The 115,343-nt window shown below is 43.9% G+C and carries 104 protein-coding genes (2 of these 104 running past the window's edge); 45 read left to right on the top strand and 59 right to left on the bottom strand.

What is annotated here, in order from left to right; all coding sequences use genetic code 11:
* A protein-coding gene (locus BLW16_RS05550) for a serine hydrolase domain-containing protein (RefSeq protein WP_090555567.1) crosses the window boundary here: on the bottom strand, positions 1-617 show its 5' portion. Its footprint begins 595 nt before the window's first position; 617 of the gene's 1,212 nt are visible here — the first part of the coding sequence; its start codon is at positions 615-617; its stop codon lies off the left edge, out of view.
* Positions 618-756: 139 nt separating this feature from the next.
* Between BLW16_RS05550 and fumC the strand changes: the two genes are divergently transcribed.
* Genes fumC through BLW16_RS05525 form a run of 5 tightly spaced genes read left to right on the top strand, consistent with a single transcriptional unit; the run spans position 757 to position 4,418 of the window.
* Positions 757-2,154, top strand: coding sequence for a class II fumarate hydratase (gene fumC, locus BLW16_RS05545; RefSeq protein WP_090555566.1), 1,398 nt, complete (start codon positions 757-759; stop codon positions 2,152-2,154).
* Between the two features lie 37 nt (positions 2,155-2,191).
* Complete coding sequence (locus tag BLW16_RS05540; protein WP_245735132.1) at positions 2,192-2,653, top strand: fumarate hydratase; 462 nt, start codon at positions 2,192-2,194, stop codon at positions 2,651-2,653.
* 9 nt (positions 2,654-2,662) lie between these two features.
* A complete protein-coding gene (locus BLW16_RS05535) occupies positions 2,663-3,463 on the top strand; it encodes a S1/P1 nuclease (protein ID WP_090555565.1) in 801 nt (266 codons plus the stop codon).
* Between the two features lies 1 nt (position 3,464).
* A complete protein-coding gene (locus BLW16_RS05530; RefSeq protein ID WP_090555564.1) occupies positions 3,465-3,911 on the top strand; it encodes a low molecular weight protein-tyrosine-phosphatase in 447 nt (148 codons plus the stop codon).
* A 51-nt stretch (positions 3,912-3,962) separates the two neighbouring features.
* On the top strand, positions 3,963-4,418 hold the full coding sequence (locus tag BLW16_RS05525; RefSeq protein ID WP_090555563.1) for a PA2169 family four-helix-bundle protein: 456 nt from the start codon (positions 3,963-3,965) through the stop codon (positions 4,416-4,418).
* Positions 4,419-4,476: 58 nt separating this feature from the next.
* Here BLW16_RS05525 and cphA read toward each other — a convergent pair whose 3' ends face one another.
* Together cphA and BLW16_RS05515 are read right to left on the bottom strand one after the other, a co-directional pair.
* Positions 4,477-7,104, bottom strand: a complete 2,628-nt coding sequence (cphA, locus tag BLW16_RS05520) for a cyanophycin synthetase (protein ID WP_090555562.1) — start codon at positions 7,102-7,104, stop codon at positions 4,477-4,479.
* 18 nt (positions 7,105-7,122) lie between these two features.
* Entirely contained in the window at positions 7,123-7,305 is a 183-nt protein-coding gene (locus BLW16_RS05515; RefSeq protein WP_090555561.1) for a hypothetical protein, read from the bottom strand.
* A 377-nt stretch (positions 7,306-7,682) separates the two neighbouring features.
* On the opposite strand from BLW16_RS05515, the gene BLW16_RS05510 reads away from it, so the two are divergent.
* From BLW16_RS05510 to BLW16_RS05495, 4 genes are all read left to right on the top strand, one after another.
* Complete coding sequence (locus BLW16_RS05510) at positions 7,683-8,558, top strand: cyanophycinase (RefSeq protein ID WP_090555560.1); 876 nt, start codon at positions 7,683-7,685, stop codon at positions 8,556-8,558.
* A gap of 5 nt (positions 8,559-8,563) precedes the next feature.
* Positions 8,564-9,406: an isoaspartyl peptidase/L-asparaginase gene (locus BLW16_RS05505; RefSeq protein WP_090555559.1), complete on the top strand. Its 843-nt coding sequence runs from the start codon at positions 8,564-8,566 to the stop codon at positions 9,404-9,406.
* Between the two features lie 39 nt (positions 9,407-9,445).
* Positions 9,446-10,123, top strand: a complete 678-nt coding sequence (locus tag BLW16_RS05500) for a hypothetical protein (protein ID WP_090555558.1) — start codon at positions 9,446-9,448, stop codon at positions 10,121-10,123.
* A gap of 194 nt (positions 10,124-10,317) precedes the next feature.
* Positions 10,318-12,471: a carboxy terminal-processing peptidase gene (locus tag BLW16_RS05495; RefSeq protein WP_090555557.1), complete on the top strand. Its 2,154-nt coding sequence runs from the start codon at positions 10,318-10,320 to the stop codon at positions 12,469-12,471.
* A gap of 142 nt (positions 12,472-12,613) precedes the next feature.
* Here the strand turns inward: BLW16_RS05495 and BLW16_RS05490 are convergent, their stop codons facing one another.
* Positions 12,614-13,540, bottom strand: a complete 927-nt coding sequence (locus tag BLW16_RS05490; RefSeq protein ID WP_090555556.1) for an SPFH domain-containing protein — start codon at positions 13,538-13,540, stop codon at positions 12,614-12,616.
* 121 nt (positions 13,541-13,661) lie between these two features.
* Between BLW16_RS05490 and BLW16_RS05485 the strand changes: the two genes are divergently transcribed.
* Complete coding sequence (locus BLW16_RS05485; protein ID WP_090555555.1) at positions 13,662-13,847, top strand: hypothetical protein; 186 nt, start codon at positions 13,662-13,664, stop codon at positions 13,845-13,847.
* Here the strand turns inward: BLW16_RS05485 and BLW16_RS05480 are convergent.
* Positions 13,844-14,974 (bottom strand): CapA family protein, encoded by a 1,131-nt coding sequence (locus tag BLW16_RS05480; RefSeq protein WP_245735131.1) that lies wholly within the window; start codon positions 14,972-14,974, stop codon positions 13,844-13,846. The genes BLW16_RS05485 and BLW16_RS05480 overlap by 4 nt on opposite strands.
* 80 nt (positions 14,975-15,054) lie before the next feature.
* Positions 15,055-15,606, bottom strand: a complete 552-nt coding sequence (locus BLW16_RS05475; RefSeq protein ID WP_090555554.1) for a C40 family peptidase — start codon at positions 15,604-15,606, stop codon at positions 15,055-15,057.
* Between the two features lie 234 nt (positions 15,607-15,840).
* Between BLW16_RS05475 and pdhA the strand changes: the two genes are divergently transcribed.
* The 3 genes from pdhA to hisS all read left to right on the top strand — a co-directional run bounded on the left by pdhA (position 15,841) and on the right by hisS (position 19,987).
* Positions 15,841-16,836 carry a pyruvate dehydrogenase (acetyl-transferring) E1 component subunit alpha gene (gene pdhA, locus BLW16_RS05470; protein ID WP_090555553.1) on the top strand — a complete coding sequence of 332 codons (996 nt, stop codon included), beginning with the start codon at positions 15,841-15,843 and terminating at the stop codon, positions 16,834-16,836.
* A gap of 29 nt (positions 16,837-16,865) precedes the next feature.
* Positions 16,866-18,524, top strand: a complete 1,659-nt coding sequence (locus tag BLW16_RS05465) for a pyruvate dehydrogenase complex dihydrolipoamide acetyltransferase (RefSeq protein WP_090555552.1) — start codon at positions 16,866-16,868, stop codon at positions 18,522-18,524.
* A gap of 71 nt (positions 18,525-18,595) precedes the next feature.
* Complete coding sequence (hisS, locus tag BLW16_RS05460) at positions 18,596-19,987, top strand: histidine--tRNA ligase (protein ID WP_090555677.1); 1,392 nt, start codon at positions 18,596-18,598, stop codon at positions 19,985-19,987.
* A 19-nt stretch (positions 19,988-20,006) separates the two neighbouring features.
* Here hisS and BLW16_RS05455 read toward each other — a convergent pair whose 3' ends face one another.
* Positions 20,007-20,774 (bottom strand): dienelactone hydrolase family protein, encoded by a 768-nt coding sequence (locus BLW16_RS05455; protein WP_090555676.1) that lies wholly within the window; start codon positions 20,772-20,774, stop codon positions 20,007-20,009.
* Between the two features lie 166 nt (positions 20,775-20,940).
* Between BLW16_RS05455 and ku the strand changes: the two genes are divergently transcribed.
* Positions 20,941-21,711: a non-homologous end joining protein Ku gene (gene ku, locus BLW16_RS05450; protein ID WP_090555551.1), complete on the top strand. Its 771-nt coding sequence runs from the start codon at positions 20,941-20,943 to the stop codon at positions 21,709-21,711.
* Here ku and BLW16_RS05445 read toward each other — a convergent pair.
* From BLW16_RS05445 to BLW16_RS05430, 4 genes are all read right to left on the bottom strand, one after another.
* Positions 21,708-22,100 carry a response regulator transcription factor gene (locus BLW16_RS05445; RefSeq protein WP_090555550.1) on the bottom strand — a complete coding sequence of 131 codons (393 nt, stop codon included), beginning with the start codon at positions 22,098-22,100 and terminating at the stop codon, positions 21,708-21,710. The genes ku and BLW16_RS05445 overlap by 4 nt on opposite strands.
* Positions 22,101-22,329: 229 nt before the next feature.
* Entirely contained in the window at positions 22,330-23,775 is a 1,446-nt protein-coding gene (locus BLW16_RS05440; RefSeq protein ID WP_090555549.1) for an SDR family oxidoreductase, read from the bottom strand.
* On the bottom strand, positions 23,772-25,073 hold the full coding sequence (locus BLW16_RS05435; protein WP_090555548.1) for an ABC1 kinase family protein: 1,302 nt from the start codon (positions 25,071-25,073) through the stop codon (positions 23,772-23,774). Before BLW16_RS05435 ends, BLW16_RS05440 begins: the two co-directional genes overlap by 4 nt.
* A 6-nt stretch (positions 25,074-25,079) precedes the next feature.
* Positions 25,080-25,733 (bottom strand): TetR family transcriptional regulator C-terminal domain-containing protein, encoded by a 654-nt coding sequence (locus BLW16_RS05430; protein ID WP_090555547.1) that lies wholly within the window; start codon positions 25,731-25,733, stop codon positions 25,080-25,082.
* 157 nt (positions 25,734-25,890) lie between these two features.
* Between BLW16_RS05430 and BLW16_RS22940 the strand changes: the two genes are divergently transcribed.
* The 3 genes from BLW16_RS22940 to BLW16_RS05415 all read left to right on the top strand — a co-directional run bounded on the left by BLW16_RS22940 (position 25,891) and on the right by BLW16_RS05415 (position 29,903).
* On the top strand, positions 25,891-26,229 hold the full coding sequence (locus tag BLW16_RS22940; RefSeq protein ID WP_139298260.1) for a hypothetical protein: 339 nt from the start codon (positions 25,891-25,893) through the stop codon (positions 26,227-26,229).
* Between the two features lie 193 nt (positions 26,230-26,422).
* A complete protein-coding gene (locus tag BLW16_RS05420) occupies positions 26,423-28,744 on the top strand; it encodes a TonB-dependent receptor (RefSeq protein ID WP_090555675.1) in 2,322 nt (773 codons plus the stop codon).
* A 169-nt stretch (positions 28,745-28,913) separates the two neighbouring features.
* Positions 28,914-29,903, top strand: a complete 990-nt coding sequence (locus tag BLW16_RS05415) for an alpha/beta fold hydrolase (RefSeq protein ID WP_090555545.1) — start codon at positions 28,914-28,916, stop codon at positions 29,901-29,903.
* On the opposite strand, the gene BLW16_RS05410 is transcribed toward BLW16_RS05415, so the two are convergent.
* Both BLW16_RS05410 and BLW16_RS05405 read right to left on the bottom strand, forming a co-directional pair.
* Positions 29,886-30,686, bottom strand: coding sequence for a M90 family metallopeptidase (locus tag BLW16_RS05410; RefSeq protein WP_090555544.1), 801 nt, complete (start codon positions 30,684-30,686; stop codon positions 29,886-29,888). The genes BLW16_RS05415 and BLW16_RS05410 overlap by 18 nt on opposite strands.
* A gap of 2 nt (positions 30,687-30,688) precedes the next feature.
* Positions 30,689-31,702, bottom strand: a complete 1,014-nt coding sequence (locus BLW16_RS05405; RefSeq protein WP_090555543.1) for a Gfo/Idh/MocA family oxidoreductase — start codon at positions 31,700-31,702, stop codon at positions 30,689-30,691.
* A 95-nt stretch (positions 31,703-31,797) separates the two neighbouring features.
* Between BLW16_RS05405 and BLW16_RS05400 the strand changes: the two genes are divergently transcribed.
* Positions 31,798-32,142, top strand: a complete 345-nt coding sequence (locus tag BLW16_RS05400) for a hypothetical protein (protein WP_090555542.1) — start codon at positions 31,798-31,800, stop codon at positions 32,140-32,142.
* 77 nt (positions 32,143-32,219) lie between these two features.
* On the opposite strand, the gene BLW16_RS05395 is transcribed toward BLW16_RS05400, so the two are convergent.
* From BLW16_RS05395 to BLW16_RS05370, 6 genes are all read right to left on the bottom strand, one after another.
* Positions 32,220-32,900, bottom strand: a complete 681-nt coding sequence (locus BLW16_RS05395; RefSeq protein ID WP_090555541.1) for a YiaD family glycine zipper/OmpA-like lipoprotein — start codon at positions 32,898-32,900, stop codon at positions 32,220-32,222.
* A 184-nt stretch (positions 32,901-33,084) separates the two neighbouring features.
* Complete coding sequence (locus BLW16_RS05390) at positions 33,085-33,780, bottom strand: ABC transporter ATP-binding protein (protein WP_090555540.1); 696 nt, start codon at positions 33,778-33,780, stop codon at positions 33,085-33,087.
* Complete coding sequence (locus tag BLW16_RS05385; RefSeq protein ID WP_090555539.1) at positions 33,777-35,252, bottom strand: DUF5687 family protein; 1,476 nt, start codon at positions 35,250-35,252, stop codon at positions 33,777-33,779. Before BLW16_RS05385 ends, BLW16_RS05390 begins: the two co-directional genes overlap by 4 nt.
* 2 nt (positions 35,253-35,254) lie before the next feature.
* On the bottom strand, positions 35,255-36,535 hold the full coding sequence (locus BLW16_RS05380; RefSeq protein WP_090555538.1) for a replication-associated recombination protein A: 1,281 nt from the start codon (positions 36,533-36,535) through the stop codon (positions 35,255-35,257).
* 51 nt (positions 36,536-36,586) lie between these two features.
* Positions 36,587-37,837 (bottom strand): DEAD/DEAH box helicase, encoded by a 1,251-nt coding sequence (locus BLW16_RS05375; RefSeq protein ID WP_175470482.1) that lies wholly within the window; start codon positions 37,835-37,837, stop codon positions 36,587-36,589.
* Between the two features lie 102 nt (positions 37,838-37,939).
* Complete coding sequence (locus BLW16_RS05370) at positions 37,940-38,728, bottom strand: DUF4197 domain-containing protein (RefSeq protein ID WP_090555537.1); 789 nt, start codon at positions 38,726-38,728, stop codon at positions 37,940-37,942.
* Positions 38,729-38,853: 125 nt separating this feature from the next.
* On the opposite strand from BLW16_RS05370, the gene BLW16_RS05365 reads away from it, so the two are divergent.
* The gene (locus tag BLW16_RS05365) at positions 38,854-39,432 is read left to right on the top strand and encodes an RNA polymerase sigma factor (protein ID WP_090555536.1); all 579 of its coding nucleotides are present in this window, start codon (positions 38,854-38,856) and stop codon (positions 39,430-39,432) included.
* Positions 39,425-40,306, top strand: a complete 882-nt coding sequence (locus BLW16_RS05360; RefSeq protein WP_090555535.1) for an energy transducer TonB — start codon at positions 39,425-39,427, stop codon at positions 40,304-40,306. The genes BLW16_RS05365 and BLW16_RS05360 overlap by 8 nt, the downstream gene beginning before the upstream one ends.
* A gap of 297 nt (positions 40,307-40,603) precedes the next feature.
* Here the strand turns inward: BLW16_RS05360 and BLW16_RS05355 are convergent, their stop codons facing one another.
* The 7 genes from BLW16_RS05355 to BLW16_RS05325 all read right to left on the bottom strand — a co-directional run bounded on the left by BLW16_RS05355 (position 40,604) and on the right by BLW16_RS05325 (position 46,557).
* A complete protein-coding gene (locus BLW16_RS05355) occupies positions 40,604-41,620 on the bottom strand; it encodes an inorganic phosphate transporter (protein ID WP_090555534.1) in 1,017 nt (338 codons plus the stop codon).
* An 11-nt stretch (positions 41,621-41,631) separates the two neighbouring features.
* The gene (locus BLW16_RS05350) at positions 41,632-42,273 is read right to left on the bottom strand and encodes a DUF47 domain-containing protein (RefSeq protein ID WP_090555533.1); all 642 of its coding nucleotides are present in this window, start codon (positions 42,271-42,273) and stop codon (positions 41,632-41,634) included.
* An 87-nt stretch (positions 42,274-42,360) separates the two neighbouring features.
* On the bottom strand, positions 42,361-43,386 hold the full coding sequence (locus tag BLW16_RS05345) for a sensor histidine kinase (RefSeq protein WP_090555532.1): 1,026 nt from the start codon (positions 43,384-43,386) through the stop codon (positions 42,361-42,363).
* 102 nt (positions 43,387-43,488) lie between these two features.
* Positions 43,489-44,253 (bottom strand): TIGR03915 family putative DNA repair protein, encoded by a 765-nt coding sequence (locus BLW16_RS05340; RefSeq protein WP_090555531.1) that lies wholly within the window; start codon positions 44,251-44,253, stop codon positions 43,489-43,491.
* A 1-nt stretch (position 44,254) separates the two neighbouring features.
* Entirely contained in the window at positions 44,255-45,511 is a 1,257-nt protein-coding gene (locus tag BLW16_RS05335; protein WP_090555530.1) for a putative DNA modification/repair radical SAM protein, read from the bottom strand.
* 90 nt (positions 45,512-45,601) lie between these two features.
* The gene (locus BLW16_RS05330) at positions 45,602-46,258 is read right to left on the bottom strand and encodes an HD domain-containing protein (protein WP_394332004.1); all 657 of its coding nucleotides are present in this window, start codon (positions 46,256-46,258) and stop codon (positions 45,602-45,604) included.
* Positions 46,259-46,272: 14 nt separating this feature from the next.
* Complete coding sequence (locus tag BLW16_RS05325; RefSeq protein ID WP_090555529.1) at positions 46,273-46,557, bottom strand: helix-turn-helix domain-containing protein; 285 nt, start codon at positions 46,555-46,557, stop codon at positions 46,273-46,275.
* Positions 46,558-46,884: 327 nt separating this feature from the next.
* Here BLW16_RS05325 and BLW16_RS05320 point away from each other — a divergent pair, with 327 nt between their 5' ends.
* From BLW16_RS05320 to BLW16_RS05305, 4 genes are all read left to right on the top strand, one after another.
* A complete protein-coding gene (locus BLW16_RS05320) occupies positions 46,885-47,124 on the top strand; it encodes a hypothetical protein (RefSeq protein WP_090555528.1) in 240 nt (79 codons plus the stop codon).
* Positions 47,125-47,243: 119 nt separating this feature from the next.
* The gene (locus BLW16_RS05315; protein ID WP_090555527.1) at positions 47,244-48,434 is read left to right on the top strand and encodes an HlyD family secretion protein; all 1,191 of its coding nucleotides are present in this window, start codon (positions 47,244-47,246) and stop codon (positions 48,432-48,434) included.
* A gap of 4 nt (positions 48,435-48,438) precedes the next feature.
* Entirely contained in the window at positions 48,439-50,652 is a 2,214-nt protein-coding gene (locus BLW16_RS05310) for a peptidase domain-containing ABC transporter (RefSeq protein WP_090555526.1), read from the top strand.
* 247 nt (positions 50,653-50,899) lie between these two features.
* The gene (locus BLW16_RS05305; protein ID WP_090555525.1) at positions 50,900-51,604 is read left to right on the top strand and encodes an Abi family protein; all 705 of its coding nucleotides are present in this window, start codon (positions 50,900-50,902) and stop codon (positions 51,602-51,604) included.
* A 49-nt stretch (positions 51,605-51,653) separates the two neighbouring features.
* Here the strand turns inward: BLW16_RS05305 and BLW16_RS05300 are convergent, their stop codons facing one another.
* Positions 51,654-52,859 carry a THUMP domain-containing class I SAM-dependent RNA methyltransferase gene (locus tag BLW16_RS05300; RefSeq protein ID WP_090555524.1) on the bottom strand — a complete coding sequence of 402 codons (1,206 nt, stop codon included), beginning with the start codon at positions 52,857-52,859 and terminating at the stop codon, positions 51,654-51,656.
* Positions 52,860-52,930: 71 nt separating this feature from the next.
* On the opposite strand from BLW16_RS05300, the gene BLW16_RS05295 reads away from it, so the two are divergent.
* The 4 genes from BLW16_RS05295 (at position 52,931) to BLW16_RS23160 (ending at position 55,910) form a co-directional block, all read left to right on the top strand.
* The gene (locus tag BLW16_RS05295; RefSeq protein ID WP_090555523.1) at positions 52,931-53,305 is read left to right on the top strand and encodes a DUF3127 domain-containing protein; all 375 of its coding nucleotides are present in this window, start codon (positions 52,931-52,933) and stop codon (positions 53,303-53,305) included.
* A 774-nt stretch (positions 53,306-54,079) separates the two neighbouring features.
* Positions 54,080-54,469, top strand: coding sequence for a hypothetical protein (locus tag BLW16_RS05290; protein ID WP_090555522.1), 390 nt, complete (start codon positions 54,080-54,082; stop codon positions 54,467-54,469).
* A gap of 29 nt (positions 54,470-54,498) precedes the next feature.
* A complete protein-coding gene (locus BLW16_RS05285; protein ID WP_090555521.1) occupies positions 54,499-54,729 on the top strand; it encodes a SymE family type I addiction module toxin in 231 nt (76 codons plus the stop codon).
* Positions 54,730-55,769: 1,040 nt separating this feature from the next.
* A complete protein-coding gene (locus tag BLW16_RS23160) occupies positions 55,770-55,910 on the top strand; it encodes a hypothetical protein (protein WP_175470481.1) in 141 nt (46 codons plus the stop codon).
* A 64-nt stretch (positions 55,911-55,974) separates the two neighbouring features.
* Here the strand turns inward: BLW16_RS23160 and BLW16_RS05270 are convergent, their stop codons facing one another.
* The 5 genes from BLW16_RS05270 to BLW16_RS05250 form a co-directional block, all read right to left on the bottom strand.
* Positions 55,975-56,871 (bottom strand): DUF2797 domain-containing protein, encoded by an 897-nt coding sequence (locus BLW16_RS05270; RefSeq protein WP_090555518.1) that lies wholly within the window; start codon positions 56,869-56,871, stop codon positions 55,975-55,977.
* A gap of 2 nt (positions 56,872-56,873) precedes the next feature.
* Complete coding sequence (locus BLW16_RS05265) at positions 56,874-57,137, bottom strand: hypothetical protein (RefSeq protein ID WP_090555517.1); 264 nt, start codon at positions 57,135-57,137, stop codon at positions 56,874-56,876.
* 4 nt (positions 57,138-57,141) lie between these two features.
* Positions 57,142-57,588, bottom strand: a complete 447-nt coding sequence (locus BLW16_RS05260) for a hypothetical protein (protein ID WP_139298259.1) — start codon at positions 57,586-57,588, stop codon at positions 57,142-57,144.
* 28 nt (positions 57,589-57,616) lie between these two features.
* Entirely contained in the window at positions 57,617-57,922 is a 306-nt protein-coding gene (locus BLW16_RS05255; RefSeq protein ID WP_139298258.1) for a hypothetical protein, read from the bottom strand.
* Between the two features lie 179 nt (positions 57,923-58,101).
* Positions 58,102-58,698 (bottom strand): radical SAM protein, encoded by a 597-nt coding sequence (locus tag BLW16_RS05250; protein WP_394332008.1) that lies wholly within the window; start codon positions 58,696-58,698, stop codon positions 58,102-58,104.
* 364 nt (positions 58,699-59,062) lie between these two features.
* Here BLW16_RS05250 and BLW16_RS05240 point away from each other — a divergent pair, with 364 nt between their 5' ends.
* The 3 genes from BLW16_RS05240 to BLW16_RS05230 all read left to right on the top strand — a co-directional run bounded on the left by BLW16_RS05240 (position 59,063) and on the right by BLW16_RS05230 (position 63,947).
* Positions 59,063-60,883: a sensor histidine kinase gene (locus tag BLW16_RS05240; RefSeq protein ID WP_090555512.1), complete on the top strand. Its 1,821-nt coding sequence runs from the start codon at positions 59,063-59,065 to the stop codon at positions 60,881-60,883.
* 1 nt (position 60,884) lies between these two features.
* On the top strand, positions 60,885-61,580 hold the full coding sequence (locus BLW16_RS05235) for a response regulator transcription factor (protein WP_175470480.1): 696 nt from the start codon (positions 60,885-60,887) through the stop codon (positions 61,578-61,580).
* Between the two features lie 102 nt (positions 61,581-61,682).
* The gene (locus tag BLW16_RS05230; protein ID WP_090555510.1) at positions 61,683-63,947 is read left to right on the top strand and encodes a helix-turn-helix domain-containing protein; all 2,265 of its coding nucleotides are present in this window, start codon (positions 61,683-61,685) and stop codon (positions 63,945-63,947) included.
* Positions 63,948-63,996: 49 nt separating this feature from the next.
* Here the strand turns inward: BLW16_RS05230 and dapF are convergent, their stop codons facing one another.
* Positions 63,997-64,809, bottom strand: coding sequence for a diaminopimelate epimerase (gene dapF / locus BLW16_RS05225; RefSeq protein WP_090555509.1), 813 nt, complete (start codon positions 64,807-64,809; stop codon positions 63,997-63,999).
* A gap of 288 nt (positions 64,810-65,097) precedes the next feature.
* On the opposite strand from dapF, the gene BLW16_RS05220 reads away from it, so the two are divergent.
* The 4 genes from BLW16_RS05220 (at position 65,098) to BLW16_RS05205 (ending at position 70,318) form a co-directional block, all read left to right on the top strand.
* Complete coding sequence (locus BLW16_RS05220; RefSeq protein WP_090555508.1) at positions 65,098-66,633, top strand: trypsin-like peptidase domain-containing protein; 1,536 nt, start codon at positions 65,098-65,100, stop codon at positions 66,631-66,633.
* A 204-nt stretch (positions 66,634-66,837) separates the two neighbouring features.
* Positions 66,838-67,518, top strand: coding sequence for a succinate dehydrogenase cytochrome b subunit (locus BLW16_RS05215; RefSeq protein WP_090555507.1), 681 nt, complete (start codon positions 66,838-66,840; stop codon positions 67,516-67,518).
* A gap of 26 nt (positions 67,519-67,544) precedes the next feature.
* On the top strand, positions 67,545-69,524 hold the full coding sequence (locus tag BLW16_RS05210; protein WP_090555506.1) for a fumarate reductase/succinate dehydrogenase flavoprotein subunit: 1,980 nt from the start codon (positions 67,545-67,547) through the stop codon (positions 69,522-69,524).
* A 23-nt stretch (positions 69,525-69,547) separates the two neighbouring features.
* A complete protein-coding gene (locus BLW16_RS05205) occupies positions 69,548-70,318 on the top strand; it encodes a succinate dehydrogenase/fumarate reductase iron-sulfur subunit (RefSeq protein WP_090555505.1) in 771 nt (256 codons plus the stop codon).
* A gap of 294 nt (positions 70,319-70,612) precedes the next feature.
* On the opposite strand, the gene BLW16_RS05200 is transcribed toward BLW16_RS05205, so the two are convergent.
* From BLW16_RS05200 to BLW16_RS05190, 3 genes are all read right to left on the bottom strand, one after another.
* On the bottom strand, positions 70,613-71,968 hold the full coding sequence (locus tag BLW16_RS05200) for a TonB family protein (RefSeq protein ID WP_090555504.1): 1,356 nt from the start codon (positions 71,966-71,968) through the stop codon (positions 70,613-70,615).
* Positions 71,965-72,342: a BlaI/MecI/CopY family transcriptional regulator gene (locus tag BLW16_RS05195; protein WP_090555503.1), complete on the bottom strand. Its 378-nt coding sequence runs from the start codon at positions 72,340-72,342 to the stop codon at positions 71,965-71,967. The genes BLW16_RS05200 and BLW16_RS05195 overlap by 4 nt, the downstream gene beginning before the upstream one ends.
* A gap of 226 nt (positions 72,343-72,568) precedes the next feature.
* Positions 72,569-72,844: a hypothetical protein gene (locus BLW16_RS05190; protein WP_090555502.1), complete on the bottom strand. Its 276-nt coding sequence runs from the start codon at positions 72,842-72,844 to the stop codon at positions 72,569-72,571.
* Between the two features lie 241 nt (positions 72,845-73,085).
* Here BLW16_RS05190 and BLW16_RS05185 point away from each other — a divergent pair, with 241 nt between their 5' ends.
* Together BLW16_RS05185 and BLW16_RS05180 are read left to right on the top strand one after the other, a co-directional pair.
* Positions 73,086-74,111: a sensor histidine kinase gene (locus tag BLW16_RS05185; protein WP_090555672.1), complete on the top strand. Its 1,026-nt coding sequence runs from the start codon at positions 73,086-73,088 to the stop codon at positions 74,109-74,111.
* A gap of 22 nt (positions 74,112-74,133) precedes the next feature.
* Positions 74,134-74,883 (top strand): LytR/AlgR family response regulator transcription factor, encoded by a 750-nt coding sequence (locus BLW16_RS05180; protein ID WP_090555501.1) that lies wholly within the window; start codon positions 74,134-74,136, stop codon positions 74,881-74,883.
* Here the strand turns inward: BLW16_RS05180 and BLW16_RS05175 are convergent.
* From BLW16_RS05175 to BLW16_RS05165, 3 genes are read right to left on the bottom strand one after another with little or no spacing between them, the layout of a single operon-like run.
* Positions 74,880-75,620, bottom strand: a complete 741-nt coding sequence (locus BLW16_RS05175) for a lysophospholipid acyltransferase family protein (protein ID WP_090555500.1) — start codon at positions 75,618-75,620, stop codon at positions 74,880-74,882. The genes BLW16_RS05180 and BLW16_RS05175 overlap by 4 nt on opposite strands.
* Before the next feature lie 7 nt (positions 75,621-75,627).
* Complete coding sequence (locus tag BLW16_RS05170) at positions 75,628-76,182, bottom strand: NUDIX domain-containing protein (RefSeq protein WP_090555499.1); 555 nt, start codon at positions 76,180-76,182, stop codon at positions 75,628-75,630.
* A 17-nt stretch (positions 76,183-76,199) separates the two neighbouring features.
* A complete protein-coding gene (locus BLW16_RS05165) occupies positions 76,200-78,692 on the bottom strand; it encodes a TonB-dependent receptor (protein WP_090555498.1) in 2,493 nt (830 codons plus the stop codon).
* 97 nt (positions 78,693-78,789) lie between these two features.
* Between BLW16_RS05165 and BLW16_RS05160 the strand changes: the two genes are divergently transcribed.
* Positions 78,790-79,389: a thioredoxin family protein gene (locus tag BLW16_RS05160; RefSeq protein ID WP_090555497.1), complete on the top strand. Its 600-nt coding sequence runs from the start codon at positions 78,790-78,792 to the stop codon at positions 79,387-79,389.
* On the opposite strand, the gene BLW16_RS05155 is transcribed toward BLW16_RS05160, so the two are convergent.
* The 5 genes from BLW16_RS05155 to dcd all read right to left on the bottom strand — a co-directional run bounded on the left by BLW16_RS05155 (position 79,376) and on the right by dcd (position 84,671).
* A complete protein-coding gene (locus BLW16_RS05155) occupies positions 79,376-79,657 on the bottom strand; it encodes an ATP-dependent Clp protease adaptor ClpS (RefSeq protein ID WP_090555496.1) in 282 nt (93 codons plus the stop codon). The two genes, BLW16_RS05160 and BLW16_RS05155, sit on opposite strands and share 14 nt — an antisense overlap.
* A gap of 67 nt (positions 79,658-79,724) precedes the next feature.
* Positions 79,725-80,600: an SDR family oxidoreductase gene (locus tag BLW16_RS05150; protein ID WP_090555495.1), complete on the bottom strand. Its 876-nt coding sequence runs from the start codon at positions 80,598-80,600 to the stop codon at positions 79,725-79,727.
* A 2-nt stretch (positions 80,601-80,602) separates the two neighbouring features.
* A complete protein-coding gene (locus tag BLW16_RS05145; protein ID WP_090555494.1) occupies positions 80,603-81,364 on the bottom strand; it encodes an enoyl-CoA hydratase/isomerase family protein in 762 nt (253 codons plus the stop codon).
* Positions 81,365-81,368: 4 nt separating this feature from the next.
* Positions 81,369-84,059 (bottom strand): TonB-dependent receptor plug domain-containing protein, encoded by a 2,691-nt coding sequence (locus BLW16_RS05140; RefSeq protein ID WP_090555493.1) that lies wholly within the window; start codon positions 84,057-84,059, stop codon positions 81,369-81,371.
* Between the two features lie 75 nt (positions 84,060-84,134).
* On the bottom strand, positions 84,135-84,671 hold the full coding sequence (gene dcd, locus BLW16_RS05135) for a dCTP deaminase (protein WP_090555492.1): 537 nt from the start codon (positions 84,669-84,671) through the stop codon (positions 84,135-84,137).
* 65 nt (positions 84,672-84,736) lie between these two features.
* Here dcd and BLW16_RS05130 point away from each other — a divergent pair, with 65 nt between their 5' ends.
* The 4 genes from BLW16_RS05130 to BLW16_RS05115 all read left to right on the top strand — a co-directional run bounded on the left by BLW16_RS05130 (position 84,737) and on the right by BLW16_RS05115 (position 88,354).
* Positions 84,737-85,378 (top strand): 4'-phosphopantetheinyl transferase family protein, encoded by a 642-nt coding sequence (locus tag BLW16_RS05130; RefSeq protein ID WP_090555491.1) that lies wholly within the window; start codon positions 84,737-84,739, stop codon positions 85,376-85,378.
* A gap of 9 nt (positions 85,379-85,387) precedes the next feature.
* The gene (gene lipB, locus BLW16_RS05125) at positions 85,388-86,083 is read left to right on the top strand and encodes a lipoyl(octanoyl) transferase LipB (RefSeq protein WP_090555490.1); all 696 of its coding nucleotides are present in this window, start codon (positions 85,388-85,390) and stop codon (positions 86,081-86,083) included.
* Between the two features lie 246 nt (positions 86,084-86,329).
* Entirely contained in the window at positions 86,330-87,337 is a 1,008-nt protein-coding gene (locus BLW16_RS05120; RefSeq protein ID WP_090555489.1) for a FecR family protein, read from the top strand.
* 300 nt (positions 87,338-87,637) lie between these two features.
* On the top strand, positions 87,638-88,354 hold the full coding sequence (locus BLW16_RS05115) for an SGNH/GDSL hydrolase family protein (protein ID WP_090555488.1): 717 nt from the start codon (positions 87,638-87,640) through the stop codon (positions 88,352-88,354).
* Positions 88,355-88,365: 11 nt separating this feature from the next.
* Here the strand turns inward: BLW16_RS05115 and BLW16_RS05110 are convergent, their stop codons facing one another.
* From BLW16_RS05110 to miaB, 10 genes are all read right to left on the bottom strand, one after another.
* On the bottom strand, positions 88,366-89,793 hold the full coding sequence (locus BLW16_RS05110) for an L-serine ammonia-lyase (RefSeq protein ID WP_090555487.1): 1,428 nt from the start codon (positions 89,791-89,793) through the stop codon (positions 88,366-88,368).
* A gap of 73 nt (positions 89,794-89,866) precedes the next feature.
* A complete protein-coding gene (locus BLW16_RS05105; protein WP_245735130.1) occupies positions 89,867-90,973 on the bottom strand; it encodes a PorP/SprF family type IX secretion system membrane protein in 1,107 nt (368 codons plus the stop codon).
* Positions 90,907-96,906 carry a PKD domain-containing protein gene (locus BLW16_RS05100; RefSeq protein WP_090555486.1) on the bottom strand — a complete coding sequence of 2,000 codons (6,000 nt, stop codon included), beginning with the start codon at positions 96,904-96,906 and terminating at the stop codon, positions 90,907-90,909. The genes BLW16_RS05105 and BLW16_RS05100 overlap by 67 nt, the downstream gene beginning before the upstream one ends.
* Positions 96,907-97,044: 138 nt before the next feature.
* Positions 97,045-98,685, bottom strand: coding sequence for a chaperonin GroEL (gene groL / locus BLW16_RS05095; RefSeq protein WP_090555485.1), 1,641 nt, complete (start codon positions 98,683-98,685; stop codon positions 97,045-97,047).
* 53 nt (positions 98,686-98,738) lie between these two features.
* Positions 98,739-99,032 (bottom strand): co-chaperone GroES, encoded by a 294-nt coding sequence (gene groES / locus BLW16_RS05090; protein ID WP_090555484.1) that lies wholly within the window; start codon positions 99,030-99,032, stop codon positions 98,739-98,741.
* A 221-nt stretch (positions 99,033-99,253) separates the two neighbouring features.
* Entirely contained in the window at positions 99,254-99,625 is a 372-nt protein-coding gene (secG, locus tag BLW16_RS05085) for a preprotein translocase subunit SecG (protein WP_090555483.1), read from the bottom strand.
* 14 nt (positions 99,626-99,639) lie between these two features.
* Positions 99,640-101,025 (bottom strand): hypothetical protein, encoded by a 1,386-nt coding sequence (locus BLW16_RS23155; protein WP_175470479.1) that lies wholly within the window; start codon positions 101,023-101,025, stop codon positions 99,640-99,642.
* Positions 101,026-101,057: 32 nt separating this feature from the next.
* The gene (locus BLW16_RS05075; RefSeq protein ID WP_090555482.1) at positions 101,058-101,567 is read right to left on the bottom strand and encodes an LptE family protein; all 510 of its coding nucleotides are present in this window, start codon (positions 101,565-101,567) and stop codon (positions 101,058-101,060) included.
* A 3-nt stretch (positions 101,568-101,570) separates the two neighbouring features.
* The gene (locus BLW16_RS05070) at positions 101,571-102,803 is read right to left on the bottom strand and encodes a sigma-54 interaction domain-containing protein (RefSeq protein ID WP_090555481.1); all 1,233 of its coding nucleotides are present in this window, start codon (positions 102,801-102,803) and stop codon (positions 101,571-101,573) included.
* Positions 102,804-102,833: 30 nt separating this feature from the next.
* On the bottom strand, positions 102,834-104,267 hold the full coding sequence (gene miaB, locus BLW16_RS05065) for a tRNA (N6-isopentenyl adenosine(37)-C2)-methylthiotransferase MiaB (protein WP_090555480.1): 1,434 nt from the start codon (positions 104,265-104,267) through the stop codon (positions 102,834-102,836).
* A 129-nt stretch (positions 104,268-104,396) separates the two neighbouring features.
* Here miaB and BLW16_RS05060 point away from each other — a divergent pair, with 129 nt between their 5' ends.
* Together BLW16_RS05060 and BLW16_RS05055 are read left to right on the top strand one after the other, a co-directional pair.
* Positions 104,397-106,211 (top strand): AsmA family protein, encoded by a 1,815-nt coding sequence (locus BLW16_RS05060; protein ID WP_090555479.1) that lies wholly within the window; start codon positions 104,397-104,399, stop codon positions 106,209-106,211.
* A gap of 57 nt (positions 106,212-106,268) precedes the next feature.
* A complete protein-coding gene (locus tag BLW16_RS05055; RefSeq protein ID WP_090555478.1) occupies positions 106,269-108,065 on the top strand; it encodes a hypothetical protein in 1,797 nt (598 codons plus the stop codon).
* 3 nt (positions 108,066-108,068) lie between these two features.
* Here the strand turns inward: BLW16_RS05055 and BLW16_RS05050 are convergent, their stop codons facing one another.
* The 5 genes from BLW16_RS05050 to BLW16_RS05030 all read right to left on the bottom strand — a co-directional run bounded on the left by BLW16_RS05050 (position 108,069) and on the right by BLW16_RS05030 (position 114,567).
* Positions 108,069-110,132, bottom strand: a complete 2,064-nt coding sequence (locus BLW16_RS05050) for a S9 family peptidase (protein WP_090555477.1) — start codon at positions 110,130-110,132, stop codon at positions 108,069-108,071.
* A gap of 63 nt (positions 110,133-110,195) precedes the next feature.
* Positions 110,196-111,260, bottom strand: a complete 1,065-nt coding sequence (locus BLW16_RS05045) for a branched-chain amino acid aminotransferase (RefSeq protein ID WP_090555476.1) — start codon at positions 111,258-111,260, stop codon at positions 110,196-110,198.
* Between the two features lie 61 nt (positions 111,261-111,321).
* Complete coding sequence (locus tag BLW16_RS05040; RefSeq protein ID WP_090555475.1) at positions 111,322-112,281, bottom strand: tryptophan 2,3-dioxygenase family protein; 960 nt, start codon at positions 112,279-112,281, stop codon at positions 111,322-111,324.
* Positions 112,282-112,298: 17 nt separating this feature from the next.
* Positions 112,299-113,597, bottom strand: coding sequence for an HAD-IB family phosphatase (locus BLW16_RS05035; protein ID WP_090555474.1), 1,299 nt, complete (start codon positions 113,595-113,597; stop codon positions 112,299-112,301).
* Position 113,598: 1 nt separating this feature from the next.
* A complete protein-coding gene (locus BLW16_RS05030) occupies positions 113,599-114,567 on the bottom strand; it encodes an NAD-dependent epimerase/dehydratase family protein (protein WP_090555670.1) in 969 nt (322 codons plus the stop codon).
* A gap of 73 nt (positions 114,568-114,640) precedes the next feature.
* On the opposite strand from BLW16_RS05030, the gene BLW16_RS05025 reads away from it, so the two are divergent.
* A protein-coding gene (locus BLW16_RS05025) for a formimidoylglutamase (RefSeq protein ID WP_090555473.1) crosses the window boundary here: on the top strand, positions 114,641-115,343 show its 5' portion. Its footprint extends 485 nt past the window's final position; only the first 703 of its 1,188 coding nucleotides appear in the window; its start codon is at positions 114,641-114,643; its stop codon lies off the right edge, out of view.

The following is a 115,343-nucleotide window of genomic DNA, read 5'->3' as shown; positions in this document are numbered from 1 at the left end:
TTGGAGTTATTATAATGAAACCTGGTGTCAGGAGCGGCATAACGTGCAGGTTTATACTGTGCGATCAGATCCATCACATCCGTATTGCTCATTGGTTTCTTCTTGTCTTTCCAGATCCCGTCAGTAAAATATACATAGTTCATCATTCCGCTGCGGTGGGATAATAATAATTTTACTGTGATCCCCTCGTAAGGAAAATTTGGATAGAACTTTTTGACATTGTCATCCAGTTTGACCTTACCCTGTTCAACCAGTTGCATGATGGCTACTCCTGTAAAAGTTTTAGTGATAGAGGCCAGCTCAAATTCGGAATTGATTTTAAGGCTGTCACGGTGAAGATAGTCTGCCCAGCCTATTGCTTTTTCATAAAGGATCTTGCCATCTTTGGCCACAAGCATATTTCCATTAAAGCCATATTTTTTATGCAGGTTCTGAACAAAGTCAGCAATCCATTTATCTCCCTTAGCGGGATTATAAACCAGGAGAAGACTATCTGCCCTGTCATCTTTTACAGTGCGGACCTTTGGGTCGGCTTCGGTTTTTTTTTCAGCGTGTGAGCAAGCATTAAATAGAAAAGTGGCCAGGACAGCCACGGGTAGAATGGTACGGTACATCATTTATAGATAGGTATTTTTTGAAGCCGGAAAAATAAACAATAATAACCCTTTAAACGCAAAAGAGTTTTAAACATTATGATATACGTTACATTCTTGTATGCATATAAAACCTTATTTTTGATCAAAATTATAGAACAAAATGAATTTTAGAACCGAACACGACACCATGGGCGAAGTGCAGGTGCCTGCCGATAAATATTGGGGCGCACAAACAGAACGTTCACGTAATAATTTTAAAATTGGTCCTGAGGCTTCGATGCCAAAGGAAATTATCCATGCTTTTGGCTATCTGAAAAAAGCTGCAGCACAGGCTAACCTGGAGTTAGGTGTGCTGGCAAGTGATAAGGCAGCCTGGATCGCTTCAGCATGTGATGAGATCATTGCCGGAAAATTAGATGATCAGTTTCCGCTTGTGATCTGGCAGACAGGTTCCGGGACTCAAAGTAATATGAATGCAAACGAGGTTATTGCTTACCGTGCGCATGTTTTAAACGGAGGCCAGCTGGCTGATGAAAAGAAAATCCTTCATCCGAATGATGATGTAAATAAATCGCAGTCTTCAAATGATACCTATCCTACAGCGATGCATATCGCTGCATATAAACAAGCTGTGGAAGTTACTCTTCCGGGCCTGGAAAAACTGCAAAAAACATTGCAGGCCAAGGCGGCTGAATTCAGTACCATCGTAAAAACCGGGAGGACCCATTTTATGGACGCTACTCCGTTGACGCTTGGACAGGAATTTTCCGGTTATGCGCAACAGATCACCAATAGCATCAGAGCTATTAAAAATGCTTTGGAAATGATCACCGAACTGGCTTTGGGCGGTACAGCAGTAGGAACAGGATTGAATACACCTAAAGGGTATGACGTATTGGTAGCAGCAAAAATTGCTGAACTGACAGGGCTGCCTTTTGTTACCGCACCAAATAAATTTGAAGCGCTGGCGGCACATGATGCGATGGTAGAACTGTCAGCAGCCTATAAACGTACTGCTGTAGCATTGATGAAGATTGCCAATGATGTGAGGATGTTAAGTTCCGGCCCGCGTTCCGGAATAGGGGAGATCATTATTCCTGATAATGAGCCTGGTTCTTCAATCATGCCCGGCAAGGTTAACCCTACACAACCTGAAGCTTTAACCATGGTTTGCGCACAAGTGATGGGCAATGATGTTACCGTAGGTATCGGTGGCAGTAATGGACATTTTGAACTGAATGTGTTTAAACCTGTTATCGCTGCCAATGTTTTACAATCCGGCCGTTTACTGGGGGATGCCTGTGTATCATTCAACGACAACTGTGCGGTTGGTATCCTGCCTAACTTACCGGAGATCAAAAAACACCTTGAAAATTCACTGATGCTGGTTACTGCGCTAAACCCTCATATTGGGTATGAAAATGCAGCAAAAATTGCAAAAAAGGCACATAAAGAAAATAAAACACTTCGTGAGGCAGCTGTTGAACTGGGATTACTGACGAGCGAACAGTTTACGGAATGGGTAAAACCAGAAGATATGGTAGGTAGCTTAAAATAGCATGAGTAAATACCTTTATCTAATTATTCTACTTTGTTTGACGGCGTTTCTCGGTTGTGAGAGACGCCCCAACGTTCAGGGTAATGGAGAAACATTCTTACAGGGAGTCTGGAACCAGGATAGCATCGCCAATTCGGCGAAACTGCTGAACTATACCCAACACCATATCAAATTTACCTGTGATTCTTTTTATGTTGACCTCACTACGCATTCTAAGGTGAACTACTATGAAGATCCGTGTTACAATAACGGGATCTGGAAAGAATATGCAAAAGGCGTGTACGAAGTCCGCAAGGATAGCTTATTCCTTGAAGGCACCTACACAAAATCTAATTATAAACAAAAAGTTTCGGGCTGTTACACGATAGGCATATATAGAAAAAGCTTTTTGGTGAAGTCGTCCGATGCCAGTCACCTTTATCTGCAGGGACTGAGTGACCAGCGTGATGTGAACCTCGTCCTCAAACAAAAAATAACCTGTGTACCACAGGAATTATAAAATTTAAACATGATTTCAGCTCAAAAAATAAAGAAGGCTTTTATAGCAATTGCAATGATTGCTTATCTGCCGTTAAATGCCGGTGCCTGGGGAATGACTGGACATCGAATCGTTGGCCAGATTGCCGATTACTATTTAACAGCGAAGACCCGTAAAGCAGTAATGCAGGTATTAGGAAGCGAGAGCCCTGCAATGGCAAGTAACTGGCCGGACTTTATCAAATCTGACAGTACCTATAACTACCTCAGTAGCTGGCATTATGTAAACCTTCCGGGAGCGCTCGACCAGAACGGAGTATTTAACTTTCTCGATGCTGATAAAAAGGCCAGCGTTTACAACAAGATCCCTGAAATGATTGCCATACTGAAAAACAAAGCCAAAACAGCCGATGAAAAAAAGATGGCTATGCGTTTGCTGATCCATATGCTGGGAGACGTTCATCAGCCGATGCATACTGCCAGAAAAGAAGACCTGGGCGGTAATAAGGTTAATGTTACCTGGTTCGGACAGCGTTCAAATCTTCACCGGGTTTGGGATGAAGGTTTGGTAGATTACCAGCAGCTGAGTTATACGGAGTATGCTGCGGCGATTAACCATCCTACAAAGGAACAACTGATTAAATGGCGTCATGATTCCCTTAAGGAAACCGTTTATGAGTCTTACGTGGCTTGTAACAAAATCTATGAATTAACTAAGGCAGATGATAAATTGGGCTATCGCTATAATTTTGAATTTGTTGACCTGCTGAATGAACAACTGTTAAAAGGAGGAGTGCGTTTGGCGCAGATCCTGAATAATATATACGCCTGATATGAAGATCCTCATGGTATGTTTGGGCAATATTTGCCGTTCTCCGCTGGCGGAGGGAATTGTTCGTCAGCTGGCCTCAGCGCGTAATGCCGACTGGGAAATTGCTTCTGCGGGTACCGGTAACTGGCATGTCGGGCAGCCGGCAGACAGGCGAAGTATTGCCGTTGCCAGAAGTTATGGCTACGATATTTCCAGACAGCGGGCAAAACATTTCAATGCCGGGATGCTGGAAGAGTACGACCATATCCTGGTCATGGACAGACAGAACCTGAAAGATGTGTTAAAGCTGTCAGGAAACAATGAGCAGCGTAAAAAGGTCAGGTTGTTTCTTACCGGAGACCTGGAGGTAACAGATCCTTATTATGATGACCAGCTGTTTGATCCGGTGTTTCTTACCATAGAGGAAAGGGCCAAAGATCTGATAAAAGAACTGAGCCAAAAAATATAAAAACATTTTTACAGGCAGTCTGTTGTTCCACTACATCAAACCTATAAGAAAATGGAAAATATTACAGTAAACCCCGAAACATTAAACGACCTGATCCAGATCAATAACGATAGAATAGCTGGTTATGAAAAAGCAATTGAGGAGCTTTCTCCTGAAGATGCTGACCTGAAAGCGTTATTCGTGAAAATGGTGGGCCAGAGTCATAAGCATAAACTTGCTTTAGCTACTGCAGTTCAGGGCAGCGGGACTGAACTGGAAACAGGAACAACTACCTCAGGTAAAATTTACCGTGCCTGGATGGATGTTAAAGCTGTATTCACCGGACATGACCGCAAAACAGTTTTGAATAACTGCGAAGCAGGAGAAGATGCTGCACAAAAAGCATACAAAACTGCTTTAGAAGAAGAAGGCTTGTCTGCAGACACCAGAGCGCTGATCACAGAACAAAAAGCTGATTTAAGAACGTCACATGATGAAATTAAAGCGCTGAGAGATCAGACAGTTTAATTGTCTTTTAAGGCATATAAAAAAGCCGCAGGTATTCGCCTGCGGCTTTTTTATAGTTTTATTTTGAATTATAGATGCCAAATTCCTTGTCAAGATATTCGGATACCCTGTCAATTGCATTATCGATCGTATTGCTCAGAATCGTGATGAACGATCCTGATTTTGCCGTTGCAACCAGGAACTGCAAAACCTCAGCCCCGTCATTATTAATAATGATCTCCATATTAGGATTTATATCATGTATACCTGAGATCAGCAGATCGATGAGTTCCTGCTGCTGGCGGCCGCGGAGGTATTTCTCCTGGCAGATGATAATTTTGTCAAACATCTGCGCCGCAATACGTGCAGTTTCCCTGATATCCTCATCTCTTCGGTCGCCCGTTCCGGAGATCACGCCAATATGTTCAGTAGCTTCTACCGTTTTTAGATAATTTTTGATCCCGGTAAATCCATCCGGATTGTGTGCAAAATCAACCAGGATCTTAAATTCCTTAAACTTAAAAATATTCATTCTTCCCGGTGTTTGTGCCGCGGATGGAATAAATGTTTCGAGTGACATACGGATATCTTCAATCTTATAACCATAAAGGAAGGTAGCGAGGGTTGCTGCCAATACATTCTGGATCATAAATTCTACGCTTCCGCCAAAGGTTAGGGGAATATGGGTGACTTTCTCCACCCTTATTTTCCAGTCGCCCTTTTTAATAGTGATATAGCCATTTTCATAAATTGCCGCAGTGCCTCCTTTTTTGCAATGATCCACGATCACCGGATTATTTTCATCCATGCTAAAATATGCCACTTTGCAATCTGCACTTTGGGCAATCTTCACGCAGTATTTGTTGTCTGCATTTAACACAGCCCAGCCATCTCTTTTGACAGAACCGATCACAACTCCCTTTACCCTGGCAAGGTCTGACAGGTTATGGATATCTGAGATGCCGAGGTGATCTTCCTGGATATTGGTTACGATACCGATATCACAACGGTTAAATCCGAGTCCTGCCCTGAGAATACCACCCCTGGCAGTTTCCAGTACCGCAAACTCCACTGTAGGATCTCTTAAGATAAACTCTGTGCTCACCGGACCGGTGGTGTCGCCCTTCATCAGCATTGTATTTTGTACGTATATACCATCCGAAGTGGTAAATCCTACACGTGTGCCATTGCTCTTGACGATATGAGCAACCAGGCGTGTAGTAGTAGTCTTACCATTGGTGCCTGTTATGGCGATAATAGGTATCCGGGCAGATTTGCCGGGAGGATATAACATATCAATCACGGGAGCGGCTACATTTCTTGGCAATCCTTCGCTTGGCGCCAGGTGCATCCGGAATCCGGGGGCAGCATTTACTTCAAGGATCACCCCGCCGTTTTCTGTAAGCGGCTGCGTGAGGTTCTGCGCCATCACATCGATTCCACAAATATCAAGACCAATGATCCTGGAGATGCGTTCGCTGATAAAAATATTCTGAGGATGTACAAGGTCTGTGACATCAATTGAAGTTCCGCCGGTACTCAGGTTAGCTGTAGATTTGAGATAGACCAGCTCGCCGTTAGGTGCTACGGTTTCAAGCGTATATTCCTTTTTTGCCAGCAAGTCCAGTGTGTCACGGTCTACCAGGATTTCAGTGAGCACATTTTCATGTCCATACCCGCGCCGCGGATCTTCATTTTCTTTATCGATTAATTGTTGTATGGTATGGATTCCGTTTCCTGTCACATGCGCAGGCACACGCAAAGCAGCGGCTACCATTTTATTGTCTATGACCAGGATTCTGAAGTCATATCCGGTAATAAAGCTTTCTATAATGATCCTTCTCGAATATTGTTTCGCATATTCAAAAGCCTCTTTTGCAGCCTCCGAAGTTTTGACATTAATCGTTGCGCCCTTTCCATGGTTACCATCAAGGGGTTTAAATACCAATGGGAAACCTACAGTTTTAATGGCCTCATCAAGATCTTCAATTTCAGAAATAGTAACACCTTTAGCTACCGGGATGGCAGAATCTTTCAGCATCCGTTTGGTTTCATCTTTATTACCGGCAATGTCAACAGCAATACTGTTTGTTTTTTCTGTCATGGTGGCCCTGAACCGCACCTGGTTCTTGCCATAGCCCAATTGTATGAGGGAACTTTTATTCAGCCTGATCCATGGAATATCCCTGGCGATGGCCTCGTCCACAATAGATCCCGTACTCGGACCAAGGCGCTCCATTTGTCTTAGCTCTCTTAAACGCTGAATATCAAATTCCAGGTCATAATCCTGGTCGTTGATCAGGGCTTCTGCGATCTTCACGCTGGCTTCAGCAGCATAGATGCCTGATTTTTCTTCGAGATAACTGAACACAACGTTGTAAATCCCATCGGTTTTGGTCATCCGTGTTCTTCCGAAACCGGTATCCATTCCCGCAAGGGTCTGGATTTCCAGGGCAATATGTTCTATTACATGCCCCATCCATGTTCCTTCTTTTACACGGGCAAAGAAACCGCCCGGCTCTCCTTTCGAACATCTGTGCCCATATAAAGTCGGGAGCATTTTTTCCAGGCGATCACCAAATCCTTCAATTGAGTTTGTAGGACGCTGTTCCATATCCTCCAGATCCAATCTCATTTGTATTAATTTTTTCCTGTTGATTGACCAGATGTTTGGTCCCCTTAGCACTTGAATGCCGAGTATTTTCATATGATATTTATTGTTTTGTCAGTAGTATTTTTTGTTTTTTGCCTTCCAGCTGCCTTCGGCGGTTTTATAGGTCATGAAGCTTGCAAAGCCGGCAACCGCCGTTTGATTTTCTGAACGTGAAGCAGATAAATTAAACAGGATGTCGTATCTGAATGCTTTTTCCGCTTGTGTTACCAGTGGTTTTTTTAAGTAAATTTTCAAACGGCAGCATTAAATGTATAAATATTTTTTGCAAAAAATGCAAAATGACCGGTGAAATACATTCACCATAAAATGTCGATAAATCTAATCAAACAATGTCAATTTAAAATGAAAAAAATATTAATCTACCTTTAACAGGCAGGAATGTGATTCATTAAATTTCATTTCTTCTAATAATTGGTATTTACTAATGAAACCTAAATGAGCTGCAAGCTCATGCAAGCTTCATAACCATTAAAACTAAGCGAAGCGTTCTCTTGAGAACCAATAAAAACAATGGACAAACACGAAAAAAACAAATATTTACTAATGAAAATATGGTAATAATTAAACTATTGAATATATATTTGAAATTTTAGGACAAGAAAACAAATAAAATGGCTCCAAAAGGTAAATTGATTATTATTGGTGGTGCGATAAATACCGGCAGTTTTACTGAGACTCAATTCGGGCTCCCTCAGAATATGAATTTTTTTGAGAGAGGCATATTAAAACGTATTACTACAGAATCTGTAAAGGATACGGCATCGCGTTTCGAGATCATTACAACGGCATCCCTGGTTCCTGAAAAAGTTGGCGAAGAGTATATCAAGGCTTTTGCCCAGTTGGATGTACATAATGTAGGTGTGCTAAATATCAGCAATAGGGAACAGGCAAATGACCTGGCAAATTGTGAGCGTGTAAAAGCGGCGGAAGTGCTTGTTTTTACAGGCGGTGACCAGCTGCGTCTGTCCTCTATTTTTGGAGGTACTGCTATACACCAAATCTTGCTGGATAAATACGAAAACGAAGAGATTGTGATCGCGGGCACTTCAGCGGGAGCTGCGGCGAGTTCAAAAAATATGATCTATCAGGGTAACAGTAAAGACGCCCTGTTAAAAGGAGAAGTTAAGATTACTGCGGGGTTAGGCTTTATCGATGGCGTGATCGTAGATACACATTTTGTACAGCGGGGGCGTATTGGCAGGCTTCTTTATGCTACTGCAAGCAGTCCTGGAATTCTTGGTATTGGCCTGGGTGAAGATACGGGCTTGTATATTTCGAATGGGAATACGATGGAAGCTATCGGTTCGGGAATGGTGATCCTGGTAGACGGAAGGCATATGAGCGATACAAATCTGACAGATGTTGAAATGGGACAGCCGGTATCGATCAAGAATATGATTGTGCATGTCATGTGTGACGGTGATGTTTATGACCTTACTGCCCACCAGCTGACAATCCATCATCCCAAAGTTGTACCTCAATTCTAATCGCAATGAAATTAATCATTCATGGAGGTTTTTTTAGTGAATCTGCTACGAACCAGGAAATGAAAAAGGCGAAGCAGGATGCCCTGGCTGAAATTGTTTCTGCTTCTTATGGGTATCTGCAGTCGCACACAGCTTTAGAAACCGTTGCCTTTGCGGTGAGCCTGCTGGAAGACGACCTCCTTTTTAATGCAGGACTGGGATCACAGATCCAAAGTGACGGAAAGGTGAGGCTAAGTGCCTCCATCATGGATGGTAAGACGCAGAAATTCGGAGGGGTGATCAATATTCAGGATGTACAACATCCTGTTCAGGTAGCATCATTGCTGTTAAATTACACCGATAGCGTTTTGAGCGGAGAAGGGGCGATAACTTTTGCAAGGGAGAATGGCTATCCCGGCTTTAATCCTATAACACCGCAGCGTCAGTCGGAATATGATCTCAAACTTAACCAGCTCAATAATAAGGGAACCGTGGGATGTGTAGCGCTGGATGCAGCGGGCAATCTGGCTGCGGCCACCTCTACCGGCGGTAAAGGTTTCGAAATTCCCTGCAGGGTGAGTGATTCAGCCACTGTTGCCGGTAATTATGCAAATGAATTTGCAGGGATTTCCTGTACAGGTGTGGGCGAAGACATTGTGAGCATTGCTTTATCTGCCAGAATAGTTACCCGTGTCACGGATGGATTTTCCCTGAAAGATGCCTGCGATAAAACCTTCACAGAACTTAAAGCAATAAATGGTTTTGCCGGAGTCATTGGCATTACGGCGGCGGGTGAGGTATATCATACGGATTCCCACCCCTATATGGTGTGGGCTTCGTTCGATGATAACTTGCAGGTATTCAACTAAAAAAGGTTATATAAATTAAAAAAGACATATCTTTGTTACATGCATAAACTATGTTTCGCATTGATTGGCCTTATTTTTTCCGGCTCGGCAATGGCACAAACAAATACTTTTACTCAGCAGGATGCCAATTCTGGTGGCAGCTCAATCAGTATTGCTACATCCGGAGCGGATGAAGCGGAAGGAGATGTTTATTTCCAGGAGGCGGAAAAAAATGAAAGAAGTGGTGATCTGAATGATGCGCTGACCCTTTTCGGAAAGGCTGCGTTTGAATATAATAATTCTGGCAATTTCTCCCGTTATGGTGCCTCTCTTTTAAGATTAAGCAATGTCCATTATTTACTGGAACACTATACAGAAGCAGAACAGGTTGTCTTAAATGTTGCGCTCAAAACCTATTCGCGTTTTGGAAACAGGACCGGGCAGATGGCTTCTTACAGTCAATTGGGTAAAATTTACCTGGCTGCAAATAAACTGACACAGTCAATGTGGTTTTATACCCAGCAGGGAATTTTAGCAAGACAAGTCAACAATAATACCTCCTATATAGATTCTATACTCGGCCTTGTGCAGGTTAAGATCAGGAAGAAGGAATATACGCTTGCTATCAAAGATATCAACAGGGCAGAACTTTTTGCCAGAACGTCCAATATCAGTCAGTTCAGGGGACAGATCAAGCAGGCAAGGACCACGATTGCGGAGAAGAAAAGGGTAATGTAAATAATTCTTTGTTTTTTCTTATATTAGGGAATAACTGTTTGTATCCTACTCAAATGTCCTATACAATGGTCAGAACCATGTATTTATAAAGTATTTAATTATATTTGGTAAAGATTACAGAAAAGAGACAGTATTATACTGTCTCTTTTCTGTTTATTTGAGAAATTGGTATCATATTGGTTCTTACTATAAAAATGGATTTTAAATTATTTAAAGAGATGTTGAAAAGAATATTACTGGTAACCTTCACTGCAGCCATATTAGCGTGTCAGGCAGCTCCAAAACCACAGAAGCTGGTTGAAGGAATCCCTAATATTAAGCCTGATGAACAGCAGAGTTTGGTATGTAAAGAGATTGTGGCGCTTATAGAGAACTACAATTATAAAAAATTGACGCTGAACGATTCTATTTCCTCTCTGATATTAGACAAATACGTTAAGGCACTCGATCCTTACAGAAGCTATTTCCTCGCTTCAGATATCAAAGAGTTTGAGCAGTTTAGAACCACGCTGGATGACCAGTTCAGGGCGGGTGATCTTAGTGCACCATTTTATATCTTTAATGTTTACTCTAAAAGATATAATGAGACGCTAGATTATGCAATAGCTCATATTAAAGATAAATATGATTTCAACCAGAATGATACTTATGTATTTGACCGGGAGAAAATGCCATGGGTAAATAATACAACAGACCTGAATGAAATCTGGAAAAAAAGAGTGAAGTACGAGCTGATCAATTTGAATATTGCAGGTACAGCTGAAGCAAAAAATGTAGAGACATTAACAAAAAGATATCAGAACCTTAAATCGCAATCTTCAAAACTGAACAACCAGGATGTATTCCAGACTGTAATGGATGCATTTACTGAAACGATTGACCCACATACGAATTATTTCAATCCAACCAACGCGCAGCAGTTCAATGAAGACATGGCACGCTCATTTGAAGGTATCGGTGCCCGTCTGAAGCTGGAGAACGATGTTTTAAAAATCGATGAAATTATCCCGGGCGGACCTGCTTTTAAAAGTAAATTGCTGAATACGGGCGACAGGATCATAGGCGTTGCACAGGCAACAGGAGATTTTGAGGATATTATCGGGTGGAGGATCGAAAGTTCTGTTGCAAAGATAAAAGGCCCAAAAGGTACTAAAGTGAGGTTGAAGATCATTCCTGTAGGACATGAAATGTCGTCTAAACCGGTAAGCATTGAACTGGTGAGAGAAAAGATCGTAATGGAAGACCAGTCAGCCAAGAAAGAAGTGAAGACTATCCAGTCTAATGGAAAGCCATATAAGATTGGTATCATTACCGTTCCCGGGTTTTATGCCGACTTTAAAGCTGCCAATGCAGGTGATCCTAATTATAAAAGTACAACACGTGACGTAAGGCTTTTGATTGATACACTGAAAACCAGGGATAAAGTAGATGCCATCGTAATGGACCTGCGTGCTAACGGAGGCGGATCATTGGTAGAAGCTATAGATCTGACAGGTTTGTTTATCGACAGAGGCCCGGTGGTTCAGGTGAAAGACTTAAAAGGTAATATTGAAGTGAGTGAGGATGAACATCCGGGTGTTGCATGGGATGGTCCGTTTGGGGTAATGGTAGACAGGCTGAGTGCTTCTGCATCTGAGATCTTCTCCGGCGCAATACAGGATTATGGCAGGGGAATAATTGTGGGTACCCAAACCTATGGTAAAGGTACGGTGCAGTCTTCTATCGACTTAAATAAACTAGTTAATCCGTCTATCCTTCAGCGTCTGGCTGCCCTGGTTCAAAAAGGGCCAAATTCATCAGGCCTGGCCATTAAAGGTGTTAAGGATTCCACACCTCAATTGGGGCAGATCAATCTGACAATGGCCAAATTCTACCGTGTAAATGGTAGCAGCACACAACACAAAGGCGTGATGCCTGATATTGTACTTCCTTCTTTCTATCCTATGGACAAAATCGGGGAAGATACAGAAGCTTCAGCATTACCATGGGATGAAGTTCAGCGGTCTAACTTTGTAGCGGTAGCCGATCTGACTGCCATCAAACCGGAGCTGGTTAAACTTCATAACGAGAGAATGGAAAAATCTTTGGACTACAAAGGACTGGTCCAGGACATTGAAGACATGAAAAAACGTGATACAGAAAGTTCTGTGACACTCAATGAAAATAAGCTGAAAGCTGAAAGAGACAGCATTGAAGTTAAAACCTTAGAGAAGATCAATAAGATGAGGGCTTCAAGAGGACTGGCTGCGGTGAAAAAAGGTGACAAGATCAAGAAGGATGAGACCTTTGATTTTGTTGAAGATGAGACCATGCATGTGATGGCTGATTTCATCCGGCTTAAGAAATAAAAAAGGGATCTTCCCAGTTTATAAAGGATGTGTTATATTCGGACCGCATTAATTTGCTGCGCAAAAGGACGCGAGGTCGGAATATAACACATCCTTTTATTTTTAACAGATTTACCCACCGGATCATCTCCCGGTAAAGAATTTATGAGTCTTTCGGTTTCGCCAGCTGCATCGACATCATTTCCTTCATGGTCTTATTCATTCCCTCGGTAGAACCATCCAGAAAGATCACGTTACCATCGCTGTTTTCAGAAAAATGTTTGATAGACTCTGTCCACATGGTAAACAGGATGACAGAGATATCGAGGTTCGCCTCTTCCATCTCCTGCGCGGCTTTGGTCATACCATGCGCAACCTCAGCGCGGAAAAGAGCAATACCCTGTCCCCGTAACTGGGCGGCCTCCCGCTCAGCTGCGGCTGCAATTTTAATTGCATTACCATCGGCTTCCGCACCCTTTGTCTTGGTGATGAGTAAAGCCTGACCTTCATTCTCCGCTGCGGCCTTCAGGTTATTTGAAGCTACCACACGGCTCATGGAGCGCATGATCTCTTCATCAAAGGTAATATCGTTCAGTTGAAGGTCCTGTAAATGATAACCCCATGATTCAAGTACTTTGTCGATCTGTTCTTTAACATGCATAACGATCTCGTTGCGCTGGGCAAGTACGTTAGCCTGGTTCTGTGTAGCTACATAGGCCCTGATGGAGCCCTCGATCGTACGGATCAGTGCCTGCATCAGGTTGGTTGCGTCTACGAATTTAAAGGCTACGTTTTTGATGGTCTCCTCGTCGTGATTCAGGACGGAGTAAAGTAACATAGCTTTAAAATATACATTTGCCTGGTCTTGTGTTACCGCCTGAAAGGAAAGTTCTACTGAACGGTTCTGAATAGAAATCCTGGAGTGGATTACCTCTATCAGCGGAATTTTAAAGCTGAGGCCGGGACTCAGCTGCCGCCTGTATTTACCAAAAATTGTGACCACTGCGATGGTGCCTTGTTTCACTGTTACAAAAGAGCTGAACAGCACTACAACAACGACAAAAAGAAAAATCAACAAACCTAAACCCATAATAGAACATTTAAAATTTAAACTTCTTCAAGATACGAAATTTTAGGAGCAGAGCTATATTATGGGTTTCAAATTAACGGGCACAGATATTGTATGAGAGCATAGAATTAACATTAACGCTATGAATGTAAAACGTACTTTCGGAACAATTTTAACAATATTGGGTATCATTGGCCTGATCTATACCGGTTATGGATTTGTGAAACACGATGCAAATACCCGTGCACTGCTTGTATCGGGCTTAATCGGAGTGGTCTTTTTCTTCTCTGGTATCGGTCTGGTTAAAAACACTAAAGACGAGGCCTAATCCTGTTTTAGCTGGATCCTCTGATTAGAAAAGGACAGGCGGTTGCCGATAAAATCAGCGGCTGTAAGGGAAACTATCTTCTTAAATGCAGTATGGCCCGCGTCGATCGTCAGGCGGCTGAGTTTGGTCTGTCTGGTAGAAACCACATCGGCATAAAGAAAGTCTCCCCGGTTATTCAATTTGATATTCATCAATGGCGCAAAACCACTGGGGCCGTTCAAATTAAACTGACCATAAGTGCAGAAATTGCCAAGGCTATAGGCAATGAATTTATTTTTGTAGACCTCTACGGCCCGGGTTACATGCGGCCCGTGTCCCAAAACCAGGTCGGCACCAGCATCAATTACGGCATGTGAAAAGGCATATACATCTCCACGGTTCTCCTGGTAGAAGATCTCATTCGCCCTGATCACATGCTCGAACTTTGCACCTTCGCCGCCACCGTGGAATGAGACGATTACAATGTCTGCCTGGGCCTTTAAAAAAGATACCAGCTGTTTCGCGCTATCAATATTGTTGATGGGTAGGGTGTAGTCATTGGGAGAAAATGCACAGAATGCATATTTAACACTATCTTTTTCAAAAATGGTATAGGGATGGCTGATCTGTCCTGCATAGTGTATTTCAAGTGAGTCCAATATTTCCGTAGTTCGTTTTCTTCCCTGCGCACCAAAGTCGCCAATGTGATTATTGGCTACACTCAGCAGGTTAAAGCCTGCATTCCTGTAGATGGCAGCATAACGTTCAGGCATTCTGAAAGCAAAACAGCTGTTGCCCACAGTGTCTTTACATTTCGTAGATTTCCCCTGGTTAAGGAAACATCCTTCAAGATTTCCGAAGACAATATCTCCGGTTAAAAAATGTTTTACTTTGTTAAAGCTTCCGGCAGCGTCGTCAGGCGGGAGGTTTGTGGATGAGGGATAGGCGGAACCGAGCATGATATCGCCAACGGCAACAACAGAAATGGTATCTTTTTTTGCTCTTTTTATGGTATCGGTTTCTGCAGGCTGTCCTATGGTGTTTGAACTACCGGCGCAGCTCATCAGGATGGGCACGGTGATCATACCCAGCAGGGTATATCCCAGGAATTTTATCCTGAAGTGCTGGTGCTGTTTAGTGCCTGTCATTTTTATGCTAACGTTTCAAATTAAAAAAATCCTTCTAAAAATAATTAGAAGGACCATATAATTTAAGGTGTAAAATCAACTTATTCTTCGATCAGCTGTTTCTTTGCTGATTCTATGACGCGGCCTCCCCTGTAGAAGTAGCGGGCATAATAAGGTTCAGTAAGATTACTGATCACCACTCCACGGGATGAAGAGGCATGTGCAAAGCGGTCATCGCCTAGATAAATTCCGATATGTGTGATTCTTGAGCTTTTGATTTTGAAGAAAACCAAGTCTCCTTCTTTTAGTTCTTCCTTAGATAAAGGATCTACCATGCTGAAGATATCCCTTGAACTTCTTAACAGTGTAGTATTGAAAACTTTATCATAGATTGCTTTGGTGAAAGCGGAACAATCGATTCCCTTCTTGGTGTTTCCTCCGAAACTGTAAGGAGTGCCTATCCATTCATAGATGAATTTGTAAAGCTTTATGTTTGATGTCGCATCTACCGCGACACCCATAACCTGCCCAAAGTATTGTGATGCCAGGTTATCAGGATCTTCTGTTTTATTGGTTTCTTTTGCTGTTTGTGCATTTAGAGCAGTAATGCTGCACAGTGCAATAAGAGTAGAAAACAAAAACTTTTTTATCATGTTACGCTATTAAGTTTGGGTAAACAGGTACTTGCACTTAAACTTACACCACCGGGGGCTTGTTGTTAGGTTTTCAAAACTATGTAATTTAGATATGTTATCCAAATGTAATTTGTTTAAAAAACTAAGTTCCTAACATTAATATGTAAACATCTCGTTCATTTTACAGTATTTCTTCGATTTATTGCAATAAAAAAGTAGATTTGCTCTCATAAATAAAATCAATAGCCAAAAATGAGTGCAGTAGAAATTAATAAGGATACCTATCTGAAGTGGTTCGAGTCGATGTTGCTGATGCGTAAATTCGAAGAGAAAACTGGTCAACTTTACGGACAACAAAAAATCCGTGGTTTTTGTCATCTATATATTGGTCAGGAGGCGGTAATCGCCGGAGCGATTTCAGCGCTTCAACCTGGAGATTCTATGATTACCACTTACCGCGATCACGCCCATGCCCTTGCATTAGGCGTAAGTGCCGACAGCATTATGGCCGAGATGTATGGTAAGGCTACTGGCTGCTCCAAAGGTAAAGGTGGCTCAATGCACATGTTTAGCAAAGAGCATAATTTTTATGGCGGACACGCAATTGTGGGTGGACAGATACCCTTGGGTGCAGGTATTGCATTTGCTGAAAAATATAAAGGAACCTCAAATCTGAATGTTTGCTATATGGGTGATGGTGCCGTTCGTCAGGGCGCACTGAACGAAACTTTCAATATGGCTATGTTATGGAAACTTCCTGTGATCTTTGTTTGTGAGAATAATGGTTACGCTATGGGAACTTCTGTTGAACGTACCACAAACATGACGGAGATCTACAAAATCGGTTTAGGCTTCGATATGCCATGCGCACCGGTTGACGGGATGGATCCTGTTGCTGTTCACAACGCAATGGATGAAGCTGCTCAGCGTGCACGTAATGGCGAAGGACCAACATTCCTTGAAATGAGAACTTACCGCTACAGAGGACACTCTATGTCTGACCCTGCGAAATACCGTACAAAAGACGAGTTAGAAGAATATAAAGCTAAAGATCCGATTGAGCAGGTAAGAGAAGTAATACTGAAAGAAAAGTATGCTGACGAAGCCTGGTTTGAAGAAATCGAGGCTAAAGTGAAAGAGACTGTTGATCACTCCGTTAAATTTGCCGAAGAGTCTCCTTGGCCTGAAGCATCAGAACTATATACTGATGTATACGTACAATCCGACTATCCATATATTATGGATTAATTTAGAACTCTTTCAATATAAAATATAGAATGGCTGAAGTAGTTAAAATGCCCAAAATGAGCGACACCATGACCGAAGGGGTGATGGCTAAGTGGCACAAAAAAGTTGGCGACAAAGTAAAAAGTGGTGATGTACTTGCTGAAGTGGAAACCGATAAGGCAACCATGGATCTGGAATCTTACTGGGATGGTGTAATGCTGTTTATTGGTGTAGAAGAAGGTAAAGCCGTTCCTGTAGATGCAGTGATTGCTGTTATAGGTAAAGAAGGAGAAGATTATAAAGCTGCTCTGGATGCTGAAGGTACTGCTGCTCCTGCAAAGGAAGAAACTCCTGCAGAAAAACCTGCTGAAGAAAAAGAAGCACCTAAGGCTGAAGCTGCCGGCGCAGCGTTAACAGATGCAGACCTGGAAAAAGCAGGTGTAACTGTTGTGCGTATGCCTTTGTTAAGTGATACCATGACTGAAGGCGTAATCGCTGAATGGCATAAAAAGGTAGGTGATAAAGTTAAAAATGATGATATCCTGGCTGACGTAGAAACCGATAAGGCAACTATGGAAGTAATGGGCTATGCAGACGGAACTTTACTGCACATTGGTGTAGAAAAAGGTGGCGCTGCAAAGGTTAATGGTATCATCGCGATTGTTGGTCCTGAAGGATTTGACATCAGCGGAATACTGAATCAGGGCGATGCTCCTGCAAAACCGGTTGCTGATAAAACTGCTGACGCTCCTGTTAAGGAAACGGCTGCTCCTGCTGCTGAACCACAGGCAGCAGAAAGTGCTGAGCCGGCTAATGCTGACGGCTCCCGCCTAAAAGCTTCTCCGCTTGCAAAAAAAATCGCAAAAGATAAAGGAATTGATCTTTCACAGGTTTCAGGTAGTGCTGATGGTGGACGTATCATCAAAAAAGATATTGAAAACTTCAAGCCTGCTCCTGCAAAAGCTACTGAAGGCAGTGCTGCTCCGGCAGAGAAAGCTGCCCCTGTTATGGCTGCATACATAGGCGAAGAAAAATATACAGAGAAACCGGTATCGCAAATGCGTAAGGTAATCGCAAAACGTCTATCTGAAAGCTTATTCACAGCACCACATTTCTATCTTACGATGAGTATTGATATGGATGCTGCTATAGCTGCACGTGCGAAGATGAATGACTTTTCTCCTGTGAAATTATCATTCAATGACCTGGTTGTAAAAGCAGTTGCTGTTGCCTTAAAACAACATCCAAATGTGAACTCTTCATGGAGAGGTGATGTGATCCGTTACAATGAGCATGTGAACATTGGTGTGGCAATTGCTGTAGAGGACGGTCTGCTTGTTCCTGTAGTGCGTTTTGCTGATGGTAAATCTTTATCACGTATTTCTGCAGAAGTGAAAGACTTCGCACAGCGTGCAAAAGCCAAAAAACTACAGCCGTCTGACTGGGAAGGGTCTACATTTACCGTCTCTAACTTAGGTATGTTTGGAATCGATGAATTCACTGCAATTATTAATACACCTGATTCCTGTATCCTTGCAATTGGAGGAATCTCACAGGTACCGGTTGTTAAAAATGGTGCTGTAGTTCCCGGAAATATAATGAAAGTTACACTGAGCTGTGATCACCGTACGGTTGACGGGGCGACGGGTGCTGCATTCCTGCAAACATTCAAAGCATTGATGGAAGAACCGGTAAGATTATTGGTTTAATAAACCTTAATATTTAAAAAGCTGCTTCGGCAGCTTTTTTTATGCCTTTTACTTTTTGTACTTTTGCAGCCATGTCGAATATTAAACCGTCCTTAGCTAAAGGAACCCGTGATTTTTCACCCCAGGAAATGGTGAAACGTAATTATATTTTTGATACCATTAAAAAGGTATTTAAGAAATACGGTTACGCAGAGATACAAACCCCTGCAATGGAAAATCTCTCCACTCTGACAGGCAAGTATGGTGATGAAGGAGACAAACTGATCTTTAAAATCCTGAATTCGGGCGATTACCTTTCCAAGGCCAATACCGCACATCTTTCTGCAATGAACTCTAATGCACTCATTTCGTCGATCAGTGAAAAGGCATTACGTTATGACCTGACCGTGCCCTTTGCACGTTACGTGGTCATGCACCAGAATGACATTGCCCTGCCTTTCAAGCGCTTTCAGGTTCAGCCGGTATGGCGTGCCGACCGTCCCCAGAAGGGAAGGTACCGCGAATTTTACCAGTGTGATGTAGATGTAGTGGGTTCTGAAAGTCTGTTGAATGAAGCCGAGTTTGTGCTGATCTACCAGGAGGCACTGAGCAACCTGGGCATGACAGATTTTACCATTAAGATCAATAACCGGAAGATTCTTTCCGGCATCGCAGAGATCATTGGCAAGCCGGAACTCATCGTGGATATGACCGTAGCGATTGATAAACTGGATAAAATTGGTTTTGAAGGAGTAACCAAAGAACTGATAGAAAGAGGTTTTACTGATCAGGATATTGACCAGTTAAAGCCGGTAATCTTACTGGAAGGAACTAACGAAGAGAAATTAAGCAGCCTGAAGGCAGTGCTGGCCGGTTCTTCAGTTGGACTAAAAGGTATTGAAGAGATTGAGACTGTCTTTTCCTATGTAAACGGATTGCTGTCTGCCAGTGCCCTTAAAAAACCTGATCTTGAACTTGACATTACCCTTGCACGCGGGTTAAACTATTATACAGGTTGTATCTTTGAAGTGAAAACCAATGAAGTGGCCATGGGAAGTATCTGTGGTGGCGGACGTTACGATGACCTGACCGGAATGTTCGGCCTGAAAGGGCTGACAGGCGTAGGGATCTCCTTCGGGGCAGACCGCATCTACGATGTTTTACAGGAATTAAAATTATTCCCGGAATCAGCTGCGGCAGGAACGAAGGTGCTGATCAGTAATTTTGACAGGGAAGCTGAATTATATGCGCTGCCCCTCTTACAGCAGTTAAGGGAGGCAGATGTTGCCGCTGAACTTTATCCTTCCTCAGCAAAGCTAAAAAAGCAAATGAGTTATGCTGATGACAAATCAATTCCATATGTGGTGCTGATTGGAAGCGACGAAATGCAGAGCGGGATACTTACACTAAAGAATATGCATTCAGGCGAACAGCAAAAGCTCTCACAGGAAGCTATTGTTGCTTTACTGAAACCGCAACAATAGCATATAAATGAAATACTGCCTAATTGGCCAGTATTTCATTGAGGAACATCATCATATGTTTCCATGACCTTTTGTCTGCAAGTGCATTGTAGGCAGCACCTTTTGAATTATCGTTCCCGGCTTCAGGCTCTGTAAATGCGTGTACGGCATTTGCATAATAGATCATTTGCCAGTCTGCTTTTGAAGTTCTCATCTCTTTCTGGAACGCCAGTATCTGCGGGATTGGCGCATATGGATCATCGGCCCCGTGCAGCACCAGCACCTTGGTGCTGATTGGCTTTATCGTGCGTGTGCTGTCCCTGTCCAGGCCAGCATGGAATGCAACTATACCTTTAACGGGAAAGTTCTCCCTTGCGGCTTCCAGCGCGCCTGTACCGCCAAAGCAATAACCAATGACCACTATCCGGGAAGCATCGGCCCCGGAGCTGATGAGTTCCTGCATAGCCAGTTTAATACGCTGGTGGTATGCTGTGATATTCTTCTTGTAATCGCCGGACTTCGCAGCTGCACTTTTTATGTCAGTGGGATAATTGCCCTCACCATAGATGTCCGCAACAAAAGCGTAATAGCCTGCTTTTGAAAGCTCTGCGGCAACTTTTTTCGAATGGGTGTCAACACCCATCCAGGCGGGCAGGATGAGTATCCCGGCTTTTTTCATTGTCCCTTTCGCAGGGGCAATAGAAAATCCGTTCAGTTTCTGATCGCCATCCAAGTAAGAGACCGGTTTGAGTTGGGCATAAGTGAGGGAAACAGTTAGCGTAAGAGCCATGGTATAAAGTGCTTTCATTTTATTTTTTTCTACGTATAACAATCTGCAATTTAAAATAGTTGCAACAAAGATATAGAATACATAAGATTGCTGAAAGGATATAGAAGTATAATGGCGGGGCTGTATCAAAACGTACAAAACAAAAAATAACCAATGTTGTTAAAACAGATAAAATCAATTGGTTATGAGAACACTCTGGAGAGGATCTATAGGATTCGGACTGGTAAATATTCCGGTAAAGTTATACTCAGCTGTTCAAAGCAGCCATCTGGACCTGGATATGCTGGATAGTAAGGACCATTCCAGGATCAAGTTTAAAAGGGTAAATGAAAACACGAATAAAGAAGTGCCCTATGATAAAATTGTAAAGGGATACCTCGTCGGCGGCCAATATGTGATCCTGGATGAGCATGATTTTGAGGATGCCAGTCCGGAAAAAACAAAGATGATTGAACTGGAAAACTTTGTGGATCTCGATGCTATCAATCCAATCTATTATGAAATCTCCTATTATGCAGAACCTGAAAAACAAGGCAAGAAGGCTTACGCATTGTTATTAAAGGCATTGATTAAATCTGGTAAGGCCGGAGTAGCAAGGTTCGTATTCAGAAATACGGAGAATTTGTGTGTGATCCATCCCCTCGGAGAAGTACTTGTGGTGACCAAAATACGCTTTCAGGAAGAGGTGCGGGGATATGAAGAACTTGAAGTGCCTGATATCAGTGCGGTGAGTAAAAAGGAACTGGATATGGGTCTGGCACTGATCAAACAATTTACTGCTGAATTTGACATTGAAAGTTTTAAGGATGAATATAGTAAAGACCTGTTAAAGATCATCAAAGCCAAGGCCAAAGGCAAAAGGGCTACGGTTAAAAAACTTAAACCCAGAGAAGACACCAGTGATGATTTGTATACGCAACTCATGCAAAGCCTGGACAAAAGAAAAGGGGCTTAGTAGGTTTTTCCGGCAAGGATACCTTCAATTCTGTCTAAAAGATCATCAATGTCAAACGGTTTTGACAGGAAGCCATTTGGCTTGAACTCCCCATGCTGTACATTGTCTGCCGTATATCTTGCAGAGATCATCAGGACGGGAATATAAGCTGTACTAGCATCGGATCTCAATGTTTTTAAAAGATCCCTGCCGTCACCATCCGGCAGCATAATATCTAAAATAATCAGATCTGGCTTGAATTGTTCGATATGGTTCATCATATCGGCACTTTTATTTAAGCCTGTCACCTTATAGGACTCGCTTTGAAGGATCAAAGTAATCACATCCAGAATGGCGTGATTATCTTCTATTACAAGTACATTTTTACAGGATGGTGGAAGTATGTCCAAAACAATAATAATTTGTCTACAAATATATTTATCTATATGGATTATGTTTAGTTATTTCAAAAATATTATAAACAAAAGACTTTCGCGGGATAAAAAAAGGGACTGAGGTCCCGTATTACATCTATACATAGAAATTAATAGTTGTGCTTTCAAACCTTTTGCATTATGGAATGTCTTATAAATAAGTTTTTAGGTTAGAAGGGGGTATAGTTGTGGCGACTATACCCTTTTATTTTGGCTGATAAGTGGTGATCTTCCTGGCCATGCCCTTAAACAACACCAGATGGAAGGGATACATGGCATACCAGTACATTCTTCCCCACAGACCGGATGGCCTGAAGGTAGCTACCTGTGACAGGTATGATTTTCCATGGAAACTGATAATTTTGAATTCGAGCCAGGCTTCTCCAGGAACTTTCATCTCCGCATACAACAACAGTCTCGTGTTTTTCCTGTCCACGAGAAGTACCCGCCAGAAGTCCAGTACATCGCCTGCACGAAGAGATGTATTGCTGGTACGGCCTCTCCTTGTTCCTACCCCTCCAAAGAGCTTGTCAAGGAAGCCCCGGAAGCTCCAGAGCCAGTCGAGATAATACCATCCCCTGGTACCACCGATTCCCCACACGTTTTCAAACACCTCCTCCGCTTTTCGCTCAAAGGGCATCTTCACTTTATATTCCAGTGTACCCTTTTGCGGCACTTTTACCTGATCCATAAATGACGTATCCAGGTAGCCCTTGTTCAGAGCATCTTTCCAGCTCGAAACAATGGAGTGCTGCTCAATCTTTTCAAATGCCAGTTTAAGCGTTTTCTTATAGCTGAAGCATGCTCTTGGTACAACGTCTTTGATCCGGTCATCTTTACAAACTACCTCATTTTTCATGCTGTCTACCAGACTGCGGGCCAACTGGTAGGGCACCGTTGTCACCAGGTTTAACCAAAGTGAGGATAGTCTCGGGGTAAGAACTGGTACAGTAAAGATCCATCGTTTTAGTCCCCGTGATGCCGCATACTGCAGCATCATCTCCTTGTACGTGAGAATGTCAGGACCACCGACGTCAAATGTCTCATTGAAGGCCTTCTCGTTCATCAATATTCCACTCAGATAACCCAGCACATCACGTATTCCGATAGGCTGGCATCTGGTATTCACCCATTTGGGGGCAACCATTACAGGCAGCTTTTCCGTGAGATCACGGATAATTTCAAAAGAGGCGCTTCCTGATCCGATGATGATCGCTGCGCGCAGAATGGTATAGGCTATTCCTGATTTCTTCAGTTCTTTTTCTACGGCCAGTCTTGAGCTGAGATGCCTGGAAAGATCATCATCATTGACAATTCCTGTAAGATAGATCAGCTGCCGGCAGGATGTTTGCTGGATTGCCTTTACAAAATGCATGGCCGATTCAAATTCCTGCTCAGAAAATCCACTGCCACCGGTAGACATCGAATGCACCAGGTAATAGGCAGCTTCGATATCTTCAGGTATACTTTTTAAGGTTTCCGGCTGCAGCAGGTCGCCGGTGATAATCTTAACCTGGTCTCCGAAATCAGATTCTTCTGCAAAACGGCGCTTATCCCGTACCATACAGATCACATCATGTCCCTGTTCAAGTAAAACAGGCAAAAGACGTGTTCCAATGTATCCATTTGCACCGGTTAGCAGTATCTTCATGTAATATGGGGTTTAAAGGTATCCGTGCGAACAACGGCTTTTAGTTCCTGTAATATGGTATACAGGCCAAAATTCGTTCTGTTTACATAAATAAAATGTTTTACGCCCCTTGCCTGTTTAAATTCAGGCATCTTAGCAATTTTTTCCCCGTAGGCATATAGTTGCGTAAAGAATTCAGGCTGGCTGAAATCAAAAGTTGTACTGAGATATGGTTTGGCAAAAAGCTGGATCATTTCCAGGTAAGCTTTATAATAAAATTCTATCTGCGCGGGTGTATCGGCGGTATGGATCATATCCAGTTTTCTAAAGGCAGCTATAGTTTTTTCCTTATCCTTCACCACATCAGAAGAGATGAGCGAAAAGAAAGGCACATAAAAATCATCCGGCATTTCTTTGATACAGCCGAAATCTATGACTCCCAGTTTCTCATCCGGGGTGATCATAAAATTACCGGGATGAGGATCTGCATGTACAGCCCTGAGCTCATGCTGCTGAAAGTTATAAAAATCCCACAGGGCCTGGCCAATCTTATTGCGCAGCTCCTGCGAAGGGTTGGTCTGAAGGAATTCTTTTAAATGAAGTCCGTCAATCCAGTCCATGGTAATAATCCTCTTGCCCGAAAGCTCAGGATAATAGGTTGGGAAAACTACGTTGTCCAGTACTTCACATGCCTGCGTAATTTCTATTGACCTGCGTACCTCAAGCTCGTAATCTGTTTCCTCCAGCAAACGCTCTTCTACTTCTTTGATATAGATGTTCAGTTCCTTTTCACTCATCCCCAGTAAACGAAAGGCAAAAGGTTTTACCAGTTTTAAATCCGAAGAAATACTATCGCCCACTCCGGGATACTGGATCTTCACCGCCAGTTTTTTTCCCTTTAGTTCCGCCTGGTGTACCTGGCCAATTGAGGCGGCATTGGTAGAGATGATATTGAATTTATCATAGATGGCTTCGGGTGTTTTTCCGAAATTCTTTGTAAATGTCCTGACGATCAGCGGGCCGGAAAGCGGCGGGGCATTGTACTGAGATTGTGTAAACTTGTCGACATATGATTTGGGAAGTATGTTTTTATCCATACTCAGCATCTGTGCAATCTTTAAGGCACTTCCTTTCAGCTCGCTCAGTGATTTATAGATATCTGTAGCATTGTCTTCATTCAGTTCATCCCTGCCTAAATCAGGATTAAAAAGCTTTTTAGAATAATGTTTAATATAGTTTCCGCCGATCTGGAATCCTGTTTTCACAAATTTGGCAGAGCGCTCTGCCTTGGTAACAGGAATACTGTTCTGTTCGTTCATCTGTTGTTATTTCCTCATTTTTTCTGTAAATCCGCCATTTCTGGACAGGAACTTCCCGTACTCCACTAAATTGTCCAGCGGGGAGCGCTGAAACAGGTCGAACGTTACATTGATGCCTTTTTCAATGGCTTCGTCCGTTTTTTCGAACCCGATACTATCATCATTTACCCAAAAATTGATAATAAAAGCAAACTGGATCCAGAGTGCATCCTTATATCTTTTGGTCAGGAATTTACGGTCGGCAAGTTCCCCGCTCTCCAGTCCCTCACTAATCAGCTCCTCCGCAAAATTTTCAAAGATGGGCTTTACACCTGACAGTACCGCCGGAGTGGCAAATTTGGCAGAATGCTGTCTGAGGCTGTAAACAATGAAGCTTCTCTGCCTTTTCAGCACCTCAACGTAACTGTAGAAAAATGAGAGCATCCTGTCGCGGGAGGAGTATTGGGCCCATACCTCCTGCTGACGTATGGTATCTAAGGTCTCTACAGTGAGATCGGCCCAGATGAGCTTCTCTATACTTTCAAAAGAGGCGTAGAACTGATAGAATTCAGCCTCCGGAATCTTTAATTTTTTTACGAAGCTGTAAACAGATTTTGGCTGTTCATCATGCGTGAGTACGTAATCGATATAACCGTTTTTTATTTGCTGAGCCGTTGTCATGTAATTTGTATGAGTTAAAGAATAAACCTAAAGGTCAGCACAGTTACTATGCCATAAGTAAAGATATATACGGCATTTATTGTTTTTGAGGTTTTATAAAGGCAATGTTACTTTAGAATTACACGAATCGCACATATTTTGTTACTTTTACAAACAATTGAAAAATAAACGCTTACATATTCACCAATTCTTTGCGGTCCTGATGCTTTGGGTATTTGCCATAGCACTTGTTCCATGGGGCACTCTTCACCATCATGCTGAAGAGGAGCCGAATTGCGCCAAATACGGTAAAATATGTATGCACAAGACGCATATCGGCAATGAGAGCCATAACTGTCTGATCTGTTCTGCTCATTTTGAAAAGGATTATTACACCAGCAGTACTTCCTTCCATGTTAAACTTACGGGTACAGTTTTTATCAGAACCTATGCGCTGAGCAGTGCCAGTTATACCGCTTTAAGAGGGTCTTCTCTTCGCGGTCCTCCTGTAGTCTAGTTATTCCCAAAACATTAATAACTGTGTGGGCTTTTGCTTACGCGGAATGGAATCATAATGTATTTCCAACAACAATGGATTTACAGGGCCAACTTATTTTACACATACACAAATGTCATAAGCTAAAATGATTTTGCATGGGCAGATGATACAACTGACCTGTACAGCATTCTTAGCCATAAATATATTCTATATGAAAAAGATACTTCTATTTTTAGTCGTACTGTTATCCGTTTTTATTTTTAGCCCCAGCTCTGCAGCCGAAATAACCGAATTCCGGGGCAGGATCACCGATGCACAAACACAATTACCGTTGCCGGGTGCGGCAATCTCCATTCCTGATCTGCGCACATCTGCGACCACGAATCAGAACGGGGAATTTGTAATAAAAAATGTGCCTGCCCGCGGACGGTTCCTCGTTCAGGTAAGTTATATAGGTTATAAAACCATCACACAATCTGTGGACCTTGCCAATCCGGCTGCCCTTAATTTTGCCTTACAGCCAAGTGTAATTGAAGGCAGGGAGGTGGTCATCACCGGCTCAGCATCAAGTTCCGACAACCGCAAGAACAGCACCTCGGTATCCTCAGTGAGCAAAGCTGATTTGCTGTATCACCCATCTACCAACCTGATTGATGCGATCTCCCGTGTTCCGGGAGTTTCCCAGGTCACTACAGGACCCGGTATCTCCAAACCGGTGATCCGCGGCTTAAGCTATAACCGTGTGGTTACCGTTAGTGACGGGGTAAAACAACAGGGACAACAATGGGGTGATGAACACGGTATCGAGATTGATCAGTACAGTGCCGACCATGTAGAGGTCTTAAAAGGACCTGCGAGTTTAATGTATGGTTCCGACGCCCTGGGCGGAGTAATCAATATCCTCGATGGCCTGCCTGCTCCTGACGGAACGATAAGAGGCGAGTTCCTGACCAACTACGCAACCAACAACGGGCTTACAGGAAGCTCACTGATGCTTCAGGGCAATGACAACGGGCTGATCTACAAAGTGCGCGGGTCATATAAAAATGCCTACTCCTATAAAACCCCTACTGAATTTGTTCCGAACTCAGGATTTAATGAAACTAACTTTGAAGGGCAGATCGGGCTGAACAAAAAATGGGGTTATGCGCATTTAGATGCGTCTAGTTTCCGTACAAACATTGGCTTTTATGAGCCTGTAAGAAATGATGCAGGACAACTGGTTGATGACGATGGGAATACCTTTACAGATGCCCAGAATAAAGACAGGACTTTGGCTTATCCTAAACAAGACGTTCGTCATTACAAGATTGCTATGAACAGTAATATCCTTTTGGGTGACGGCAGCTTAAAAGCAACACTTGGTTTTCAGCACAATCTCCGCAGAGAACTGGAAGGTCCCGGGGATGATGGGATTGCCTTGTTCCTGAACAGCTATACCTATAGTTATGACCTGAAATATTCATTTAAAGAAGTGAATGGCTGGGCGCCGGTATTGGGTGCCTCAGGCGAGTTTATGCACAGTTTAAATACTACTGGTGCTGAACAACTGATCCCCGATTATGACTCAAAGGCTTTCGGTGGATTTGCTTATATCAAGAAAACATGGGATAACGATACCTTCAACGCCGGAGTCCGTTTTGATTACCGGAAAATGACAGGTAAAGCATTTGATGGGGATGCGCAGTTCAATGCCTTCAGCAATAAGTTCTCACACGTAACAGGAGCCCTGGGGTACACCCATGAATTTAATGATGCATTTAGCTTTAAGGCCAATGCCGGAAGTGCTTTCCGGGCACCGAATATTGCTGAGTTATCTGCAAACGGCGTGCATGAAGGCGCTTACCGTTACGAGGTAGGTAACCCGGATTTAAAGCCGGAGCAAAGTTATCAGGCCGATGCTTCGTTTGAATACCAGAACCAGTATGTGAGCACAAGCCTGGGGGCGTTTGCCAATATCATCAATAACTATATCTACTATAGCACCAGCGGTCAGAATATCACAGTGGATGACAGGGATTACCCTGTATACAATTTTGTTCAGGATGATGCATTCCTGCGCGGAATAGAAGCGACCTTAACCCTGCACCCCGTTAGTCTCATCCATTTTGAAAATAGCTTTTCTTATACCAGGGCTACAAACCGCACTACAAAAGAGTCACTTCCGTTTACTCCTGCCGCTTCCTTACGCAATGAACTGCGTTTCGAACCGAAGATTGCAGGAACATCACATTCCTATATTTCTGTTGGGATAGATAATTTCTGGAGACAAAGCAAGATTGATAGTTTTGAGACACCTACAGCAGGTTATACCCTGTTAAATGCTGCCATCGGCACTACGCTGAAACTCAGTAAAAACCAGGTCATCACTGTGTATGCTGCGGGTAAGAACCTACTGGATAAAGCATACTATGATCACCTGAGCCGCTTTAAACCAGGCAGGCTGAGTGACGAGGACCCTACACTTGGAATCTATAACATGGGCCGTAACATCACCTTTGGCGTGAATATTCCTTTTACGCTAAAAAAATAAGCTGGCCTACAAGGCAAAAGCCCCGCCTTTTTTTAAAGGACGGGGCTTTGTTTTACCGGCTTTTTTGCCCGGGCAGGTGTTCGCCATAAATAGGGAATTGTTGTAAATAATCTGTAGTTTTAGAACTTTCATCAGCCTATGGTTGTTTCATAGGGGAAAATCAAACAATATGTTCAGAAAACTTTTTGCGTCATCCATCCTGCTATTCTGTCTGTCGCTGTCTGCATTTGCACAAAAGACAGATACCCTCTCTATCACCCTTGAAAATATTAAATATCCCTATCCGGTAAAGTATTTTCCTATCCATACTGAAGGACAGGATATCCGGATGGCCTACATGGATGTGGCACCAGCACAAAATGCAAATGGAAGAACTGTGGTCCTTTTTCATGGAAAGAACTTTGGCGGATATTACTGGACAAATGTGATCAGGGCTTTAACAGGCAGGGGATTCAGGGTGATAGTTCCCGATCAGATAGGATTTGGTAAATCATCAAAAGCGTATATACATTATAGTTTTCACCAGATGGCCCGCTGGAATAAAGCGCTGTTAGATACGCTGGGTATTCAAAAAGCGAATATCCTCGGACATTCCATGGGTGGCATGCTGGCAACAAGATTTGCCCTGATGTATCCTCAGAACACCGAAAAGTTATTACTGGAAGATCCTATAGGACTGGAGGATTACCGTCAGTTTGTTCCTTATGCAACTACTGAAGAGCAATACAAAACAGAGCTTAAAGCTACGGCCGAAAGTATAAAGAGATATTATCAGAGTTCTTATTTCACGGCCTGGAAACCTGAGTACGACGAGCTGGTAAGGATTGGTGCCGGCGTTACCTATAGTGCTGATTTTCCGCGTTACGCAAAGGTAGCGGCAATGACTTTTACCATGATCTACGAGCAGCCTGTTGTCTACGAATTTCAGAACATTACTGTGCCTACCGTTCTTTTTATCGGTAAGGATGATAAGACCGTTGTCGGCAAAGGATTGTTAAGCCCTGAAGAGCAGGGTGCTCACGGACAGTATAAATTCCTGGGCAAACAGACAGCAGCCAAAATACCTAAAGCTAAACTGATAGAATTTGATGGCTGTGGACATATTCCGCATCTGGAAGTGCCCACGGAGTTTATCGTTGCTTTATTGGGAGGCCTTTAAAAAGGGGTTATGCGCAGGATCCTGTAGAAAAGTATCTGCAAGCATCTGGTAAAGCTCCGGATGCTTGTCTTTGAACTGCTCCGGATTTTCGAAGAAGTACTCAGACACTACAGCAAGGAATTCCGCTTCATTTGTTATTGCATAAGGATTGATGTCAGATTTGCCGCGCTCAATCCTGCTGATCTCCTGATGGATCATTTTTACCCATGGAATGATATATTGATGCGGCATCAGGTTTTCAGGAATACCATCTGTGGCACCATCAGATTTATCCAGCAGGTGAACAAACTCATGTATCGCGGTATTTTCCTTACCTGCCGAGACGGAAAATCCTTCACGTAATGCAGAAAGAGACAGGATCATCTGTCCGTTCATATATCCCGTTCCTACCATGCCCAGGATATTTCGCTCTCCGCCTTCGAATTGGAAATCTTTGTTAAAAGTATCCGGGTACAGCAATACACTACCCAGATTCTGATACTTCCAGTGCTCAAATCCGAAAACCGGAATAATTGCACTGGAAGCCACCAGCAGTCTGTCCAGCGGCGCAGGGGTAATCCCGACACCTTCAATATGTACATCACTAAGGAAATCATTCAGCAGCGCTTCAAACTTTCGCCTTCCGCCTGCGTCCAGTTTCTGGTAATAGGCAACATGCGTTAAAAGCAGTTGCCTGTCCGGCTCCGTTAAACCCTCCGCTGTAATTTGCTTTGGCTTTGGTTTTCTGAAAATAAAATACAGGGCAACTACAAATGCCGCAATTAAAATATAATATGGGGTCATGATCAGGCTTCCAGGATCTCAAGCTGCGCAAGCACCTGCGCCTGTGTTACAGGAAATGGCTTATCGTTAACGAGCGACTGGTAAAGGTCTTCAAAAAGCGATAGGTAGGTAGCACTGTCCGACGGAACCAGTTCCTGGGTCCTTTCCCCGTTGTTATCGATCAGGGTTAGCTTTCCTTCCTTGCCGCGGGCTTCTATTCCAAAGCCTGAATCGTTAGGTTTAATGCCTTTTAGCAATTGTTCTTCCTGAATATCTGCACGTTCCTTAATAAAACTTCCTTTCTCTCCGTGCAGCACAAATGCAGGCAGTGGATCAACAACCAGCATGCTGGCATGGACAAATACATTCACACTGTCCGGATAGCTTAAATGGATAGAGAAGTAATCGTCAACTTTGGTACCCTGTCTGTTCTTTCCCAGGATCTTATGAAAAGAATCAGGTTTACCGAAAAGGCTGATTGCCTGGTCAAGTAAATGGGGCCCAAGGTCATATTGCAGCCCGGTAGCGGGTACAAGTTCTTCTTTGAAACTTTTTACGCCAATGCTGGCTTTATAGCGGTCATATCTGAAATGTACTTCTGAAAGTTTGCCCAGTTTTCCGCTCTCTACAATCTTTTTAACGGCATTAAAGTCGCTGTCCCACCTGCGGCTCTGAAAAACAAATACCTTTTTACCAAGTGTTTCGGCCAGTTCAAATATCTCTGCTGCTTCGGCCGCATTGGCTGCAAATGGTTTTTCTACCAGGATATGTTTACCCGCATGCAATGCCTTTTTCGCATGTTCATAGTGCAGGTAGTTTGGTGTATTCACTACGATCAGGTCGATATTCTCATCAGCGATCAGGTCATCAGTACTGTCGTAGCTAATAATTCCGGGGAAGTCTTTTTCGGCATTTTTTTCATGCCGTTCAGTAACTGCATATAGTTTGAAGCCCTGGTGTGCGTCAATAAAAGGACCCTGGAATAATTTACCCGACATTCCATAGGCCAATAGCCCTGTTGATATTACTGTACTCATTCGCGTTTCTGTTTTAATGGTTAAAAGTAATGAATCTGAAAACTTAAGTGTCAATTATATTGTCATAAACTTTCCTTTTAATTTTATCTTTGCATATGAAGCCAGCAGAAATAAATGCGAAATGGAAGGTTCTGCAGCAAAAGATTGCGCAGGAATTTGATTCAGATATACCCGATTTGAAGGTAATGTTATTTTTAATAGGTGTTCAGGAACTGGGTAAGGGGCCGGGTAAATACAGTAAGCGCCAGAAAGAGGAACTCATGCATATTGCCACCTGCCGTTTGTTAAGCGAAATGGGCTTTTATGAACTGGAAGGTTTAGACCAGGACGGATGGCCGCACTGGAAACTGCTTAAACCCGTTCCCTCCTTTGCCATGATGGAGCAGGAATTGCTTTTAAAATCACTTACGATCAGTTATTTCGAAGACATCTATCAATAACATCGGAGATATCCAACAAAAAACCCGGAGTACAACAGTACTCCGGGTTTTTCAATTCCATAGGTAGATGATTTATATTAGTTCGCTTGCGCTGCGGCTTCTTTTTTAAGCTGATCATTTGCAGTGATCACCACTTCAACCCTGCGGTTAGCTGCTCTTCCTGCGTCTGTAGCGTTATCTGCAATCGGTTCAGAGAAACCTTTACCCAATGTGGTTAAACGGAATGACGGTACACCTTGTGCAACAGCGTATGCTTTTACAGCAGCAGCTCTTTTTTCGGATAAGCTCAGGTTATAACTTTCAGTTCCTTTATTGTCAGTATGACCAATCACCCTGATCTCTGTATTTGGATATTCGTTGATGGAATTGGCAAGTGACTTTACATTGTCTTTGGCCTGTGCTTTTAAATTGGCACTGTCAAAATCAAAAAGGATACCACTGTCAAATTTCACAATGATTCCTTCACCCTCACGTACAACCTCGGCATTTGGAATCGTATTTTGAATTTCTGCAGCTTGCTTATCCATTCTTTTTCCGATAAATCCACCAGCGGTACCGCCCACGGCGCCACCTATAATAGCTCCAACAGCAGTGTTACCAGCTTTCTTCCCAATAATAGCACCCAGAACACCACCTGCGGCAGCGCCAATTCCAGCTCCTTTTTGAGTTTTTGTTAAACTATCGCAGCCCTGGAATCCCATGGCAGCTATTGATAGCGCAATGCTGAACGTAGCTATTTTAAATCTTGAAGTAATCATAGTATAATTTATTTGTTTAATGTTTGCTTTAAAACAAAGGTAATGCCAAGTATAAGTTTTGTTGAATTTATTGTATCAACACAAGAATATTGCATTAATCCCCTGCATATTTGTCAGGGTACCCCCTTAAAATTTTTTTCATTGACTACAATTGTGTACAATTTATCCGCACAGTCCTGTAATTTTATTGCGAAAAATAGGCTTCCAGTTCTTCAAGGGTATTTTCATTGGTATAAAAATCTTTAATGACCCTGCCTTTTTCAAATAAGATGATCCTGTCACACACATCTGTGACGTGGTTGAGGTCATGGCTGGAGATCAGCGTTGTCAGGCCTGGTGATTTCAGCAGCTTTAAGTGCGCCTTCAGCCTGATTTGAGTAGTAGGATCAAGATTTGCAAAAGGCTCGTCCAGCACCAGCAGTTCGGGCTGTTGCATCAGTGCTGCTGTAATACCAACCTTATTTTGATTCCCCTTTGAAAAATCCCTGATATATTTCCCTCTTTCAAGGATCTCAGCATTAAAGAACTCTTCATATGTACGCAGAAAATCCATCACTTCCGTCACTCCCATCTGGTGCAGGCTGCCAATGAATATGAAATATTCTTCCGGCGTGAGATAGTCTATCAGAAAACCTTCATCAAGATAAGATGCAGTATATTTCTTCCACCGATCGCTGTCCGCCACGTTATGCCCTTTTGACAATATCTCTCCTGCATCTGGCCTGATGAGGTCCAGCAGCATTCTGAACAGCGTTGTTTTGCCTGCACCGTTGTTCCCGATCAGGCCAACAGTTTCGCCATTATTGATCGTCAGCTGTTCAATGTCCACCACGGTGATCCCGGCATATATTTTTTTAAGCTTGTTTATTTCTATGATCATGATCGTTCTCTAAAGCCTTCGGCAATTTTGTGTTTTCTTTTATTGAATTCTCTGACCAGAAAGCCCGTCCAGAAGCTGCGGGTTGCCAGTCCTGCAAGACCAGGGACCGTGATTCCTGCGAGCCCCCAGTAGGGGCCGATCAGCGAAAGTGGGAGATAGATAATAAAAGGGGATAACAAGACAGGCAGTGAGAGTAGCATAGTTGATGCACTGATGCCTTCCCAGTTGAACCGCGCCCCTTTGCTGATGTCTATATATTTGTAGTTCCTTGTAGCAAAATACAACACAATGACGGTACTTACCCCAATGTTATAGATGCAGGCGGCAAGGTGTACTGCGAGGATCTTCCAGCTGAGGAAACCATAAAAGCTGGTTAAGGCCGTCAGCAGGCATGCCGATACGCCCAACAGGATGAATTTTGCCCGGAAGAGATCCCTGATGCTTACCTGATTGGCCAGCATGCCGTCAAATTCTGCGGCCTGCCATCCGAACATGAACTGTCCGTAAATCAGTATCGTATTGCCGGTCATGAAGACCGCGGGGAAGAGCATTTTTCCAAACTGGTTGCTAACGATCAGGTCCTGCTTATAAAAGAGAAAGCCATAGAAAAGCAGGATCAGGCCTTTGGTCACCGTAGCATGCGGACGTTTGTTGCGCAGGATCAGCTTAATTTCCAGCGCTGCCAGTGTCCCTGCTGCTCCATACCGGTCAAGAAAGGGATAATCTGTGCTTGATTTTCTTTCTTCACCTGCTGTTAGTTCTTCTATATAGAGGTTATTCTTCAGGTACCTGTCGTTCAGGGCGAAAATGGCCAGCGCGAGTACGGGGAAAAAGAATCCGGCGCCGGGATGGATGGCTATAAAACTGAATACCCTGTCCGAAAACGCCGCAATGGAAAAGATCTTCAGGTATTCCAGCCCGGCCACAAGGGCCAGCAATAGCACTGCAGGGATAACAACCTTTATATTTTCTGCAGAAATTCTTTTGAAGTACAATGCACCGTAGTTATTGAACATCACCAGCGAAAATATAGCAAGCAAATACATTCCGCAGGCAAAATTCCCATATTCCGGCCCTATATTCCTAAAGCAGAAGGGAAAAAAGATGATCAGCGGAAAGACATTGATGACAGAGATCAGCGACCGTATATGCAGGAAATTGACCAGTTTTCGTTTCTGGATATTCAAATGAAGATAGGGGGTAATGGCAAGCGTGGGCAATTCCTGTATCTGCAGGCGGACAATAAAATCGATCGAAAAGTAGTACAGGATCATGCCGTTGAACACAAGGAAAACATCCTGTCCGGGCATGAACTTATCAATCAGGTCTTCCAGGATAAAGCCCACCAGAAAACATACACCGATGAGGTAAACGGCAAAAAGGCCCATGATCACCTGTGCAGCAATGGTTGCACCCTTGTTTCTGGATCTCCAGAAACCTGTCCATTGGTGATGTAAAAATGTTGAGAACATGATTAATAATTGTATTTGTCTTTCCAGTTCTGTTTAAGCTTTTCCCTCAGCTTTTCTTCCGCCGGATTTTTTCCGGGGTCGTATAGTTTGGTTCCGCTGATCAGGTCTGGCAGGTATTCCTGCGCTGCGAAGTTACCTTCATACCCATGGGAGTATTTATAGTCTTTCCCATAACCGATATTTTTCATCAGTTTGGTAGGGGCATTCCTGATATGTAAGGGTACGGGCAGGTTTCCGGTTTGTTTGACCAGCTGCTGCGCCTTGCTGATCGCTTCATATGAGGCATTGCTCTTTGCTGATGATGCCAGGTAAGTAACGGCCTGGGAAAGGATGATCCTGGCCTCGGGATAACCGATCACGTTGACAGCCTGAAAGCAGTTGTTTGCCAGTAACAAAGCATTAGGGTTCGCATTGCCGATATCTTCAGAAGCGAGGATCAGCAGACGGCGGGCAATGAACAGAGGGTCTTCACCACCTTCTATCATCCTTGCCAGCCAGTAAACAGCGGCATTTGGATCACTTCCCCTGATCGATTTGATAAAGGCAGAAATGATATCGTAATGCTGTTCACCCGCTTTATCATATAGCGCAAGATTTTGCTGGGCATGTTCAAGTACATTTTCGTTTGTCAGCACGATGGTCTTACCACCTATCCCGTTTACGGCGATCTCCAGTACGTTCAACAATTTCCTGGCGTCGCCGCCGGATAAGCGGATCAGTGCTTCGTGGTCCTGTATGGTGATCTTCTTTTCTTTCAGCAGCACATCTTCGTGAATCGCAGTATGCAGGAGGCCGGAGAGCTCATCCTCGTCCAGAGACTTCAGGATGTAAACCTGGCAGCGGGAAAGCAATGCGGAGATGACTTCAAAAGATGGATTTTCGGTAGTTGCGCCGATCAGCGTGACCAGTCCGCGTTCTACTGCGCCCAGCAAGCTATCCTGCTGCGACTTACTAAAACGGTGGATCTCATCAATAAACAGGATTGGCAGGCCCATCAGGCTGTCTTTCAGCAGGGCTGCTTTATCGATTACCTCACGGATATCTTTTACGCCGGAGTTAATGGCGCTTAAATTAAAAAATGGGCGGTCCAGGGCCTGGGAAATAATAAAGGCTAACGTAGTTTTACCAACTCCCGGAGGACCCCAGAAGATCATAGATGGTAGCTGACCGCTTTGTATGGCCTTACGCAATACGGCGTCCGGTCCTACCAGGTGTTTCTGGCCAACATACTCATCCAGATTGTGCGGACGCATACGTTCTGCTAATGGAGGTAGGTTTTGCATAACAGTAAAGATAAAAAAAACAGGAGCAAATTTTGTTACCCCTGTTCGATGTTATTCTGATTTAGGCGCACCGCCTGCAGCCTTTGGTTTCTTTTTCCAGAATTTGCGCTGGGGCTGTTTTCTGTGTTCCGGTCTGCGTTCGCCTGAAGGGGCTGTTTCGCCCTCTACAGGGGCTTCTCCCAAATGTTCCGGCAGAGGCATCCTGTCAATCTTTTTATCGATCAGCTTCTCTATATTGGCAAATTTGCGTTTGTCCTTATCGTTTACTAACGTGATTGCTGTTCCTGTAGTAGCTGCCCTTGCGGTACGTCCAATCCTGTGGATATAATCCTCCGGATCATGCGGCACATCAAAATTGATGACCAGGGAAATCCCTTCCACGTCAATCCCTCTTGACAATACATCCGTCCCGATCAGGACCGGGACGCGTTTGTTTTTAAATTCAGACAAAATCCCTTCCCGTTCTTTCTGATCGAGATCTGAATGGAAAGCCTCGGCCTTAAAGCCCAGCCCGCGGAATACCTTTCCAAGGTTCTTCACTTTTTCCTTTGTAGAGGCAAAGATCAGGATACTCGGGTATTCCACATTTTTCATCAGTTCGGTCAGCAGCTTTACCTTTTGCATATCATGCACGATATATGCCTGTTGGTTGATACCTGCGGCAGGTTTTGAGATGGCAATACTGATCTGTTCAGGATCATGCAGCAGGCTGCCAGCCAGTTTTCTTATTTTTGGCGGCATGGTAGCCGAGAAAAGTACCGTCTGACGTTTTTCCGGAAGGAAACTTACAATCCGCATGATATCGTCATAAAAGCCCATATCCAGCATTCTGTCAGCTTCATCCAGCACCAGGTGTTGCAGCTGGTCCAGCTTCAGTAATCCTGATGAAAGGTGGGAGATCAGCCTGCCCGGTGTGGCAATGATAATATCAACGCCTTCGCGCATGCTGCGTTTCTGCTGTTCGTAAGCAATGCCATCGCCACCGCCATAAACAGTCAAAGAACTGATATTGGTGAAATAGGATAGCGCTTCTACCTGCAGGTCTATCTGTTGTGCAAGTTCACGTGTGGGGGCAAGGATGAGTGTATTGTTATGGCGGTTCTCCGTCTGGCTGATCATATTCATGACCGGCAGCAGATAGGCTCCTGTTTTACCTGTACCCGTTTGGGCGCAGGCTATTAAGTCTTTTTTCGCAAGGATGAGTGGAATTGCTTCCTGTTGTATAGGAGTTGCATTTCTGAAACCCATCGCTAATAAACCCTCTAAAAGATCGGGGTTAAAATTAAAATCTTTAAAATCCAATATACCTGTATGTTATTCGTAATTATACTCTATAAAAGTAGCCATTTTTTATGAGTAATTGTTTTTTTTATCATGATTACCAAGCTTTTGCCATCCAGGGGCCTATTTAGCCTTGTCGGCATAACCAAACACCTTTTGTAATAAAGTTGAAGAGCGTGCGCCGAGGTTATTTCTGATGGTCAGCTCTTCCTGTGCAACCTGTATGAACATTCCGTCAATAGCTTTTTGTGTGGCATAATCAGAAAGGTCTGTATTGACATCGGTTACCATCGGGAGTTTGTTATACTGGCTGGTGGCTGTACCCCAATATTTCGTTGCACCTACTTTGTCCAGGCTGGCCGAAATTACGGGCCTGAACTTTTCCATCAGCTGTGATGTAGTGGTCTTTTTAAAATATTCAGTAGCCGAATTCTGGTTTCCCAGCAAAATATTTGATGCATCTGTAATGGTCATTTGTTTGATCGCAGAGATAAAGATCGGTTTTGCCTCTTTTGCCGCATCTTCCGCTGCGCGGTTCATGCTGGTAATCACATTGTCTGCAAGCGATCCTAAACCAAGGCTCCGTAGTGTTTTTTCCACTTTCTGGGCTTCAGGTGGAAAAAGAATTTTCACGGCCATATTCCCTAAATAGCCATCTTTTGCCGAAAGCAGGTCGGCGCCCCTGGATGTACCTATTTCGAGTGCCTCTTTTATTCCCGTTCCAATTTCCAGTGCTGTAGGTTTGGCTGTGGTAGAAGAAGAAGTCGTGCTGGTTGTGGTAGTCGTTGTTCCGGCTTTCTTTGTAGTAGTAACTTTTTTAAAGAGCGCCCCTAATTTGGACTGGCCCTGAACATTAGAATTAAGTAATACCACTGTAGAAAAAGCGACGGACAATAATTTTATCTGATTCATTCAGTTATATATAATAATATTCAATATTAAGCAAATCTCTGGCCATTTGTGTAAACTTTCATAATTTCCACTGTTGAGTCAGAAAATATTTTTATACTTGAAAAGAATTTTCCTCAATCTATATCTTGAAATTTATAAAGAATACAGCCGGAATTAAAGATCAGGACGATGCCGCTCTTCTTGCCCAGTACAAAAGTACCGGAAGCCTGGACGTGCTCGGCGTGCTTTATAATCGTTACATGCACCTGGTGTATGGTGTCTGTCTGTCTTATTTTAAAGACGAAGAGGCAAGTAAAGACGCAGTGATGCAGATTTTTGAGGAACTGGTCCTGAAGCTGAGGCTCCATGAAATACAGAACTTTAAAAGCTGGCTGCACGTACTGACAAGGAACCATTGTTTAATGGTGCTGCGTAAGCAATCCAGGCATGACATCGTATCTATTGAAGATGGTTTTGTGGAAAATGCAGAATTTGTGCATCTTGATATTGAAGATGTTAAAGAGAAACAGCTTACTATCATGGAAAAATGTATGGATACTTTGCCGCTGGAACAGAAGCTGAGCGTAGAGCTGTTTTATTTGCAGGAAAAGTGTTATAAAGACGTAGCCGGGATCACCGGTTATGATATACTCAAAGTAAAGAGTTATATTCAAAACGGAAAACGGAATTTAAAAATTTGTATAGAAAAGAACAGCAGTGAATAACGATTGGTTAGATATAGAATTACTGGAAGATTACCTGGATGGTAAGCTTGACAGCAAAGCTATGCACCGTATTGAGAAGCAGGCCCTGGAAGATCCTTTTGTTGCCCAGGCCCTCGCAGGATTGACGGCCTCTCCAAAAAGGGCTTCGCAAAATGTCTCGCTGCTGCAAAAGCAGCTCTATGAACGTATAGGACAGCAACAGGTTGTAAAAAAACAAAGTGTCTACACCTGGCAGCGCCTGAGTATAGCCGCTGCTGCTGCCGTCATGTTCATTTCAGTGAGCATCATTTTCTTCATGCGCGAAGAGGAACACCGCGCTGAACTGGCTAGAATAAAAAACAGACCTAAAAATATAGAAGTGAACATAGCCCCTTCACCTGTTGCGATAGATTCTGCCAGGGGAGATGCCTATGCCGCAAATGTCACTGAAAAGGCTGCCGGACCTGTTGGCCTGGGGATGATTAGCCCCAGAAGGAAGATGGAGGATAAGCCCCTATCTATGGCTGCTGATCTTGATGCTGAGATCCAAACCGCCCAGACAGATACTGCAGCCGCAGAATCCCCCGTCGCTGCTAGTAAAGTGACTGCAAGAATAGCTTCTGTGCTGCCGGTTGCATCTGCTCCGGTTGGCGGATGGGCCAACCTGGATAGCTATATGGCAGATCACAACAAACTGACTAAAGAAAATAAGGCTGGCAAGTTTGTAGAACTCAGCTTCCTCATCGACAGTGAAGGAAATCCTTCAGATATCAAAGTGGAGAAAGGCGCTTCCCGGGAATTTGACGATGAAGCTGTACGGCTCATCAAAGAAGGCCCGAAATGGGAACACCCAAAAACAGCTGATACCAGGGTAAATTATACCGTGTCTTTCTAAAAGGATAATTCAGGTTCAAAAGGGTTTTTTCTGAGTTTAAAACTTTATCCACGGGATCATCCCAGCCCACCCAGTTGTCAAGCTCCCGTGCTAACCCAGGCCCATTTGGAGACGGATACGGGCACATGAATGTTTACACCGCTGTTGTTCCATTTAAATTCATGCTAAGCGGTATGCTATTGATACCCCGCTATAGGCATCATGCATTGGATAACCTTTTTCAGCGAAGCCAGAAAATCTTCATCAGCCGGGTAATGAGAAATCTGCAAGCCAGTCAAAACAATCTGTAAAAGAATATTAGTTTATGAAAAACAAATGTATAATACTGTAAATCACAGCCGCCAGTGTAGCAGAAACAGGGATAGTTAATACCCATGCCCATAACAGGTTTACAGTCACGCCCCATCTCACTGCTGAAACCCGCTTTAAAAGCCCAACCCCAACAATAGAACCTGTGATGGTATGCGTAGTAGATACCGGAATACCAAAGTGTTCGGTTAATCCGAGTGTTACGGCACCTGCAGTCTCCGCGGCTACACCCTCAAAGGCATTTACCTTAGTGATCTTTGATCCCATTGTTTTAACGATCTTCCATCCACCGCTCATGGTGCCTAAAGAGATTGCTGCATAACAGGAAATAGGAATCCATTCCGGCATGGCATCCCCGGTTTTCAATACCTTGGAGGCTACCATGGCCACGTATATAATTCCCATTACTTTCTGCGCGTCATTTCCACCGTGTGTGAAACTCAGTGCTGCAGACGAAACAAGCTGTAGTTTCTTAAACCATTTCTCCGCGACCGATGGCCTGGCATTTTTGGAAAGATGGAGCAGGATAATAGAGATGATCACCGAAATGAACATACCGATTACCGGTGCAAGTACAATAAAGGCAATTACCTTCAGGATCGGCGCAAAGTTAATGGCGGCCATTACACTGGCACCCATTGAGGCTGCCTTTGCCATGCCGGCTCCTGCGAACCCACCAAGCAGTGTATGTGAAGAGCTGGATGGAATACCGTACCACCAGGTAAACAGGTTCCATAGGATAGCTGCTACCAGACCAGCAAGGATCACCTCCAGGGTGATGTATTCTTCCAGTACTGTTTTAGCAATTGTATTGGCAACTTTATGATCTGTAAAATAAAAGTATGCGGCAAAGTTAAAAAGAGCGGCCCAGAGTACAGCCTGAAAAGGCGTAAGGACCTTTGTGGAAACGACTGTAGCGATGGAGTTGGCCGCATCGTGAAAACCATTGATATAGTCGAAACCAATAGCCAGAATTATTACAACAACCAATAAGGTAGTTACCATTTTTATGATTTTTAAGCGTTCTTAACCAATATCGATTCCAACACATTCGCGGCATCTTCACATTTATCTGTTGCCATTTCAAGTGTTTGCAGAACTTCTTTTTGTTTAATCAGTTCAATTGCATTGGTTTCAAATTCAAATAATCTTGCTATAGCCAGATTACAAACATAATCAGCCTGGTTTTCACCACTGTTGATCCGTACGCAGGCATCAGCAATTACGCGTATATTCTTAAAGCTTCTCAGTTCCCTGATGGCCTTGTCTAAATCCGTACACATTTCTACCAGCAGTTCGGCCAGTTTAATCATTGCATCACCAATATTTTTGATGTTATACAACTCTATGTTAGTGGCAGAGGCATGGATATAATCAGCAATATCATCAACAGCACTTGCAAGGGCATGGATATCTTCCCTGTCAAAAGGTGTGATGAAATTTTTGCTCAGCTCCAAAAAGATAGAGTGGGTAATATCATCTCCAACGTGTTCTAAACGCTCAATCTCCTTTATATATTCCTTTCTTTTCTCCCAGTCTTTTGTACTCAGCGCAAGGAAAAGCGCTTCAGATATTTTTAAAACGTTATTTCCTGCCTGTTCGAAAAGTGGTTGGAACTTTTTGTCTTTGGGTGTAAAGAACTTAAAGATGTTATTCATGTTAACTATAAAATATGGTTACAAAAGTAGCAAGACAATGTTAAGTTAGTGTTAAGTGTTAACGTAAATTGAATAATTCTCAGAAATTTAACCTGTCTTCTGTAGTGTAAAAGCAAAAGTTGTCCCGATCTGCAGGGTACTTCTCACCGAAATGATCTGTTCGTGGGCTTCCAGGATATGTTTTACAATGGCCAGGCCAAGGCCGGTTCCGCCAACTTCTCTTGAACGGTGGGAGTCTATTCTGTAAAAACGTTCGAATAATCTGGACAGGTGTTTTTCGTCGATTCCAATCCCGTCATCAGTCACTTCTATCAGGTACTGGTCATGCAGTTCAAAGATCTTAATTGCTGTTGATCCGTATTGCTTGCCATATTTTATGGAGTTGGAGATCAGGTTGATCATCACCTGCCTGATTTTTTCCCGGTCTGCCCTTACAAACGCAGGGTGTGTATATTTCTCTTTAAAGGAGAGTGAGATCTCTCTTTGTTTAGCTTTGTCTTCCAGACCTTCCATGACTTCTTTTGCCAGCACTACGAAATCGAACTTCTGGTAGTCGATCGGGATCTCGCCCGATTCCAGTTTGGAAATGGAATCAAGGTCATTGATGAGGTAACTGAGGCGTTCAACATTCTTTTCAGCCTTCTGCAGAAACTTAACGGCCATTTCTGGGTCGTCCACAAGGCAATCCTGTAAGGTTTCTATATATCCTTGTATAGCGAATAAGGGCGTTTTAAATTCATGTGAAACGTTAGACAGAAATTCTCTTCTGAACTGTTCCTGTTTTTTAAGGACATCGATCTCCTGTTTTTTGGCACCCGCCCATTCTTTCACTTCATGTTCCACGTCATTGATCGGGTCTGAACTCACATATTCGCCAAGGGCATCCTTCAGGTCCTTTCCCAGCTTCAGGTTATGGATAAGCTTATAGATCAGCTTAATTTTAGAATAGATATATTTTTCCAGCAGGTAATAAAACAGGATAAAACTGGTAGCAAAAGAAATCCCGAAAGATACCAGCAGGTAATACCAGCTTTGCTGAAAATGGAAATTTACCAATGCAATAGAGAGCGCAACTCCCATTGCTGTAATGAGAACCAGAACACTTAACTTCATGAAGGCAATTTACGAGTTAATTTTACAATTCAATGTTAATTCTATCCCAATATTTTCGCCATTTCTTACAGCTTTTTAGCGGTTGAAATCTAATACAGGTCTTTACTGTTGTTTTTCCGTCAGGTATTTCCAGTACCTTTTTGGAACATGCTGCACATGGAGTTTTGTGTTTTTTCTCGCAATGATGTTGGCGCTTTTGAAATAATCTTTCCAGAGAGCCGCATAAAGGCCTTCCTGATCTGACACTGATGGAGCTGAAAGCTTCAGCATATTTTGCTGTGCATTAAAGTCCATTTTGATCTCCTCCACCTTTTCCAGGTCGTAAAACAGTCCGTATTGTCTTTTGATATCATAGATGATCCACCGCTGATCAGCATACCGGTTTTTAAAATGCGTGAGTATCAGGGGCAGGACATTGAAATCGGGATCTATTCCGCAATAAAAAATACCGTCGGCCATATGCTGAAAGCGGATGAAGGCCTCCATTCTATGTTTTTCCCTTTCCACCTTAATGGCAGTCTGGCTAAGCTGAAGTACAAAAGTATTCCCATAGTTTTTTTCCGATCCGGGGTCGCCGCAGAAGATATAACAGGTAAATTCAAAAAGTGCGGTATAAGCGGTGTCCAGCTCCGACAAATAGGTACAGTAAAATCTCCGGATCCAGGCTTTCGGCAACCTGGTCTGCAATCCTTTCCAAACCCTGTCAGCTTTTTTTTCCTCATTGTATATGTGCAGACAGGAAGAAAAGGCATCCGGCTGAAACGCAGCTTCGGTAACTAATCTTACTTGTCCTGGTTTGCGCTCAAACCATTCAAATACCGCGCAAAGTAATCCTTCCAGACTTCCGTCGAACACATAGGTCTGCATATTAAAAAAGGATCAGCTGACTGGTATCATGCTTCAGGTATTTGCTCTGGCTTTCCGCAAGGATGAACGATTTGATCTGGGTTCCCTGATAATCCTTCAGCTGGTAAGGGCTGTCTGCACATTTAATAAAATGTTTTGCCCGGTTATAGGCTACCCCTATCTTTTGCAGCTGGTCAATGCGCAATTTTCCAAATTTTCTTGCCTGAACTATTTTTTTTGCCGATCCCATACCTATGCCCGGCACCCGTAAGATCACTTTATAAGCAGCCACATTGATATCCACAGGGAAGTGCTGCAGGTTGCGCAGGGCCCAGCTTAACTTTGGATCGATATCAATATCAAGGTGGGGGTTGGCATCGTTCAGCAGTTCATTGACATGAAAACCGTAAAAGCGCATGAGCCAGTCCGTCTGGTACAACCTGTTTTCGCGGATGAGCGGAGGCTGCGAGCCCAGCAGCGGGAGCCGGTTGTCATTGCTGATCGGGATATAACCTGAGTAATAGACCCTTTTCAGTGAGAAATTTCTGTAGAAGGCATCCGCTGTATGCATGATCTCTTTATCCGTCTCCGGAGTTGCACCGATCACCATCTGTGTGCTTTGCCCTGCAGGCACAAATTTGGGCACACTTCTGATCAGTTTTCGCTCCTCTTTGAACTGCACGATCTGCCGTTGAACATCCCCAAGAGGTTTGATCACATCCTGGTGACTTTTATCCGGTGCCAGTAGCTTTAAGCCGCTTTCAGTAGGCATCTCCAGGTTGATGCTCATCCTGTCGGCATACATCCCGGCTTCCCGGATCAGCTCTTCACTTGCACCCGGGATAGTTTTGAGGTGGATATATCCATTGAACCGTTCTTCAAGCCTTAATTTTTTGACCACCCGGAGCAGGCGTTCCATTGTGAAATCTGCGTTTTTAAAGATCCCTGAACTCAGGAACAAACCCTCAATGAAATTCCTCCGGTAGAAATTCATGGTCAGCTCCACTACCTCTTCAACGGTGAAGGCGGCGCGTGTGATGTCATTGCTTTTACGCGAAACACAATAGGCACAGTCGAAAATACAGTGGTTTGTGAGCAGGATCTTTAAAAGCGAAACACACCTTCCGTCTTCGGTATAGGTGTGGCAAATGCCCGAGGCATGACTGTTGCCAAGGCCTTTGTTATCGTTCTTTCTGTTCCCGCCACTGGAAGAACAGGAAACATCATATTTGGCTGCGTCAGCCAGGATGTTAAGTTTTTCTCTAATGCGTTCAGACATAATACTCGATTTGCTAACAAATATAGCATTAAAATACTAATGATATTAGCGTTTAGTATTCCTGAAAGGAATAAAGGAGAATTATGCCTGTTAGCGCCCTTCCCATTCAGCATAAAACTGATCGAGATAGCGCAGCATAAAATCATGTCTCTGTTTTGCCAGTTCTTTCCCGGCACTGGTTTTCATCAGGTCTTTCAGCAGTAGCAATTTCTCATAAAAATGATTGATTGTTGGAGCGGTAGAATTTTTGTAGGCTTCCTTACTTTGTCCGGCCATGCCTGGGATATCCGGATCGTACATCGTCCGGTTCTTGTATCCCCCATAGGTGAATGCCCTGGCAATTCCAATTGCACCAATGGCATCCAGCCGGTCGGCATCCTGTACAATGTCCAGCTCTGCCGACTGAAAGTTCAGGTCACCTAAACTGGCTTTGTAGCTCAGGTTTCTGATGATCTCCTGTACGTGTAAGATCAGCTCCGCCGGAATATTCAGGCTGCTGAGGAAATCGCCTGCCAGGCGCGGGCCGATCTCCTCATCCCCGTTATTAAATTTGCTGTCAGCAATATCGTGCAGTAATGCAGCAAGCGTTACAGTCAGTAAATCCCCCTTCTCCCTGGCATTGATATTTAACGCAGTCTTGTAGACCCGTTCAATATGAAACCAGTCGTGACCAGCTTCCGCGCCGGCCAGCGTTTCCTTTACAAATCGTATCGTTTGTGCCGTAATTTGATCATTGTCCATTTGCATGGAACAAAGATATCCTAATTAGACTTGTATTTCAGCGAATCGCCTGAAGGCGGGTCTAATTTAACCGTCACTCTGTGGTCTACGCAGATCAGCTGCATCACTTCGATATCAAGAATAATAGCAATCTGAAATAACCTGTCTAAGGTAATCTTGCTATATCCAAGCTCAATCTTGCTATATGCATTCTGAGAAATTGACAGTTTTGCCGCCAGGTAGTCCTGCGTATAATTTCTGTATTCTCTAATCTTTCTGATGTTGCCTGCTACAATTTTTGGTTTTAATTCAAGGGGGTCTTTCATAAATCTAATTTTTTAAAATTGGATTTTGTAATTAACGAAATAAATAAGTTCGTGGATTTATGATAAGGAATATATCAGAAAATAACCGCGTTCAGCTGTATGCCAGCGGCATATTTGCTACGTATTTTAGGTGCTTAAAGTTGACGTAAACAACACAACCACAGGGCGTAATGTATTCTTTCAGGTTGTGTGGTATAAAATAAAAAAAAATCCCTGTTCAGCTTCTTCTCGTTCTATTATTTGATAAGCTACCAATATTTTAGACTGTCCGGGAGAAGCTGAAAACCTGAAAAAGAGTAAGCAAAAACCAAATTTTAATGAATACGTATGAAACTTCAAGAATTGAACCTAAATGAAATGACAGAAATTAACGGTGGTGGATTATTAGATGGTACCAATCTGATCCAGGGAAACCTTATTGGTCCTGTAACTATTGGTAATGTATTGTCACTAAGTGTGAATTCACAAACTGGTGTGACGGCTGTACTGGCTACTGGTAGCCTGAGTGGCCTTTTAAGCGGCCTGAATTTAACCGGGCTTTTACGGGGGCTGAATCTTAGTCTCTAAGAAACAATTGTTTAAACCAAACATCCGGTACACAAAAGGGAGAAAATTTAATTTCTCCCTTTTGCTTTTTATTCCCGCCGGCGTCAGGACGGGATACACTATACATCGCAATTATTCTTATGATGCATGATAAATACATCTTTCCGCAGGAAATCATCGAAAATACTGCTGAATTTCATTTTCATTCCCACCACTCCAGGACTACTGTTATTTATCAGGCCGTACTACTGGTTTTAATTGCGTGCACCCTCGGGTTATTCTTTATTAAAGTAGATGTCAATGTGAGAAGTACCGGTTTGTTTCGTCCTCTTTCAGAGCGAAACGAGATCAAATCCCTCGTGTCAGGAAGAATCGATTCCGTGTTTGTAACCGAGAATAACCATGTGAAGGCCGGGCAGGTGCTCTTTACCATTAAACGGGAGTCACTGGAGGGAAAAAATGACATGGCCTCACTGCAACAAGGCGATATACAGGCGCAGCTAAACGACCTGACGGAGCTGATTACTGCGTATAAAAGAAATAACTGGTCCCGGCGGCTTCAGCTTAAATCCGGGATTTATGGCCAGCAGTATAGTTTTTTTCTACAGCGTATGGCAGAGGCACAGTCGAGATACCGCGTTGCCAAAAGAAATTACGACCGCTACCTGTACCTGTATGGGCGCAAAGCGGTCTCCGCTATTGAATATGAAGAAGTAAAGCTAAAGCTTGACAACATCAGGAATGAACTCTCCCTGATTGGCGAAGACCAGGGAAGCAAATGGCAGACGGAATTAAACGGCATCAAGATCCAGAACCGTCAGCTCCATTCACAGCATCAGGAATATTCGGAAGAAAAAGAATTTTATACCCTGAGGGCTGCGGTTACAGGATCAGTTCAGCAACTGAAAGGTATCCAGCCGGGCAGCCTGGTGGTAGCAAATGAACTGATGGGTGAAATTTCGCCCGATTCAGGGATCATCGCTGAAACGTATGTCATGCCAAGGGATATCGGGCTGCTACGCATCGGCACAAAAGCAAAATTCCAGGTGGATGCCTATAATTATAACCAGTGGGGTATGGCTGCCGGAAAAGTGAGCTCCATCTCCAATGATATCTTTATGGATAACGGAAAGCAGCCGTATTTTAAGGTACGCTGTTCTCTGGATCAGCACCAGCTTACACTAAAAAACGGGTATATAGGAAAGATCAGAAAAGGAATGACCCTGCAGGCAAGGTTCTTTGTGACCCGCAGAACACTTTTCCAGCTGCTGTACGACAAGGCTGACGACTGGCTGAACCCGAACGTTACCGCAAACCAAATGAACAATTAAAGGTATGAACGCTAAAAAAGGAGCTCACCTCGGAAGGTATTTCCCGCTGAAAAAGAAGCACAAAAGAACCGCTGTCAGACAACATGATGTGACCGATTGCGGGGCGGCCTGCATTGCCTCTATTGCTGCACATTACGACCTGGACCTGCCGATAGCGCGCATCAGGCAGATGGCTTCTACAGATACCAAAGGCACCAACATTCTGGGTTTAATCGAAGCGTCCACCAGGATCGGCTTTACCGCAAAAGGTCTGAGGGGAGATTTTGAAAACCTGCCAAATATCCCGCTGCCTGTCATTGCGCATGTGAACCAGAACAATATGGCACATTACGTGGTGATCTATAAAATAACTAAAGCGTATGTGGAGGTGATGGACCCCGCCTATGGGGAAAGGCAAAAGCTAGACCACGACGAATTCAAAAAAAAGTGGACAGGCGTGCTGGTGCTGTTATTACCCGGGGATGATTTCTCTGCAGGAACAGAGCGGATCAGCATAGAACAACGGTTTTTTTATCTGCTAAAGCCACACCGTTCTGTGTTGCTGCAGGTGCTGGTGGGATCTGTATTTTATACCATCCTTGGTTTGTCTACCTCCATTTTCCTGCAGAAGATCGTAGACAATGTATTGCCTGATGGAAATATGAACCTCCTCAACCTGATGGGGACGGTAATGATCGGCATTATCTTCCTGCAGATATTTGTGAACCATGCAAAGACGCTGCTGACGATCAAAACAGGGCAGCAGATAGACGCAAGGCTGATCCTGGGTTATTATAAACACCTGCTCAGGCTGCCTCAGCAGTTCTTTGATACCATGCGGGTGGGCGAGATCATTTCAAGGATGAACGATGCGGTAAAGATCAGGACATTCATCAATGATGTGCTGGTCGGGTTCCTGGTGAACCTGTTTATTCTGTTCTTTTCTTTCGCCCTGATGTTTACCTATTACTGGAAACTGGCACTGATCATGTTTACCGTGGTACCGCTCTACGCAGTGGTCTATTATTTTTCCAACAGGCTGAACAAGAATACCCAGCGAAAGCTGATGGAGAAAACTGCGGAACTGGAGAATCAGCTGGTAGAGTCTGTCACTGCTGTAAGTACGATCAAAAGGTTCGGGCTCGAAGAGTATACCAACCTCAAAACGGAAATCAGGTTTATCAACTTACTGCGTACGATATATACATCGGGCACCAACGCCCTGTGGATCGGCAATGCCGGTGGCTTTATTTCCAGTGTATTTGCGGTGATCCTGCTGTGGACGGGGGCAACTTTTGTGGTTGCCAATATGATCACTGCGGGAGAGTTGCTATCGTTCTACGCGATTATCGGTTACTTTACAGGGCCTGTCGTTAGTCTCATAGGCATGAACAGGGTGTTGCAGGATGCAAGGATTGCGGCAGACCGGCTTTTTGAGATTATGGACCTGGAGAGGGAAACCACGGAGAACAGAGCCGATCTTACGGTTGACATGCTGGGGGATATACTTTTTAAAAATGTAGGTTTCCGCTACGGCACCAGGGTTACGGTCTTTGAGGATTTCAGCCTGCGCGTCCCCCGGGGCAGGATTACCGCTATTGTGGGCGAGAGCGGATCAGGAAAGACCACGCTGTTATCACTGCTGCAGAATATATATTCCCTGCAGTCGGGCAGCATCCAGATCGGCGATTACGACATCAAATATATTACGAACGACAGCCTGCGCAAGATCGTGGGGGTGGTACCGCAGGACGTACACCTGTTTGCCGGCAATGTGATCGACAATATTGCCATTGGCGATATGGAACCCGATATGAAGAAGATCATCCGCATTTGCGGGGAGATCAATATCCTGGAATTTATTGAAAAGTTGCCCAATGGGTTTGAGACCTATCTGGGTGAAAATGCAGGGAACCTGTCGGGCGGACAGCGGCAGCGTCTGGCCATAGCCAGGGCATTATACCGGGAGCCCGAAATCCTGATCCTGGATGAAGCGACCTCCTCACTTGACTCTACAGCAGAGGAGTATATCTTCAAAACGATTGCCTGTCTCCGTGCACAGGGCAAGACCATCATTTTGATTGCACACCGCCTAAGCACCGTGGTCAACGCTGATCAGATCTCGGTACTGAGTAACGGGAAATTGATTGAAGAAGGAACACATAAAGAACTGCTCCAGCGTAAAGCCGCCTATGCGGGCATGTGGCAAAAACAATTCCCGCTGATGGTTGATATTTGACAGTCCATCTATTCCTGGCGAAAGCGCGCATAAGTAATTTAACAGATAAGTCAAATTGCTCTGCACTTAGTTAATATTGAGGAATATTATTGCGTTTAAATCTCTTATAAAAAGAATGGGTCACTTGCGTGACCCATTGAAATCTTAAACTTAGTTACGTTGCCTTTCAGCAAGAGGCTTGACTAAGCGTCATGATACAAATATAGAAAATATTAATAATATTTGCAACGCAGAAAAAAATTAATAAATGAGATACCATAAGGTACAAACTATTTTATCTATACCTCGAATTGACAGATATTTTGTCGCAACAGGGAGTAAGACGAATGCAGTAAGACTATATAAGGCGAATTTAAAAATCGCACAGGCTTTTCATCCGATTCTTGGCATTTTGGAAGTGATCCTGAGAAATCGGATCAATGACATTTTAGCAGTATTTTTTGGTGATATGGATTGGCTTATTAGTCAAAAAAGAGGTTTTATGAGTGACCCATCCCTTACTTATTTTGATAAAAGAACCAATCAGAGGAAAACCAATGATTTTTTAAAAAAGTCAGTATTAAAAAGTGAGAACAGACTACGGAGATTTGGGACTGTCATCACCTCAGGGAAAATTATAGCCGATCAAACACTGGGATTTTGGACTGAACTGTTTGAAACACTTCATTATAGGCTTCTGCAGGGTCGACCAATACAAATATTTACCCATTTACCACCATCAATTGGTAGAAGAGAGGTTCGTGATAGGCTAAACGATATTAGGCAGTTTAGAAATCGGATAAACCATAACGAACCAATTTGTTTTAATGGTAACAATATAGACTTTACGTATGCTGAATCTATTTACAGATCAGTGCATGAGATATTAAGCTGGATCGATCCGGATATAAATGCATTTACATCAGATCTTGACAAAGTACTGCGGGAAATCGCATTTGCTAAACGAATCTAAATAAAAAAGTCCATCGTTTGATGAACTTTAATCCTTAGCAAGCCGGGGTTTAATTTTCCGGCTTGTATTCTTTAGGCTGCGGTCTTTCATCGTCCGATCGTTTTGATCCGTCGTACAATTCATATTCCAGCATGCGGCAATCCAGCTTGCCATTATAGAATTCAATTTTTCTGGAAGCCTTCAGGCCAATCTTTTTTGCCAGGTCCGGGTTGCCGGTGAAAATATAACCGTTATATCCCTTGCAATCCTTTTTCATGAAATCGCCGATGCGTTTATAGGTAAGCTCCAGTTGGGAATGTACGCCCAGACGCTCTCCATATTCCGGATTAAATACCACTACTCCTTTTCCGCCCTCAGGTACAATGGTATCTGCAAAGTCGCACACTTCAAAGGTGATCAGTGTGTCCACTCCGGCAGTTTTGGCATTTTTACGGCTGATGTCTACCGCATCTTCAGATAAATCTGTAGCTACGATCTGTAAATCAACATTTTTAATGACCTGATCTTTGAGGATACGGCGTTCTGCAAAGAACACCTCTTCTTCATAACCTATAATATGCATAAAGCCATAGTTCATCCTGAACAATCCGGGCCTGCGGTTCGTTGCCAGCAGTGCAGCTTCGATAGCCAGCGTTCCTGAACCGCACATCGGGTTGATGAAAGGTGATTTCTGATCCCATTTGGTGCTCATGACCACACTTGCGGCAAGGGCTTCCAGCATTGGTGCCTTGCCTGGTATTTTACGGTAACCGTGTTTGGCCAGTGTTTCTCCGGAAGTATCCAGAAAAATATCTGCTTCATCATCTTTCCAGTAAAGATGTACAACAGTTTTATTCGCATCTGATCCGGAATTCGGACGGATGCCCTTTTTATCTTTAATCCGGTCAACAATCGCATCCTTTACTTTTAGGTTTGTAAAAAGCGGAGTGGTGATCGTTGGGTTGTCAACATTGGAGGTAACAGAGAAATAACCTGCAAAATCGATCAGGTCTTCCCAGGCAATGTCCAGCACTTCGCGGTATAGCTCTTCAGGATTGTTTACCTTGAAACTGCTGATACAATACAGGATCTGGCTGGCACATCTGAGGTTGAGGTTCAGTTTAATACACTCTGTCAGCGTGATATGGAGTTCAACACCTGTCTGGAAATCTCTTACAATTTCATAGCCAAGCGCCTGGACCTCTTCAACCAGGTATGGTGAAAGCCTTTTATTACAGGTGATGATCACCTTACTTTTGTTGTGGAAAACTTGCATAATTTATTGTGCGAAGTTATCAATAAAAATATAGAGATTTGAACTAGTAAGTAGAATAAAAGAGTATTGTTATGGAATTGAAAGGAAAAGTGCACGAAATCGGCGCATTACAACAGGTAAGTGAGACTTTTAAAAAACGTGATCTCATCATTGAGTACGCGGAAAACCCAACTTATCCTGAATATATAAGGTTTGAAGCTTTGCAAGATAAAACTGCTTTATTCGACAGCTTAAAAACAGGAGATGATGTAGAAGTTTCCTTTAATCTGCGTGGCCGTCCATGGACGGATAAAACAGGAAAAGTTTCTTATTTCAACAGTTTAGTAGTTTGGCGTATCAACGCACTGACAAACAGTGCAGCAGCTGGTGCGCCTTCAACACCGCAATATGCTCCTCCCGCAGACTTGAACAGTGCGCCGGGCGAGGAAGATGATTTGCCATTTTAAGAGCTTTTTTAGGAAACAAATTGTACTGGGAATGCCGGAAATTAATTTCCGGCATTTTTTTTTGATTTTAAATTTACCTCTTTACCTTTTTTTCTCAAGGTCTGTCTTCCGGCATTTTTGCCTGTGTTGTTTCTCTATTTTCTGTTGTCCCGGGATCAGCTAGCAGTAGAATATAGGTAACCCGTAATGTACTTACAGTAAACTGGAAAGAACGTCAAACTAATAGTTTCATTTCGATTATTTTGTTTTCTTTTGTATTAAATATTTCTTGTTTTATTTAGTATCTGTGCTTATATTTGTAATGTGGTAGTTGAGTCATAGTATTAACTGTCACATTAACCTGATAGGTATTGAATCAAAGAAACTTTGCAACAATAGACCTGAGAATCTTAAAGTAAACAAAGTTACGGATGATTTACACCCCCCGTTTCTGTACCTTGATACAGAGAATTATGGGCGTTCTCCGTATTGTTTGCTTAGAGGATTTATTCTCTTCCCTTCTCAGGGGGTATTGTTGCGTACGGGGAGCGGCCATATTCCTCCCCTTCCGTTTCCATTGCTAAATGCCTTAAAACTTAAAGCAATGAAGAGCATCATTCAATCTTTCTTCTTTAAAACTTCCACAAGTACAATGCGGTGCCTGTGGTTTAAACATTGGGAAAAGCCACCAGGCTGATTTTCTTCAAATTTTTATCGGTCTATTTTAAACGGGGATTTAATCCCATGGGCATCGCTATGCCTGAATTTTCAAATGATTAACTTAATCTCAAACACATGAACAATTTTATTAAAGTTGAAAAAACCGCAGTGGACGTAGTTTACAGAATTCTAACCAAAAGGCTCGCTAAAGGGTATACCGCAGAACAGGTGTCCGGCATCATTTGCAGGGAGCCGGGTTATATTACTGCAGTAGAGCTGCTGCAGATTCCTTTATATTCAGATTACGAGTTACAGGAGATCGCCTGGGCACTGGGGGAGCAAGAGATCGATGGCTTCTTCCCGAAGCTGAAACAATCCGGTTTGCTGAATGTGCATATGGAAAAAGAAATCTACGGGAATACCTGTATCCACAGCTGTGATATCATTACTGAGGATGGGAAGGAAGTGCCTTTTTTCTTTTTGCAGGAAGAACTCAGCGGGAGCGGTGTTAACCTGCCGAATTAATCTTATTTTTTATTTAAAATCATTCATTTATGCAGTTGAAGAAGACCAAAAACGTCAAATTAGGTGAGCTCATTAGGTGCTATCATAACAGGAATAATGAAAGTTCACCGGTGTTAAGAATAGAAGGGCACTGGCTGGAAGACTTAGGCTTTCATCCCGGGGAAACGGTTGTGATTACTTATAGTAAAGATAAGCTGGTCATCAGGCCTAAGCTTTCCAGAACTGAATACAACAAGTTACTCAAAGCAGGGCAGAAATAGAATCTTTAGTCAATTGGAGATAATAGGGATTTCCATGACTTAATACGGTGCTATTGTGTTTGGGTTGTGGTTTAAATTGCTACCCTTTTCTCAGGGTGCTGGGGAGGGATCGATGGGGTGCTGATTCGGTATTTACCCGAACCAACCCCCCATCAATTCCCCATCAAAAGCGAACCAGAACCGGCCCAACCTAAAGCACAATATACGGTCAGTATAACCCAAATATTTTGCAATATTCGTACTCTCTTTTGCTTGTTGTTTACCTATGAACGGACGAATAATCAACATTACTTAAGCGAATATTTAGTTACCTTCCCTTTGCCAATTTTATTTATAATACCCCTGTCAAGTAACTCCTGTAATTCAACAGCAGAGATTGATTTTCCAATATCATTTATTTCCTGATATTTAGTATTGGTTAATTCTCCGGCACCTTTTAAATATGTAAGCTGTCAGCTGATCCATCCTTTCTCAGCATGCGCTGAAGATCTTAGAACATGGGCTGTATCTTGATAGTTTCAGAATCTAAGCGGTTAAAGTTTAGTTCGGATTATCCCTGGTGCACATCTACCATAATCCTACCCCAAACCTATCCCTGACCTACCCAATCGGTAGATTAGCAATAGAGGAGGGATAGGTTTATTTAGGGCATATGGTATGTCAATATAAAGCACAATACGGTCAGTATAACCCGGTCCGCATAATAAGTAGTAAAACATTCAAAAAGCCTTTAATCACGATTAGAGGCTTTTTTGATTTATGGACTTTCCGAAATATTCAATGGAAGCAGGAATCTCTTATTAAGGGTTTTCCTAAAGAATTAAGAGTAGAACTACAACATCGCTTTGAGGATAAAACTAAGGGGTTTATTATTGGCGGGATAATCCTTTTGATTCTATCAGCGGTAATGACAGGGATTTGCTTACATCTATGGAGTGCCAACAGCAAGATGAAGGATAATGACGTTTAGAATGGTACGACAAATGGTACCTAGCGCAGCTTATAGAGCCGATTCTCTATACTATCCTGACCCCGAAGGAATGGAAAAGAAAACGAAGCAATTGGAATCCCAGCAACTTGCCCTAGCAAAAGCCGAGGCAGCAGCTAAAGAGGTGGCACAGGAAGCTGTAAAGGCAAGAAAAGAAGCCAGAAGATTAAAGAAGAGCAAAAGTAATTTATAAGTTAAGGCTTTGCAATTTAAATGAGAAAAGAGGATATAAAGGGATTTATAAGGCTCTTTCCAACTTAAAATAATGAGATTTGAGTTGGAGAAAAAGCTTGACTTGTTAATTTATTCTCAAATAAAATCTGCTGTCCAATTATCTTTTTTAAAGAAAACATAAATTGTTGATGCGAATTTTCAAATACCAACGTATCACCAATAAGCCCAATACCTTTGCCGGAAATAGATTCGGGCATTTCATTTGATATGTCTAGTATATTAGCTTGTATAACATTATTTTGTAAATAATATTCATCAAGTTTGGTAAAAGATTGATGAATAATTTGCTGTTCAAAAAGAGCATTTATTTTGGTAATCAATCCCTCCAATATCGTTGATGCTTTATTAAAATCGGATTTGTTTTTTAAACATTGTCTTTTCTGATCATTTCTTAAGGCTTCAGAAAGCTTGAGTTCTTTTGATATTTTTTCTTCAATTTCTCTTGCGAGATAGGCATTGTTACATTCAAAAATTACAGTCGCTACTCTCGCTCCCTGTTCTAACCAACGTGTTAGATTTCGTTTCTTCTGGGATATTCCAACCTTTATATGATGTTCATCAAATAATGCTAAATATACATTATGTGGCAACATGTTATATTCACGTTGTTTTATACTCAACTCGGAAACAGAGACATTATAAAATGAAGGATTAAAACTGTTGAATGTAAAACAGTCGTAACAGATACTTTCCTTTTTATTAGTCATGGGATTAACATGTGGGCAAGGAAATGAATCAGAAGTTCGCAAATCGTAACGCCCGATACAAAATTTTAATGACGAAGGCTTGATAGTGAAAGTGTGACCAATAATATTTACATGATTACGCTTCACAAGCTTTCCATTTATTTCATCAATAATGAAATGTGGCCCAGCGGAATTAAAGCCGTAACCTGAAAGTATTTTTATGATATTTTCCATAGTTATATTACTAAATCCTGTAATGTCCTGATCATCATTGCGATCACATGAATTCCTTCTGTTTTTAGTTTAAAAAAATCCCTATCCTTTTCTTTTTTTTTAATTTCGTCCCAAAATTCATCAAATTCTTCGGAAATTATAGCATAACCTTCGTGTAAGGAATTGAGTTTTTCCGGGAATCTTTCTTTTGCCCTTTGCAGCTCGCTTTCAACTTCTAATATTAATTGTATATCAAGTTCCTTTAGCTGTTCTTTATTAATCATCATATTGTTACATATCAAATTTTAGAATACGATAATACTCATATCTATTTGTTTTCCGGGCTATAACATAGTCAGTGTAGGTAAAGAAAGCATCGTTTATAAGACCAAACACTATATCAAATCTCTCTACCATCACTTTTTGATTATCCTTCAATACATTGTTAATTTCATCTAGTAATTTTATTACGCGCTGATCTACAAAATACTTATTAAAATTTAAAAGCCGCGTGCCATCGGCATTTCTGAAAATAGTCATGTTTTTCACTGCTACATGTATATTTTCAGAATTAATATTTTTCTGGAGATCACTAGCAAACAAAACGTATTGGAATTGGACAAGAAGCTCTTTAACATATTCAGAAAACTGCAAATAAATCAATAAGCTATTTTGTTGAATTTTTTCTTCAAGTATGATAGAATGCGCATAGTTAAAATAAGCTTCAGTATTCTTCATTACCTGAGGTATATCCATTCTTGCGATATCATTGATCACAAATTGTATTATTTAACCTTTGATCAGCATCTGCAATTATTTGTTTTGCACAATCATCTTCAGCATAAATAATTTGGAAAGCATTTAGAACAGCAAATACCCTAGTTAAAGAACCATAATACATTTCTTTTCTAAAACTAGATATAGTATAGATCTGGATGTCCATTGGAAAATTGATCTCCTCACCATTGTATTCTACGTGGCTGATCATAAAATGGGCAAGAAAGTCTTGGGGATTATTAAGTAACAGATCTTCTACAAGCACTACAAGATCCAAATCAGAACTCTTCCTCATTGTTGATGGATTAATGGACGAGCCAATCAGTATAATCGTGTGGAATGATCGCAACGAGATATTTAATTCATTAGCAAATTTCTTGCAAATGAATTGTTGAGCAATCGTGGTCAGGTCGTTATCAGTGAACATACTATTAATTTGTTTATTGCATTAAATAATATCTGTTAATTGGTTAGCTAGAAAAGACTTTTAAAAGCTTCTGAATCAATTGAGTTTCGTCCACAGTCTTCATAAAAAGGTAAAAACCCATATTCGGTGTATATAGCTTGTAATTCTTTCCCCATTGACAGTATTTGTTCTACGGTAGGTTTTGGGAAATTTTCTAAAGGAGTTCCGGGATCTGTATGTAAAACGTTAATTACTGGTGACACCCCCATGTTTGCCAAATAAGCAAGTCCAGATTTTAGACTTTCCAATGGTTCAAGCCCCCCAACTAAAATTGAGTACACTTTATTTTTCCCTAACACACTTACAGCCTTCTCTAAAGCATCAAAAATATGCTGTCTGCCACCAGTTTCAACTTTACCAGGGCAGTATTGTTCAAATAACTGTATGTCAAAGACCTCAGTATTCATGGCAAGTCCTATATCAAGACCTTTTAACTCTTCAAGTAATTCTAAATTTTCCGGTGGATATACAATCAGGTGAACATCTATCTCTTTACCAGAATCTTGCACGGCTCTTAAGATGGACTTTAAAAGTGAAGTATACTGTAGAAAACTCCTGTCTCTATCTTTAAAATTCCCTCCGTTCAACATAACTTGTTTGTAAATGATGGTGTAAATGATGGTGTAATTAATGCTGTAACTGATGGCTTTAGAATAGAGGTGTTAAGAATAATAAAGCTGATATTAACACATGAAGGAGTAAATACTTTAGACTTAACTACCAAAAGAGGTATTCTAAACCTATGGTTGAAAGATACCTCAGAACAGCAAAGGAGCTAGGCATTATTGAATTTAGAGGTGCTGCAAAAACCGGCGGATATTATCTGTCAAATAAGTTTAGGAAGTTGACTGATCTCAAAAGCTAAATAATTTAAAGTGCTGTTAAGCACAACTATTTGAATCCTACTGTGTTAAAAATTGTTAAAATAGAGCTTATCACAGTACTCTTCCTTATTTTTGACAATACATAATGAAGAAAAAAAGCCTTTGGCTGATTACCGGACTCATGACCATAGCGCTGCTGGGTGTGTTTGTAATGCAATCGTATTACATCAGGGAGGCATATCGGCTTAAATCACAGCTTTTTGAGCAGGAAGTAAACCAGGCCTTAAGTGCTGTGGCCGATAAAGTCCAGCGCTTAAATGCGGTCAGTCATATCACCAAGACGGATTACGAATGGCGGATAAAAATGGAAAATCAGCGGCGCGACAAAACCCGCCGCCTGATAGACCTCGATCAGAAGTATAAAGAGGACGAGCGTAAAAGGAAATATAACCAGCAAAAGCAGATGATTGACGAACTCAATTATCAGGATGGCATGATCCGCAAGCTGTACCTCAGCCCCACGATAATTTCAGAAATCGATTTTTATGACCTGGCCAATCAGGCCACCACGCCTTTAAATGTAGACGTAAATGTGGGTTTTGACGAGGAGCTGAACATGATTGGCAGTAATGTGCGCAAGACTTTCAGGATAGGCTCTGCCAAAACGTTCAACCTGGAACCAAAAAAACTGCCTGATAGTATCCGGTACCTGGCCTATAGCAGTAACGGCCAGCCGCTCCGCATCTCATTGCCCAGCTTGAACGCTGAAATGCGTGCAAAATTCGAAATTGAGGATGAAATTGCCGCCCGCAGGCGCAGCAACGCCCTGAGAGAATTGCAGGCTGATACCGTAAAGCTCAACGAGGGAGATTTTAACGTGCTCGAAGCTGCGGCCAAGGAAATGAGTCAGCTGGATATTCCCTTGAATGAACGCATTTCCAAACCTATACTTGATACGCTGCTGCGCGCAGAATTGCTGAATAAAAATATCGGGCTCAAATATGATTTCTGGCTGAAAAGCGTCACCCGTGACTCCGTGCTGTTCAGTAAGGTTTCCTTTGTTAAAGGAGAGATCCTGCCGGCAAATACATTTAAAACTACCCTCTTCAGCAATGATGTGATCCGCGACCCGGGAATGCTGTATATTAATTTCCCGGACAGGGAATCTTTAATATTGAGTAACCTGAAGGTAACGATGGCATCGTCTGGTGCCTTATTGCTGGTGCTGATCTCCATTTTCTCGTATACCCTGTATGCCATATTGAGACAGAAGAAGATCTCTGAAATGAAGACGGACTTTATCAACAACATGACCCATGAATTTAAAACCCCGGTATCTACAATCATGATTGCCAGTGAAGCACTGAGAGATCCGGAAATACTGGAGGATAAAACACGCATCGGCCGTCTGGCGGGGATCATCTATGATGAGAATGTACGACTGGGAAATCATATCGAACGTGTGCTGAGTATTGCGCGGCTGGAGAAAAAGGAACTCAAACTAGAAGAGGAAGAAGTAGATATGAATGCACTGATCGCAGCTGTTGCAGATAGCATGAGCCTTCAGCTGCAAAAGAAAGAGGCCCAACTGACCCTTCACCTTGACGCTGCACTGCCGGCAGTAAAAGGCGATGAACTGCACCTCTCCAATGTAATCTATAACCTGATTGACAATGCAAACAAGTACAGCATTGGGTCACCTAAAATAACAGTAAATACACGGAATTCCGGCGGTAAACTGATCATAGAGGTGGAGGATGAAGGAATTGGAATGACAAAAGAACAAAGCAAGCGTGCTTTCGACCAGTTTTACAGGGTACCTACAGGGAACCTGCATGATGTAAAGGGCTTTGGTCTGGGCCTGAATTATGTGCTGGACATCGTCACACAGATGAATGGAACTATCAAGGTGCACAGTGAAAAGGATAAAGGAACAGTGTTTGAAATAATTATACCCCTGAATTAAAATGAAGAAAATTCTATTGGTCGAAGATGATCCTAACCTAGGTATGCTTTTGCAAGATTATTTACAGTTGAAGGGAAAGTTTGATATCGTCTTATGCGTGGATGGCGAAGAAGGCCTGCGTGCATTTAACAAACAGACTTTTGACCTCTGCATCCTGGATGTAATGATGCCGAAGAAAGATGGTTTTGCACTGGGTAAGGAAATTCGTAAATTGAATGAGAGCGTGCCTATTATATTCGCCACTGCAAAAGCAATGATGGAAGACAAAGCTTCAGCTTATGATCTGGGCGGGGATGATTATATCACCAAGCCATTCCGGATAGAGGAACTGCTGTTAAGGATCAATGCCCTGCTCAAACGTGCCTCGGTAAAAGAAACTAAAGTGGCAGAACCCGTACAGTGCCAGTTCCAGATCGGCAGTTATACCTTTGATTATACCACCCAGCTCATCCAGCACAACGGGCAGCAGCAGAAGCTGTCCACCAAGGAGGCCGAACTCTTGCAGCTGCTTTGCCTGAAGCAAAATGCGGTGCTTACACGGGAGGAAGCTTTGCTGAGCATCTGGCATGACGACAACTACTTCAACGGCCGAAGCATGGATGTATTCCTGAGTAAGTTGCGCAAATACCTCAAAGAAGACCCGAAAGTAGAAATACTGAATGTTCACGGGAAGGGATATAAATTGCTGGTAAATTAACAAATTAAACTTAATATTCTTATTTAATTAGAAATAATTAATTGTATACCTGTTTAGGTTGTTCCAATCTTTAGTACCTTTGCTTCAAAACTGTTGCAAAATATGTCTGAATACAACCCCGCTGAAATTGCTGCTAAATTTATCAATTATACTTCCCGGCATATTTTCCTGACAGGGAAGGCCGGAACGGGAAAAACTACTTTCCTGAGGAACCTGATTGAGCTGACGCACAAGAAAGCCGTGATTACAGCACCCACAGGGATTGCCGCGATCAATGCAGCAGGGGTAACCATTCATTCACTTTTCCAGCTCCCCTTCGGTACTTATCTGCCCAAACAGCCTACGGCAGAACACCCCAATCAGCAGTACAATACGCCAAGGTCTATCGTGCGCCATTTACAGATGAACACCACCAAGAGAAGGATCTTCCAGGACCTGGAACTGCTGATCATTGATGAAGTAAGCATGCTCCGGGCAGACCTGCTCGACGCAATTGATATGGTACTGCGGTATATCAGGAAGAACAACGCCAGCTTCGGCGGTGTGCAGGTTTTGTTCATCGGCGACCTTCATCAGCTCCCGCCGGTAGTGAAGTCCAATGAGTGGCAGCTGCTTGGCGAATTCTACAACAGTGTTTATTTCTTCGATGCCCATGCCCTGCAGCAGCATCCCCCCGTTTATATAGAACTGGAGAAAATCTACCGTCAGGCAGATTCCGTATTTATCAACCTGCTGAATAACCTGCGCAATAATGAGATCACGTCCGCAGATGTGGCTTTGCTTGATCAGTACTATAGATCAGATTTCGTTCCCGCAAAGGAAGACAAGTACATTACCCTGACCACACACAACCAGCGTGCAGATACCTTAAATAAGAAAAGCCTGGATGACCTCGAAGGCGTATCCTATCTGTTCCAGGCTACCGTGGAAGATGAGTTCTCGGAGAACTCTTTTCCCGCTGAACGTATCCTGGAACTGAAGCTGGGTGCCCAGATCATGTTCATCAAAAATGACCAGAGCGGTGACCGCAAGTTCTTTAACGGGAAGATTGCAACCGTCGTTACCCTTAAGCCCGACCTGATCGAAGTGGTAACCGAAGGTGAGGGAGAAAGGATTATCCTGGAAAAGTATACCTGGAAGAATATCAGGTATACCAACCATAAGGTCACCAACGAGATCGAAGAGGAGGTGATCGGTAAGTTTATTCAATATCCCATTAAACTGGCCTGGGCAATTACCGTGCATAAAAGCCAGGGTTTAACCTTTGACAAAGCGATCATCGATATCGGCAATGCCTTTGCGCCCGGACAGATCTACGTGGCCTTATCCCGCCTCCGCTCACTTAACGGGCTGGTGCTGACCTCCAGAATATCAGGTACAGGTATCCGGCAGGATCAGAACGTCTCTCATTTTGCAAAGAATAAACAGCAGCAGGATGAACTTGATATACAGATCAGGCTGGAAAGCGAAGCTTTTCTGAGAAGCTATCTGCTGCAATGTTTCGACCTGACCCCACTTGACAATTACGTATATGAACATGTCCATTCCTATAGTAAGGACATCAATAAATCTGCCAAGCAGAAACATGTGAAATGGGCACAGGCCCTGTTAAAAGAACTGAGCGAAATCAAAACCAACGCCAATAAGTTCCTTGCCCAGATACAGCGGCTGAGCCATGACCAGACGGCCGGCGGATTATCTGCTTTGCTGCTCAGAACTACCGCTGCGGAAAATTACTTCAATCCGTTGCTGCTGGAACTGTCCAAACGGATCTTCGAACGGATGGAACTGGTGAAACAGGATAAACAGGTAACGGCATTTCTGACGGAGCTGCTGGAAATGGAATCTTTGTTTTATGAGCAGTTTAAAAAGATCAGAAAGGCAACTGCATTATTGCAATCCACCATCAATGGAACGGAATTCACAAAAAGTGACGTGGGTTTGCTGTTAAACCAGTCGGAGCGTGAAGCCCAGATGAAAAAAGTTTATGCCATGCCAAACAAGCTGGACTTTACGGCTAAAGTAAAAAAGGAAAGAAGTAAAAAGCCTGCCGTAGTAAAGGAACCGAAGGAGGACACCAAGGAGGTTTCCCTGGAGTTATTCCGGAAGGGCAAGAGCATCACCGAAATTGCTGAAGCCCGGAAGATGGTAGTGGGTACGATAGAAGGGCACCTGGCACATTATGTGGCAAGACAGGAGATCTCTGCCAAAGAGATCCTGGGCAGGAACAAGCTGAATAAGATCCTGGAGGCAATCAATGAGCTGAAAACAGTAAACTTAAATCCTTTGAGGGCACATCTGGGAAACAGCGTTACCTTTGGAGAGATCAAGATCGGCATTGCCGCCCATCTCGCTGATGAAAGCTAAGATTGCAACTGAATTTAAGATGAAAGATGGGCCTAAAGTTCTGCGCAGGTTAAACTTTTACGTCTCCTTCAAAAACCAGTTCGGCAGGGCCGCATAAAAAGATATTGCTAAAGTCTTTTCCATCATAGTCAAACTCTATACGGAGTTTTCCTCCCAGAACGGTGATATCCGTTTTTAAACTTCCATGCTGCTCATTTGCTTTGGCCATAGCCAGGGCTACGGCAGTAACACCGGTGCCGCAGGCATAGGTCTCATCCTCAACACCGCGCTCAAAAGTACGTACAAAAAGGTGATCACCCTGATCTTCAACAAAGTTCACGTTAATGCCTTCCGCTTTGTAGGTTGGGTTATTCCGGATCTCTTTTCCCATGGAAAATACATCCATATCTTTCAGGTCTGCCACCTGATTTACATAATGGGGAGATCCGGTGTTCAGTACATAAGCAGAACCGTCTTTTTCTATATCCTTTACGTCAATCATTTGAAGGTCAACCCAGTTGCCTTCTGCTGAAACTTTGGCATAATGAGGACCGTCGACTGCCAGAAAGTTAGTTTCACTGTCAATTATTCCTAAGTGTTTTGCAAAGGCCACAATACATCTTCCCCCATTCCCGCACATACTGCCCAGCTTGCCGTCGGCGTTGAAATAAAGCATTTCGAAATCATATTCAGGATGGCCCTGCAACAGCATCAGCCCATCGCTGCCGATCCCAAAACGCCTGTCACACAATTGCAGTACTATATTGTTATCTTTATACTGAAAGCTGAGCGAACGGTTGTCGATTAAGACGAAGTCGTTACCCGCGCCCTGGTACTTGTAGAAATGGGTATGTTGCTGATCTGCTGATGTGTTATTTAACATTTTTTAACAAAATATGTGATGCTGTGCTGATACAAATATCGGTGTATTGGTATTAAATTTGAATAAGTTCGGAAAATAAATCAAACAAAGACAAAAATGGTACCTGCCGGTGACATAATCAACGATATCACATTAAACCAATGGCACTGTAGCAGAGTCAGACTAAACAGAATAAACAAGCACAAGAAATAATAATAAACACAAATGAAACCTGCCTAAGCTTACCATTACAAAAAGTTTGCATAAGCTTAGGCAAGCTTCATAACCATTAAAAAACAATAAACACAAATGAAAAAAATAGCATTAATAGTTTTTGCTGCATTCATAGGAGGTGCAGCGGCAATTGGCGGTTATAAAATGCTGGAGCACAAAAACAGCGACTTAACCCTGGCTGAAAAGCAACATGTGCTTTTTACCAGCAATCCTGCAAGTATTTCTTCAACCGGATCTGTTGATTTTGTTCAGGCAGCAGCAGCAGTTTCACCTGCTGTGGTGCACATCAAAACAACTTTTACTTCAAGTGGTTCGGGTGACAGCGGGTCACCAATGGATATGATGGAAGAGTTCTTTGGAGGTGGCCGCAGCAAACGATCACGTATTCCAAGGGCAGCATCGGGATCCGGAGTGATTCTTACGCCTGACGGGTACATCGTGACCAACAACCACGTAGTGGAAAACGCTGAAAAGATCCAGGTGATCCTTTCAGACAGGCGTAAAGTTGAGGCCAGGGTAATTGGAAGAGATGCCAATACTGACCTTGCTTTAATTAAAGTGGATGCTACTGATCTGCCTGTTGTAAAAATGGGTAATTCAGATAACGTTCAGGTTGGGGAATGGGTATTGGCAGTTGGGTTCCCTCTGGACCTTCAAACTACGGTTACTGCCGGTATCGTAAGCGCAAAATCGCGTCAGATCGGTATCCTGGGCAGGGAACAGCAGCAGCCAACGGAAGAAGAATATGAAGAATATCAGCGTACAGGAAAGGCACCGGTTAGGGCAGCCAACAGCGCTATTGAATCTTATATTCAGACAGATGCCGCTATCAATCCTGGTAACAGTGGTGGTGCATTGGTAAATGCGAATGGTGAGCTGGTGGGTATTAACTCGGCAATTGCCTCCCAAACAGGTACCAATGAAGGATATGGATTTGCTATCCCCGTTAACCTTGCCAAAAAGATCCTTGAAGATTTTAAAAAATATGGCAGCGTGAAACGCGGTTATGTAGGTGTTACCTTCCAGGAGCTGAATGCCGATGTTGCTGAAGACCTGAAGATTGATGATATCAGCGGATTATATGTAAACGATGTGATGCCAAACGGTGGCGGTGCCGCTGCAGGAATCAGAAAAGGTGATATCATTAAAAAAGTTGACGGTAAAGAAGTATTCAACTCTCCGGATTTGCAGGAAAAGATCGGACGTATGAGTCCTGGTGATAAAGTGATGCTCAGCATCTCCAGAGATGGAAAACTGCAGAATGTAAGTGTAACACTGAAAGGTGATGCCAGCATAGGCAGACCTAAAACCATTCTGGCATCAAAAACTACAGGAACAACTATGGGTAAACTGGGTGCTTCATTCGCTCCCGCTTCTGCCGCAGCCAAAGCAAAATATGGTGCAAAAAGCGGAGTGGTAGTCACTGGTGTTGAACCGGGTAAACTGTTCGATTCTTTTGATATTGACAAAGGCCTGCTGATTACCAGTATCAATGGTAAACCAGTGAATAATGCAAAAGATGTTGAAGCCGCACTGCCAACTTCTAAAAATGGTAAAACCACAATTTCAGGAGTAGGCCCTAACGGGAATTACACCTTCAGCTTCAATTAATAGTTTGATATACTGATCTCCTTTGAGAGAGGCAATGAAAATTGCCTCTCTTTTTTTGTTTAAAATGGTAATAATCATGGATTAAAGCCTAAAACGTAGAACGTTTCTAAATAGCTTATTTATTACTTTTTGCTAATATTCGTGTTTAAATTAAGTCATTTATTAAATACTTTTGCAGGAATAGAACTCAAATATAAAAATCTAATGGCTAGTTTCGGAAACGCTTTTTCCTCATCTATAGGAAAAAAACTAATAATGGGTATCACCGGCCTGTTCCTAATCTTATTTCTCATTGTACATTGCTTTATCAACTCGTTGATATTTTTGAATGACGGTGGTTTAACTTTTAACCTGGGTGCCAACTTCATGGCTACCAACTGGCTGATCAGAGGATCTGAAGTTATTTTAATGCTGGGGCTGATCGTGCACGCTGTGCAGGGCCTTCGCCTTACTTTTCAAAACCAGGCTGCGCGCCCGGTGAAGTATGCAGTGAACAATGGAAATGCAAACAGTAAATGGTATTCCCGTTCAATGGGTTTACTCGGTACCTTATTGCTGATCTTCCTGATCGTGCATTTGTCCAATTTCTGGGTAGTATCACGTTTTACCGGGATCCCGACTGAAGACGCAAACGGACGCGAAGACCTGTACGCTGTGATGAAGCTGACTTTTCAAAATATCTGGATCGTTGTTTTATATGAACTGGCAATGGTCTCACTGGCCTACCATTTATTGCACGGCTTTGCCTCTTCTTTCCAGACACTGGGCTGGAACCACAGGAAATATACTCCCCTGATCAAAGGACTCGGAGTATGGTATTCTATCATTATAGCGTTGCTTTTTGCAGCCATGCCTGTCGCATTTTATACAGGTCTTATTAAATAAATTTCGAACGTATAACGCTAAATAAAATGGCAGATTTTAATGCAAATATACCGGAAGGGGAACTAACCGTAAAGTGGACTAAACTGAGGTCTTCAATGCCTCTGGTGAATCCGGCTAATAAAAGAAGTATAGAAATTGTAGTAGTAGGTTCAGGACTGGCAGGCGCTTCGGCAGCGGCTACCCTGGCTGAAATGGGATATAAAGTTAAATGTTTTTGTTTCCAGGATTCTCCGAGAAGAGCGCACTCTATCGCTGCCCAGGGAGGTATCAATGCAGCAAAGAATTATCAGAATGATGGTGACAGTGTTTACCGTTTGTTCTACGATACGATTAAAGGTGGTGACTACCGTGCCCGCGAAGCGAACGTTCACCGTTTGGCTGAAGTGAGCACAAGTATCATCGACCAGTGTGTGGCACAAGGCGTGCCTTTGGCAAGGGAATATGGTGGGTTACTGGATAACCGCTCATTTGGTGGTACACAGGTTCAGCGTACATTCTACGCCGCCGGACAAACGGGTCAGCAATTGCTTTTAGGTGCCTACAGTGCCCTGGAGCGCCAGATCGGTATGGGTAAAGTAGAAATGTTCACCCGTCATGAAATGCTTGAAGTGGTCGTGATTGAAGGTAAAGCACGCGGTATCATTGCGCGTAACCTGATCACCGGCGAACTGGAGCGTCATTTCGGTCATGCTGTGTTGCTTGGAACAGGTGGTTACGGTAACGTATTCTACCTTTCTACGAACGCAATGGGAAGTAACGTAACTGCGGCCTGGAAAGCACATAAAAAAGGTGCCTTTTTCGGAAACCCTTGTTTTACGCAGATTCACCCTACATGTATCCCGGTATCAGGTGACCACCAGTCTAAACTTACCCTGATGTCTGAATCCTTACGGAATGACGGACGGATCTGGGTACCTAAGAAAAAAGACGATACAAGAAAAGCGTTTGATATTCCTGAAGACGAAAGGGATTATTACCTGGAACGCCGTTACCCTGCTTTCGGTAACCTTGTTCCGCGCGATGTGGCTTCAAGAGCCGCGAAAGAGCGTTGTGATGCAGGATATGGTGTGGGACAGTCTAAACTGGCCGTGTATCTTGATTTTGCTGCCAATACAGAACGTTACGGACGTATCGAAGCAACAAAACATAATATTCATAACCCGGATAAAGAAACCTGCATGCGTCTCGGACGCGAGGTGGTAAAAGAAAAATATGGTAACCTGTTCGATATGTATGCGCAGATCACCGGTGAAGATCCTTATGAATTACCGATGCGTATCTATCCTGCGGTTCACTATACAATGGGCGGATTATGGGTAGATTATAACCTGATGACCACGGTTCCTGGTTTATATGCCTTAGGTGAAGCTAACTTCTCTGATCACGGTGCGAACCGTTTAGGTGCTTCTGCTTTAATGCAGGGACTGGCCGATGGTTATTTTGTGATCCCTTATACCATTGGTGCGTACCTTTCGAAAGAACTGGCTACAAAACCAATTCCATTGGATCACCCCGCTTTTGTAGAGGCAGAAGCGAGTGTGAGAGGCATCTTAGAAAAGTTTATCTCTATAAAAGGTACCAAATCGGTAGACTTTTTCCACAAGAAATTAGGTCTGATCATGTGGGAGAAATGCGGAATGGCACGTAATGAAAAAGGTTTAACTGAAGCTATTGCAGAAATTCAGCAGTTGCGCAGGGATTTCTGGAGCGACGTGCGTGTACCGGGTGTGATCAATGAGTTCAATCCTGAACTGGAAAAAGCTGGCCGCGTGGCCGACTTTATCGAGCTGGGAGAACTGATGTGTATCGATGCACTGAACAGAAATGAATCCTGTGGCGGTCACTTCAGGGAAGAATATCAGACTGAAGAAGGTGAAGCCTTAAGGGATGATGAGAACTATGCTTACGTAGCTGCATGGGAATTCAAGGAAGGTGTGAAATTTGAACTGCACAAAGAGGAGTTGAAATTCGAGAACATCAAGATCGCACAAAGAAGTTATAAATAATCTAGTACTAAAATATCCATACCATGAGTACAGGAAATATGAATTTAACGCTGAAAGTTTGGCGTCAGAAAGATAGCAAGGCCAAAGGGAATTTGGTAGATTATAAATTATCAGAAATTTCTCCTGATATGTCTTTCCTAGAGATGTTTGATGTTCTGAACGAACAACTGATCAATAAGGGAGATGAACCGGTTGTATTCGACCACGATTGCAGGGAAGGTATTTGCGGAGCCTGCTCCATGTTCATCAACGGAAGGCCTCATGGCCCGAAAGACAGGGTTACTACCTGTCAGCTGCACATGCGTTCTTTTAAAGATGGTGATACAATTGTTGTGGAACCATGGAGAGCGGCTGCATTTCCTGTGATTAAAGATTTAACGGTAGACCGTACTGCATTTGACAGAATTATTGCCGCAGGAGGCTTTATTTCGGTAAATACAGGTAATGCACAGGATGCCAACGCACTTCCGATTCCTAAGCTTCAGGCAGATGCTGCTTTTGAAGCTGCGGCATGTATCGGCTGTGGCGCCTGCGTAGCTACCTGTAAAAATGCATCGGCAATGTTATTCACTTCGGCTAAAATTTCCCAGCTGGCCTTATTGCCACAGGGACAGCCTGAAAGATACCGCCGTGCACAAAGTATGGTTGCACAAATGGATGCTGAAGGTTTTGGTAACTGTACAAATACAGGCGCCTGTGAAGCTGAATGCCCTAAAGGGATCTCGCTGGAGAACATTGCAAGGATGAACAGAGATTTTTATGCTTCAAAATTTGTTTCTGAGGAAGAAGTTTAATAAATTTAGACTCTACGAGACAAGGATTTAACACAAAAACCCCCGCTAGATTTTAGCAGGGGTTTCGTGTTTTTAAGCGGGTGTTTTTTTAAACACCATACCTGTCTGTAGCTGTTTTATCCTTTACAACCACCATGGATTCAATTATTTTTGGATCCATTTCCTGTAATTCCTTGTTGGTGATCTGAACACCATCAAGGTACACCAGAGGTTTGCCGGGACTTTTAATCCGTATGCCTGACTACGCTCCGCCCTTAGGTTTCGCTCCTGCAGGACTTGCAACAGGTGCTTTATTCAATTTGGTTTGTCAGTATCTTCCTTAGAAAGCGCAAAACTTATAGGTAGATTGTATTTCACCCGTACGGGCTTGTTGTCGCGTGTGCCGGGAATCCATTTAGGCGAAGCTTCCAGAACTCTTACAGCTTCTTCATCAAGGCCGCTGCCAAGACCTTTTTCCACTTTAACTTCGTTAATCCTGCCATCCTGTTCTACAATATAGGATAGAAAAACTTTTCCCTGCACATTCTTTTCCTGTGCTTCTTTAGGATATTTCACGCTTTTTGCCAGGTACTGGTAAAACTTGTCCATACCGCCGGGAAAGCTGGGTGGCGTGTCCGTTGAAACAAAATCATAAACTTTTTCACCATTAGCTCTGGTAACAGTTTTATCGGCCAGGGCAGTTCCTTTGATTGGTTTTGACTGGTGTCGTTTCTTTATGGTGTCCTGTTGCAAGGGCTCATTTACATCCCTTGCTGAAGGTTTAACTCCGGTAGCAAATAGCCCGGGAACCGGGGCAGGGATCTTCTCAGCCAGGTCTTTGATGTCTTCATTCCTGCTGATCTTTGCAGACGACAGCAGCAGCATTCCCGCGAACAGCGGGAGAACGAGGCCATACTTTAGGATGGCAGTCCTGGTGGATCTTTGTCTATTTAGCATATATATCCGGTTTTTAATTAGTGATTTTGAAAAAAAACTATTGGTAAGAACGTTTTGGTCTACCCTAAAAGCCTTGCATAATAAAAGCAATGCATACGATTCCTTATCGCCCTCTAACTGCGCTGCTGCTTCATCAGCCAGGTATTCATGTATGTTTTTAATGGAATTTTTGTAGAGATAGATCACCGGATTGCACCAGAGGAGAATACCCAGCAGTTCAAAATAAATTACATCTGCCGTATGGTACTGCCGAATATGAACATCCTCGTGCTGGTGTATGATGCCCTGCTCCGGCAGGTTCTGATCAATCACCTTTTTTCCAAAAAATGAAAAAGCCATTCCTTCGGAGTTTGAGCCAATCAGCGTTTTTACAAGCAATAAGCGCCAGACGAAAAGTGCTGTAAAGAAGAGCACACCACCAACATATACTGTTGCTATAAGTGCAGCCCAGTTGAAGGCTGTATCTGCCGCTGTAATTCCATCTGCAACCAGCATCGTCAACTGTCCTGCAGTAATTCTTATATTTGGGTTTATAGCTGTTTCAGATATCCATTCCGGTTTAATAAACGGAATCAGGAGTGACAACGATCCTGCTGAGAGCAGATAAATCCTGTTCAGCATAAACCATGTTTCCTTTTCAAGAAGTAATTTATAGAATGCGTAAAATATAACCAGGTATATATTTACTTGCAGGAGGTAATGGGTCCAGGTCATTTTGATTTGTTTTTGAGTTTGCTGATCATTTTTAAGATTTCATCCACATCACTTACGTCCATCTTTTCCTCCTTTACAAAAAAGGAGAACATGCTCTCCACAGAGTTTTCAAAATAATTTCCTAACAGCTTTTCCGTAGCATGGCGCTTGTAATCTTCCCTGGAGATCAGGGGGTAATACTGGTGGGATTTCCCAAATGCGATATGGCCGATAAAACCTTTCACTTCCAGTATCCTGATGATGGTAGATACTGTATTGTAGGCGGCCTTTGGCTCAGGCAGAAATTCCATGACTTCTTTTACGAATCCCTTTTCTATCTGCCAGATCACCTGCATGATTTGTTCTTCGGCTTTCGTCAGATCTTTAATTTCCATAGTATTCGCTGATTGATTTTGATGATAATGATAAATGAACTAAGAGTATAGTTAAATGTATAAACTATATTCTTAGTTTCAAAATAATATTTAATGTTTTTCAAAATCTCTGGCAAAAGAAATGGCGGCCATCCAGCCGCCATTACTACTATTACTATAACTAAAACTAAATTCTTTGTATGGCAGAATAGGTATCCTACGCTCTTCGGGATATAAGACGCCTGTTTTATTTTAATGTTGCATAAGGTATTTTTGCAATGGTTGTATTGGTTTCAGATTTTATACCGGCCGTATGGTCGTCAGTAGTACTTACGTTGCTGGTAACGGTCAGGATCAGCATCATAAATACAGGTACCAGTAACCATATAAAAGGAGAGACATTTGTTAATTTTTTCATGATATAGGTATATATAGTGGTCAGCTTGCTGAAGTCAGTTTGATACGAGGCATATATCCTGTGGTTTACTAGTGTGTCGAGGTGTTGAACAGATGCAGATTTCATAATCGTTTCGTTTTGATGAAACAAATAGAATCATAAAATTCATCCTGCTAAAATGTTTTATACCAAGTGTAAATAATTATAGATCAACAGGTGATTTTACGATAAAATGCAAAATGTTGCTATTTTCGGCGTTGGTAGAAAAAAAATGCCTGTTCGTCGAAAGCTATGGCCAAAAAGTGTTACTTTCAGTACTTTGGTTTCCTGGCAGAAAACAATAAACCGCTGGAAAAAATGCCCGCTAATGAAAGATAAAAGAGAGTTGATTGCCCATGTCGTGTATTGGCTGTTTATAAGTGGTTTTATGTTCCTGATCATATTCTTTTCGGGAGAAAAATATAACTCAACTGAGCTGCTGGTAAAGTATGGCTATTTTACTGTCATTAACATTTCCATATTTTATATCAATTATACCCTGCTGATCCCTCAGCTCCTGAAAAAATACTGGTGGTATGTACTGTCGATCATCGCGCTGATTGCCCTGATGGCGGCAGTAAAAACGATCATGGCGGTACTTTACCGGGATGAAGTATTAAAGTACTGGAGCGCTAAGACCAGAACAGTAGAATATACGGATTTGAGTATGTTTGTCTGGAGTTCGGTGTTCACTTCCGGGTTTTTTATTATCTCCGGCTGCCTCATTAAATTTGCGCTCGACTGGTTTAGCAATATCCGCATTCAGCGCAGCCTGGAAACGGAAAAGAAAGATATGGAACTGCAGTTTCTGAAATCGCAGCTCAACCCCCATTTTTTATTCAATTCTTTAAACAATATCTATTCACTGGCCTATCAGAAATCTGATAAAACTGCAGATGCTATTTTAAAATTGTCTGAGATCATGCGTTATATGATCTATGAAAGCAACGATAGCTGGGTAGCACTGAGCAAAGAAATAGAATATGTGCAGAGTTACATCGAGTTGCAGAAGCTGAGGTTCAAGGACGGCGCATCGGTGGTGATGACACTCAATGGTGAGATCGACGACCAGCAGATCCTGCCGCTGGTGCTGATATCTTTTGTAGAGAATGCCTTCAAGCATGGAGTGGCAAATGATCCCTCAGACCCTATCAGGATCAATATTATAGCGAACCAGAAAATACTGCATTTCAGTATTACGAATAAAAAGAACAATGCGAATAAAGACCACGTGGGCGGGGTAGGCCTGAATAATGTGGAACGCCGGCTGCAGTTGCTTTATCCCGAAAGATATAAGCTAAATATCGTAAATTCGGCTACGCATTATACCAGTGAACTCATGCTTGATATATAAATCTAGTATAAATACGAACACAATGACGCTAAAATGTATTGCAGTGGATGATGAGCCTTTGGCGCTCGATATTATTGAAGATTATGTTTCTAAAGTTCCCTTTCTGGAATTGGTAAAACGAACGGAAAATGCAATTGAGGCTTTACAGCTCGTGCAGGCAGGGGGGATAGATCTGGTTTTTCTGGATATCCAGATGCCGGACCTGACGGGCATCCAATTCCTTAAGATTGCAAATAATAAAGCCAGTTATATCTTAACCACGGCATATTCACAATATGCATTGGAAAGCTACGATTTGAATGTTTCGGACTATCTGCTAAAACCTATTGCGTTCGACAGGTTTTACAAGGCCGTGGAGAAGGTCCATAACCAGCACAAAAACAATGCGGAGCCCGTTATTCCTGCACCCGTAGTCCCTGTTGCCGCCCCGGCAGCACCCGCAGGCCAGCCGGTACAGGACTTTATCTTTGTAAAAACGGAACATAAAATTCAGAAGATTGAACTGGATAATATTCTTTATATCGAGGGGCTGAAAGATTACATTTCAATTTTCACGAAATCAGAAAGGGTAATCACGCTGCAGAATATGAAAAAGATGGAAGAGACCCTCCCCAATGCGAAATTCATCAGGGTACATAAATCCTATATCATTGCACTCGATAAAATAGAAAGTATAGAACGCAGCAGGATCACGATCTGCGGCAAGATCATTCCTATTGGTGATACCTACAGGGATGAGTTCTTTAAAAAGATAGAGAATAAAAATATTTAAGCTTCCTGATTTAAGGCTTTCCTGATTGCGCCTTCGGCCATATTTGTCAATTCCTCCGCATTTCTTCCTGCCGTTGTGATGGGATCAAGTACCGTCCACCTGAGCTTTTCGCCGAAGCTCAGCGGGTAGGTTCCATACTGAACAACCTTCCAGGAATTCTCTATCGCTATAGGAACAATGAGCGCATTGGGCACTGTTTTTAATAAGGTAGCTATTCCACCTACCTGAAAAGGCTTTATCCGGCCATCTTTAGCACGTGTGCCTTCGGCAAATATCATGGCCGACCAATTGTTATCCTTCATTCTCCGGCCCAGCTTGATGATCTCTGAAACGGCCTGTTTACTGTCTTTACGGTTGATGTTGGCCCCGCCGCCATACTTCAGGTTAAATGAAATGGAGGGAATCCCTTTGGTAAGCTCAATCTTCGAAATAAACTTTACATGATATTTCTTCAGGAACCAGAAAATGCCCGGAATATCATACATGCTCTGGTGGTTGGCAACAAATATAATAGGATGGTTCAGCGGGAGATCCTGGTGGTTAACGAAGGTAGTGGATGAGCCTAAGAAGACCTGGCAGTAGGTCAGGAAAAAATTGAGGTAATCTACCGAGGCCTTATGTGCTTTATAACCAAAAAAGCGATAACATATCCATTGAATGGGCTGAAAAATCAGCAGGCTCAGTAAAAAGAAAAAGTAAAATACGGGAGTAAAGATATATCCCAGGAATTTGTTCATACAGTTTTTATAATTTGCCTTCCAATACTAATATTTTTGCCCGCAGCAGTGCTGCAACACTCATGCTGTCAGTGATCTTTCCCTCAACGGCCATTTGGTAAGCTTCTTCGAACGGTAGTTTCCGTACGACCAGTTCCTCTGTTTCCTCGGGAGCGGACTTGCCCATGGTTAAACCTCTGGCGATAAAGATCACCGCAAATTCATCACTCACGGAATTCGAGAGGTGCATCCTTTGCAGCTCCTTCCAGTCGCTCGCTATCAGCCCGGTTTCCTCCTGTAATTCACGTTTGGCACTGTCCAGCATCGGCAGGCCCAGCGGTCCTCCCCCTTCGGGAATCTCCCAGCTGTAGGCCTTTAATGGAAAACGATACTGCCCCACCAGCCAGGTGTTCATGTCCTCATCCAGCGGAAGTATACCTATTGCATAGTTCCTGAAATGCACTTCCCCGTATATTCCCTTTCCGCCGGATGGGTTGATCACCTGGTGTTCTGTCAGTCCTATCCAGTTATTTTCATAAATTTTGCGGCTGTCCAAAATAGTCCAGGGGTTCATTTCTTCCATGCCGCAAGATACGAATTTTAGAATGTTCCTTCGTCAGGTTTTGTTTCCTGCTGTTCTGCTTTTTTCTGTTTTTTCTGGAAACTGGTTTTTCCAAAGCGGTAAGAGAAGGTCAGGTTTCCCTGCTGTCCTTTCTGGTAGCGCTGGAAGTCGGTGATGGTATTGGCATCCTGGATGACTGCCCCGAATTTCCTCGTATTGAAGATATCCCTGACATTCAGGCTGAGGGAAGCTTTTTTATTTGGAAAGTCATATTTGGCTCCGCCGTCTACGCCGTACATGGCTTTACGTTTTCCCTGTGCCTGTAATTCCGTAGAATTGTAATCACCCCTGATCTGCAGAGAGATGTTGTAAGGCAGGGTGATGTTGTTGGTCAGGTTGGCATTCCAGCTGTATCCTGAGGTCTGAGAGATGTTATATGCCGGTACTGCATCAATATTACTGTGATAACCGTTGACGTTGGCTGTGAAGCTCCAGGCTTTAACGGGGTCTACCTTTGCGATCAGCTCTACTCCGCTGTTTGTGCTTTGAGTTAAGTTGAAAGGGGTAAGGATGATCACACCGTTGGAATCAGGCACTGAACGTACCCTTTGGATCAGGTCATTGGTATGACGTGAGTATACACTTCCGATCAGCGTTACCTTCGACCAGAATTTGCTGTAACTCAGCTCATAGGAGTGGACATCCTCAGGAAGCAGGTTTGGGTTACCCTGGCGCCAGCTGAGGGGATCGGAATAATCTATAAAGGGGTTGGTATCCCATGGCCTTGGCCTGTTTACCCTCCGGGTATAACTCAGTTGCAACTGCTGGTCACCTTTAAACTTCTGCGTCAGGAAGATACTTGGGTACAACCTGTCATAGGCGATGCGTCCGGCAGCATTGGCCAGGGTGCCGTTCAGGTCGTACCCACCGGAGTTGGTGTTTAGCCTGGCAACTTCGCCCCTTAGCCCTACCTGGTAACCAAAGTTTTTGATCTGGTTTGAATAGTTCAGGTACAGGGCGTGCACCTGGTCTTTACTGTTAAAGAGGTTTGACAGCTGATAATTTTCGTCATAATTGCCTGTGGCCGGGTTATAGGTCCTGGCCACGGTATTGTTATCTGAATACCTGATCTGACTGCGGTAACCGCTTTCCAGTTTACCCAGCTTGCCCAGTGGCATGTTGTAATCGGCCTGGATATTATAGTTTTTATTTTTACCGTCGTTATCGTTGGTCAGCATTTCAGGGTCTTGCGTTGCAGGAATGCCATTGATGCTGTTCACTGTTGTATTGTACTGCTGGAAATTGTCGTTCGTTCCATGTGAGTAGCCAAAGTTAAAGGTAAGCTCCTGGCTGGCCTTCCATTTATGGCTGTAGTCCAGGTTGAGGTCATAACTGTCGCCACCTCCGTCAGTAGTATTGATCCTGTCACTCAGTTGTCTGGGCGAGCCGTCTGCGTTATAAGTATTTACGTTCAGAAAGTCTCTTTTATCCTGGTCACGTTTGTTATACGCTGCCGAGAAGCTCAGGATATCTTTTGTAGTCAGGTAGTAGTCTATCCCTGCTTTGGCATTCTGGCTTTTCTCTATCTGTCTGGAGCTTGTCAGCTGATCGGCCGCTCCCAGGGAATCTGCGCGGTTAAGGTACCTGATATTGTTAAAGCCGCCGCCTATACGCTTGCCATACCTGTACCCGTAGTTTCCGTACAGGTTGATCTTTTTATTCTGAAAGCTTAAGCTGGCATTTCCGTTATAGTTATCCCTGTTACCGGCGGTAAGGGCTACATTTCCGTTGAACCCAAGTTTTGAGTTCCGTTTCAATACGATATTGATAATTCCTGAATTTCCTTCGGCATCATACTTTGACGAGGGGTTGGTGATCACCTCTACCGTTTCAATGGAACTTGCAGGAATAGAGGCCAGTATAGAAGCCACGTCACCCCCTCCAATCACGGAAGGTTTACCGTCCACAAGTACTTTCACTCCTGTAGATCCTCTCAGGCTTACGTTTCCATCCACATCAATTTGTACCGAGGGAACATTAGTTAACAGGTCTGATGCAGAACCGCCTTCACTGACAAGGCTCTGGTCTACAGAAAATACCTTTTTATCAATCCCCAGCTGTATGGGGGCTTTCTTGGCTGTTACAGAGACTTCTTTTAACGCAGTTCCTTTTGCGGCTTTCATTTTTATGGTGCCCAGGGTAAGCAGCTGTTTCGATTTAGTTACAGCTACAGAATCTCTGACAAGCGTCTGGTAACCCACATAGCTGATCTTCACAGAGAAGGTACCATCCGGGATACCGTTAATGATCAGATTACCATTGACGTCCGTTTGCCCGGTGGCTACGGTAACTTTAGTTTCCCTGTTACTGATGATTGCTGAGGCGAAGGGAATCGTCTCATTCGTTTGGGCATCTACAATTTTTCCTGTAAGTTTACCAGAACCCGGGGCCTGTGCATGAAGTTGAAAGGAAGCAGCAGTAGTACAAATTGTCAGCAGTATAAATATAAATTTACAGCGGTAATTGTTCATTTCGAATGTATCGTTTTAAGTTTCTTTTGATAGAGGGACAAAGTAACGGCGGGGAAGTTTAAAAAACAGGCGGTAACTATTTTATTACAACGCATTTATGGCCAATTACAGTAATATTTTTGTGAATGAGGGATTAAGTTATCCGGAATACCGGGATTTAATCATTTCTCTTTTAAAAGAAAACAGGTCTACGAGTAATGACAATAGCGAAGAAATGTTGCATTACAGTAAACTGAACATCCAGAGGATGAACAGAATTGAAAAAACTGCTGTGCTGACGGATTTTTTAGTCGAAAAAATAAAAAACCTGAAAAAACATTACCATATCATGGTGATTACCGAAGGCTGGTGTGGCGATGCGGCCCAGATCGTGCCGCTGTTTCAGAAAATGACGGAAATTCTGCCGGAGAAGTTTGACCTGCGGTTTGTACTGAGAGACCAGAACCTGCCGCTGATCGATGCATACCTGACGAACGGGGCCAGGTCTATTCCGGTAGTGCTGCTGCTGGATGATGCGGGCTGGCTTGTTGCGAAGTGGGGCCCGAGGCCCGCTGCTGCACAAGCAGTGCTCAATCATTGGAAAGCAGAAACGGCCGATAATAACCTGCAGTCTGAGCAGTTACACCTCTGGTATTCCCGTGATAAAACCCAGGCCACACAGGAGGAGCTGGCCATGCTTCTACTTAATCTACCGTGACCGTTAAACCTTCCTGCTGAAGGATCTTGCGGTATACTTCCATTTCGGTAAAGGAACCTTCCAGGACGGCACATTTCCCCTTATTGTGTACCTCCCATGCAATTTTCTCTGCCTGGTTTTCTGTGTAATCGAGATATTTAGTCATACAGTGGATCACATGGTCAAAAGTGTTCACCTCATCGTTCCATAAGATCAGACGGTGTGAGGTTTTGAGAGAGGTTAAGATCTCCTCAAGGGTAAAGGTTTCTTCTTTTGTTTCTGTTGACATGGTACAAAAATAAAGCTAATTTCAAAATAAAGATGCTTTAAAATAATTTTTGCGCAAAAGATTAAACTCAGCTGCCTTTTGCCGCCCTGGTCATCTGTGCAAAGCTATCCCACAGTTCATCCGGGACCGCTTCAAGTCCGTTAAACTGTCCTGCTCCCTGCAGCCACTCGCCGCCGTCTATAGTGATGACCTCGCCATTGATGTACCCGGAAAAATCACTCACTAAAAAGGCTGCGAGGTTGGCCAGTTCCTGGTATTCGCCTACGCGTTTTAGCGGAACCCTGTTTTTGAAATCGAACTTCTCTGCCAGATCTCCCGGAAGCAGGCGTTCCCAGGCTCCTTTGGTAGGGAAAGGCCCCGGGGCAATTGCATTGGTCCTGATTCCGTATTTGCCCCATTCCACGGCCAGCGAGCGTGTCATGGCCAATACGCCTCCCTTGGCACAGGCCGAGGGAACTACAAAAGCCGAACCTGTGAAGGCATAGGTGGTAACGATATTTAAAATACTGGCCGCTTGTTTTTCTTTGATCCAATGTTTGCCAAAGGCCAGCGTGCAGTTCACGGAACCTTTTAAAACGATATCAATGATTGTGGAAAAAGCATTGGCTGACAGGCGTTCTGTCGGGGAGATGAAGTTTCCGGCGGCATTGTTGAGCAGACTGTCCACACTGCCAAAGGTACTGAGCGTTTCTGCAAGTACATTTTCTACCTGCTCATAGTCGCGCACGTCACAGCTTACTGCCAGTACCCTTCCTCCGGTTTCCATCTCCATTTCTTCGGCGGTCTTTTGTAATACATCTGCCTTACGGCTGGTGATCACCAGATTCGCGCCAAGCTTCAAAAAATAGGTGCCCATGGCTTTGCCCAGGCCGGTACCACCACCTGTAACTACAATGGTCCTGCCTTTTAAGGCGTCATCTCTTAACATCGGTTGATTGTACATGGCTATTTTTTTTGAAGGCTGTCAATGATCATTTTCAGGAGGTTCCTGCTGGAGGGCGACCACCATTGGGCAAGGGTAATTTCAAGCAGTTCCGACTGGTCTGCCGAAGTAGCGGCAATCAGTTCCTTCCTGATGTTGAGTTTGCTCTGCTGCCAGGTGTTGGGCTCCAGGGCCATATATTTTCTGATCCTGCGTTCGGCTGCGGTCATGATACTTGCGGGGTTCACCACTTCATCTATCAGTCCGATGTTAAGGGCCTCCTCAGGGCTGAATAATTTACCTTCCAGCAAACTTCTGCTGGCATGGGCCTTGCCTAACCAGAAAGCATAGAGCTGGAACACGCTGTCCGGAACAATGATGCCTACGGGAACTTCATTCAGTCCGATAACATATTTTCCTTCGGCCATCACCCGTGCATCACAGGCCAGGGCGATGATACATCCCCCGGCAGGCGAATGTCCGTTGATGGCGGCCACCATCGGTTTTTTAAAAGCGACAATCTTTGCTATAGCATCCAGGAAGAGCTTCCAGAATGACCTGATCTCCTCCTCATTGTAACTATACAGCTCTATCAGGTCCAGTCCTGCCGAAAAGAAATGCTCCTTTCCGGTAATGACCACGCCGCCGATATTTGCATCGTTATTGATATTATGGAGCATATCTGTCAGTTCGGTGATCATTTCCCTGTTGAGTGCATTTGATTTACCGCGGTTCAGGGTAATCAGGGCCAAACGGTCTTTTATTGTCACATTGATGGTATTCATATATTTATTTTACTTCGTAAGTATATACTTTTCTGGCCAGGTGCCCTTCGTCATTGATCCCTTCAATGACAATCCTGTAGGTTCCGGGTTCATCAGTATTGTAAAAATTAAATCTGGCAGTTCCGCCGGCCTCTGCAGGCAGCTGCGGGTTCCAGTACACTGTAGAACGCCTGTCTGCATTTTTATCCGTATTTTCCGGTGTATACTGCGGAGAATAGAACTGCCTTACGGGATAATAACCTTTAGGGGCATAGGTGATGATGCCTGGCGAATACCTGGAATAACTCAGGTCTCCTCCTCCTCTTTTAGTGGTGATGACTAAAATTCCGCCTCCTCCTCTGGAACCATATATTGCGGTATTGCTGACACTTTTTAACACTTCTATTGTTTCTACATCGAAAGGGCTGATGTTGTCGAGGAAGTCAGGCTCTACCTGCATGCCATCGATAATGATCTGCATGGGGGTACCGTTATTTCTCAAAAGGTATGCTTGTCCATTTCGGAGCGTCATACCGGCCACTCTTCCCTGTAAACACTGTGACAGGGTGATACAGGTTCCCAGATCCCTGGCAGTGATCACCTGATCGGCATGTCCGGCGCCATTCAGGTTGGCTGAATTCGGGGCGGGGTTCTTCTTCTGTACAATGTTTATCTGGTCAAGCAGGAAAGTGCGTTCCAGCAATCCGCGTTTATTGAGGTCATCAAAATAAGCATTACTTTTCCGGATATAACCCTGGATGGATTCATTTACATTGATCTCCACATCCCCGGTGTTCCTGTTTTTTGTGACCACCTGTCCGGGAACGATGTCCAGGTTGATCTCCACATACTTTTTGTTCTTTGCGTTCCTTGCCTGCACTACAAACTTGGTGCTGTCACCAAAAATCAGGTTGTCGAAACTGAAATGCCCCTGGGCATCGGTCAGGGTGTCAACCATAAAGAGGCCTCCGCCGGTTGAAAACAGTGATACCCTTCCTTTCGGTACGGGTTTACCTCCTGTGGTGGTGACGGTTCCGCTTACCTTCAATGATTTTTCAGGCGGGAAAGCCGATGGTTTTACGGTATTGCCCATCAGGTCTGCCCATAATAACCTGGTCCAGCCCTGTGTGAGCAGGAGGTTATCCAGGTGTTCGCGGCTCTCTTTGGTGTTGTACTGCAGGTAATAATTTGGTTTTTCCACATACCCGTTCAGGTCTGAAGTCAGCAGCAGCGAGCTGAGGATATTCGTTTCATTATCAGGATCTGGTGTTACCGTACTTGAATTGGTAACAGCGACAGAGAAGCTGCCGATCGTCGGTTTGCCGGCATCCTTTGCAGAAAGCTCTAGCGGCACGTTCTCCCGCAGCCCGTAACTGCCCTTTAAATTGGTCAGGCTAACACTGATCTGCTCTGCCGGATTATTAATAAAGATCAGGCGCTCTGCCACTGGCAGGTTTGCTGCGTTGAACAGCGTAAAGTGGATAATCCCTGAGGGAAGGTCTTTTTTTGGCAGCACAAGTGCGCTTACCTGTTTGGTAGACTGCAGCTTTTGCACCGTCAGGACAGTATTGTTCTGCTGGATGACCAGTTTCATCTCACCCTGGTTCAGCAGCTGCTGGCTCATCAGGATCCTGATGTTTACCTTACTGGTGTCTGCGTTATTTACACTGAGAACGTATCCCAAGGGAGAGGCTTTTGGCATGGGCACATCCAGTATGCTGCCGTCTTTGCGTTTAACTTTTACGGTATAGGTTTTTCCCGGCTGCGGGTTTACAACGAAATTGCCCATCCCCAGGTGGGTGGTACTGAAAGCCAGCAATTCCGTTCCGTCACTGTCAACCACTGTACCGGTCACATCTTCGCCCAGTCCGGAGGGACTGACCGCCTTGATGGCTACTTTTGACGGAAGGTTTTCAACCAGGTTCCCGCCTTCGGGGAACAATTGAACAGACAGGGAATTGGAGGTGGTCTTTACGGGGATGACTTTTACGATCTCCTGTTTATTCGGCAGGGTTATGGTCGCCTTAATTTGACCGGATGCTGCGGTGCCGGTTGAATTCTGGAAAGAGAAATTTATTTCGCCCTGGGCATTGGTCATGCCTTTGCCGCGGCCGGCGGGTTTATCTTTCAGCCATACTTCGTAGCTTACATTTTGTCCGCCATAGGGATTTCCGTCCTTGTCTGTAAATTTAACGAGTGCGTCCACCAGCTCAGCATTGTTCCTTTTGCCGAAAGTATAGGTGGTGCTGGTAAAAACCTTATTTACCCAGGCATTCCCGATCCTGACCGTTTTATCAAAAAAGAAGTCCGGGGCGGCGTTCCTCATCCATTGAGTATAGGCCCTGATCCTGTAGTTTCCTTCTTTTAAGGTATCTGCCAGTTTAAAGTCGCCCCAGCTGAGCCCGCTGATGAGCGGCAGTTTGATCTGTTTTTTCACCGAATCATTTTCGCTGATCAGTTCTACATACAAAGATGTGCTGATCTTCGAAAGCTGGTTGGTACGGTTATCGGTTACATAGGCTTTGAACCAGATATTGTCGCCGATGGCGTAATAAGGTTTGTCCAGATGCAGGTATACTTTTTCCTGCGGATGCTCTTCGTTATAAGCAGTAAGTTTTTTTAGAAGGGCTTCAAAAGGGTCATCCTGAAACCTGAAGGCAAGGAATATAGCGGATGCCAGGAGAAAAATAACGGCGGTCAGGAATTTAATTCGCATAGGTACACAACTAAAAAAATAAAGCCTCAATATAAGAATATTGAGGCTCAAAAGCTATAGTGATTAATCCAGTGTTTAAAAGTTATTCTTCCACATCATACTTTCTACAGGTTTGGTAGTTTTGTTGCTGTACTTGGCGTCATTTTTCGCATTGTACAGGGTTTCAATATTTCCTTCCACCATAAAATAGATCAGCTGTCCGATAGGCATCCCCGCATAGATCTTTACGGGTTGGGCGCATGAAATTTCGAGTGTCCAGGTATTGCAGAATCCTACATCGCCTTTTCCTGCTGTGGCATGGATATCGATTCCCAAACGGCCGGTACTTGATTTACCTTCCAGGAAAGGGACGTGGGCATGTGTTTCGGTATATTCAAGTGTTACACCCAGGTATAAGGTGCCCGGCTGCAGTACAAATCCATCCTTAGGGATCTCAAAATGCTGGATCTTGTTGTGTGCTTTGGCATCCAGCACCCTGTCGGCATAGGTTGCCAGGTATTTGCCCAAATGAACATCATAAGAATTTGTGCCTAAACATTCTGGTTTAAAGGGCTCAATAATTATTGTTCCTTTGTCAATCTCTTCTAAAATACGCTTATCCGAAAGTATCATTTGTAAAGTCTTTGGGCGAAATTATGATTAATTTAAGATACTTTTGCATTGATTTTTTAAATAGGATGCCTGTAATCTATAATAAAGATATTGACGATCACACCATACTTGCCGTATGGAAAATCCAGGAGAGCGAAGAGGAGCTGCTTTCCGGTCTGCAGATGAAGCAGCATGAACTGGATTTTCTGACTACGCTGAGCCAGGGCAAGCGACTGCTGCAATGGCTGAGTACGCGGTTTTTATTGCGCACCATGCTGAACACCTCGGGTTATATCGACTGCCGGATGGATGAACACGGGAAACCCTACCTGGTAGGGTCGCCCTACAGCATTTCACTCAGTCATTCGTATGACTATGCCGCGGTAATGATTGGCAGGAAAAAAGATGTTGGTGTAGATATTGAACTGATCAAGCCCAAGATCCACCGTATCCAGCAAAAATTCCTTTCACCGCCTGAACTGGCGCAGAATAATGTAAAGAACCATACCGAAGCGCTGTATGCCTGCTGGTGTGTGAAGGAGGCTGTTTATAAATGGTACGGGAAAAAGGGACTGGAATTCAGGAAACATATCCATATACAGCCTTTCGAGCTGAAAGACAATGGGTCAATGACGGTAATTGTCAGCCTGCCGGAAGGGCCGCAAACATTAACCGTTTGTTATTTTAATACCATACCCGGTTACATGCTCGGATATGTTGTAGCTTAAATTAATGGAATGAACAAGAAAGTAAAATTTGTGGATTGGGGATTGCTGGATTACCAGGAAGCCTGGGACCATCAGGAACTTATTTTAAATGAAACTGTTGCCATTAAAACCAGTAACCGCAACAGTGGCAAAGAAGAGGAGACTCCAAACTTCCTGATCTTTTGCGAGCACCCCCATGTATATACCCTTGGGAAAAGCGGCCATCCTGAATATCTGCTGCTGGACGAAGAAGGGCTAAAAGAAAAAAATGCGGTTTACTATAAGATCAACCGCGGAGGTGATATCACTTACCATGGCCCGGGCCAGCTGGTAGGATACCCGATCCTGGACCTCGACAATTTCTTTACCGATATCCACCTGTATCTAAGAACGCTGGAAGAGGCCGTTATCCTTACCCTGAACGATTTCGGGATTCCTGCAGGCAGGTACCCCGGCTTTACGGGTGTCTGGATAGATGCTGATAATGAAAAGGCAAGAAAGATCTGTGCAATGGGTGTAAGGTGCAGCCGCTGGGTAACCATGCACGGCTTTGCCCTGAACGTCAATACGGATCTTGACTATTTTAACAACATCATCCCCTGCGGCATCGACGACAAGGATGTTACCTCTATGCAGCGTGAGCTCGGCCACGAACTGAACCTGTCTGAAGTGAAGGCTGTGCTCCGGGAGCACATTGCCAGCCAGTTTCAAATGGCATTATTTTAAAGCTCCGCCACCAGTATTTCTCTAAAAGCATAGGCCGGTATTCCCGGCCCTGTGACAAAGGCGATAGAACAGCTGCGCGTTTCCCTGCTCCAGCTTTTTTCCATCCTGATGGTTCTCGTTTGCAGTTCGCATCTTTAAAAAATTATAAAAAAAAATCAATTTTTGGTGGGACTTTTTGCTGTTCAAAGGTCATACCTATAAAGCAGTATGCTGTTTACTGTATGAACGTTTTTAATCTGGTTAGTAATGAATAAGTACAATTTTCTTAAATTTTTACGGAAATACCTTAAAGGTGAGGCAACTCTGGAGGAGCAGAATTTTATCTTCAGCTATTACAACTTATTTGAGCAGGAGCCGGATGTAGTTGCGCTACTGGATGATCAGAAGAAAAACTCTTTAAAAGAAGAAATAAAAGAAGCCATCTGGCTGAATATCACAAAAGAGGAAGAGCCCGTCCAATCCGCGCCTGCGGTAAAACTTTGGCTTCCGGGCTTGTCCGTTGCCGCCGCACTGATCGCATTGCTTACCCTTGCTATTTTGTTCCGGCCGTCTTTTTTCAGCAAAGGAGAAGTGAAAACCGTAAATGTGTTCAATAACAGGCGTACTGAGCACCTGATCCGTCTGTCAGATGGCAGTACCGTAATTTTGGGCGCTGGCAGTAAGCTGCACTTTGCCTCTTCTTTTGCCAGTGCTGCAAAAAGGGATGTGTACCTTGAAGGCACCGCTTTTTTTGATGTGGTACACCAGCCTTCCAAACCTTTTACGGTGTATTCCGGGAAATTGCAGACAACCGTGCTCGGTACTGCTTTTAGCGTGGAGGCCAGCCCCTGGTATACTGATATTACAGTTACTGTAAGGAGGGGAAGAGTTAAAGTTGCCGATCCGCGTCAGATCCAGGGCGTGATCACACCCAATCAGCAAATCAGGTATGACAAGCTAAAGGCAGTTTCCAGTATGAGAACAGTAGATGCAGCTCATTATGATGCTTGGAAGGGGAATAACCTGGTGTTCGATGATGTCACCGTGGCCGAAGCCGCAATGGTCATCGGTAAAAAGTTCAATGTGAAGATCCTGTTCTCGGATCAGCTTGTTCAGGCGAAAAGATTTACTGCCACACTCAGCAGCGATGAACCATTAGAATCCATGCTGAAGAGTATTTGTGAGTTCAATAAGGCTGATTTTTCCTATGACAAGGACAAGGCAGTTGTATGTATAAAAAGTAAACCGGCGCAAAAAGCGCTGAAACTCTTATAATTTTTCCATTGACGGAAATCATGACGGGTTCAGGGCTATTCAGCAATAAATGCCACAACAAAAGATAACCGGCGCGACTTCCTGAAAAGAATATCCTTAGCGGAATTGCCCTGGGCGGCTTAATGGGGCTGTCTTTTGAAGATACGATCACCCATACTACTTCCAATGTGAGGCGTGCTTCAAGTCCGGCAGACCTGAAGATCACCGACATGCGTTACTGCGTGGTGCAGAATGTTGGCCGCACGTCTCAAAATAATTATCTTAGGCATCTGAGCATATACTTCTTTCGTAAATTTCTGTATGAAATTAACAGCTGCACTAATCCTGCTGATAGCCATTACCGGATGCGAAAAGAGTTCAACAAAAGGGATGAGTAAAACAGATACCACAAAAACAGAATTTCCTGCGGGACAGCTCAGCTACCTGGCATTGGGCGATTCCTATACTATAGGTGAAGCGGTGGCGCAGTCCTCCTGTTTCCCTCAGCAGCTTTCGGCGCGCCTGAGCGGGCAGGGATTGAAGGTTGCAGCGCCAAAGATCATCGCAAAAACAGGATGGACAACGAACGAGTTGCAGGCAGGAATAGCTGCCGAAGCACTACCGGCTAAATATGATATCGTTACCTTGCTGATCGGGGTAAATAACCAGTACAGGGGTAATTCCGTTGCTGTTTACCGGGCAGAATTTAAGGAGTTGCTGCAAACGGCAGTTGCTTTTGCAGGAGGAAATAAAAAGCATGTGTTTGTCGTATCCATACCGGATTGGGGTGCCACGCCTTTTGGTAAACAAAGCGGCAGAGGTACAGAGAGCATCGCGAAAGAGATCGATGCCTTCAATGCAGTCAATAAGGAAGAAACACTGGCAGCGGGGATCAGTTATACGGATATCACTCCCGGCTCAAAAAATGCAGCAACTGATGGTTCCTTAGTAGCTTCAGACGGACTGCATCCCTCCGGCAATATGTATAAGAATTGGGTAACGCTGCTGGCACCTTCAATTCTTAAGGCGTATCAATAGCCTGAAAAAGATTAACATTCAGGTAAGCTGATTGGAATATTAGTTGCCAGTCCGCCATCTGAGGTTTCTTTATATTTTAAATTCATGTCCAGCGCTGTTTCCCACATCGTATTGACCACCGCGCCAAGACTTACTTTTGCTTTATCGGGGTTGCTTTGCAGGGCCAGCTGACTGGCGGTAATCGCTTTAATGGCACCCATGGTATTCCTTTCAATGCAGGGAATTTGCACCAGTCCGCCGATAGGGTCGCAGGTTAAGCCCAGATGATGTTCCATGGCTATCTCAGCCGCCATCATGACCTGGCGCTGTGAGCCGCCCAGGCATTCCGTTAATGCCGCTGCGGCCATTGCAGAAGATACGCCGATCTCGGCCTGGCATCCGCCCATGGCTGCGGAGATCGTAGCCCCTTTTTTGAAGATACTGCCAATTTCAGAAGCACAGGCGATGAACTGTACGATCTTCTCTTCAGTAAAACAGTCACAAAAAGCGATTGCATATTGCAGTACTGCCGGGATGACTCCCGCTGCCCCGTTGGTAGGCGCCGTAACTACCCGCCCGAAGGAGGCATTTTCTTCGTTGACGGCCAGGGCAAAACAGCTTACCCAGTCTAACGTATAGTTAAAGCTGTTTCCTCCGGCCCTGATGGCGCCGATCCAGCTTTCATAATCACTATATGGCCTGCCGGCGATCAGCCTTTTGTTCAACGCAGCAGCCCTGCGGCCAACATTCAGTCCTCCGGGCAAAAAACCTCCAGAATGACAGCCGCGGAAAGTGCATTCCTTCATGATTTTAAAATGCTGCATGATACCCTTTATGGTGTCTGCTTCTTTACGCCATGCCAGCTCATTTTCCATTACTACTTCAGAAACCTTCAGCCCTGTGGTGAGGCACCAATGGAGCAGGTCACCCGCTTTGTCTACCGGAAAGGGAAGTTCTACCATCTCTTTATCATTGCCTGATTCACCCTCTTTCACTACAAAGCCTCCGCCAACAGAATAGTAAGTTTCAGAAAATGCCTTTCCGCTATTCAGAAAGGCCTGGAAGGTAAGGGCATTGGGATGGAAAGGCAGGCTTTCCAGGTAGAGAAATACAAGGTCATCAGTGTAGTTGAACGCAATAGGATGGCTTCCAGCGAGCAGCAGGTGCTGCTCCTCTTTGATTGCTGTTATAGTCGGATCAATCGCATCTACATCAAAGGTAACCGGATCTGCGGCCATCATGCCCAGTAAGATGGCGATGTCCGTACCATGGCCAAGCCCTGTTTTAGCAAGAGAACCATACAGCAGTATCTTTATCTGCACCACATCATCCAGTATATTTTTTGCCAGAAGCGAAGCCGTAAACTGCTGGGCTGCTCTCCATGGGCCCAGCGTATGCGAACTGGACGGGCCTATGCCGATCTTGAAAATATCAAATACTGAGATTTGTTCTCTAAACATGTGTCAAAGCTAAATAGATTACCGTGAAATAGTAAAAAAATAAATGTAACGAAAGCGTTTGGCTTCCGGACGACTAATAAAAATCGTAACAGCGTAAACCGTTGAATTTATTGTAGCTGGAACTGTTAGGGAAATATTTCTGATAACCTATACTGCCTTCGGTGGTGCCATTGGTATTGGTATAATTGATCTTAGAGGTTGTAGCATCATGGCTGATGCCCAGCCTGAGTTTTTCTCCGTTCCTGCGGGCGCCCGAGAAGATATCAAAGATCAGCGAAATGACTATAGCGTCAGGGCCGCCTTCTCCCGACGTGCGATACCAGAGCCCTGTATTTACGCCCTTATATTTATACTGCGCACCGGCGCTCATGGAAGAGACGTTTCCTTGTTTATAATACACCACTGAAGGGATCAGGTAAGAACCATCATCAGCGCCGTAGGTATAGTTTTGTGTGAGGGCAAGGCGGTAACTTGCATTCAGGGCAAGCCTCCCTGGCAGTTTCGCCTGTGCACCGCTAAACGACTCATCAGGTTGATTGATATGGTATGCCGCTACTCCGGCCATAAAATTACCGTATACAAGGTTTATGCCCGCCCCCGGGTCGAAGAAGAACCGTTGTGCCATATCTGGCAGTTGCGCAGAGCTCACGCTTCCGGGAATATATCCCAGGCGGTTATCTATCTGATCTGAAAACACCAGTTTATCCCAGTTGATCCGCCTGTTGGTAAACCCTGCCTGTATACCAAAGGAGAGCACAAAATCATCACTGCCTACGCTGTATGAATAGGTGGCTGCCACATTATTTTTTACCAGGAAAGCGGTTCCTTCGGTACTGCGGTTAAATTGTAAACCCAGTCCGCCGCCAAAATTCGGGATGTTGAGATCGGCCGAGGCGCTAATGTAGGAGAGCGTGCCGCTCAGTCCCGTCCACTGGTTCCGGTAGATCATATTCAACCTTATGTCTCCTTCAAATTGACCTGTAAGTGCAGGATTAAGATATAGCGGCGCATTGTAAAATTGCGAATAGATATGGTCCTGGCCTGATGCCGCAACCGACCAGCCAGCTAAAAATACCAATACTATATATTTTGAAACCACTTTCATACGTGCCATTATCTTATCAGGTGGATCACTCCCGTTTTTTTCGGAGCCGACGAATCGTAGGTCATCCCTTTCCATGCACTGCCATTTATAAATTCAACATCAATCTTCCAGAAGTATACACCCTGTGGCTGCATGACGGAGTTGAAAGTACCGTCCCATCCCCCGACGGGCCTTCCCTCATTCAGCTGCGTGGTTTCCCATAATGTTTGTCCCCATTTGTTAAAGACGGTCATCCTCCAGCTTTTGATGCCGGAGCCTTTGGCAATGAACTCCCTCAGCTCGGGAGTAGGGCTGCCAGGCATAAACGAGTTCGGAACAAACAGATAACCCGGAACACCAACAATGGTTACGGTTTTGAATGTGCTGGTGAAACAGCCCTGCTGATTGCTTACGCGTAAGGTCACTACATATTTACCCGTGTCAGGATAGGTATGAGAAGGACTCTGAAGTACTGAGGTAGTACCGTCTCCAAAGTCCCAGGCCCAGATTGTCGGCCTGTTGGTACTTTCATCCTCAAACCTGAAGGTGTAGTTTGGGATACTGATCAGCGTTGACGGCAATACATTAAACTGCGCAACCGGTGGAGGAACGATATGGATATACTGATTCAGTGTTGTCGTTGCTGTACATCCCAGGCTGTTTGTCGCTGTCAGGCTGATGGTATAGTATTCCTGGGCGCCGGTGAATATATGTTTTGGTTCAAATTCATTGGAGTTAGTGCCATCACCAAAGTCCCACTGGTAGGCTACGCCATCTCTGCTTGTGTTCCTGAACTGCACAGGCAGGCCGGGACAACCCAGTGTAATGTCTGCACTGAAAGCTGTTACCGGTTGTGGCAGTACAGTGACTGACTCGGTGGTGGTGACCTCTGAACAGCCGTTTGAAGCGGTAAGCGTAATGGTATAGGTGCCCGCGGCGGTAAATGTATGCCGGACCACCTCCGGTGCACTCCTGGTAATGACAGTACTGCCGTCGCCAAAGTCATACTTGAATGTATTGGCGCCCCTGCTGTTATTGTAAAAATTAACTGTAAGCGGTGCGCAGCCTTCCTGTTCATTGGCGTTGACCACCAGTTCAGGAAAAACGGTGTTCGGAGAAACCCGGATCGTATATGAACTCTGATCGCTTCCGCATTCGTTCTGCGCAATCATGGTAACCGTAAAATCTCTTACCACATCAGTAACAAAGGTATGTGTTACCGGCAGCTTGTCGTTTTTGGTGAGCAAAGTACCGTCTCCGAAATCATAGTAATAGGTATTTGTTTCTCCCGGGGAACCATTTGTGAAGGTGACTGCCATTGGGGAGCAGCCTACGGTTCTGCTCGGCGAAAAAACGGAGATCGGCAGTGCCTTTACAAATACGGTAGAGGTCGTGGTACTGATTCCGCAGACAGTAGTAGCAGTGAGCGTTACGGTATAGGTAATATCCTGTCCTGTAGGATCGGGCTGGAAAGTAACCGGCGCGGGCATTGTTTGCGATGAGGTAATGCCATTTCCAAAATCCCATCTGAATGTGGCACCTGTCAGGGAGGTAGAGGTATTCACAAAGTTTACGGTTAGCGGCCCGCAGCCCGAAGTTGTACTCTGCGTATAAGAAGCAGCTACGGCCTGGTTGGTACTGAAATCGTGCGACATTTCGTCGGGCTGACAACCTGTGCTTGGTGAGGTAACCAGTTTGATAGTCACTGTGGTATTCTCGGTTGAAATGGTATAACCAGGGAAGGTAACGCCGGTACCGATCAGTACGTTATTTGCATACCAGCTGTAGGTGGCATTGCGGTCCGGATAAGCTACTGCCCTTACATTGTTTGCATCAATGGTAAAAGGGGTACAGGCTTTATCGACAGTGTAGGTAAATTCTGCTTTGGCATTTGGTTTTACAATAATAGTTACCACATTACTGGTGCTTCTCAGGGCTCCGTTACAGGTAATGGTACTTACCAGACGTCTGTAAGATGTGGTAGCTGTCAGTATTGGAGGGGCGTAGGAAGGGAATACGGCACTGACAATATCTGTCCAGTTGGTTCCGTCTGCACTGGACTGCCACTGGTAATTGAAATTGCCGTCAGAGCCTGTAGGTGGGGTTCCGGTTAAAACTCCAGGAAGGGTACCTGTACATATTGTCTGACCTGTAGCAATCGTATTGTTTCCGATCGGTGGCTGTGCAATGATCCTGACCGTATTGCTCAGCAACAGACAGGCGCTGCTTGTTACTGTTCTTCTGAAGAATGTAGTGGCCTGCAGCTGGTAGCTCAGGTCTCTTCCGGTCTGGCCGGCCAGGGTATTCCAATTGGCTTCATCAGTGCTGACTTCCCATTTAAAGACATAGGTTCCGTTTCCGCCCGTTGGTGTATTACCTGTAATGGTGATCACCTGGTTATAGCAGACTTCAGTACTGGTACTGTTGATTGTGTTGGTTAGCGGAAGGAGGTTTGTGATCACTACATCGTCCCTTGTAGGGCCACAGGGCGCGGGGCCGGATATGGTCCAGGTGAAGATGTAGGTCTGTCCGGGAATAATGTTTGTAACTCTTGTTGAAGGGTTAGTTGGGTCTGTGATCCTCAGATTTGGTGCTGAAGGGGACACGGTCCACAGACCGGATTCTCCCGCTTTCAAATTCGCCACTGCATTTAACTGAGCGCTGAGCTCATTACATAAAGTCTGGTCCGTACCTGCATTAGCGATTGATGTTGCAGGGGTCACAGTGATCGCTGTAGCTGTCGAAAATTCAGGCGCACATTGCCCATTTTGCACAAAGGCGCGGTATTGTGTATTTATGGTAATGTTAGTATAGGTAAGTACAGTAGTGGTATTGCTGATTGCAGACCAGCTTGCTCCCCCGTCAGTTGAATTTTCCCAGCGGAGTACGCTGCCTGTATTTCCTGTCAGGTTAACCGTGCCTGAATTTACCCCCTCACAAACTGTCACCGGTCCGGTAGTGGCGGTGGTACCTGCAACGGTTGGAACGTTTATGAACAAGGTCATTTCATCTGATAAGGCATCACATGAGCCGCCGGTAACTGTCCAGGTAAATTCATAAGTCTGTCCTGCTACCAGTCCCTGTACAATTGTTGTATTGAGATGTTCGTCTGCAAAAGTTACTCCCGTTTGTCCTGATGTGAGTGTCCAGGTTCCAATACCTTTTCCGGTTGGGATTTGGTTGCCCTTCAGTGTAAAAGTAGTGCTATTACAAATGTTTTCATCGATGCCTGCCTCGGGAATAGTTAAGGCAGGGTCAACCTGTACTGAAACAGTGACAGGTGTTCCCGGGCATCCATTTGAGTATGGGGTAATTGTATAGGTTACGGTTGCCGTCGTATTTCCTGGATTTTCCAACCGGTTATTAATAACTGTTGTAGCTAATGGAGTTGGCTGTGGTACGGCTCCATTTACAGTTCCTCCGGAAATGCTTGATACCCAAGTGTAAAGGGTTGAAGGGTCAAGATTAGAAGTCATCGTGATTCCTGCCTGGTTGCCACTGCATATGGGTGATTGTGCTACTGTTACAGTAAGTACAGGTAGTGGGGTTACTCTTACAGTAAGGGTATATGGAACGCCATCACAGCTAATGTTGCCATTAATGCTTTCAGGAATAATGGTATAGATAATTTCGGCATTGGCCGTCGGGCTGGTATTAATTATAGAGGTAGCGGTGATATTACCGGTTCCCGATGTCAGATAGCTCCCAGCCTGCGCATTCCCATCGGCATTCGTCGCTGTCCATCTGAATGTGCTCCCTGGCACGCTTGAAACAGGAGTGTAGGACAATGAGCTGCCTGTACAAATGGATTGAATAGTATTTATTCCTGTATTATTCGGAGAAATAGTAATTGTTTTCGCGTCTGCTACTACCATACAGTTACCGGGGATGCCCGTGTTAACCGTTAAGGTAATAATTGCACTGGTTTTGGTCAGATCTGTTGTCGTAAAGGTGGTATTTAACGCTGAAGGATCGGCAAATGTTCCTGATGGATTAGTAAAAGTTCCTGCGATATTGCTTGTCCAGGCAAAGGAAACGTATGTACCATTCGTGATGGCACCCTGTAATGTAATAGGGCTATTGTAACAAACGTTTGGAGCAACAGTAATGAGGGGTTCGGGTGATTGAGAAAAAGAAATATTCTGTGAACTTGTTAGCGTGCCGCAATTGTTTTTATGCGTAAGAGTTACTGTGTAAGCTCCATACTCTGAAAACATAATCTGGGGTTCCTTTGAATTGGGACCAGTCTGATTAATGAAAGTGACAGGGGCGGGTCCTGATACCACCCACGTATACGTATCAGCTATAGCAGCTGTTGTTCCGCTTACAGTTGTTTGCGTAACTCCGCCTGTGGCGCCAAAGGTAAATGTCCCTCCTTTTGTACACAATCTGGCTTCCGGAGACATCGTGATCTGTGGAGGGCTGTTGACAATTACTGTTTGTGGTGCTGCGGTTTCTGAACAGAAGCCAGTCTGAATGGCAAGGCCAATGGTATAAGTGCCGGTAACTGGAAATCTGAATTCAGGGTTAGGACTACCTTGGGTAAAAGTTACGCCCGCAGCAGGATTCACGGTCCAGGTATACACCGGTGTTGTAGAACATGTATTATTCAGTACAGAACTGTTGCTGTTTGCAGTAACCGAACTGGATAAACAGGTGGTTGTTTCTGAGAGCGTAAATGCCGGTACGGGGGGTATCTGAACACAGACATTAAAAATATCTTCGCTGGGTATGCAGGCATTAGAACCGTTGGAGGCTACAAGTCTTACCGTATGGGGGCCGGGGGTAGTGAAAGTCCAGGTTAGTGGTGCCTTGGTGGATACACTTAGAACGGAATTAGGATCATTGTCGATAAACCATTCATAATCCATTTGATTTGAGCAGTCTGATCTTGTTCCTCCTCTGGAATCATTGGTAAAAGTCATGGCTACGTTGGTACAGCCTATTGCACTTCCGTTTATTTCGGCGGTAGGATTCAGTAATACTTGTGCGTACACTGTAATGGGTTTCGTGGTTCCACAAACACTACTTGCAGCAGTGATCGTCGCTTGAAAAGAGTTGTTATTGGAACCATCCGGTGATCCCCCTCTGCCACAAGAAGTCTCTGTGTAAGTATGAAATACAGAATTGCTGTTCGCGCTAATTTGAGCATAAGTGAGTTCAACAGTTGATCCGTCTCCCCAGCTTATCCGGTAAATGGTGCCTGGATAGTTACCAGTGATTGAATTAATTTCATAGGATACAGATGCGCTTCCGCCAGGGCCATTTATACAGCCCACACTTACACTGGAATCACTAATCCCAAGACCTAAATTTGTATTATGCAGCGTATAGGTTTTAATTGATTTAATGGGCACTCCATTGACAATAGTGGTGGCTATGGCCGTTACCGAATAATAGCCGATTGCCAAATTGGTAATATTATAACCGTTACTACCAGAAACAAGTTGCTCTGTGTAAACTGTTGTAGTATTGCTGATGAGATTTTTGACCTGCACTTCGATAATCGTAGTAGCTGGCAGATTGTCTCTAAGGACAATTGTCTTATTTGCTCCGGATTCATTTGCGCAGAAACCTATGTTATCTCCGCCTAATGCATTACTGGGAGAATTGGGGCTGAGCGTAACCGCCGGTGAGCTTTGGGCCAGAATGCTGATTGTTCCTGCATCCAATGTCGCCGCCACGGGATTATTGGCCGGATTGCTAATTCTTACTCTCAGCCTGTACCCGGTACCGGCCGCAAGACCTGTTGGGATAACCCCATTTACTGCTGGGGTATAAAAGCCGCTAAATGTGCCTAATGATGTTCCGTTACCGGCAAAGTTGCCTGCCGCGTCAGACAGAAATAGCTGAAAGGTAGTACCAATTGGAAGATCAGATTGATTGCCTGCGAAAGAAATTGGAACTGTGACATTGCTACCATAACCATACGGTCCTGCATCTACTGCTCCAATGGTAACCTGTGCATTGGAGTCGAAGAAAAGCAAAACGAAAAGCAGAGTAAGTAGAGCGTTTAAAAACTTCCTCATGTTGTAGCGTCACTTAAATATATCAATATTATGACACTACACAAACAACTGTATTTTGTTTTACAATAAATAAAAAAACCTTGCTAGCTATAGCAAGGTTTTTTATCAGATCGCAAAAATCTGAATGATATAGTTAGATTACATCATTCCGCCCATGCCGCCGCCGCCCATAGGAGGCATACCAGCACCAGCTGCGTTATCTTCAGGATCATCAGCTAAAACAACCTCTGTTGTTAACAACATAGCTGCAATAGAAGCTGCATTTTCTAATGCTACACGACCAACTTTAGTTGGATCGATCACACCTGCACTGATTAAGTTTTCGTATACATCAGTACGGGCATTGTAACCGAAATCACCTGTTCCCTCTTTAACTTTCTGAACAACGATTGAACCTTCAATACCTGCGTTTTCACAGATTTGACGTAATGGCTCTTCGATAGCGCGTTTAATGATAGCGATACCCGTAGTCTCATCATCATTAGCACCTTTCATTCCTTCCAATGCTTCAATAGCACGGATGAATGCAACACCACCACCGGCAACGATACCTTCTTCAACTGCTGCGCGGGTTGCATGTAAAGCATCATCAACACGGTCTTTTTTCTCTTTCATCTCAACTTCAGAAGCTGCACCTACATAAAGAACTGCAACACCACCAGCTAATTTAGCCAGACGTTCCTGTAATTTTTCTTTATCGTAGTCAGATGTAGTAGTTTCGATTTGAGCTTTGATCTGGTTAACGCGTGCTTTAATATCTTCAGACTGACCAGCACCGTTGATTACAGTAGTATTGTCTTTGTCAACAACAACTTTCTCAGCAGTACCTAAATAAGTAAGGTCAGCATTTTCTAATTTATAACCTCTTTCTTCAGAGATCACAGTACCACCTGTTAAGATCGCAAGATCTTCCAGCATAGCTTTTCTGCGGTCACCAAAACCCGGAGCTTTAACAGCAACAACTTTCAGGGAACCACGGATCTTGTTCACTACCAAAGTAGCTAAAGCTTCACCGTCTAAATCTTCAGCGATAATTAATAATGGTTTACCAGTCTGAACCTGTTTCTCTAAAATCGGCAATAATTCTTTCATATTGCTGATCTTTTTGTCATAGATTAAAATGTAAGGGTTTTCTAATTCCGCTTCCATTTTATCAGCATTGGTTACAAAGTAAGGTGATAAATAACCACGGTCAAATTGCATACCTTCAACTGTTTTTACTTCAGTTTCAGTACCTTTTGCTTCTTCAACAGTAATTACACCGTCTTTACCTACTTTACCCATTGCTTCAGCGATCAGCGCACCAATCACTTCATCATTGTTTGCAGAGATAGATGCAACCTGTTTGATTTTGTTGTTGTCTTCACCAACTGTTTGCGACTGTGCTTTTAAGTTAGCAACAATTGCCGTAACTGCTTTGTCCATACCGCGTTTCAAATCCATTGGATTTGCACCGGCAGCAACGTTTTTAATACCAGCAGTAACAATTGCCTGTGCAAGTACAGTTGCAGTAGTTGTTCCGTCACCTGCGATATCTGCAGTTTTAGAAGCAACTTCTTTCACCATCTGTGCACCCATATTTTCAATTGGGTCTTTTAATTCAATTTCTTTTGCAACGGTAACACCATCTTTAGTAATTGCTGGTGAACCGAATTTTTTGTCGATAATTACGTTACGTCCTTTTGGACCTAAAGTTACTTTAACTGCATTGGCCAAAGTATCAACACCTCTTTTCAGGGCGTCGCGGGCTTCTACGTTATATTTTACTTGTTTTGCCATTTTAAAATGTTGTTTTAAATATTTGGTGGGATTTGCTGGAATTGAACCAACGATTAAAGAACTGCGTAAAGATCAGTTTCACGCATTATAAGATACTCTTTACCTTCATAAGTAATTTCAGTACCGCCATATTTTCCATATAAAACTACATCTCCAACTTTAACGCTCAATGGTACTAAGTTCCCTGTTAATTCGGCAAATTTACCTGGTCCAACGGCTACAACGGTTCCTTGCTGAGGTTTTTCTTTCGCTGTATCCGGGATGTAAATACCCGAAGCAGTTTTTTCTTCGGCAGGAGCAGCTTCAACAACTACTCTATCTGCAATGGGTTTAATGTTTAAAGCCATAACTTAATTATTGTTTTAATTTAAAGGTTAATGTATAAATTGTATTAAACACGATGTACACAGCAGTTTTTATGCCAAGGACGGATTGCTTGACAAATTTACACAGGCTTGTCAGCTAATAGATTAAGGCCGTGTTTTTTCGTGTCAGACTGGCAGGGATAAAAAAAGAAAGCCCGTCAGGAGTATATCCTGACGGGCCGTATAAGATTGTAGCGCTAAAGCTATTTTTTTGTTGTATCAGTTGGTGTCGCAGCAGGTGCAGCAGATGGTGCAGCAGATGGTGCGGTACCTAATGTACCTCCGATTGGAGAAGGAGATGGCGTTTTATCCAGTTGTTCCTGGATTTTTGAATCCGTGCTGCCCGCAGAAGCACCACCTGTTTTTCCAATAGCTGTAACAGCCAGTGAAATCACTACAATAAGCGTTAACAATACCCAGGTGCCTTTTTCAAGAACATCTCCTGTACGTTGTACACCGAACATATTGCTGCCCGATCCGCCTGTTGCCAGACCACCGCCCTTAGGGTTTTGTATCAATACAAACAGGCCTAATGCAACACAAATAATGATTAATAAAATAATTAAAAAAAGCATAGTATGTTAAATGGTTAAATTTTCTTTTCTATAGATTGGATAAGGTCGGCAAAGTAACGGCTTTTTTCCGGGAACTTCAAACTTAATTTTTCATAAGTATCTATCGCCTTGTCATAAAGCATTTGTTCAATGTAAATATTGGCCAGGGTTTCAGAAACCAGGTCGTTCTGGTCTTCCGCACTTTTCTTGGCTTTATTTTCATTGTCTATTTGCTCGGCATTCGGCGGGTGGATCTGCGGATCATTTTTGATAAAGCTATCGATGATCTGAAAATCCTTACTTACCGGCTTCTCTTCTTTTTTGATATCAAGCAGCGCTTCATTCCCGGTCAGGTGGCTCTGCATATGGAAAATATGCTCTACATACTGCTGCTGCAGTTCCTGTGAACCTCCCTTTTTGGGTACGGCGTAAGGCTGAAAAGTGCTTTGATGTTCTTTACGCGTTTTAGCCAGCCACCATAAAAATGTATAAGGCAGCTTGTCGTCGTGGTAATTGCTTACCCTGCTTTGCTCAGATTCGGCCGCTGCCGCCTCGTCATGCTCTTCAATAAATGGAGGGCTAACCGCTGTTTTCTCTTCTTCTACCCGCTCTCCCGTAGTGAAATTATTCTCGAAAGCAAAGAAGTCTGTAGAGACGATGCTTTCAAATACCAGATCGTCTTCCAGTGTATGTCTGCGTGCTGTGGTTTCAGTTTCTTTTACTGAAATCTCTGGCTCTGCAGTATCATCAGCATCATCCTGCATTGCTATATCGACTGAACCTTCTCCTTTTGCCTGATCTTCATCCTGTTGTACTAAGTCAGTCTGCTGCGAAGAATTCCTGAAGGGGCGGTAAGTGTTATAATCTACTTCCCCGATCTCCTCAAAAACAGTTTCTTCGGCTGCATCGGGAACTGCATCTGCATGGTGCTGAGCAACCGGTGCAGGCTCAGAAATCTCTTCAAAGGTTTCCTGCTCGTCCGTTACCGGAGCCTCGTTTTCAGCATGGATATTTTCTTCAACTGCCGCTTCTCCTTCTTCTGCTGTGCTTTCCTCCGCCGGAGTACTTTCCTGCGCTGGTTCTTCGGTTACTACAGGAAGATCTTCTCCGATTGCCGAAGGGTCATCGTTCGCATCCGGATCTGCTGAAGGGAGTTCTGCTGACGCGCTTTCTGCTGCCTTGGTTTTCTTTTCAAAAAGGAACCGGTGTAATGTCTGTCCGTTGGTGTAGAGGGATGCCTTTGCAAGCCCTTTGTTTTCTCCTTCCTCCTGACCGGCCTTCGCCAGTAAGAGGTGTAAAGGCTGAAAATAGGGGTATTCCTGCAACAATTCATTTAACATGGCCGTATGCTGCGTTGATACCGTTTCAGGGTCCGCAATCAGTTCAGCAAGTTCTTGTTCTCTATTTTTGTCCGGCTCCACGTTGCTAAGTTAATGATTGAAATTCAATTTTCTTACCATTGTGCGAATGCCCTGTTGAAAATATCTTCAGTGAGCATAATGTTGATGTCTTTAATTAACTGGATCTGAGCGATATCAAAAGTTGTGGTTCCGATCGGAAAATCCCTGTACCTTTCAAAGGATTCTTCGAAGTTCGATTTTGGGTTCAGGTTGTTGGTGTATTTCACGCTTACCTTTATGGTAAGCCTGTTTCCTCCGGCTGTAGGATTATTGTTGTTCTGCAATGCGATCGCCCTGATGTCATACCCCGTGATCCTGCCTTCAAATACGGCATGCGCGTCAGACTGCACAATACTTAGGCTGGTTTGGTTACGGATCCTGGTTTTTAGGGCTTCCGTAAAATCCTGACTCAAAGTAGGGACAACCAGCGGCGCATTGTTTTCGAAGAACAATACGGTGACGGTTTTCATGTCAGAAGGAATGGAGGCACCGTTTAATTTTACTGAACATGAATTAACCAGGGCCAGTAATGGCAGCAACAGCAATAGATATATTCTTTTCATCACCTAATTTAAATTCAGTTCCTTAATTTTTCTGTATAGGGTACGCTCTGAGATCCCGAGTTCCTGGGCTGCGAATTTACGTTTACCCTTATGTTTCTTCAGTGCTTTCTTGATCAGGTCAGACTCCTTATCAATCAGTGAAAGGGATTCTTCTACTTCCTCTGCCTCGTGCGTGTAGTTATAATCCACGGGGTTATTCTGAGAGGGCTTTTTGATCGTCAGCGTGGAATCATGGTTCACCGTTTGGTCTATCTCCTGGTAAAGCTGGTTGATATAATGCGGGTTGTCTGCCACAATGTGTGAGGTGTTTCCGCCGTTCTGGATGATCTCTGCAACAAGTTTCTTCAGGTCCATCATGTCCTTTTTCATATCAAAAAGCACCTTATAAAGAATATCACGTTCGGAGAAGTCCTCTTTGTTATTTCCGTTGATTGCCATCGGCAGGTTGCTGCCGCCTTCATTGGGAATATAATTCAGCAGGGCAGTGGCGGTAACGTTACGCTCCTTTTCCAGCACGCACACCTGCTCGGCAATATTTTTCAGTTGTCTTACGTTTCCGGGCCAGCTGTAATTGCTCAGCATTTGTATGGCGTCTGGTTCCAGCTGAATGCCGGGACTGCGGTATTTATCACTAAAGTCGGCTGAGAACTTTCTGAAAAGAAGGTAGATATCTTCTTTCCTTTCATGCAAAGCCGGGATGCGCAGGGGCACCGTGTTTAAGCGGTAATATAAGTCTTCACGGAATTTACCCGATTTAACCCTGTTATATACATCCACATTTGTTGCAGCAACAATACGGACGTCTGTTTTCTGTACCTTAGACGATCCTACACGTAAATACTCGCCGCTTTCTAAAATACGTAATAAACGTGCCTGTGTGCCCAGCGGTAATTCTGCTACCTCATCAAGGAAGATCGTTCCACCGTTGGCAACTTCAAAATAACCTTTACGCGCTTCATGGGCACCGGTAAATGAACCTTTCTCGTGACCGAATAATTCGGAGTCTATAGTTCCTTCCGGTATGGCACCACAGTTCACGGCAATAAAGGCGCCGTGTTTGCGGGTGCTCATCTGGTGGATGATATGCGAAAAGACTTCCTTTCCGCTGCCACTTTCGCCGGTGATTAAAACAGACATGTCCGTTGGCGCTACCTGCCTGGCAATGTCAATAGCCCGGTTTAAAAGTGGTGACCCACCAATGATCCCAAATCGATTTTTAATATCCTGTACGTCCAAAATAAATTGAATTTGTTTAATATTCTTCTTTTAATCGGCAATTCTGCCTAATAGTGTCGCTGAAGTACAACGCTCAATGATGACATTTACATATTGACCCGGAGCAATATTTTCTGCTGCCGGAAATACGATCATCGCATTCTGGTCGTTTCTTCCGCATAAGTCCTGATCAGACTTTTTAGAGAACCCTTCTACAAGGATTCTTACCTTTTTACCTACCGAAGCCTGTAACCTTTGCAGTGACGAAACCTGCTGTTTCAGCAGAATTTCCTGCAGACGGCGTTTTTTCACCTCCTCAGGAATATCATCCTCCAGTTTTCTTGCGGCAAGGGTACCCGGTCTTTCAGAATAACTGAAACAGAAAGCGAAATCATAACCCACATAATCCATCATGCTCAGTGTTTCCTGGTGTTCCTCCTCTGTTTCTGAACAGAACCCGGCAATGACATCCGTAGATATTGCACAGTCAGGAATGATATTTCTGATGGCATTAATGCGGTTAATATACCATTCACGGGTGTATGTGCGGTTCATCAGGTCCAATACCCTGCTGCTGCCGGATTGTACCGGGAGATGGATATTGTTGCAGATGTTATCGTATTTTTTGATTGTATATAAAACCTCGTCAGTAATATCCTTTGGGTGTGATGTAGAAAAACGGATCCGCAGGTCAGGACTGATCAATGCTACTTTTTCCAGCAACTGGGCAAAGTTTACCATGATCTCTGCTGAGTCTTCCGCCTCGGCTGCACCTTTCCATTTGTATGAATCTACGTTCTGTCCCAGTAAGGTCACCTCTTTATATCCGCGGTCAAAAAGATCCTGTGCTTCGGCAAGGATAGAATGCGGATCGCGGCTGCGCTCCCGGCCCCTTGTAAAAGGAACCACGCAGAAGGAACACATGTTATCACATCCGCGCATAATGGATATAAATGCGGTGATGCCATTTCCGTTTAAGCGGACAGGGCTGATATCAGCATAGGTTTCTTCTCTCGAAAGCAATACGTTGATTGCCTTCTGGCCTTCCCCAACCTGTTCGATCAGTTGTGGCAGATCACGGTAGGCATCCGGGCCTACAACCATATCAACAAGTTTCTCTTCCTCTAAAAATTTGGACTTCAAACGTTCGGCCATACAGCCTAAAACCCCCACAATCAATTTTGGGTTCCTGCGTTTCTCTATCCCGAACTGCGATAAGCGGTTGCGGACGCGCTGTTCTGCATTCTCCCGTATAGAACAGGTATTTATAAAAATTGCATCAGCCTCATGATAATCACCAGTGGTCTCAAAACCCTGATCAAGAAGGATTGAAGCAACAATTTCGCTATCAGCGAAGTTCATCTGACAACCATAACTCTCAATATACAGCTTTCTCGCGTTGAGCACTTTTGGTGCTTCAAGGATCAGGGCTTCACCCTGGCGCTCTTCATCGTGTGTCTTGTCTGCTAGTTGTAAATCAATCATAAACTGTAATCCTATTACTGGGGCACAAAAATACAAAATATAATTTGTAAATGACAAATTGGCAGAATTTATTACCGTACAAAAACATTGTGAGCACTGCACTTGTATATAGTAGAATATAACTCACCTATGGTAAACAAGAGACCGGGAACAAGAAAAGTATGGAAATGGATTGGTGGAATAATTATCGTCCTGATCGCTGTCATTGCCAGTATTTCAATTTATTTTAGCATCCGCTGGAAGCCGGTGTTAACACAAAAGATAAAAGACGTGGTCTACAACGGTTCCAGTCACCTTTATCATATCAATTTTAAAGACGTCCACCTGAACATTGTTACCGGCAGCGTAACGGTTGACAGTATTTTACTTGCGCCTGACACGGCTGTTTTTAATGCGCTTAAAAAACTGGGCACGGCGCCTACCCATTTGTTCCAGGTAAAACTGGAAAAACTGGAGTTGCGAAGGATCAGCATCCTGACGATCTATTTCAAGAGAAAGATAGAAATGAATGACATTATCCTGGAGCATCCCTCGATCAATATGATCTATCACAAAGTCTATAAAAAGCCAACTCCCGTAAAAGAAAGGCGCAGTCTGTATGAAAGGATCTCCAGAACATTAAAATCTGTACATATCAAAGGGGTTAAAATTGAGGATGCTGACTTCGACTATGTCAGCGGGGCCACAGGGAGCGTGTTGAATTCGGTGAAAAACCTGAACGTACACGTAAAGGATATCCTGATTGATGCACATTCCAGGACTGATACCGGCAGGTTCTATTATACAAAAGATATCTCCTTTGAAATGGCGGGGTATCATTCTTTATCAAAGAATAAGATGTACACCATGAAAGTAGATACCATCACAGGTTCTGCTGCAGGTAAGAACATCCACATCAGGGGATTAAAGATGATCCCGATGTACCCGGAAATACAGTTCAGCAAAATGCTGAAGACGCAGAAAGACCGGTATAACCTGGCATTTGACCGGATTGATTTCAATGGGGTAAATTTCTACAGGCTGAATATCAGGGGTGTCCTGCATGCCAGATCGCTTCGTATTAAAAACGGGGATGCCAAAGTGTTTATGAACAGGGAAATGCCTCCCGGCCATGGTGACAAAACCCGGAACTTTCCGCATATGGCACTGAGGAGATTACCTATAGAAACCACAATAGACACGCTGAAACTGCGGGGCGTAAATGTTGCTTATACCGAATATAACCCTATTTCCCAGGAAAAGGGGACAGTTCATATTGACAGGCTGAACGGAAATATCTTTAATGTAACGAACGATTCTGCGTCGCTGTCAAGGAACAGGTATGCCGTAGCTGAGCTGAATGCCTATATGATCAGGGCCGCCCAACTGAATATCAGGATCAATTTTGATCTGCTGGCCGAAAATGCTGCTTTTACCTTTAAGGGGAATATCGGGAAAATGGATATGGTGAAACTTAACCCCCTTGCTAAAAGCCTCGGGCTGGTAAAAGTAAAGAGCGGGCAGATTCAGAAAATAGATTTCGATGTCAGGGCGAATGCTAAGGGCTCCAGGGGAACCATGCATATGTATTACAACAACCTGAAGATAGAGCTGCTGAAAGAGGGTGAAGACGGGCAGCCCGCTAAAAAGAAAGGTCTGCTTTCCTTTTTGGCAAATACGCTGGTCGTCAAAGACGAAAACCCGGCTAAAGGAAAACCTGTCCGTACGGCAGATATCGTTTTTGAGCGTCCTCCCGGTGCCTCGTTCTTCAACCTGTTATGGAAAAGTGTATTCATTGGTCTGCGTGAAACTGTAGGATTAGGCATTATCCCAATGAAAACTCCTGAGGAGGGGCGTAAGGTAGTGGTTGAAAAACTAGAGGAACGTAAAGAAAAAAGGGAAAGCAGGAAAGAGAAAAGACAGCAGAGAAGAGCAGAAAGAAAAGCTGAAAAGGAACATAATTAAGTCGGCCGGTCGTTTGATAAAAAAACGTATATTGGAAAATAATATCCCTGTTGCTGCATGATTAGAACATCCCGTAAGACGTTTACTGTTATTAAATGGGCCGCCGGAATCGTATTTGTGCTGTTTATGGCTGCCGATGCCGCATCCTGGTACCTCAGCTCGAAACGCAGGCCTATTGTTACCAAAGAACTAAAAGACTTGGTGCTGCACGCTACAGACAGCCTGTACCACGTTGAATTCAGCGATGTAAATACCAACTATCTTTTAGGCAATGCCTCTATACTGGATGTGCGTATCCTGCCGGACACCAATATTTTCAATAAGCTGGTCAGGCTTAAACATGCGCCCAATAATATTTATGAAGTCAGGCTTAAAAAACTGACCATCTGGAATTTTCACCCTTTCCGGTTATTTAGGGATAAAAAATTGAATGTAGACCAGTTGTTATTTGAGCATCCCAGTGTGGTGATGATCAACAAACAGTTTGACTTTAATGAGAACAGGCCGGCAAGGCCGTACCGCTCGCCCTACACCTATATCTCCAGGTTTCTGAAACAGGTAAGTGTCAAAAGCATTGACCTGAAGGATGTGAGCTTTAAATATGTGAACAAAAACCTGCCCTTACCGGAGTCTGATTCTTTGAATAACCTGGATATTACCTTCAAAGACTGGCTGATAGACGCCCATTCTGCTACAGACCCCTCACGGTTTTACCTCTTGAAGGACGTCCTGATCAATCTGAACGACTACCAGTTTGCTACTCCGGACAGCCTGTATCATATGAATATAAACGCTTTGTCCTTCAAAGCCTCTACCGGCTTGCTTCATATCAACAGGTTTAGCCTGACGCCCAGGTATTCGGAAATGGACTTCGGGCGTGTTGCAGGTTATGCAAAAGACCGCTTCCATATCCGGATGAGCGACATCAGCTTAACAGGAATCGACCTTCCCCTCTACGTAAAGAAACTGCAGTTATCTGCCACGGAAATGAACATTGCGAACGGTTCTGTATCGGTATTTAACAACAATGAGCTTCCTTCCAGAGGTGTTGTCCGGATGGGCAAGTTCCCGCACCAGCTCCTGCAAACAGTAAAAGGGCAGCTGTCGGTAAAAAAGCTGAACCTGACCAATATAGATTTTAGTTATGCCCTGTTTGACCGTTATACGAGGCAGAAGGGAAGGATCACCTTTGAAAACACTTCCGGCACCATCTCAAATGTGACGAATGAAGAGAAAGTAAAGCAAAGGAACCCCATTATGCTTGCCCGTCTTGATAGCTATATGATGGGGAAGGGAAAGCTGCATGTAAATTTCAGGTTCGACCTCAATGCTAAGAACGGTGCATTTTCGTATGATGGGCAACTAACGGATATGGAGGGGCCGGTCTTGAACAAGATCACTAAACCGTTGGGCCTGGTACAGGTGAAAAGCGGGGAGGTTAAGAAACTGACCTTTAACGTTACTGCCGATGAAACCCAGGCAAAAGGAAAACTGGCTTTTGCCTACAATGATCTTTCCATTGGCCTGCTGAAGAAAGTACAGGGAAAGAACCGCCTGGTAAAACAGGGGCTGATCTCCATGCTGGCAAATGCCCTGGTGATCAACCCCGCTAATCCGAATATAGCGGGCCAGTTTATTACTGCACCCATTGATTTCCATAGAGATCCTACTACCTCCTTTTTTAGCTTTATCTGGCAGTCACTTTTCCAGGGCATCAAATACACTGTAGGCCTGACGCCGCAGAAAGAAGCGCAAATTGCTGCCAAAATAGCCCAATTTGAAAAAATGAAGGCCGACAGGGAGGAGCGCAGGGAGAACCGGCAGCGCAGGAACGAAGCAAGGGGAAGGAAATAGCCTCTACTTCAGCAACTCTTCCGGCACAGGTTTCTCCAGTAAATTCTGATAGTAGAACCTTACACGTTCTGTAAAATCATGCTTCCCTTTAACCGTTGAAGACCAGCCATGTCTGCCACCGGGATAAACCATCAGCTCAAAATGTTTGTTCGCATCTTCCATTTTATTGATCAGCTGAATCGTATTCTGCATATGCACATTATCGTCCATATCTGCATGCATAATCCGCAGCAATCCTTTATACTGATCTACATACGTGAGCACCGAAGCATTTTTATAGCCTTCAGGATTCTCCTTCGGCGTATCCATAAATCTTTCTGTATAAGCAGAATCATATAGCTCCCAGCTCGTTACGGGTGCACCTGCGTATCCATAGTCAAAATAATCAGCTCCATAAGTTAGTGCCATCGTAGTCATATACCCGCCATAACTATGTCCTGTGATCAGCAATTTCTTCTTGTTCACCCATGGCTTCTCTTTCAGCCATTTTGCTGCGGTAATATAATCCTTCATCTCCCATTTGCCCAGGTTCCTGTGCATCAGGGCAACGCCTTCCTTGCCAAACTGGCCTGAAGCGCGGTGGTCTACGGCAATCTGGATAATCCCTTCATTTGCCCACCACTGAATAGCTGTACCTTTCCAGGTATTGGTTACTGTTCCTGCATCAGGCCCGCCATACATACTGAAGACCACCGGATAGGTTTTTGTCTGGTCAAAATCTACCGGATAGGTGATCACTGCAGGCAGGTTGTAGCCGTCATCGGTTGGAATAGTGATCATCTCAGTTTTACCAATAGCAAAACCTGCAAAATCTGCCGATTTACTGTCGGCGATCTCTTTAATGATCTTGCCGTTATTGTCCAGCAGTGTCTGCCTGGTTGGTGTGCTTACATTGGAATAGGTTGTGATAAAATATTTTCCGGAAGGGGAAACCTGTACCTGGTGGGTGTATTCTCCGAAGGTAAGTCGTTTAAGGTCTTTGCCATTATAGTTTACGCGGTAAAGGTCTGTCCGGGTAGAAGCTTCCTTACGGGCCATGAAATAGACCACTTTGTTCTTTTCGTCAACGTTCAGCAGTTTTGTTACCTGCCACTTGCCGCTGGTGAGCGGGTTGATCAGTTTACCGTCAAGCGTATACAGGTAATAGTGTGCCCAGCCGGTCTTATCGCTTTTCAGGATATAATGTTTTTTGTCTTCCAGGTAGGTGATGCGGCCGTCATAATCAAGATCTACCCATGAAGGCTGTTTTTCATCATAGATTTCCTTTTTGGCGCCGGTCTCAGGTTTAACGGTATAGAATTTCAGGTTGTCCTGTCCGCGGTTCATCCATTGCACCATCATGCTGCTGCCATCATAGCTCCAGTAGGGGGTGCCGAAATACTGATCGTCCTTTTCATTAAAGTCTGCCCATACGATCGCGCCTCCGGCTGCAGGAACAAAACCTATTTTCACTTCAGGATTTGGATCCCCTGCCTGCGGATAATGCGTTTTTTCGGTATATCCGTGCTGCCCTGCAGATCCGTTGATCGGGAACATCGGAACCTTGGTGTCATCAAAACGCATAAAGGCGAGGTGTTTACTGTCAGGTGCCCACCAGAATGCCTTGTATTTGGTAGGGCGGCCCAGGATCTCTTCAAAATATACCCAGGAGGAATAGCCGTTATAGATTACGTCGGTGGCATCCGTTGTGTACCTGATCTCTTTGCCATTGGCTATAGCTATCGAATAGAGATCGCCATTGCGTGTAAACGCCACATATTTCCCGTCAGGAGAGAGCGTAGGGTTTTTGTCGCTGTCCTTCACCATCACCTCCGCGTTACTTTTCGATGGTGGTGTGTATGCCTTCCGTTCGCCGGACCGGATGTCTACGGTGTACAGCTGGCGTGTTTTGGTATCCGTTTCAATATAGTGACTGTCATCGCTCCAACCCGAAATTACGGGCAGTGTTTTACTGAGCGAAGGTACCGTACCCTGGGTTTGCTGGAAATTTAACCGGTGCCGCTGTGCTTCGGCGATAGAACTGAACAGTAAACCGGTACCGAGAGTGAATAGTAAAAAATGCTTCATGAATGTAAAAAATTAAAGGCGCCCGTTACAGGCGCCTTCTATGATCAGAATATTTTAGTTTTTTTAAAGGATCCAGTTCCAGCCAAATTCATCAGCGGTCAGGCCGTAGCGGATCTGGTTTAATTTTGCTAATATACCGTTAGATACAGTACGTGTAGAGAGATCAGTCAGGGGATAAGCCTTACCTTCGTAGTTCATCTCATAGATTTGAGTTATCGTAGCCGCCGTACCTACTGCAAAAGCTTCAGTCAGCCTTCCGCTTTCGGCATATTCCAGCACTTCGTGGATCGATACCCTTCTTTCCTCCACTTCGTATCCCGTACTTTTTGCAAGCTGGATCACGGTGTCGCGGGTTACGCCGTCCAGGATTGTTTCACGGACTTCAGGAGTTAATATTTTGCCATCCACAACGAACATCAGGTTGGCCGCACCGGATTCTTCCACATACTTGTGTTCTTTCGCATCCGTCCAGATCAGCTGGTCAAAACCCTCTTCATGTGCTTTAACTGTAGGCAGCATTGCCATGGCGTAATTGCCTGCGGTTTTTGCAGCTCCAACACCACCATCTACCGAACGGGTATATTTCGTCTCGATTTTCACTTTCAGCGGTTTGCTGTAATATGGAGCGCTCGGGCTCATCAGGATCATAAATTTATACGTTAATGACGGCCTTACACCGAGGAACGCGTCAGTGGCGAACATCGTAGGCCTGATATATAAAGAGTAATTTTCTATGTCCGGAACCCATGCCCTGTCGATATCGATCAGCGCTGCGAGGCCCTGCATGAAAATTTCTTCAGGAAGGGTAGGCATAGCCATACGGACAGCAGATTTATTCATGCGCTCAAGGTTTTTACCGGCTCTGAATACGCTTACACTGCCATCAGCTTGTCTGTATGCCTTTAATCCTTCAAAAATGGTCTGTCCGTAATGAATGACAGAACTTGCCGGACTCATTGGAATAGGACCGTAAGGAACGATTGCAAAGTTCTTCCATTCGCCATCTTCGTAATCGGCAACGAACATATGGTCAGTAAAATACTTTCCAAAAGGCAGATTTGTTTTATCTAATTCAGCCAGTCTGGAATGGTCAGTTCTGGTTGTTTTTATTGTCAAAGTCTCTATCACAATTTCGAAATTAGTTCGATTCAAAATTAAGAAAAAAATATTTGATGAACCAGTTTATTTTTTAAGTGTGGAGTGTTTTTAGTACACTAAGCACCCACGACTTACCCCATTCCTCTAACTGTGTTTCTGTCCACAGGAAAGGATAAAATATTCTCTTCTGAAAACGCGGGGGAAGGTACTTCTGCCAGTTCGTCCCGCCTGTTGCTGCGATGTCCACAGGATCCCGTTCCAGGTATCTAACTGCCGATTTGTAATGCGAGAGCGGCCATTCCACGTTCACAAAAAGATCCAGCTTTCTGAGCTCCTCTGCCAGCACACTAAGATCCTGCCCTTCGCTGAGCAGCCTGTGGTACAGGGCGGAGAAATTGGTATGCTCGCGTTCTCTGATCAGCTGCAGGAACTGGTCTGCATATTTGGCAATGAACTGTTTTAGCGTGAGCGTCTGTTTCCCGCTGGAGAGTTCCGTTGCGCCAAACTTCCAGTAGATATGTTCAAACTGTTCTTCGAGAGTTGCACCGGCAAGTTCTTCACGGCGGCTTTTGTCAACCAGCCGGGAGAAATCAGTTGCGCAGATCTCGATCATCCTGTACTGGCCCGACTGAAAGCCACTGGCCGGTAAAAGTGACATTCGGAATTTCAGGAACTGTTCTTTTTCCATTCCGTTCACCATCACTTCAAAAGAACTTACAAGGGCATTAAAATAGGCATTGATCCTTTTTACACGGTCGGTAAAAAACTGTGCTGTCAGTGCCGGATGTCCGGCAATCTGCTTACATTCATGCAGGCTGAGCTTAAAATAAAGCTCAGTGATCTGGTGGTACATGATGAAGATCTCTTCATCCGGAAAAGGTGTTTTAGGACTTTGGAGACTTAATAACGTATCCAGGTGGATATAATCCCAATAGGTTAGAAAGTCGGCATATAACAGTCCGTCCAGATAGGCGGACATATCCTGCCCCATCGCTGCATACTTTTCCTGGAGTTTATCCAGTTTGTCTTTTATTTCAGGTGTAAGTTCCATTGTTCATACGGGAGTACTTAATAGAGTACTCTGAATTTTATAGTTTGGTCAATTTTTTTCAGGGCTTTAAAAACATCTTTATCGTATTCTGCATTAATGTCGGTGATCACGTATCCGATCGTAGCATTGGTCATCAGGAACTGGCCCACAATGTTGATACTGTGTTTGGCGAAAACGGTATTGATCTGCGCCATGATACCCGGTACGTTATGGTGAACATGGATCAGGCGGTGGCTCTGGTTAAATCTTGGCAGCTGAAGGTTAGGGAAATTGCTGCTCAGGTAGGTGGTACCCGTATTCATAAAGTCCATCATCCTTTTCGGGATGAAGTTGGCGTTCCTCGGGTTGTGTTTGGAATCTTCAAAGATCACGATACCCATGTCCGTGCAGGTCTGCACATCCAGGTTACTCTTTGCGCTGCCCAGGTAACCAACAGTTTTTAATTTTACGGCAAGCTGTAGTTTTGCAGGATCCATTTTTTCACCTTCGCCCATGAGGACCATATGTACGTCCTTCACATATTTATCCTCGAAAGTAGATAAGTGACGGATAGAAAAACCGTCTTTTTTCAGTAGGGCAATGCTTTCCGCAGGCACTTCTCCAATAATCAGGCATAAGATCCTGTTCTTGGGGTAAGATATTGCCCTTGGCAGGTTGTTCACATACAGGAACTCATCAAAACTTGGTGTCACATGGTCGGCCCTGCTGACAATACTTTCCCTTGAGATGTTCTCTGTAAAGGCAAAGAACTTCTTGATCATTCCGCTTTCGCGAAGCTGAAAATCGGAGTAGCCGTCGCCGATGCCGTAAAGGTCGCCTTCGAGGTTCAGCTGCTGCATCAGTTTTACTTTGCCGCCTTCTTCACTCAGCGGATTGGCATGGTCGTAGTCGATAATCTTGCCATCTCCCGTAGTCACAAAAGTATTGGCATAGATATTTTCTTTTTTGATATGGTACTGGCTCACCACTGGTGTGATAAACTCTTTAAATCCGCCGGAAACGATCAGTACCTGATCGGCATGTTTTTTAAAGAATGCAGCATTGCGGGAGAAAGACATTGATACTTTCTTTTTCAGGCGTGTGATCAGCTGTTTCAAATGATCTTCAGAAGCGTCCAGCAGTTTTACCCTCTGGGCCAGACTTTCACTGAACGACAGTTTTCCTTCCATTGCCAGGTTTGTCAGGTCTTCTATTTTTTTGAAGATGGCCTCCTTATCCGGATGTTTTTTAAGGGAAATTCTGGCAAGCTCATCTAATGCTTCCACTTGCGTAAAGGTACTGTCGAAATCAATGATATAAATGTTCTTCTGCTTCATCTTAGTTTTTTATTAAACCTGCACATACTTCCTTGATACTTTCATGCAGGGGCTTAAAGGTAATACCCGTTATTTTTTTAATTTTATCGTTGCTATACAGGCTGATATTCATACTGCTGCGTGCCAGATCGGAGCTGAGCGCAGGTGCTTTCCCTGTAAACAATGAAAGGACTCTTGCTGCACGCCAGGCGATGCCGAGCATCCATGGAGCCGCTTCTTTAGCCGGGGCTTTCACACCAAAACCCGCGGCAATCTCCGAAAAAAACTGCTTATAATAATAATTCTCCGCCGAGATGGTAAATCTTTCGGCAGTGACATCACTTTCCATCAATGCGATCATGCTTTTTGCCACGTCACTTACATCCACAATGCCCGTCGCCCCGGCAGTGTAATATTTGAGTCCTTCGCGTATCAGCTGAAAGATCGCACCAGTGCCTTTATTACCGGCATTGGCACCGATCATGATCGTAGGATTAATGATCACCGCGTCCAGCCCTTCTGCTATACTTCGCCAGACTTCCATTTCACTCTCATATTTGGAGATGGCATAGAAATGTACTTTCGAATCGTATTCCCAGTAATCATCTTCAGTGATCTGCATACCCTTTTTGGGTTCGCCAAGGGCGCCCACAGAGCTGACATGGAGCAGCCTTGCACCATAAGTTGTACAGAGATTGGCAATGTTGCTGGTGCCTTCAATATTGATCTTCAGCAGTTCTGCCTTGTCTTTTGGATTAAAGGAAACCAGTGCCGCACAGTGGTACACCTGGGTGATCCCTTCAAATGCATCTTCCAGCGAAGCGAGGTCGTTAATTTCTGTTACAAACCATTCAACCAATGAGTTGTCCTTTAGTAGCACAGGGATAACCGACGTTTCCCGTTTTAATGCCCGTAGTTTTTTTCCCTGCCGCGTGAGCTGATCAATCAGCTCTGACCCTAAAAAACCTGTAGCACCGGTAACTAAAATCATTTCATTTTTTTTAGGATGTTCATTAATATATGGTCTCAAAAATAGATATTTGGCGGCATACATTATATCAATTATGTCATTATCCGATTTTTTCTCCCCTTTAATTCCCGAAAAATTCACTCCTAAACAGGGATTTTATACCAGTCAGCTGGGATTAAAGGCCAGTTTTTACACAGAGAAATTTCCCGAACTCGGAGATGAAGAATATGATATGGCCATTGTTGGCGTTAAGGATGACCGCGCTGCGGTAAATAATAACGGCTGTTCCCTGGGCCCTGATTATTTCAGGGAGCAGTTCTATCTTTTAAATGAGGGCGCTTTCAGCAGCCGCATCATCGACCTCGGAAACATTAAGGCCGGGGAAAGTATCCCTGATACCTATATCGCACTGAAAACCGTGGTTACAGAGTTGATCAAACTGAATATCATACCGGTGATCATTGGCGGGGGGCAGGACCTTACCTATGCACAGTATATGGCTTATGAAAGCCTGGAGCAGAAAGTGGACCTGGTAGTGGTAGACAATAAGTTTGACCTGGAGGATGATGGTCATGATGAGAACAGTATTGCCACGCGCTCTGACAGTTACCTGAATAAGATCTTTTTACATCAGCCCAATTACCTGTTCAATTTCAGCAATGTAGGCTATCAAACCTATTTTGTAAATCAGGACAGCCTGAAGGTGATGAACAAGCTGTATTTTGATGTGCACCGTTTAGGCGAGTTTTCTACTGAGATCAGTTCTGTAGAGCCTGTGATGAGGAATGCCAATATGG

It is taken from the genome of Pedobacter hartonius (assembly GCF_900107535.1).
Taxonomy (GTDB): Bacteria; Bacteroidota; Bacteroidia; order Sphingobacteriales; family Sphingobacteriaceae; genus Pedobacter; species Pedobacter hartonius.
The sequence above is the reverse complement of the archived record's forward strand: the minus strand, read 5'-3'. Positions and strand labels throughout refer to the sequence as shown.

What these genes read in the sequence shown, in the direction of transcription:
- fumC (WP_090555566.1), top strand. Translation starts at nt 757, where the DNA reads ATGAATTTTAGAACCGAACACGACACCATGGGCGAAGTGCAGGTGCCT.
- BLW16_RS05535 (WP_090555565.1), top strand. Translation starts at nt 2,663, where the DNA reads ATGATTTCAGCTCAAAAAATAAAGAAGGCTTTTATAGCAATTGCAATG.
- BLW16_RS05530 (WP_090555564.1), top strand. Translation starts at nt 3,465, where the DNA reads ATGAAGATCCTCATGGTATGTTTGGGCAATATTTGCCGTTCTCCGCTG.
- BLW16_RS05525 (WP_090555563.1), top strand. Translation starts at nt 3,963, where the DNA reads ATGGAAAATATTACAGTAAACCCCGAAACATTAAACGACCTGATCCAG.
- cphA (WP_090555562.1), bottom strand. Translation starts at nt 7,104, where the DNA reads ATGAAAATACTCGGCATTCAAGTGCTAAGGGGACCAAACATCTGGTCA.
- BLW16_RS05510 (WP_090555560.1), top strand. Translation starts at nt 7,683, where the DNA reads ATGGCTCCAAAAGGTAAATTGATTATTATTGGTGGTGCGATAAATACC.
- BLW16_RS05505 (WP_090555559.1), top strand. Translation starts at nt 8,564, where the DNA reads ATGAAATTAATCATTCATGGAGGTTTTTTTAGTGAATCTGCTACGAAC.
- BLW16_RS05500 (WP_090555558.1), top strand. Translation starts at nt 9,446, where the DNA reads ATGCATAAACTATGTTTCGCATTGATTGGCCTTATTTTTTCCGGCTCG.
- BLW16_RS05495 (WP_090555557.1), top strand. Translation starts at nt 10,318, where the DNA reads ATGGATTTTAAATTATTTAAAGAGATGTTGAAAAGAATATTACTGGTA.
- BLW16_RS05490 (WP_090555556.1), bottom strand. Translation starts at nt 13,540, where the DNA reads ATGGGTTTAGGTTTGTTGATTTTTCTTTTTGTCGTTGTTGTAGTGCTG.
- BLW16_RS05485 (WP_090555555.1), top strand. Translation starts at nt 13,662, where the DNA reads ATGAATGTAAAACGTACTTTCGGAACAATTTTAACAATATTGGGTATC.
- BLW16_RS05480 (WP_245735131.1), bottom strand. Translation starts at nt 14,974, where the DNA reads ATGACAGGCACTAAACAGCACCAGCACTTCAGGATAAAATTCCTGGGA.
- BLW16_RS05475 (WP_090555554.1), bottom strand. Translation starts at nt 15,606, where the DNA reads ATGATAAAAAAGTTTTTGTTTTCTACTCTTATTGCACTGTGCAGCATT.
- pdhA (WP_090555553.1), top strand. Translation starts at nt 15,841, where the DNA reads ATGAGTGCAGTAGAAATTAATAAGGATACCTATCTGAAGTGGTTCGAG.
- BLW16_RS05465 (WP_090555552.1), top strand. Translation starts at nt 16,866, where the DNA reads ATGGCTGAAGTAGTTAAAATGCCCAAAATGAGCGACACCATGACCGAA.
- hisS (WP_090555677.1), top strand. Translation starts at nt 18,596, where the DNA reads ATGTCGAATATTAAACCGTCCTTAGCTAAAGGAACCCGTGATTTTTCA.
- BLW16_RS05455 (WP_090555676.1), bottom strand. Translation starts at nt 20,774, where the DNA reads ATGAAAGCACTTTATACCATGGCTCTTACGCTAACTGTTTCCCTCACT.
- ku (WP_090555551.1), top strand. Translation starts at nt 20,941, where the DNA reads ATGAGAACACTCTGGAGAGGATCTATAGGATTCGGACTGGTAAATATT.
- BLW16_RS05440 (WP_090555549.1), bottom strand. Translation starts at nt 23,775, where the DNA reads ATGAAGATACTGCTAACCGGTGCAAATGGATACATTGGAACACGTCTT.
- BLW16_RS05435 (WP_090555548.1), bottom strand. Translation starts at nt 25,073, where the DNA reads ATGAACGAACAGAACAGTATTCCTGTTACCAAGGCAGAGCGCTCTGCC.
- BLW16_RS05430 (WP_090555547.1), bottom strand. Translation starts at nt 25,733, where the DNA reads ATGACAACGGCTCAGCAAATAAAAAACGGTTATATCGATTACGTACTC.
- BLW16_RS05420 (WP_090555675.1), top strand. Translation starts at nt 26,423, where the DNA reads ATGAAAAAGATACTTCTATTTTTAGTCGTACTGTTATCCGTTTTTATT.
- BLW16_RS05415 (WP_090555545.1), top strand. Translation starts at nt 28,914, where the DNA reads ATGTTCAGAAAACTTTTTGCGTCATCCATCCTGCTATTCTGTCTGTCG.
- BLW16_RS05410 (WP_090555544.1), bottom strand. Translation starts at nt 30,686, where the DNA reads ATGACCCCATATTATATTTTAATTGCGGCATTTGTAGTTGCCCTGTAT.
- BLW16_RS05405 (WP_090555543.1), bottom strand. Translation starts at nt 31,702, where the DNA reads ATGAGTACAGTAATATCAACAGGGCTATTGGCCTATGGAATGTCGGGT.
- BLW16_RS05400 (WP_090555542.1), top strand. Translation starts at nt 31,798, where the DNA reads ATGAAGCCAGCAGAAATAAATGCGAAATGGAAGGTTCTGCAGCAAAAG.
- BLW16_RS05395 (WP_090555541.1), bottom strand. Translation starts at nt 32,900, where the DNA reads ATGATTACTTCAAGATTTAAAATAGCTACGTTCAGCATTGCGCTATCA.
- BLW16_RS05390 (WP_090555540.1), bottom strand. Translation starts at nt 33,780, where the DNA reads ATGATCATAGAAATAAACAAGCTTAAAAAAATATATGCCGGGATCACC.
- BLW16_RS05385 (WP_090555539.1), bottom strand. Translation starts at nt 35,252, where the DNA reads ATGTTCTCAACATTTTTACATCACCAATGGACAGGTTTCTGGAGATCC.
- BLW16_RS05380 (WP_090555538.1), bottom strand. Translation starts at nt 36,535, where the DNA reads ATGCAAAACCTACCTCCATTAGCAGAACGTATGCGTCCGCACAATCTG.
- BLW16_RS05370 (WP_090555537.1), bottom strand. Translation starts at nt 38,728, where the DNA reads ATGAATCAGATAAAATTATTGTCCGTCGCTTTTTCTACAGTGGTATTA.
- BLW16_RS05355 (WP_090555534.1), bottom strand. Translation starts at nt 41,620, where the DNA reads ATGGTAACTACCTTATTGGTTGTTGTAATAATTCTGGCTATTGGTTTC.
- BLW16_RS05350 (WP_090555533.1), bottom strand. Translation starts at nt 42,273, where the DNA reads ATGAATAACATCTTTAAGTTCTTTACACCCAAAGACAAAAAGTTCCAA.
- BLW16_RS05345 (WP_090555532.1), bottom strand. Translation starts at nt 43,386, where the DNA reads ATGAAGTTAAGTGTTCTGGTTCTCATTACAGCAATGGGAGTTGCGCTC.
- BLW16_RS05340 (WP_090555531.1), bottom strand. Translation starts at nt 44,253, where the DNA reads ATGCAGACCTATGTGTTCGACGGAAGTCTGGAAGGATTACTTTGCGCG.
- BLW16_RS05335 (WP_090555530.1), bottom strand. Translation starts at nt 45,511, where the DNA reads ATGTCTGAACGCATTAGAGAAAAACTTAACATCCTGGCTGACGCAGCC.
- BLW16_RS05330 (WP_394332004.1), bottom strand. Translation starts at nt 46,258, where the DNA reads ATGCAAATGGACAATGATCAAATTACGGCACAAACGATACGATTTGTA.
- BLW16_RS05325 (WP_090555529.1), bottom strand. Translation starts at nt 46,557, where the DNA reads ATGAAAGACCCCCTTGAATTAAAACCAAAAATTGTAGCAGGCAACATC.
- BLW16_RS05320 (WP_090555528.1), top strand. Translation starts at nt 46,885, where the DNA reads ATGAAACTTCAAGAATTGAACCTAAATGAAATGACAGAAATTAACGGT.
- BLW16_RS05315 (WP_090555527.1), top strand. Translation starts at nt 47,244, where the DNA reads ATGATGCATGATAAATACATCTTTCCGCAGGAAATCATCGAAAATACT.
- BLW16_RS05310 (WP_090555526.1), top strand. Translation starts at nt 48,439, where the DNA reads ATGAACGCTAAAAAAGGAGCTCACCTCGGAAGGTATTTCCCGCTGAAA.
- BLW16_RS05305 (WP_090555525.1), top strand. Translation starts at nt 50,900, where the DNA reads ATGAGATACCATAAGGTACAAACTATTTTATCTATACCTCGAATTGAC.
- BLW16_RS05300 (WP_090555524.1), bottom strand. Translation starts at nt 52,859, where the DNA reads ATGCAAGTTTTCCACAACAAAAGTAAGGTGATCATCACCTGTAATAAA.
- BLW16_RS05295 (WP_090555523.1), top strand. Translation starts at nt 52,931, where the DNA reads ATGGAATTGAAAGGAAAAGTGCACGAAATCGGCGCATTACAACAGGTA.
- BLW16_RS05290 (WP_090555522.1), top strand. Translation starts at nt 54,080, where the DNA reads ATGAACAATTTTATTAAAGTTGAAAAAACCGCAGTGGACGTAGTTTAC.
- BLW16_RS05285 (WP_090555521.1), top strand. Translation starts at nt 54,499, where the DNA reads ATGCAGTTGAAGAAGACCAAAAACGTCAAATTAGGTGAGCTCATTAGG.
- BLW16_RS23160 (WP_175470481.1), top strand. Translation starts at nt 55,770, where the DNA reads ATGGAAAAGAAAACGAAGCAATTGGAATCCCAGCAACTTGCCCTAGCA.
- BLW16_RS05270 (WP_090555518.1), bottom strand. Translation starts at nt 56,871, where the DNA reads ATGGAAAATATCATAAAAATACTTTCAGGTTACGGCTTTAATTCCGCT.
- BLW16_RS05265 (WP_090555517.1), bottom strand. Translation starts at nt 57,137, where the DNA reads ATGATGATTAATAAAGAACAGCTAAAGGAACTTGATATACAATTAATA.
- BLW16_RS05260 (WP_139298259.1), bottom strand. Translation starts at nt 57,588, where the DNA reads ATGAAGAATACTGAAGCTTATTTTAACTATGCGCATTCTATCATACTT.
- BLW16_RS05255 (WP_139298258.1), bottom strand. Translation starts at nt 57,922, where the DNA reads ATGAGGAAGAGTTCTGATTTGGATCTTGTAGTGCTTGTAGAAGATCTG.
- BLW16_RS05240 (WP_090555512.1), top strand. Translation starts at nt 59,063, where the DNA reads ATGAAGAAAAAAAGCCTTTGGCTGATTACCGGACTCATGACCATAGCG.
- BLW16_RS05235 (WP_175470480.1), top strand. Translation starts at nt 60,885, where the DNA reads ATGAAGAAAATTCTATTGGTCGAAGATGATCCTAACCTAGGTATGCTT.
- BLW16_RS05230 (WP_090555510.1), top strand. Translation starts at nt 61,683, where the DNA reads ATGTCTGAATACAACCCCGCTGAAATTGCTGCTAAATTTATCAATTAT.
- dapF (WP_090555509.1), bottom strand. Translation starts at nt 64,809, where the DNA reads ATGTTAAATAACACATCAGCAGATCAGCAACATACCCATTTCTACAAG.
- BLW16_RS05220 (WP_090555508.1), top strand. Translation starts at nt 65,098, where the DNA reads ATGAAAAAAATAGCATTAATAGTTTTTGCTGCATTCATAGGAGGTGCA.
- BLW16_RS05215 (WP_090555507.1), top strand. Translation starts at nt 66,838, where the DNA reads ATGGCTAGTTTCGGAAACGCTTTTTCCTCATCTATAGGAAAAAAACTA.
- BLW16_RS05210 (WP_090555506.1), top strand. Translation starts at nt 67,545, where the DNA reads ATGGCAGATTTTAATGCAAATATACCGGAAGGGGAACTAACCGTAAAG.
- BLW16_RS05205 (WP_090555505.1), top strand. Translation starts at nt 69,548, where the DNA reads ATGAGTACAGGAAATATGAATTTAACGCTGAAAGTTTGGCGTCAGAAA.
- BLW16_RS05200 (WP_090555504.1), bottom strand. Translation starts at nt 71,968, where the DNA reads ATGACCTGGACCCATTACCTCCTGCAAGTAAATATATACCTGGTTATA.
- BLW16_RS05195 (WP_090555503.1), bottom strand. Translation starts at nt 72,342, where the DNA reads ATGGAAATTAAAGATCTGACGAAAGCCGAAGAACAAATCATGCAGGTG.
- BLW16_RS05190 (WP_090555502.1), bottom strand. Translation starts at nt 72,844, where the DNA reads ATGAAATCTGCATCTGTTCAACACCTCGACACACTAGTAAACCACAGG.
- BLW16_RS05185 (WP_090555672.1), top strand. Translation starts at nt 73,086, where the DNA reads ATGAAAGATAAAAGAGAGTTGATTGCCCATGTCGTGTATTGGCTGTTT.
- BLW16_RS05180 (WP_090555501.1), top strand. Translation starts at nt 74,134, where the DNA reads ATGACGCTAAAATGTATTGCAGTGGATGATGAGCCTTTGGCGCTCGAT.
- BLW16_RS05175 (WP_090555500.1), bottom strand. Translation starts at nt 75,620, where the DNA reads ATGAACAAATTCCTGGGATATATCTTTACTCCCGTATTTTACTTTTTC.
- BLW16_RS05170 (WP_090555499.1), bottom strand. Translation starts at nt 76,182, where the DNA reads ATGGAAGAAATGAACCCCTGGACTATTTTGGACAGCCGCAAAATTTAT.
- BLW16_RS05165 (WP_090555498.1), bottom strand. Translation starts at nt 78,692, where the DNA reads ATGAACAATTACCGCTGTAAATTTATATTTATACTGCTGACAATTTGT.
- BLW16_RS05160 (WP_090555497.1), top strand. Translation starts at nt 78,790, where the DNA reads ATGGCCAATTACAGTAATATTTTTGTGAATGAGGGATTAAGTTATCCG.
- BLW16_RS05155 (WP_090555496.1), bottom strand. Translation starts at nt 79,657, where the DNA reads ATGTCAACAGAAACAAAAGAAGAAACCTTTACCCTTGAGGAGATCTTA.
- BLW16_RS05150 (WP_090555495.1), bottom strand. Translation starts at nt 80,600, where the DNA reads ATGTACAATCAACCGATGTTAAGAGATGACGCCTTAAAAGGCAGGACC.
- BLW16_RS05145 (WP_090555494.1), bottom strand. Translation starts at nt 81,364, where the DNA reads ATGAATACCATCAATGTGACAATAAAAGACCGTTTGGCCCTGATTACC.
- BLW16_RS05140 (WP_090555493.1), bottom strand. Translation starts at nt 84,059, where the DNA reads ATGCGAATTAAATTCCTGACCGCCGTTATTTTTCTCCTGGCATCCGCT.
- dcd (WP_090555492.1), bottom strand. Translation starts at nt 84,671, where the DNA reads ATGATACTTTCGGATAAGCGTATTTTAGAAGAGATTGACAAAGGAACA.
- BLW16_RS05130 (WP_090555491.1), top strand. Translation starts at nt 84,737, where the DNA reads ATGCCTGTAATCTATAATAAAGATATTGACGATCACACCATACTTGCC.
- lipB (WP_090555490.1), top strand. Translation starts at nt 85,388, where the DNA reads ATGAACAAGAAAGTAAAATTTGTGGATTGGGGATTGCTGGATTACCAG.
- BLW16_RS05120 (WP_090555489.1), top strand. Translation starts at nt 86,330, where the DNA reads ATGAATAAGTACAATTTTCTTAAATTTTTACGGAAATACCTTAAAGGT.
- BLW16_RS05115 (WP_090555488.1), top strand. Translation starts at nt 87,638, where the DNA reads ATGAAATTAACAGCTGCACTAATCCTGCTGATAGCCATTACCGGATGC.
- BLW16_RS05110 (WP_090555487.1), bottom strand. Translation starts at nt 89,793, where the DNA reads ATGTTTAGAGAACAAATCTCAGTATTTGATATTTTCAAGATCGGCATA.
- BLW16_RS05105 (WP_245735130.1), bottom strand. Translation starts at nt 90,973, where the DNA reads ATGGAAAGGGATGACCTACGATTCGTCGGCTCCGAAAAAAACGGGAGT.
- BLW16_RS05100 (WP_090555486.1), bottom strand. Translation starts at nt 96,906, where the DNA reads ATGAGGAAGTTTTTAAACGCTCTACTTACTCTGCTTTTCGTTTTGCTT.
- groL (WP_090555485.1), bottom strand. Translation starts at nt 98,685, where the DNA reads ATGGCAAAACAAGTAAAATATAACGTAGAAGCCCGCGACGCCCTGAAA.
- groES (WP_090555484.1), bottom strand. Translation starts at nt 99,032, where the DNA reads ATGGCTTTAAACATTAAACCCATTGCAGATAGAGTAGTTGTTGAAGCT.
- secG (WP_090555483.1), bottom strand. Translation starts at nt 99,625, where the DNA reads ATGCTTTTTTTAATTATTTTATTAATCATTATTTGTGTTGCATTAGGC.
- BLW16_RS05075 (WP_090555482.1), bottom strand. Translation starts at nt 101,567, where the DNA reads ATGAAAAGAATATATCTATTGCTGTTGCTGCCATTACTGGCCCTGGTT.
- miaB (WP_090555480.1), bottom strand. Translation starts at nt 104,267, where the DNA reads ATGATTGATTTACAACTAGCAGACAAGACACACGATGAAGAGCGCCAG.
- BLW16_RS05060 (WP_090555479.1), top strand. Translation starts at nt 104,397, where the DNA reads ATGGTAAACAAGAGACCGGGAACAAGAAAAGTATGGAAATGGATTGGT.
- BLW16_RS05055 (WP_090555478.1), top strand. Translation starts at nt 106,269, where the DNA reads ATGATTAGAACATCCCGTAAGACGTTTACTGTTATTAAATGGGCCGCC.
- BLW16_RS05050 (WP_090555477.1), bottom strand. Translation starts at nt 110,132, where the DNA reads ATGAAGCATTTTTTACTATTCACTCTCGGTACCGGTTTACTGTTCAGT.
- BLW16_RS05040 (WP_090555475.1), bottom strand. Translation starts at nt 112,281, where the DNA reads ATGGAACTTACACCTGAAATAAAAGACAAACTGGATAAACTCCAGGAA.
- BLW16_RS05035 (WP_090555474.1), bottom strand. Translation starts at nt 113,597, where the DNA reads ATGAAGCAGAAGAACATTTATATCATTGATTTCGACAGTACCTTTACG.
- BLW16_RS05030 (WP_090555670.1), bottom strand. Translation starts at nt 114,567, where the DNA reads ATGATTTTAGTTACCGGTGCTACAGGTTTTTTAGGGTCAGAGCTGATT.